Here is a 95,887-nt window from a genome sequence, read left to right as displayed (position 1 = left end):
ATAAAAAAGTGCGTTTCTGACGCTTTATTGTGAGGAGGCGGTGTTCCGGATTCATCCACAAAGAGAATATGCATTATCGCTTTTTTGCTCTGATTTATTACACTGAAAATCCTATTAAATTATAAATTTAATAATTGACCGACTCAAACGGCTTTTTCTGAAGGATGACCTGTTAATAACATTTTTCCTTCACACCGCAATCTTCCCCTGCTCCGCGAGCATCACCCACGTCTTCGCCATCCATTCGTATTGCGCCGCGCGCCGCTCTTCCTTCGTCATCGTCTGGCCTTGATCTAACTCCGCATGGCAGCGCACACACAGGGCCATCAGCGCCGCATCGCTGGCTTTGATGCCCATGCCGCAGCACATGCAGGACAAGCTGGCGACTAAGCGGCGCAGTTTCCCACTGTGCATCATTCAAATCTTGGATGGTGTGCCCTGCCTGAATCTGAACGGCATCAAAACGCCGGTACTTTTTGCAGCTACTTGTGTATTTGAAGCACCCCGTGCAGACCGTAAGCGCGCGAGTGACACCACTTCAGGCGCACCCTGGAAATACCCTTCCGGCAGTCCGGCTAGCATTTCAATGTCGCGCACAGACAATCCGATCTGACGCGGAATTGAATTGAGCGGCAGGATGTTCTCTTCGACCAGCAGATCAAGAGTACGGCGTAACAGACGTGGCTGTTCCGGTAACCGATCGCCATCGCCTGGTTCGGACTTGGCACCCCATCGCACGGAGCGCCGCTTAAAGAGCGTCTGCTCAGCCGCTTCATCCAGTATCTCCAGCGCACGCAAACGCTTGATAAGGGCACCAACAGGGACACCCCATCGTCGCTTCAACAGCAGTAAATCATCCAGTGTGACGGGAATCCGAACTTCGTTGGCCAATGTCTGTGCAGGCAATAAAAATGCGCCCGCAAAATAATGCGCCTGTTTTTCCAGTTGCTTGTGGCGGTCACGCTCTGCCGACCGAGTCATTGATCGATGCAGAATCAAATGGCCCAGTTCATGTGCGAGATCGAACCGGCTTCGATATCCATTGTCTTTGTCAGCGGACAAGAAAATGAACGGTTGGCCAAGCGCCTCGCTCCAGGCAGATAAACCTTCAATTTGCGCAACGCCAGTGATTTCACGAATCAGGATGACGCCCGCCCCTTCAATGGCGAGTGCGAGATCGGGGATGGCCGCCTGTCCAATACGCCAAAGATCGCGGCACTCACAAGCCGCCGACTCGATCTCATCGGGCGCAATCTCTTCCGGTTCTGTGTATGACCTCACCGGCAAATGCAGAGCCGGATAGTCCACAAACTCCGAAAACATCAGAGCGATCTCTTGGGCCCACTCCAGCCGGGCGTTCAGCATCGCGCGCGCAGCCGCATGAGCCGAGAGGTTGCTGCGGAACAGGGGAGTAGAGAGCTTTGCGGAAGGCGCTCTCGTGAACCACTCCGGCGCAACGTTGACAACATGGGCCAGGCGTTCCAAAGCGTTCCCTTCTGGCGCTTGACGGCCTGAACGCCATTTGCTCACTGTGGACGGCGATACCCCAACCATCGACGCGAGCTGCATTTGACTCAGCCGCCGAACCGCCAGAACCTGACTCAGACGTTCACGCTCGAAACATTGGACGCTGCTGCGACTCATGACCTTATACGCTCTCGTTACTCTGCTTGAGTATATTCTTTGGCAGCCATACTCACAGCCTTATGCCCTCGCGACGGATATTTTCAATTAAATCTGGATGACTAAAATATTCTGGATGAATCAATTCTTCTTCCCATAGCGGAAGTGCTTCAACCAATACATCCGTTTCAAGGAGAACATCAAAAGCAACGCCCGCCATATCAATGGCTGCCGCTGAACGCTTGCCATGCGGTTCTCGGATAATCACAGCGATATCCGCATCGCTATCCAAGCGGTGCGTGCGGCGCGCACGGCTTCCGAACAGAATCGCGCCCGCCACATTGAACCGGCTTTTGATCCGTTCCAGGAAGACGCGCGCTGCGCGTTCGGTCTCCGGGTCAAGCTGAGCAGTACTCATGGCATACTTCATGCAGAACACGCTTAAAATATCATGACTGGTAGATGCATCTGTATAATCAACGGGTCATCTGACTTGCTTTATCTCAATTGAGCACTCTGAAGTAAAAAAACGATGAGGCCCTCTGAAGCCTTAAATATGCACCGGGCAGCTATCCGACGCATTGTCGAATCACATTGCGCCCGCAATGCGCGCGTATTTGGATCCGTCTTGCACGGTCAGGATACCCACAAGAGTGATTTGGATATTCTGGTTGATCGGCAGCCAGGCATGACGTTATTTGACCTCGGCGCCATTTACTACGAACTGAAACAGTTGCTCAATGTCCCGGTGGACGTATTGACGCCTATGGCATTACCCGAAAAGTTTCGCGCGACTGTACTGACAGAAGCGATACCGATATGAGCAAAGAAACGCAACGTCTACCTGACTACTTGAGACATATCCTTCAAGCAATCCATCGCATTCAAAAGTACACGGAGAACATAACCGAATCTGTGTTTCTAGAAAGTGAAATGGTGCAGGATGCCGTGATACGCAACTTTGAAATCATTGGTGAGGCAAGCCGGAACATTCAACAAACCTATCCCGAATTTGTCGCTGCACACCCGGACTTGCCGATCATTTTTGCTTATGGTATGCGTAATGCCTTAATGCACGGCTATTTTGAGGTGGACTTACAGACGGTCTGGGATACTGTTCACAATGATTTGCCGAAGCTACAGCAGCAAGTACAAGAAATCGCACAAGCTTTGACTTTAGAACATCAAGAACGCAGCGTACCAAAGCCGACGTTTTAATCCATTCAATAGCAGAAGCCGAGCAACTGCTCACGCGCGCTCCGCTTTACGCAAATAGCGATCTGGCATCATGGTCGCACTTATAAGCGCGCCCCTTCAAGACGAATGTTTTCGATCAAGCAGGGATTGCTGAATAGCTCAGGACGCTTTAGCTCTTCTTCCCATAGCGGGAGCGCTTGAACGAGAACGCCAGTATCCAATAGGACATCGAACGCAATGCCTGCCATATCGATCGCCGCATCTACCCGTTCTCCGCGCGGTTCAGAGAGCAGCACAGCGAGATCCGCATCGCTACCTCTTCCGTTAAATTGCATTCTTTTGTTTCCATGCGGCGACTTTGCTTTTCTGCTCTAACGTCAGGTGCGGCATGGCGATCTCGAGCAGATCAAAAACGGCCTGCTTATCCTCACTCATGGGCATCCAATCGTCTAGTTCAACGTGATCGGGCTCACTCCCATCTAATACGCAGACGAGCACCATGTCAGCAATTGCACGCGCATGATCGGCTGCATAGACTGCACCCGGCGGGTGAGGAATCTGCCATTCACTCAAGCGCGCAGAACATTCAAATATCCCTCTATTGGAAAGCAGAGGGGTTGTATCGGTTTCACACCCTATCCCAGACACGAACAATCGTGAGTGTTGCTGGCGAGGCCGGAAAAATGTCTCAATCAAATGCCAATCGCCCGTTCCCCTGGTGGATGGAATATTGAGCGCAGCGATTCCACTGAGGTAGCGGGACGGAGAAGTCTCTGGAATCATCAATGACGCCTTTCTCATTCATATGGATTTTGCGGCCAATACCACTCGTTCACGAAACCTCGGCGGCAAATCCCCCGGTGTTAACACATCGACGGGTACACCTAACATTTCTTCCAATTCAGCGTGCAGTCCTCCTAGGTCAAACAGCGTTACACCCGGCAAGGGATCCACCAGCACATCCAGATCACTCCCATCGCGGTCTTCACCATATAAGACGGAACCGAACACACGCGGGTTCGCGGTATTAAATCGCTGCACCGCCTGGCGGATGGCGTTCCGGTTTGCGTTCAGCGCCACAGAGGGTTTCATGATCCTGACCTCATAACATTCAGCGGCATTCAGTTTATATGCTTTACACCGCAATGCGATAGCCCATCAGTGGACACGCTTTTGAATTTCGATATCCGGTCATTGCGCGTTTTCGGCGCCCTATCGTTGGCCTGCCTGACTCAGCCAGGCGGATCGGCGGGGCGCTTAGTGACGGCGCGCGGTGCAGATCGAATGATGTCCGAGTCATCGGGCGGCTTCCTGCTGCGTATCCGCTGCTTTCGTATCGGCCAACCAGTGGCGTGCCGAATACAACGTATGGCGCTTCATTTGGAATGTGGTATTGCGAAAGACGGTGGACTGGATAAGCCGTGAAATACTTTACTTATGATGCCTGATCCCTTTTCGTCACTTGATCTGAACAGAAGGGCGGTCTCACGCTCCATTGTAAAAAAAGAAATAATAGTTGCTTTTTTGTTAGGAAAAGCACAGTATTATTTTTATGCCTAGAAGATCCAATGCCGCTGATATGCTGCCTCCCCCGGTGGAACGCGCGCTCATTACACTGGGAGAACACCTCTACATTGCCCGCAAGCGCCGCAAACAAACCCTGTCATCCTTTGCCGATCGCATGCAAGTCTCCGTTCCTACCTTACGTAAAATGGAACGAGGTGATCCAACTGTCTCCATTTCGGTCTATGCGATGGCCTTGTGGCTGATTGGGCGAGTACAGTTTCTCGCTGAAATCGCCAATCCGGTCAGTGATGAAATGGCCTTACTGCTTGAACTGCGCAATCTTTCCACCCAACAAAAAGGAACTTCACGGTGAACAATGCGCTGTACGTCTGGATTTATCCACAAAGTGCGCTCAAGCCTGTGCTATGCGGCACACTCGATTTGATCGGTGGTCGGCGGTGCTTGTTTTCCTACGCGGGCAAATGGCGAGCGAGCAAAAACGCATTTGCTCTGTCGCCGGATCTGCCGCTTAAAGCGGGACAATTCGAGCCGCCCGCCGGGCTTGATTTGCACCCGGTCTTTGAAGATGCGGGACCTGATCGGTGGGGCCGCCAGATCATTGATAAAGTTTTCCAATTGCCACGCCGGTCGCCGATCGATTACTTGGCAACAGCCGGCGAAGACCGGATTGGAGCGCTGGGTTTTTCTTCATCGCCCGATGACTACGTGGTGGCAAAAGAACAGGCTTTTCAGGCGGCAGATCTTGCAGACTTGTTGCGCGCGGCACAGGCGCTTGAACATCATATGCCGATCAATGACGAGATGCGACGGCTTTTACGGCCGGGCGCTTCCGCTGGCGGCGCACGACTGAAAGCCATCATTCAAGATCGGCAGCGGCACTGGATAGCCAAGTTTCCCGCAGAAGGCGATATCGCGGATATGTGCGCCATCGAGCATGCTTCGCTTCGATTAGCGCAGGCCTGCGGCATCTCGGTTCCCGAATCGCGCTTAGTGCCGGTACGAGGAAAAAACGTTCTTCTTGTCGAACGCTTCGATCGCACTCCAAATGGCGCGCGCCATCACTTTGCAAGCGCCCGCACGCTTTTGATCGCGCAAGGCGTTGATATGAACGACATGGCTTACTCAGACCTTGCAGATACGGCTCGAAAGTTTTCGGGCACGCCAAAAGACGATTGCCGCCAGATCTTCTGGCGCATGACATTCAATGTACTGATGGAAAATACCGACGATCACGAGAAAAACCATGCGTTCCTTCTTGATGGGAAGGGCTGGAAGCTGACGCCTGCTTACGATTTACAGCCGCAGCTGCAAGGGATCGATTACCAGCAGCTGCGTGTCGGCAAATGGGCACACGAACCCTCGATTAAAAATATTCTTTCAGATTGCGGACGTTTCATGTTGACGAAAAATGAGGCATGCATCGAGATAAACCGGGTGATGGCAGTGCTTGCACGTTGGCCGGAGTGCTTTACAGCGGCGGGCGTATCAGAGGCCGATATCGCGCTGTGCCGCCAATACGTTCGCGCCGATGCGCAAGCCATACACTTACTGACCGCCGAACCGGCAGAACACCCAATGAGCAATCAGCGAAAATCGCTCTGCGCCCGCATGTGAATTGAATCGCTGACAGATGGAATATGAAGGGCTATTCCACTGAGGTAGCGGGACGGAGAAGTCTCTGGAATCATCAATGACGCCTTTCTCATTCATATGAATTGTGCGGCCAATACCACTCGTTCACGAAACCTCAGCGGCAAATCCCCGGGCGTTCACAAATCAACGGGTACGCCCAGCATGTCTTCTCATTCAACATGCATTCCTCCCAGGCCGAATAGCGTTACGCCTGGCAAGGGATCCACCAGCACATCCAGATCACTCCCGTCGCGGTCTTCCCCCTATAAGACGGAACCGAAAACACGTGGGTTTGCGGTATTGAATCGCTGCACCGCTTGACGGATAGCATGCCGGTTTGCTTCAAGCGCCAGAGAAGGTTTCATGATCGTCCTCTCGCAACAAAATGGGTCTGCATCATAGGTTGATACGTTTCACGCCACAATCCAGCAGCGGATCAGTGTACCGGCTTTTGAATTTCGACGGCCAGTTTATCGCTCATGCTTCGGTGCCATATCATCGGCCTGCCTGAATTTCAGCCAGGCGGATCGGCGTGGCGCGTAGTGACGGCGCGCGGTGCGGATCGAATGGTGACCGAGCAATCGGGCGACTTCCTGCTGTGAAGTCGTCGCTTTTGCGTTCGCCGCAAACTGATGGCGCGCTGAATAGAGGGCATAGCGTTTGGCCGGATCCGTTCCCCAGAGCGCCTTGCAGGCGCGGTTGAGCGCAATGCTGCAACACTGGTGAATGTGCGCGAACGGATATCCTCTGGCCAGCAGTTCATGAATCGATGCCAGATGCGCCTGTATGCTCGCAGCATCCTCCGGTCGTATCGCAATCGTGCGACTGGCGCCATTGGCACGCCCGTTTGTGGCTTTGGCATTTTGAACGATCAGTTGCGTTGCGTCTTCATTGAGTTGTGCTGTGCGCCATTCGCACGGACGTAAGCCTGTCACCGCCGCTGCTGCCAGCCAGAGCGCGGTGCGCTTTGCATAGTCACTGTTCTGTTTGGGATTCGACAAGCGCGCAACCAGCGCCTCGAAATCGCGTTGCGGGATGCCCTTACGCTTGCGTGAAGACGTATGTCCGATGACATGTGCGGGCTGGCATGTTTTATGAGACAGCACGCGAAGCGCTTGAGCGGTTTTCGCGAACAGCGGATCACCGTTTTTTTCGTATTCGCGCGCATACCGATAGACCAGACTTGCTTGGTACTGACGAAACGTCGCCCACTTCCATTGATGTGCGCGCTGTTCCATATAGCGCACCACCTCATCGGGCGGCGGATACGCATCTTCAGGCAACTGCATTTCATCGGCAATTCGCGCGAGCAATTGGTGCGCCCGCTTTAAATAGTGTTCGACGGTGCTTTGTGTTCGGGTTTGAACACCGGCGCGATTCAAATTCATCGTCATTGTTTTTCTGATCAGTGGATTCGGTTTTGATGTATCCCCATCCGTTTGTTTTCTCCCAGTGGTTTCTTATTTCGGGTTTGAAGACCAGAACGATTTAAATTCGTGTCGCTTGTTTTCCCAAACATTGGATTCGGTTTTTTAGATGCCTGATAGGTTTGTTTTCTCCCAATGTTCTGCTTCTCTGATCGATTGCAATCTCCCAACGTGGTAGACATGGATTGGATTGCGCGCCCGTTTGGGTTCAGGCAGGAGGCCATTTTGCCGGATTTCGTCTAAAGCGTGTTCGCGTTACAGGGTGGATGCAACAACATTGTTTTCGGCACACATCGGTGACTGTTACTTTTTAGGTATCGGCGCGCGGCTATATGCCATATAGCCGCGTTACATGATCATGTTCCATGATCAGTAACGGCCATAGGGTGGCGGAAAATAAACACGATACCAGTTGTTAAGTAACCGGCACCTTGTGGCGGAAAACATACATATGACTGGGCTGCATTAAAGAAAAGGGGGCCTTATGTTTTATTATGCATATTATTTGAATACTATAATAAGAACTCATAAAGAAAGGGCAGCGCTTCTGTCACACGCTTTTTGAAAAGCGGATGAGCGTATGAAATACATATCCGAACTTGAACATCCGCATTTGGAAACGATCTCGAAGAAGCTCAAAAAGATGCCGAAGACGGAATACAATAAAAAAGTGTCGATCAGGGTATTGAGCAAAGAAATCCATTTCTTGAAAAAGCGCGGCTATACATTCGATCAGATTTCAGAAATACTTTGCAGGGAAGGATTAAATATCTCGACTTCAACACTAAAGAGCTATTTATATAAGAAAAGTTATAGAATGCATCAAGCGCATAAAAAATCGACGTCTGCCGATTCACGGTATTCGTCCAACGAGAGTGCAATCGCAGCACCGCCTCCAAAGGAGCATTGCGCCTCCTGGAGCAGTTCGCTATTGAACGCATGCGTGACGAAATGTGCTCGGTTGATTGCCTTCCTCATTAGACCGTTCAAATGTCCCTTAGATTGAGTAAATATTGGTCTGCAGGCAGGCGTGGAGACCTTTTATCTTGTGACATTAACCGCATTGATCGGTCTGATTAGCCAGGAAGACTTGTCAGCCAGCGCGCCAACTTGGCATGTCGCCATATCATTGAACCCGTTATCTTCTGTCTTGCGCATGTGGCAGGCATGCTGACGCGGCACGCGGTCGGAGAAAAGCGGTTTCAGGACGCCAAACGCTACGGCTATGCGGGTTTAATGGTGGGCGGCATGATTCCAAGCGCCGTGTTGCTGCTGTTTGCCGCTGCACCCGAGCAGTTCATCTCACTCTTCATTAATCCAGATACGGTCGGCGATGACAGAATTATTGAGCGGGCCAAACTTTTCTTGTTTATCTCAACCTTGGGCCTGATTCCAGATGCCATCCGGAATATCTTTTCAGGCACATTGCGCGGCTATAACGACACCGCCTTTGCGAGTCTATCCGCACTGTTCAGTGTCATTGGGGAGGGCATGCTGACTTCTGTCTCGCTGGGATTTGGCTCTTCTCTGGATGCGTTAGGCGTGTTGCTGGGCAGGACTGTTGCATTTACGGTGGGTCCTGTATGATGACAAGCTACTGGTATCGCAAAAGTCATGTCATTACCAATGAAGCGAAATTGGAGGCGGAGCAGAATAAATCCTTGGGGGATAGTCTCTACACGTGGGCAAAGAGCCAGTTTTTCTGTGGCCGCCATTATCCTGTTTCTGAAGATGCTTGGCCTGAAGCGCAGCCTGAAGAAGAAAGGTCGCTTATCAGGGGAGGGTTGAGAACTTCATATGGTAGCTTCTTTAGCAGTCGCCTCTTTAGAAGAAACAGGGAAGAGAATCAAAACTTGTTGGCCAACCCTTCTCCTTCTATCAACACGCCGTCTAATTCAGGCTCCCGTTAAACACATTTTCCGATAGCTGTTTAGACGAGAAGGCTTAAGCTATGGCATCTAGAAATTTACAGGAGAAACCTGCTGCTATGGAAGCAATTCCCATAGACAGGCAGCTTGGCAATGCCTATCAGGAAAAGTGGGAATCTCGGAGTTCTGTGCGTACACGTCCCCGAAAATGGATTGATTTTAGCCAAGAGGGCTATTTCTTTCCGGAAGAAAAGCAGCCCTTGCTCCTTCGGCAGGAGATAATGGGTTTGGGTCAACGGGCTAAAGAAAAGATTTTATTGCAGTCATTTTTGAAATATCTGAACGATATTGTGAGCCTGGAAACCCGGCTGATCAATTCAGCCTGTTATAAGCTGATTGATGGACATTCCGGCCTTCACTATAACGATGATATCAAATTGGGCGCTTATACGGTTCTTATCGATGAGCATTATCATGTTTATGTAGCACAAGATATGAGCTTGCAACTCTTAAGTCAGTTTCCAGAGCTCGGAAGGTTCGACTATCCCGTTTCAGATGCCCACTATGCGGTTGCTCTCATCAGGCAACGTATGGAGGCAAAGTACCACGATGCGTTTGAGGTTTTGGCGGTCTGTATCTTTGAAACTACGCTGGTTCGGGAACTGATCGAGTTTTTCAACAGCGCAAACGTACATCCCTCCATCAAGTACTATGTCAATGATCATATGAACGATGAAGCCAGACACTACGGCTTTTTCTACGAGATATTAACAGATACCTGGAAAAGGTTACCGGACGATTATCAGGAAGCCATCGGCAGCCATCTGGCCGATTTTATAAAGCAGTACCTGAATGTTCAATCCGACAAACGCTTTTATGCAGATCTCCTAAACCGCCTGTTGCAGGATGCTAAGCAATCCTCAGCCATCGTTGAAGACTTGTACAAAGGATTTGAGATTAGCCCGGACATACCCATGGTCAAGAATGTCTTGAGTGTACTGAAAAAAGCTGGTGTTTTGGACAATCGCCACGTAAAAGCAGGCTTCCAGGCAATGGGCTGGACATTGTGAAGTAGATACCCCATGACGTCTTCCTCCTCTCTCACACATCATACCCCCAGTAAAATCCCCTATACGGAAGCCACAAGACAGCGGGTTTCAGAGATAAAGGCCCGTTTGGAAAAGTGCGAACATCTGTGGTTGCCTTTGCAGGAGACTTTGGACTTGCTGGAGGCGCTTACTCAATTCGAGCTGGGCCGTTTTCTGCTTCATAACCAAGGACTCAATGGCTATTGGACTTCCGTCATTATCCGGCATATAACGCAAAAGACGCTCACGCACTCCCTGGAAGCCTGGTTGCTCAACCGATCTCTGTTCGTGCTGATCCGGGAACGATTTTCGAAACTTCAAAAGCAGCTTTGTAGCTTTATAAAGCCCCATGCGTGTCTGGCCTCCATCCCCTGCGGGCTGATGGATGATTTGCTGCTTCTGGATTATTCAGATCTGAAGGATATTCAACTGACTGGGATTGACATCGACGCAGAATCCCTCAATTTGGCAAGGGAAAACGCCCATCGGATGGGTGTGCAGGCGGATGTGCAGTTTCTAAAGCAGGATGCCTGGCAGCTGGACGCGGATGAAGCCTACGATCTGATTGCCAGCAACGGCCTTAACATGTATGAATCCAAGGAGGAAAGGCTATTGCAGCTGTATCACAACTTTTATAAAGCCTTGGCTCCAGGAGGCGTATTAATGATCAGTTTTGTGCCTCCGCCGCCAAAAGATTTGGACCCTGTTGCCACTTTTAACATGCCCTTGGAGGATTGGCGAAAAGAGCGCGCTATTTTCAGCGACATCATACAGGTGAAGTATCTTAATTTTTGCACAGAAGAGACGATGCGACAGCATCTGAAAGGCGCGGGATTTGAGGTGCGGGACATCCTCTACCTGCGTCATGGCTTGGCGCCACTCGTTATTGCAGTTAAGTCATGGCGACATCCTTATCTTTACTTTAAAAACCGGAGGTTATGATGAAGAAACTTGTCAAACAGTTAGTCAATGAAAATGTTGGCAATACGCCTCTACCCCCTTCCTAACAAATAGATAGCAGACTTATAACTGACGTTACGCACTTTCTGGGGGGCGAATTTCACAGAAAACGCTGTTTTTTTAGGGCAGAAAACCTCTGTTGGCACCCGATGAGCGATAAATCACAAATGCCCTGTTTTTAAGCACTTTTATGAAAAAGGTGCGTAACATCAGTTATAAGATGGAACCTGTATAGTAGCCGTGAAAATCCTGAACTTCCTTATCTTCAGTGACTTTCATGCGCTTGCCCGCGACGTAGTAGATTATTTGATTGACGCGGGCCACTTTGTGGCTGTCCATAGCACCCGTGTGGAAGACCTGGAGCTGTGGCGAAAAAGATATACCCATAATTTCAACTTGGCAGACTCATGCCATCTGGATTGGAAGGCCTTTGATTACCTCATTGACTTTCATCAATCCATAGTGCGGCTGGATATTGACAGCATTCAATTTTATATTGAATGCGCCGCAACTGAATACCAAATTGTTATTCTACTCCTGAAAAATGGCAACACAGCCGTTCTCCGGAAATGTACAGGACAATGGGTGCATTCACTCGATATCCAATCTTCCCGGCTAGAAAGGCTGCTCAAGGAAGTCTCAGAAGCCGTAATTGATGCGGTTATCCAGTTATCGAGATTTGGATCGGAAGAGCTATTATTTGACAACCGGATTCAAAATAACCCTGTCATTTATGAACTGATTCAGGACGCAAACCGTCTTGCTCGCTTAGAGCATTACTACCGTTCCCTGGAAAAGGAATCCCAAGTTTTTGCAAACCCTACACTGGGTTTCACCAATCAGAACTCTCAGGCGGTCTCCCACACCTATCAAGTTCATCTGCTTGAGCGAAATCTGGATCAAACAGCGCTGGAAATCTTTGGGCTCTATTGCCTCACTCTGTTAAACGGAAGGCAGGAAGCACTCTATGGGTACGATTGCTATAGCGCTGGTAAACAGATCAGCAAGTTTGTCCGAATTCACTTATCCGATACCTACAGGGCCTTACAGGCCAAGTGCCAGGACAGCCTTTATGCCGTTATCAGCAGCCCTTTCTATGATCCCTTGCCCTTACCCGCTGGGGCATCCAAGCCCGAGGTCGCCGTTTTCTATAACGAACCTATCCCGGATGGTGGGCAGCATGCGGTATCCATCGCCTATAGGGCGCAAAATCAGGCATTACAGATTCGATACCGGAAAGATTTGTACCTCTTCGGATATTTTTCGGAGCATCTTCAGCATTTTCTGAATCACTTTCCAAGCTTTCTCTCAGAAAGCATCCCCTTCAGGGCTATGCTGGATATCCCGCCCGCGCAACGCCAGCAGTGCCTTTTTGACTGGAACCGGACGGAGCGGGGCTTTCAGGAAGATAAAAGCCTCCACGAGTTGATTGAATTACAGGCCGCCCGCACGCCAGACAGTCCGGCAGTGATCTATAACAGCGCAATACTGAGCTATCAGCAGCTCAACGCCCGTGCGAATCAACTGGCCAGATACCTAATACAAAACCACCCGATTCAGCCAGAAACCCCGATTGGCTTATACCTGGACAGAAACGAGCGGATGCTGATTGCCCTGTTGGGCATCCTCAAGGCAGGTGCGGCTTACCTGCCACTGGATATCCGGCATCCTGCCTACAAGATTGCAGGCATTCTGAAAGACAGCGGCGCGAGTCTGGTATTGAGCACCAGACAATGTAGGGTGCTGTGGGAAGCGCATCTGCAGTCTTTGTCGAAAGACTCAGTTTGCCACGCATTTGGTGCGAAGACCGCATGGATCCTTCTAGATGAAGAAGGGATACAGCAGTCATTAAACCAAGCATCAGACCTCAACCTGAATCTTCCTGTCACGAGCAGGCATTGGGTCTACGTCCTCTATACCTCTGGCACCACCGGAGACCCCAAAGGCGTGGTTGTTGAACATCAAGCGCTTATCAATATCCTTGAGTCCATTAGGGAAAAGATAGACTTTAGCGAAAAGGACTGTCTGCTTTCGGTGACGACGCTGGCATTTGATATCGCAGCCCTAGAGCTCTGGATGCCGCTCATGCAAGGCGGCAGGGTGGTGATCGCCACACAGCAGGAGGTACTCAAACCCGCAAGACTGCTCGCTCTGATCGAGCAGTGGAGGGTAACGGTTATGCAAGCAACGCCTTCTTTGTGGTCTCTTGTTATGCAAGAAGGCGTTGAAAACTTATCTATCAATGCACTCTGCGGTGGGGAACCGCTATCCTTAGCGTTGGCCCGAACCCTCTTCAAGACGGTTGATCACTGCTGGAATGTGTATGGGCCTACGGAAACAACCGTTTGGTCAAGCTGCCAGGAAATCAAGAAAGACTATTGGGCAGGCGCCATCGGTACCCCCATCGCCAACACCACCGCCTACATCCTAGACTCCCATCTCAACCCCCTCCCCATCGGGGCCCCGGGTGAAATCCATATCGGAGGTATAGGGCTCGCCCGAGGCTATCTGAACCAGCCCGAACTGACGAAAGCGCGCTTCATCCCCAACCCTTTCCAGACAGAAAAAGAGAAGCAGCAAGGCCAGAATGCTCGGCTCTACAAAACTGGCGATCTGGGACGGTGGCTGCCGGAGGGCAATATTGAGTTCCTGGGACGTAATGATTTTCAGGTGAAACTCCGAGGCCACCGGATTGAACTCGGTGAGATTGAACACACGCTGTCCACCTATGAAGGCGTACAGAACAGTGTGGTGCTGCTGAAAACTCCCCAGGCAGAAAATAGGATGGCCCCGCCTTATTTGATCGGCTATTACGTCTCGCCTGAGCCGTTGGATGAGACACGTCTCTTCGCGCATCTCAAAGCCAGACTCCCTGAAACCATGATCCCCAGTCGGCTGGTGCAGCTTGCCCGGCTACCACTGACCCCCAACGGGAAGTTGGATAGGCAGGCGTTACCGGATCCGGGCTTTGTAGGGGATCGCACGCGTCAGGTGGCACCTCGGACAGAGCTGGAGAAACAGCTGTGTGCGTTATGGGGAGAGGTGTTGAACACGCCTGCGGCCAGAGAAGATATTCGCGCTGATTTCTTCCATCTGGGGGGTAACAGTATTCTGGCGATACAGTTGCTCAACAAGATCAACAGTGCGCTTCAGGTGGATATCAAAATCAGTGATATCTTTGAGCAGAGAACAGTCGAGCATCTAGCGCCTCTGGCAGCCGCGAGTCTCGGGTCTTTTCGATACCAGAGTTATCTGATCCAGCAGCCAGATCAATCCAGGCTATTTAAACCCTTCCCCTTAAACAATGTACAGCAAAGCTATTATCTGGGTAGGCTCAATCATTTTGAATTGAGTCATGTATCCACCCATGTCTATGCAGAGTATCAATATGCTGCGCTCGACATAGGTCGCCTGGAACAGGCGTTCAATTGCTTGATTGAAAGACACATGGCGCTCCGTACCGTGTTTGTCAACGGAAGACAACAACATATCAAGTCAGTCCCACACTATACTATTAAAGTCCATGAGCTCTCATGCGAGCAAGAGCTGCTCGCTATTCGCGATCAGTTGTCCCACAAGATCTATACTCCGGACCAGTATCCCTTGTTTGACGTGGTGGTGAGCAAGTGGAATGGACAGATCCTGATACATCTTAGCTTCGACGCCTTGATTGTGGATCTCGGCAGCTTTCAGATTCTATTTGATGAGTGGGCAAAACTTTACAAGAACCCAGAGGCCCTGCTGCCTGTCCTTGAGATCAGCTACCGAGATTATGTGCTGCACTACGAAAAAATAAGGGTCAGTGCCTTATTCCAGGAAGCCGAACGATATTGGCGTGGTCGGCTCAGGGATTACCACTTTGAAATGAATCTGCCCCTGAAAATCCAGCCCTTTGCCGTTCGATATCCTCGGTTTGCACGCGTGAGCCGCGTGCTGTCCAAACCCATCTGGGAGGCTTTATTAAGTAAAGCCCAACAGGCCCACATCAGCCCCACTGCCTTGGTTCTAGCAGCCTATGGTAGCGTGCTTAGCCGCTGGAGTGGACAAGATAAGCTGTGTGTCAACCTAACCCTGTTTAACCGCCTACCGCTGCATCCTCAAATTGAGAATTTGATTGGGGATTTTACGGTGCTGGAGTTGTTTAGCTATCAAGATAGAGAGGGGGATGCGGTTCATCAAAAGCTGAGAACCATTCATGACGTTCTAATGAAGGACATAGAACACAATCTGTTTGACGGTGTGGATGTGCAACGGCTGGTTAAAAAGGAACAGTCTATGCCGGATAAACAAATACTGGCACCTGTGGTGTTGACCAGTGTGCTGGGCAACATCCAGAGCCACTGGTTTGATTGGCCTTTGGACGATTCCTATCAAGGTGTGCGATATGCCATTTCCCAAACCTCCCAAGTCTGGCTGGATAACAAGGCCTATGAAACCGATAAGGGTTTTATAGCAGAGTGGGATTATGTAGAACAGTTATTCGACAGATCGCTGATCGAAGCTATGCATTATGCCTATTGCGAGCTCCTTGAACGCTTGGCCCAGTTAGACTGGGAAACATCAGCATTCCCCAAAATACCACTCCCCCTCCCCGAGCAGGCTTTAATAGCGGCCGCTAATTGTCACACGCAGCCCTTAAGCTCGGACACCCTCCACAGTCGTTATGAAAAAGTATTGACAGACGAAGCCTTGCAGCGGCACATCGCCATCATAGACGCCGCCACCGAACAGACCTACACCCATGGCACCCTGCAACAAGACAGTACCCAACTCGCCCAGACCCTTTCTGATCAGAACTCACCTAGCACGTCTCAAGCTCTCCTGGTCGGCGTCTTAAGCGAGAAAGGCTACAACCAGGTACTGGCTGCTCTCGCCATTCTTAAATCCGGTCACGCCTATCTGCCGCTGTCTATCGATTGGCCTGTGGGACGACTCGATGAAGTCCTCGCTCAAGGTTACGTGCAAGTGGTATTGATTTCTCAAGCGCAGTATGACCGGGAAGCGATACGAAATGCTTTATCTCAGAAGTACACTCTGAAAATCATAGAAGCCCTACGCACAACATCCGATCCCTCCGCCTCCGCACTTCCCAAGGTAGAGGCCGACGATATTGCCTATGTGATCTTCACCTCCGGCTCTACGGGCAAGCCCAAGGGCGTAACGATCAGCCATCGCAGTGCCTTGAACACGATAGACGCAGTGAATCGGCGGTTCGAGATTGCAAAACAGGACAAGATACTGGCTTTATCGGAACTTAGCTTTGATCTCTCTGTCTATGATCTCTTTGGCCTTTTGACCGCAGGGGGGACAATCGTCTTTCCTGAACAGAGCAGAAGTAAAGATCCTGTCCATTGGGTCTCCCTGATTCAGCAGCATCAGATCACTCTTTGGAACAGCGTGCCTCAATTGGCCGCTCTTCTACTCGATGCTGTTACCCAAAGCCCTGTTACAAAGCAGGCAGCAATACCTCTAGCGTCTTTGCGCCTCTTCCTCTTAAGCGGCGACTGGATTCCTTCTAATCTTCCTATCCGTTTGAAAGTCCAGTGTCCTAGAGCTGTCTTGATGAGTCTAGGGGGTGCTACGGAGGGAAGCATCTGGTCAGTTTGGTACGAGATAGATCCTGAAAAGAGTGAAGACCGCATTCCCTATGGGGTATCAATGCCCAATCAAAAGCTGTTTGTCCTGAACCCAAGTGGTGAGCATTGTCCAGTGGGAGTTCAGGGAGAGATTCATATTGGGGGTTTGGGGTTGGCACGGGATTACTGGGACGCGCCGGACTTAACAGAAGCACGATTCATCTCACACCCCCAATTGGGTCGGCTCTACAAGACTGGGGATCTAGGCCGCTGGCTGCCAGAAGGCAAGATTGAGTTTTTGGGGCGTAATGACTTCCAGGTCAAGCTAAACGGTTATCGAGTTGAGCTGGAAGAAATAGCTGCCAGGTTATCGCAACTGGAAGGTGTCAAGGAGGCTGTTGTCAGAATTCAAAAGGAAGACGAACGGGACTATGTAGTCGCTTATCTCCTGCCAGAAGATACAAAAACACAATTGGAGGCCTCCTTCGACAAAGAATCCTTTGTGCTGGACGAACGGGGGCTTATCCAGGGTCTAAAGGCACAGCACGTATTCGAACCCAATCTAGAACCCTCAGCCTTCAAACGCCGCAAAAGCTACCGCAACTTCACCGAGTCCGAAGTGGGAATCGGCAGAGTGGCCGAGTTAAGCCGTTTGTTTATGGCCCAATGGCCGCCCCGGTTCGATGCGCCTTATGAACCCAAAACGCTCAGTACAGAGACCTTGGGCGCTGTACTGGCCGGTGTATCTGGCCTTCGATTCAAGGGAAGGGCCTTGCCTAAGTATCTATACCCTTCTGGGGGGAGTACGTATTCAGTACGCTGCTTCCTGGATCTGGCCACACCTGTTGATACCCTGGAAGCTGACTATTACTACTACCATCCCACGGACTATAGCCTGTGCAGATTTCATGCCCCCTGGTGCATAGGCCAAGCTGAAAAGCAGCGTGACCACGCATTGCATTTGATTGCGCATTGGCCCGCCATCACCCCTTTATATGGAAAAGTGGCCAGACGGCTGGTCTATCTGGAAGCAGGACATATGCTGAGTGCGCTGTCAGAAGTTTTGACCCAACATGGCCTAGCACACGAGTGGCAAGTCACAGAAGAGCCACTGGATGCCGACAATACCTTGCTGGCTATCTTAAGTATCGGATCAGATTCCATATGCTGGCCTGAATGTCGTCTAAAACCCGGCTTTCTAATGAAACAGGGTTCGGGAAGAGTCTATGTAGACTTGGAAGATCACGCAATATTAGATCTGGACAAGCAAAGTGTGCTGTTGCAGGCCAGCGAGGTAGGAGAGTTGTTGGCGCGCGGACAATTACTTATCACCCTCAATGGGGAGGCGTCTCTTCCCAACCTTGTGCTGGCAGGGTTTATGGCCCAAAGGATCAGCACAGCCTTATATCCCTATAGTATAGGCAGTTGCACGATCGGCTGGGTGCCTTATCCGGCAGCTGTCTACACACTGGTATTGGGCCACATTACGGAAGATGAAAAGCGTAAGGTGGGCAGTTGCATGCAAGCCCCTTCCTTGCAGGAAGTAGCCAACCTATGCTTATCCAAACACTTGCCAGAGTACATGCTGCCGCATGCGTATAGGCAGGTAGACCTGTGGCCTGTCAGTGCCAACGGAAAACTGGATGCTGGGCGCTTGCCCAAACTTCAGCTTCAGAAACCTTATGTAGCCCCTGCAAACCCAGTGGAAAGGCAGCTCTCCCAAATCTGGTCAGAGGTTCTGGGTATACCGGAGAGCCAGATCAGCATGCAGGACAACTTCTTTGTCCTAGGGGGTAATTCCTTGCTAGCCATGCAAGCTGTCAGACGATTGAGCCATGATTTAGGTCTCGATCTGGCATTACAGGACTTTTATCAAACCCCAAGCATTCGGAGTATTGCACATCGCTTCAGGTCGAAAGCAGCGCCTATGGTCATGCGGGAGGAGGGTGTACTCTGATAATCGCCTCCCAATTACTCTATCGCTTGAAAGCCAATGGCATCCATATTTGGAAAAACGATCAAGGCCGTTTGGCATTCAGTTTCAATCAAGCGCAGGGATTCCCTGAACCGCTGAAGGCCGCTCTGAAACAGCAGAAAGCGGCTTTGCTGGAGATTCTGTCCTGCAATCGGGTGCATTCAGAAGAAAAATTTCGGGCGCTTGCATTTTATAAACTGCCCGCCCCTTACAGGGATACGGCACTGTCTCCCATTCAGAAGGGCATCTATCTGCAGAGCAAGCTGGATGCGGAAGGGTACACGTATACGATTCCCTTACTGTTCCGTTTGAAACAGGGAAATGCTGAGCTTTTAAAAAAAGCACTGAGGCATGTGCTGATGGAACACCCCATACTCAGAATACGTGTGGATGAGCACTTCCGCTACAGGCTATTGGATAGCTCAAGCATTCCAATCAGAGAATGCGAAATATCCATTGACGACGTTAAGGCAATCTGCGAGCAAAGCGCCAGAACCCTATTTAATTTAGATGGTGGGGCGCTCATTGCGCCAGAAGTACTCCGTTTGAAGGGTCAGGATGAGTTGCTGCTCAATCTGAGCCATCACCATGTATTGACAGATGCCTATTCTGCTGGGCTGCTGCAGTCTGAAATCCTTTCAGCCTACACAGAACTGTGCCAACACAAAAAATCTGAGCATCCAATAGACCTGGCGAGAGCCGTTGATTATCTGGACTATATTGCTTACCAATACTATGAGCTTCAGACGGAGCGTTACCAACAGGCCATCGCCCATCTCTCTCAGCAACTCGATTGCGCCGAAAAACTGCAGTTAAGGCACGTGTCCGCACACACGCACAAGCAAGGATGTGGGCGCTTCGAATTTAACTTGGATACAGACATCCACAAAACGCTCAAGCAACTCGCTCTGGTGCATCAAACAAGCGTTTACGCAATATTACTCGGCGGCCTGTACCAAGTACTCAGCCTGTATGCAGGTGGTCAACGCGATTTCCCCATTGGCCTTACCGTATCCAATCGGCCTTCTGAACTGAATCGGGCAATAGGGCCTTTTATCAACACCTTGCCCCTGATACCCGATTGGCGGCCGACTGACAGATTTATCAGGAACATCCAGCGGATACATCAGGACGTGATGTACCTGAATGAACACCACCAGATCAATCTGAATCTATTGACAGAGCGCCTGAAACGCAGTCATGCCGATATTGTCGATCTGATGCAGGTCGTATTGACGCTGCACAATTTCAAAGCGGAAAACAAGCATTCTACTCTGATGTTAGAGCCGATACCCGTTTCGGAAGCTGCAGAAAAATTTGGGATCAGCCTGATTGCTCAAGAAACACCCGACACCTTGCGCTTTACGGTCAGCCATTCAAATGCGCGCTATCCGGAATGGTATGTCAAGGCGTTAATGGACACTTTCACAGCTCTGCTGGCTACACTGGATTCCCATACGCTGGACCAGCCCACTTTCCAGCTTAAGGTGTTAAATCAGAAAAGTTATCAGAAAACGGTTCAGGAATGGAATCGAACTGAACGAGATTTTTGGAAAAACAGTACCTTACACAGCCTATTTGAGGCGCAAGCTGAAAAAACGCCGGATCGTATCGCCGTCATCTATGACGATCGCAGGCTGAGTTACAGAGCGCTGAACGAAAGCGCAAATCGCTTGGCGCATTATCTGAGATGTGTACACAAGTTCGGAGCAGATAACTTGGTTGGCCTCTGCCTGGATCGCAGCGAGCAGGTGCTGATCGCCATTCTGGGCGTGCTCAAGGCGGGCGCTGCCTACGTCCCGATAGAGCCCAGCTATCCGGCAGCACGCATCCGGTACATCGTAGAAGATGCAAACCTCTCTTTGCTTCTGGTCAACGAAGCTCCTCTGGAAAAACTGGCGGATTATCTATCTATCAAGCAGGTGTTTGTCGATAGCAAAGCCTTTCAGGAAACCTTGTCCTTGTACCCTTCATCCAATCCAGAGCAGATTACAAGCCCTACTCATCTCGCTTATGTGATCTATACCTCCGGAACAACAGGCCATCCTAAAGGGGTTCTGATAGAGCATCGGAGCGCTGCTGCCAGAATTCAGTGGATAAATGAACTGTGCCCTCTGCAGGCAGAAGACAGGATTCTTCAAAAAACATCTTATGCATTTGACGTTTCAGTATGGGAACTGCTGTGGCCCATTCAACATGGTGGGTGTCTGGTATTTGCCAAACCCAACGGACACAAGGACGCGCATTACCTGATCGATTTAATCCGGAGGGAGTCCATCACGATCCTCAGCTTTGTACCCTCCATGCTGAGCGCCTTTACAGAGGCGCTGCAAGCTCAAGTTTTGACCCACGATCGTCCCTTGCCTAGTTTGAAACATCTATTTTGTGGAGGAGAAGCCCTTAAATGGGGTCAAGCCAAGAAATGGCATGATTTATTGCCTCATACAAAGCTGCATAATCTATACGGCCCTACAGAAGTGACCATGCACGCTCTGTATTATGCGGTCAGCAATATCAATGACGAAACCATCTGTATAGGCACCCCCATCGCCAACACCACCGCCTACATCCTAGACCCCCATCTCAACCCCCTCCCCATTGGGGCCCCCGGCGAAATCCATATCGGTGGTATTGGGTTGGCCCGAGGCTATCTGAACCAACCCGAGCTCACAAAGGAACGCTTCATTCCCAATCCCTTCCAGACAGCAGAGGAAAAAGCGCAGGGCCAAAATGCTCGCCTCTACAAAACCGGTGATCTGGGGCGGTGGCTGCCGGAGGGCAATATTGAGTTCCTGGGACGTAACGATTTTCAGGTGAAACTCCGAGGCTACCGGATTGAACTCGGTGAGATTGAACAGGCGCTGTCCACCTGTGAAGGGATACAAAATAGTGTGGTGTTGCTGAAAACTCCCAAGGAAGAAAATGGTACAGCCCAGCCCTATTTAATCGGCTACTACGTCTCGCCCGAGCCATTGAATGAAACATGGCTCTTTGAGCATCTGCAGGCCCGACTGCCCGAAACCATGATCCCCAGTCGCCTGGTGCACCTTGCCCAGCTGCCGCTCACCCCCAATGGGAAGCTGGACAGGCAGGCGTTGCCGGATCCGGGCTTTGTGAGGGATCACACGCGGCGGGTGGCACCGCGGACAGCGCTGGAAAGCCAATTGTGTGCGTTGTGGGGGGAGGTGTTGGGTATTTCTCACGCCCAGATTGGGATTCAGGATGATTTTTTCAGGCTGGGTGGGGATAGCATCCTCAGCATTCAATTAGTGAGTCGGATGCGGCGGCAACTGAATCTTGAGCTCAGCGTGCAGGATGTTTTCAGACACAAAACAATTGAAAGGCTGCACGAGCAAGTTTTAAAGCCATTATTGCACCACAAGACCCAGTCTCTCGGATTGCAAAGAAAACAGGGGAAGTTGGACGACGAAATGTCCTTGACGAAGGTCCAGCAAAAAGCGGGTGAGTATACAAAAGAAGATTTTGCTGAGGTCGCGCATGAAGGGGGCCTGTCTGGACTGCCGCTGGTAGCAGGCAAGCAGCAGCTGTATGACTGGTTTGAGATGACGGAAATCCAGAAGGCTTACCTGATCGGCCGTTTAGGTAGTTATGAAATCGGCAACATCTCCAACCACGTATACTGTGAGTACTACTACAAAACACCTCTCAACGTAGAAAAACTGGAAGACACCCTCAACACGCTCATCTCGAAATTTGAGGTGTTGAGAACCGTCTACTCCCTCGAAAAACTTAAGCAACGATTTTTAAAATCCGAAGAAGTGTCCGCCTATCGGGTACGTGTGAACGATTATTCCCAATGGATGCTAAGCGATTCGCGTCTGCAATCTGTTCGGGAACGCTTATCCCACAAAGTGTACGACCCTCAGCGGTTTCCGCTGTTTACGTTTGAAGTTAGCCATTTCAAGGATATCTGTGTTCTTCATGTCGGCGTCGATCTGATCTTGCTGGACGTGCAAAGCCGCCTATCCTTCTTGAGTTTGATCGACAGACTGTATCGGCAGCCGAGAGATACAATTCCAATACCCTCCATCACCTTCAAGGATTACCAGGATTATTGCCAGCACTTAAAGCATTCGACGTGGTATGCCAAAAATAGGACCTATTGGCAAGAAAGAATACCGCAGCTACCGCTACGGCCTCGTCTGACTTCCAAAACAGAACCGGAAACTATTGAACATCCCACGTTTGCAGAGCATACCTTATACATCGGAAAAACCACTTGGGCGCAATTCAAGGCGCAAGCCAGACGCTACGGCAGCTCGTATTCATCCGTACTGCTGGGCTTATACGGCCATGTGCTGTCCTATTTTTCAGGACATTCAGAATTCCTCATCACACTTACCTTGTTTAACCGCTACGCCATCCATCCTGAAGTGAACACCCTTTGGGGTGATTTTACATCGACTACGCTCTTTCACTACATGGATTTTGGGAAGGATCTGTTAAAGACACTGAAAAGAACTCACCAAGTGATGTGGGAGGATATCCATCATGCCCTGTATCCAGGGATGCGAGTACAAAGAGAACTGGGCAAACGGCATAAATTGGATGTCCAGCAGGCCGTTTCACCCATTGTCTTTACGGGCCTTGTAGGCGGCAGGCTGGACGGCAAACGGGATGAAACCCCCTATCTAGAGGACACTGAAATCCTAAAGAAGCGCTACTGGTGTGGGCAGACTTCTCAAGCTTGGATAGATCTGCAGGCCGTTGAGGTAGGCAGCCGGTTCATGAGCAAATGGCTCTATGTCGAGCAACTTTTCGACAGCGCCTATATCGAAACGCTCAATACACTTTATTGCCGCTTCATCACCACTCTGGCAGAGCAGGACTGGGAAACCGCTGCACTTTCTATTCCGTACCTCCCTCCTCTCGACCAAGCCCTTATAGAAGCTGCTAACGCTCACACACAACCCTTAAGCAGCGATACCCTGCACAGTCGTTATCAAAAAGTATTGGCAGACAAAACCTTGCAGCAGCACATCGCCGTTATAGACGCCGCCACCGGAAAAGCCTACACCCACGGCACCTTGCAGCAAGACAGCACCCAACTTGCCCAGATCCTTTTGGACCAGAACCCCCCTGCTGCCTCTCCACCCCTGATCGGCATCTTGAGCGAGAAAGGCTATAACCAAGTCCTAGCCGTCCTTGCCATCCTGAAATCCGGTCACGCCTATCTGCCGCTGTCTATCGACTGGCCTTTGGGACGACTCGACGAAGTTCTCACACAAGGTCAAGTGAAACTCGTTTTGATCTCCCAGGCCCAATACGGCCGGGAAGCGATACGAAACGCTTTATCTCAAAAGTATACCTTACGGGTCATTGAAACCTCGCAGGCAGATCCCGTCCCAAGGGCTGCCACGCTTCCAGAAGTCAAGGCCGACGACATCGCCTACGTGATCTTTACCTCCGGCTCTACAGGCAAGCCCAAGGGCGTAACGATCAGCCACCGCAGTGCTTTGAACACGATAGACGCAGTGAATCGCAGGTTTCAGATCACAAAAGCAGACAAGATACTGGCTGTATCGGACTTAAGCTTTGATCTGTCCGTCTATGATCTCTTGGGTCTTTTGGTCGCCGGGGGAACGATTGTCTTTCCTGAACCAAGCCGCAGTAAAGACCCTGCCTCTTGGGTCTCCCTGATTCAGCAACACCAGATCACGCTTTGGAACAGTGTGCCCCAATTGGCCGCTCTTTTAATCGATGCCGTGACCCAAAGCCCTCTTAGCCAGAAGGAAGCCATAGCTTTAGCGTCTTTGCGCCTCTTTCTTTTAAGCGGCGACTGGATTCCTTCTGGCCTGCCTGCCCGTTTGAAAGCGCAGTGTCCTGAAGCCGTCCTGATGAGCCTGGGGGGAGCGACAGAGGGAAGCATCTGGTCGGTCTGGTATGAGATGGATCCTGCAAAAGTAGAGGGTCGCATCCCCTATGGGGTGGCGATGCCCAATCAGCAGCTGTTTGTCCTGAACCCTGCCGGTGAACATTGTCCAGTGGGAGTTCAGGGAGAGATTCATATTGGGGGCTTGGGGCCGGCACGGGACTACTGGGGCGCGCCGGATTTGACAGAAGCACGGTTCATCTTCTATCCCCAATTGGGTCGACTCTATAAAACCGGCGATCTGGGGCGCTTCTTGCCAGATGGGAATATCGAGTTCCTGGGACGGAATGATTTTCAGGTCAAACTCCGAGGCCACCGGATTGAACTCGGTGAGATTGAACACACGCTATCCACCTATGAAGGCGTACAAAACAGTGTGGTGCTGCTGAAAAACTCCAAGGCAGAAAGTGGAACGACCCAGCCCTATCTCGTCGGCTACTACGTCTCGCCCGAGCCGCTGGAGGAAACGTGTCTCTTTGCGCACCTGCAAGCCAAACTCCCTGAATACATGGTTCCAAGCCGGTTGGTGCATCTTACTGAACTGCCGCTGACCCCCAATGGGAAGCTGGACAGGCAGGCGTTACCGGATCCGGGCTTTGTAGGGGATCGCACGCGTCAGGTGGCACCTCGGACAGAGCTGGAGAAACAGCTGTGTGCGTTATGGGGGGAGGTGTTGGATATTTCTCACGCCCAGATTGGGATTCAGGATGATTTTTTCAGATTGGGTGGGGAGAGCATTCTGGCGATTCAGTTGCTCAGCCGGGTTAGGCAAAGTCTGGGTATCACACTCAGCGTGCAGGACATCTTTACCCATAGAACGCTTGAAAGCCTGCACGCTCAGGTGTTATCGCAAATTCGGCAAAGATCGGATCAACCTGCATTGCAAACTGAACAGGGCATATTGGAAGGCGAAGCCCCCTTGTTGCCGATCCAGCAGTGGTTTTTCCATCATGCCTTCCCCAAGGCTCATCATTGGAATCAATCCTTTCTGATTCGAACCCCCCCTCTGGATCTACCCAAGCTGCGTACAGCTCTCGAACAACTGATCCTGCATCATGACGGTTTTCGCTTGCGTTATCGGCAAGATGCTGCAGGCTGCGTCAAACAACACTACGAGCCTCGGGCACTGCCTGAAACCCTGAAAGTACTGGATGTTACAAGCTTAGGCGCCCCTGAAGGCAGTCCTGTATTTACATCCAAACTGCACGGCATACTGACCCAATGGCAGAGCCATTTTAATCTAAGCCAGGGCCCCCTGTATGAGGTTACGTATCTGCATGGCTTCTCGGATGGCAGCAGTCGCATCTGGTTTGCCTTGCATCATCTGATAGTGGATGCTGTAAGCTGGCGCTTGATCACGGAGGATTTAAGAACGCTTTATGCGCAAAAGCCGCTGAATCCTAAAGGGAGCAGTTACCGGCAATGGGGACAGGCGCTTTTACATTATGCCGATACTCATGCAGAGGAAAGCGCCTATTGGAAAGCACAACTGGCCGATTACGACGCGCAGCAGAACCCTCTACAGCAGTGGATCATCCAGCAGAGCACACCCTTTGAGGCGTCCTTTCAACTAGATCGTGCACGGACCCGGCAACTCTTGAAAGAGGCGCATCGCGCCTACTACACCCAGATCAATGATCTGTTACTGGCCGCCTTGAGCCAAGCCTTGACCGCCCTTACAGGCCACAAGGTGCATCACATCGTTCTCGAAGGCCATGGGCGGGACATGCTGGATTCAACCTTGGATGTTACTCATACCCTAGGCTGGTTTACGACACTCTATCCTGTCCGCTTAGAAGCCCAGAACACCTTGAATGACAGCATCAAAACGATTAAGGAGCATCTGCGCAAAATCCCTAATAAAGGGGTGGGGTATGGGGCTGTGATGGGGTGTGAACCGAGCGTGCTGCCCAACATCAGTTTCAACTATCTGGGTCAATTGGGGCTCGAGTCGCAGGGCCCGGACGCTTGGACAATCAGCTTCGAGGCCAGTGGCACCGCCATGCCGCCTGAAAATGCGCTCTGGTATGACCTCAATCTCTTCGGGAGTGTGCGGGCAGGCCAGCTGGAATTTACCGTATCAGGCAGGCTGAAGCGTGATGCGATCCAGACACTAGCCAAGCTGTTTAAGCAACAGCTGGAAACCCTCATTCAGGAAACTGTTCACGCCCCCAGAAGCTATTTAACACCCAGTGACATTGAGGACCTTCTCAGCGTGCGCGAGTTGGACAGGCTACAGGAAAACAGTGAAATAGAAGGCGTTTATCTAGCCAACAGCCTGCAACAAGGCTTTATCTATCACGCCCTCCGTCAGGGCGAAGCCGATGAAACCTACCGGGTACAGTCCGTCTGGCACTATCACGTACCCATTGACGCGCATGGGCTTAAAGAGGCCTGGCGTCTTGCTCAGGAAAAATTCAGCAGCTTAAGGCTGCGCTTCGCCTGGACCGAGGCCCTGGTCCAGATTGTTGAAAAAACAGCTCACCTTAACTGGCAGATGGTCGATTTAAGTCAGTCAAGCGATGCTGCACGCAGACAAGCCATCGAGCAGTTAAAGCGGCAAGACAGGAAAAAGCCCTATCAACTGGATCAAGGCAATCTGTTTAGAATCACGTTGGTTAAACAAAGAGACGATTTATACACCTGTATTTTCAATGCACACCATGCCTTATCCGATGGCTGGAGCGCGCCTATCCTGCTTGGGTTTGTGCACGAGACCTATTTGGAGCTGATCAATGGGGAGACTATTGATCTGAAGCCGGACACGGCCTTTGAAGCCGCGCAAATCTACCTGCAGGCGCATGCGCAGGACACCCAAGCCTACTGGACAAAGGCTCTTTCTCAACTGGAAAACCACACAGATCTCAGCGGCTTGCTGCGACTTGAGGCAAGAGGCGTCAAGACCACCCGTTATACCCAAGTGCAGCAACAAGCCGAGCAGAGATTTAGCGTTCAGGGGGATATGTTTCGCCGCTTAAAGGGGCTTGGGCAAAATGCAGGTCTCACATTGAACGCCATCGTGCAGTATGCTTGGCACAAGACCTTAAGCGTGTATGGTGGCAGTCCGCAGACCGTGGTAGGTACAGTGATTTCGGGGCGGACACTTCCGATAGCTGGCATTGAAACCTCGGTCGGACTCTATATCAACACCCTCCCTTTGGTTGTTCATCATGGTGCAACACAAAGCCTGCGGGAAGCGATTTTGAGTGTCCAACATACTCTGCAGGAGATGCAGGCGCGAAGCGGCACCCCTCTTGCCAGTCTGCATCAAGGTAGCGAGCGGCTGTTTGACAATCTCCTGATCTATGAAAACATGCCTCGCCGCTGCCAGGAAGACTGGCAAACACAACTGAAGCTGCACTTTGAAGCATCTTGGGAGAAACGGGACTATCCGCTGGCCCTTGGAGTGACAGAATACCCTGATCGGCTGGATTTTAAACTAGATTACGCCTCTGAACTGTTTGAGTCATCCTCCATCAAAGCGCTACTGTCAACCGTGCACGCGCTGCTGGCGCAGATCGTGGAAGCACCGGAGCAACGCCTAAGCCAGCTTTGTTATCTCGACAAGAAGCAGTATCAACGTATGGTTTATGACTGGAATCTTTGCAAAGCCGCGTGTCCGGGCGCAAAGACATTCCATCAGGTCTTTGAAACTCAAGCCGCGCGTTACCCAGGCAAGCCAGCCCTGATCGTAGGGGACAGGCGCTTAAGTTATCAGCAGCTGAATGCGCGCGCCAATCAACTGGCCCACTACCTGCTGAAAACGGGTTCAGTCAGCCCGGAAACTCGGATTGCACTTTGTCTGGAACGCAACGCGCACCTCCTGATCGGTCTTTTGGCCATACTTAAAGCTGGCTGTGCCTATGTGCCTCTGGATCCCGCCTATCCAGAAGCGCGAATAGCACACATCCTGAAAGACAGTGGCGCGCAGCTAGTTTTAACCCAAAGCGCCTGTCAGGCGGCCCTAAGGGTCGCCGCGCCCACCCTGAACTTGACTGTACTGGACAGCCTTGCACTACAGGCGTCATTGTCCCGGCACTCCCACCATAATCCGGATGTGAGCACCTGTACCACACATCTAGCCTATGTAATCTATACCTCAGGCACCACCGGTCTCCCGAAGGGAGTCATGGTTGAGCATGCCGCCTTCCTCGAAACCTTGGAAGCCCTCCGGCAACAGTATTTTCCTGGTAGAAAGGGCCTTGGCACATGCAGCCTGACCCACGTCGTATTCGATATCTTTGCCTTGGAATACAGTTTGCCTTGGCTTACGGGCGGTACGCTGACACTGGGTGATCCCTTGTTCGATAGGCTGGACTGTTCAAGCTACGACTTCATGCAGATAACGCCCAGCTTGTGTGAGGTCAAACTGGAACAGCTGACTCATACGGAGCATACCATGCTCCTGATAGGCGGAGAACCTCTAGGCAGTGCCTTGCTAGGACAGGCTGTCTGCCGGTTCAACCGAGTTATCAACCTCTACGGCCCCACCGAAACGACGGTTTGGTCAACGTCCAAATCTTATAACAGCACGACAGGGGCATCCTCTTTGCTTGTCAGCATAGGTAAGCCTTTGCTCAATGAGACCGTCTACATCCTAGACCCCTATCTAAACCCCCTCCCTATTGGCGCACCCGGTGAAATTCACATCGGGGGTATTGGGTTGGCCAGAGGCTATCTGAACCAACCTGAGCTTACCCAAGAACGCTTCATTCCCAACCCCTTCCAGACAGAAGAAGAAAAACAGCGAGATCAAAATGCCCGCCTCTACAAAACCGGTGATCTCGGCCGCTTCTTGCCAGATGGGAATATCGAGTTTCTGGGACGGAATGATTTTCAGGTCAAGCTCCGGGGTCACCGCATTGAACTCGGTGAGATTGAACACGCGCTGTCCACCTGTGAAGGGGTCCAAAATAGTGTGGTGCTGCTGAAAACCCCAAAGGCAGAAAATGGCCCAGACCAACCCTATCTCGTCGGCTACTACGTCTCGCCCGAGCCGTTGGACGAAACACAGCTCCTGCAGCACCTACAGGCCCAACTCCCTGAAAACATGATTCCCAGTCGGTTGATGCATCTTACTGAGCTGCCGCTGACTCTCAATGGAAAGCTGGATCGAGGGGCTCTGCCAGATCCAGGTTTTAGCAGTGCGGCACACTACAAAGCCCCTCAAACCGCCTATGAAAAGACCCTGGCGGCTATCTGGAAGCAGGTGCTTAAACAGGAGCAAGTAGGTATTCACGATAATTTCTTCGATCTGGGCGGCAATTCCCTGCTGCTGATTCAAATGCACAGCCAATTGTTAAAGGCGCTGCACATCAAACTAAATATAATGGAGGTGTTCAAGCACCCAACCATTGCCCGGTTAGCCCAGTTTCTGGCCAGCCACGATAGCACCCAGGTGCAGGAGAAGGCATCCGAAGGCAAGGATAAGAATTTAGGAGAAAAGCCAGCCCCCATACAGGGGGCGGGAAGGCCGTCCAGCGCGATTGCCATCATCGGCATGGCGGGCCGTTTTCCAGGCGCAGAGAATCTGGATGAATTTTGGACCAATCTTAAGGCAGGCAAAGCGGCTATCCAGTTCTACACAAAAGAGGAACTGCAAGCCGCCGGTATCAGCCCAACGCTGTTGGAGGATCCCCACTATGTAAGGGCACAGAGTGCTTTATCAGACATACAAAGCTTTGATGCAGCATTTTTTGGGTACTCGCCGCGGGAAGCCGAAATAATGGACCCCCAGCATCGATTGTTGATGGAATGCGCCTGGCACGCGCTGGAAGACGCAGGCTGCGATCCGGAAAATGGTGCTGAGGCCATCGGTCTGTATGCGGGCACCGGCAGAAACCGATATCTGGCAGAGCATGTGACGCCGCACCAGCCAGCGGCCGATCTTGCCAGTCAATATCAGGCCATGATCCACAATCAGGCAGATTATCTGTGCACCAAAATTGCCTACAAGCTGAACCTAAAGGGCCCCGCGATCACTGTGCAAACGGCCTGTTCCACTTCACTGGTTGCGGTGCATCAGGCGTGTTTGGCCTTGACGGCCGGCGATTGCGACATGGCACTGGCCGGCGGCGTCTCCCTAGGACAATTAGAGAAGCAAGGCTATCTGTATCAACCCGGTATGGTGTTTTCGCCAGATGGCACCTGCCGCGCCTTTGATGCAAGCGCGCAGGGTACCATTGAGGGGCAGGGCGCGGGCTTGGTGCTGCTGAAACCCTTGGAACAAGCTCTTGCCGCAGGAGATCCTATCCATGCTGTCATCTGCGCATCCGCGATCAACAATGATGGCACACGTAAAATCGGCTTTACAGCGCCCAGCGCTGAAAAACAGGCAGCAGTGATTCGCCAGACCCAGAAAAAGGCCGGTATCCAGGCCGATACGATTGGCTATATCGAAGCGCACGGCACGGGTACGCCCCTAGGGGACCCTATTGAAATAGAAGGTTTGACGCAGGCTTTTTCTCAGACCACCCATCGATCGCAGTTCTGCGCAATAGGTTCAGTGAAAACCAATATCGGGCATCTAGACGCTGCCGCAGGGATTGCAGGGCTGATCAAGGCAATTTTGTGCCTGAAGCACAAGACTTTGGTGCCCTCCTTGCATTACCAAAGCCCGAATCCGAAAATCAACTTTAAGAGCAGTCCCTTTTACGTCAATACGCATTTGAAACCTTGGGCGAGCGAGCAAACGCCCAGAAGGGCTGGCGTCAGCGCCTTTGGCATTGGTGGCACGAATGCCCATATCCTGCTGGAGGAAGCGCTACCTGTAACGGAAGCCCCCAATACAGTCTGCAGCCGACCTGGGCAATTGGTTAATTTGTCCGCAAACAGCTTGCCCGCGCTGTCTTCCCAAGCTAGGCAGCTCAGACAGCATCTAGAGCAGCACCCGGCTATCCCGCTGGAGCACCTGGCCTATACCTTGCATACAGGCCGCCGTAGGTTCCGGTATGGCCGGTCGTGGGTGGTTCCAACGGTTCAGGCACTACACGCAGCGCTGGATCAAGCGGATTCTGCGCCGTCCATGGAATGCCTACAGCCTCGGCCCGTGGTGTTCCTGTTCCCCGGTCAAGGCGCGCAATATCCCGGGATGGGGGCCGCGCTCTACGCCTCTGAACCGCGCTTTAAGGCCCACCTGGATCGGTGTCTATCGCAGCTTAAACCGCATCTGCCTGCTACTTTAAGCGAGGACGATATCCTGAGCAGAACTGAGGCGGTGCATCAAACGCAGCTGACGCAACCTGCGCTGTTTATTCTGGAATATGCACTGGCTCGCACCTTGATGGATTGGGATATTCAACCTGCGGCCATGCTGGGCCACAGCTTGGGCGAATATGTAGCTGCCTGTCTTTCGGGCGTGTTTACGTTGGAAGAAGGGCTCGCCCTGATCGCTGAAAGAGGCCGCCTGCTGCAGCGGACGCAAAAGGCTCAAATGCTGGCTGTGCCTTTGTCCCAACAAGAAACCGCCCGTTATCTGGAAGGCAGCGCGCTGGATTTGGCGGTGGTGAATCATGAAACCAGCTGTGTGGTATCCGGGCCCGTTTCCCAAATAGAGCCATTTGCAAGAAAACTCGCACAAATCGGTATTCCCAGCACAACCCTCAAGGTATCACGGGCCTTTCATTCCCGCAGTATAGACTGTGTACTGCCTGAGTTCCGCCAAGCGCTGCAAAGCGTTAAATTGAGTCACCCGCAGCGCCCTTTCATTTCAAACGTATCAGGCCATTGGGTAGACGCAGCAGAAGTTGCAAACACTGACTATTGGCTCAAACACACCCGCAACCCTGTTTTGTTTGCCCAGGGGCTTGACTGTTTATTGACTGCAGAAGGACTCGAAAACAGTTTGCTTGTGGAGCTAGGGCCCAGCCAGGTGCTCACGGGTCTTGTCAGACGGCATCCCAGATGCAAGGCAGAGCGCGTACTGCCGCTGATGCGTCGGGAAAGGGACCAGGAATCCGACAGCCTTTTTTTGCTGAAAGTCTTAGGAAGGCTGTGGGCGGCCGGAGTCGACATCGATTGGTCCAGCTTCTATCAGTACATGCCCAAACGCCGAATTCCCTTGCCTGTATATCCTTTTGAAAAAACAGCCTATTGGTTACCTAGCGCCCGCGCTACAGCTCAGAGCAGAATAGGGGATAGGCCTGTGCAGGCAGAAACTGTTCATACGTACGTTGTGCCTGAACCTGAACCCCTGAAGGAAACTCCATCGCCTGCCACGGACGATATCAGCCAGACGGTCAAAATGGCCTGGCAAAGGGTGCTTGGTGTACCAGCTCACAGCCCGGATGAAGACTTTTTCGAATCCGGAGGGGATTCACTGGCCGCGGTACAACTTGCCAGCCAAATACAAAAACAGCTGGGTTTTTCTGTGTCGTTGATGCGTCTTAAAAAGCCGACGGTCCATGAAATGATCAACGCCTTATGGAAGCGGCGCATGCAAGACAAGCCTGCCGGTATTCCGAATCACCGGAGAGTTATCATCCTGCAGCAAGGCCTGGCCTTGCGCCAAACCCCCTTGGTGTTGATTCATCCGATCGGTGGGGACATCTATTTTTATCGCTATCTCGTCAACGATTTGCCCGAAAGTCTACCCGTGTACGCCGTGCGTTCTCCGATGCTAGACGGCGGCAAACCCTTTAAATCCATCGAGGCGATGGCCGAAGCCTATCTGCAAGCTTTGGAGGCCGCACAGCTTGCTCCCCCTTATGCGCTAGGCGGCGCCTCGTTTGGGGGCATTGTCGCTTGGCAAATGGCCCAAGTACTCGCCAGCAAAGGCCACACACCCCCTTTGCTGGTTTTGATCGACAGCCCGGCCTATGGCCATCTGCCACCCCCTATGAGCGATGAAGCCATCTTGGCCTATCTTGTCAAATACAATCTGGAAAGACTTCAGATTTCACCGGAAACCCTGCAGGCTCAAGGCAGCTTACAAGCACAGCTTCATTATCTAGCCGATCAAGCGAAAGATCCGGAATGGACAGAACTACTGTCTCCTGATTTTCTATCTGTTTTCATCCGCACCTGGCAGGCCCACGGTGTGCTCATGCATCAGTACAAACCGCTTCCTTATGCAGGTCCTGTCGTGTTCTTTTCCCATACTGAGCGCATTGCAGAATTTCCAACGGAGCAGCACCGGCACTGGCGCGTCTTGACCAAAGGAGATTTTAGACACTTTCAAATACCTGGCAATCATATCTCCATGAACGCAAAACCCAATGCAGGCGTCATCGCCCAACACTTGAAGACTATAATGTCCTGTCTGGAAATCCTTTCACATGAATACAAGCATTAAGCATTACATAGTATCACTCATGGATAAGCCTAAGTATCTGCCTTGGGTCTTTGTGTTGGCCTTGATGAGCGCCTGCATGGAAGTCGATGTGTCAGTTCCCAGTTTTCCAGATATCGCGCGCTACTTTAGTGCCTCTGAAGGCCGTGTGCAGCTGAGCATCGCCTACAATTTTCTGGGTTTTTGTCTCGGCGCTTGTGTTTGGGGCCCCTTGTCTGAAGCTTATGGCAGAAGAAAAATGATGCTGCTGGGAAACGCGATCCTGCTATTGGGCGCATGGGCCTGCTTTTTTGCGCCTTCGCTGGATTTTCTTTTGGCCGCTCGATTCATTCAGGGTATCGGGGCCAGCACCTCGGCAGTCTTGGTGTTTGCGATGATCGCAGACCGATATCAAGGCGCAGAAAACATTCGACTGGTCGGATTCATGAATGCCTGCCTATCCCTCCTGATGGCAATCGCGCCTATCCTGGGCGGTTTCATGAATGCCTGGGTAGGTTGGCGGGGCAATTATGGCAGTGTTGCCTTATTAAGTTTGATAGCTTGGATAGGTCTCTTTACGCTGTTGCCAGAAACCAAGCGCCAACGGGTACCGGTCAGTATTCGTAAAATTTCGCGGGATTACCGTGCTTTGCTACAAGCCCCCGTCTTTATCAACACAGGCTTGGCACCCAGTCTGCTGTTTTCAGCCTATATGGCGTTTATCGCCACGAGCAGTTTCCTGTATCAAGAAACTTGGAATCTAAGCATCATGGATTTTGTGAGGCATCAGACAGTCATTGTCGGGTCTTTTGCTTGCGTCAGTCTGTTTTCCGTAAAACTGATGCAGTGGATAGGTAACAAGCAAAGAGCGCTCAAGTTCAGCATCGCTTTGTGTGTCTTAAGCACTCTGTCTCTGATGCTATTCGCCTTGAAACAAGTAGAGACGCCCATTTTGACCACGAGTTTGATGAGCCTGTTTTGCATGGGTTTCGCGTTGTGTTATCCAATCCTCTTCTCGGCTTCCCTGGATATATTCCCTGAGCTTAGAGGAACTGCCTCCTCTCTGATCATGAGTACCCGAGCCCTGCTGATGGCCACTTTTACGGGCCTGACAGGCCATTTTTACAACGGCACATTATTGACAGTCACCTTCAGTCTGGCTCTAGGCACCTTCTTGGCTTTAGCTTGCGTCGCTTGCTACTTACGGCTAGACAGCAGGCTCCCATTGTCTGCACCTGCACAATGATCAGTTTGAAAAACTGCTCCAAGGTCTTCGCAGAGAAATGGATTTTAAGGCCTACGAGCTATTATTTCCCTGAAAGGGAACGTATTGCCCTCGTAGGCACCAATGGACAGGGCAAAACCACCTTACTGAACTGCATCACAGGCACAGAAGCTTTGGATAGCGGCGAGATCATCAAACCCAAATCCTTTCGTCTTGGCATTCTGCCCCAATCCCCGAACCCAGATCCCCAGTCCACGCTGCTGGAAGAGTGTATGACCGGCCATACCCAATTGTTTGAAGGACAGGTTCAATTGGAAACGCTAAAAGCAAAGATGGCCAGCCGGTATTGCCAAGCCGATTTTGATGAGTATGAATGCCTGCTGCAAAACTTTGAGCACTACGGCGGCTATTGCTGGGAAGGCCAGGCGGAAAAGATTTTGCTGGGACTGGGATTTAAGGAAAACCAACTATTGGATCATCCCCGCACTTTATCCGGCGGTTGGCGCATGCGACTGGAGTTGGCCAAGGTGTTGATTGCAAAACCGGATTTCATGATCCTGGACGAACCCACCAACCATCTGGACTTACCCAGCATCGAGTGGCTCGAATCCTGGCTGCTCGGTTTTTCAGGTACGCTGCTCTTCGTCTCTCACGACCGGATGTTTCTGAACCGGCTGGCCACCTGTATTGTGTATCTGAACCAGGGCCAATTGCATGCCTATACAGGCAACTTTGACGATTTTCTCCAGCAAAAAGATCAAGCTGAACAAACGGCTGAGGCCACCCGAAAAAATCTCAAAGCGCAACAGGCGCACATGCAGCGCTTTGTCGAGCGATTCCGGGGCAAGGCCTCCAAATCCGGACAGGTCAGCGCCCGCGTCAAAAAGATGGCGCGCCTGTCTGCTCTAATGGAAGCGGTTCCAGAGGCAGAGCACCCGGCCTCCCTGCATTTTCCGAGGCTGCCTTTTCTCTCCAGCGGCAAGGACGTGCTCAAGATAGACCGTTTGGCGGTGGGCTATGAATTCCCCCTGATGCAGCCCTTGAATCTGTTTTTGAAACGCGGCCAAAGGCTGGCCATTGTCGGAGCCAACGGCCTTGGCAAAAGCACTTTACTGAAAACCTTGGCCGGTAAGCAATCGGCTTTGGAGGGCTGTATCACGTACGGATATCAAGTCAAACTGGGGTGGTATCCCCAGGATGCCGCTGAACAGTTGAACCCTGAACATTCTGTATTCGACACAGTGACGGCCGTTGACACCCAGATGGATGACCGCAACAAACTAGCCTTACTCGCTGCCTTTTTGTTCAGAAATCAGGCGCTGCGAAAACCGGTTGCTGTGCTGTCAGGGGGTGAGCGATCCCGGCTCGCCTTGTGCCGGCTGCTTGCTCAGTTGCCCAACTGCCTGATACTCGATGAGCCGACCAACCATCTGGACATGGCCAGCACCCAGATACTGGCTGAAGGGTTGCAACAGTTTCCTGGCACTATTGTGTTCGTTTCCCACGACCGGGATTTTCTGGATCAAGTGGCAACGCAGATACTGGAGATAGACGCTCAAGGTGTAACTCACCTACCGGGTCGCCAGAGGCAGTCACCCGCCTCCAGCTCCCACAGAACGTAGCGTGCGGTTTTCCCGCACTACGCTCTTCAGAAAGTGATTCACAGCACGGCGATTGCCCGTACTGCCCCATAGGGCAATACCGAGCTTTGCTGCTATTCGTTCGAATCCTGTTGCCTAGTCGGTGTTTCTTCTCTTTGTATAGAAGACCTTTTCTCGTAAGCGCTCAATTTTCTGCACCTGGCGCATTGCAGGGTAGAAGCGGAGTATGGGTGTCCACCCAATTGACAGTGGACACCCTAAGACATGGATGAATCGGTATGTGATGGACTGCCAATAATCAGAGTGAAGCGAGATGGCAGTCGGATATTTGATCCGCAAGCGAAGAGCCGGCTGGTTGAAGCGTGCTTGCAGCCGGGCGTGTCGATAGCTAGCCTAGCGCTTTCGCATGGAGTGAACGCAAACCTGTTGCATAAATGGATTAGGCGAGACCGGCGAGCGAGAGAGAAGGGCGTCATGAAGGACGGGGCAGAGAAACTCTCGGCGTTTGTACCGGTCATTCAGAACAAAAGCGCTCCCGCAATAAGAGAGCGGCCTGCTTGTATGCCTGCCCTGAGCCAGTCCACTCGCAAATGGCCTGATCCTGCGAAGCCCTCCCGGCTCAATGCCTATCTGCCCAATGGCGTGAGACTGACCCTTGAGTGCCTGGGTCAGGACGCGGAGTTGGTCTGTGCGATGATTGAAACGTTGGGGCGCGGCGATGTTTCATCTGGCCGTTGATCTGCAAGTGTATTTGCACCGTGAGGCTGTGGATTTTCGCAAAGGCATTAATGGGCTCGCTGCGCTGGTTGAGCAAAGTTTGCAACGGGATCCATTTGCGCGCGCGGTTTACGCATTCAGCAATCGCCGGCGGGATCGCGTGAAGTTATTGCTTTGGGATCGCAATGGTTTTTGGTTGCTGACGAAACGGCTCGAAGCAGATCGCTTCATGTGGCCGCGCCAGCAAGCTGTCCTGGTGCTGACGATTGAGCAACTGCACTGGCTGCTGGAGGGAATCGACATTGAAGCGATGCGACGACATCCCTGGCGCGCCTATCGGCGTGTGAGCTAAACAGGTCAAGCGGTTCGCGGTGCGACCTGTCTCCTCTGCTGGATAAGCGGCGCAGATGAGTTATCGTAAGCGGTATGAATGCTTACGCTTGTTTTCCTGATTTACCGTCACCGGTTCAGCGTTATATCCGCACACTTGAAGCGGACAAAGAAGCGCTCGAAGCGGACAGGGCAGCGCTCGAAGCGCGCGCGGCGGTGGCGGCGCGGCGCATTGCCGAGTTAAGCGAGCGGGTGCGTTATCTCGAAGAGCAATTCCGGCTTGCGCAACTGAAGCGCTATGCGCCGCGGAGCGAGAAGTCCCGCGAGCGCGTGTTCAACGAAGCCGAGCACGAAGCCAAAGCGGATCCGGGCACAGACGAGAGGACGGTTCCCCTGCTGGACACGGGTCTGCCGCAAGAGGCGCCGCGCTCACCCGAACCCCCGCGGGGCCGGCGCGCGCTGCCCGCAGAACTGCCGCGCCAGCGGATTGAATACGATCTTCCCGACGCACAGAAATGCTGCCCGCACTGTCAGCGCATGATGCACCGCATCGGCGAAGACATCAGCGAGCAGTTGCATATACCGCCCCGCCAGGTGTGGGTATGGCAACACGTGCGCTTCAAATACGGCTGCCGACACTGCGAACGTCATGAGATCCGCGCACCCGTGGTGCGTGCCGAGATGCCTGCGCAGCCGCTGCCTGGCAGCGTGGCCAGTGCGGCGACGATTGCCACGGTGATGACGAGTAAATATGCCGATGGCTTGCCATTATATCGAATGGAACAGGTATTCCATCGCGCAGGCATTCAGATCGGGCGCGGCACGATGGGACACTGGCTCATTGGCGCGAGTCAACGCCATCTGCAGCGTTTGTATGACGCGATGCATCACGTGCTCCTCACACAGCCTCTAATCCACGGCGACGAAACCACCCTGCAGGTCTTGCACGAAGCCGGTCGGCACGCCCAGAGCAAAAGCTACATGTGGGCTTATCGGAGCGCCGAACCCAGCGCTGAACCGGTTGTCCTGTTTGACTATCAACTCTCACGCGCACAACATCATCCGCAGGCGTTTCTGAACGGGTATACGGGCAAACTGATCAGTGACGGCTACCTCGCGTGGCGATCTCTTCAAGGCGTGACCCACTTCGGTTGCTGGGCCCATGCCAGACGCCGCTTTGACGAAGCGCTCAAGGCTTCTCCCCAAAAAGACGGGCGCGCCGAGCAAGCGCTCACGTTCATTCGCCGGCTATACAAAGTCGAAGCCCTGGCGCGGGATAGGCAGGGTCACCCTGAGCTCTTGTACCGGTGGCGACAGCAGCACAGTGCGCCGGTGCTCACCGCTTTCAAGGCTTGGCTCGACGAACAGGCCCAGCACGTCTTACCCAAAAGCTTGCTTGGCAAAGCCATTGGCTACACCCGCGAGCAGTGGATTTACCTGAGCCGCTATGCGGAAGATGGCCATGCCCCCATCGATAATAACCTCATTGAGCGGGATATTCGTCCTTTTTGCACCGGCCGGAAAAACTGGCTGTTTAGCGATACGGCCGCGGGCGCGCGCGCCAGCGCGGTGATCTATAGCCTCATGCTCACCTGCCGTGCTTGTCAGGTCAAACCTTGGGACTACCTCAACGAAGTGCTCACCGAGCTCCCCAAACGCCCGGACGACGCTGAGGTGAATGACCTGCTCCCCTGGCATTTCGCCCAACGGCAGCCCGTTACAAAAAAGCCCCCTTCCGGATAGTTCGACACCTCAACCAGCGTTGGGTTTCCTTACGATCTCTCTCCACACCATCGATCATCAGCCTCGCGGGGCGATCACTTTCGCCCACAACGGGTGCAGAAAATTGAGGGCTTACGCTTACGATTCTTCCTGTCTCACGGTGTCCACCTTCAATTTGGGTGGACACCCATACTCCGCCTCCAACCTGCAATAAGCGAGGTGCAGAAAATTGAGCGCTTACAATGCACCAATGAATTATTTATTTGGATATAGCGCTCAAACAGAGACGCGAAATGAAAGTATAAAAGGGAATGCCACGATTGAGGACGATTTTGTTCATGTAGAAGATTTGTCTGCCAGAGCTCAACTGAAAGATAAACTGATGGACTTCAGGAAAGAAGTGAACCAGCTACATTCTTTTCTATCACAAGGGAACCCTTGTTCAGTTCTAACGAACGAATCCAAAGAACTGAATAAACTATTCTCTGAAATAGATCGACTTCTTTTAAAATTTGAATCAGCCTATTCAGACAACGCAATGTATATTCGTGATTTTGAAATATTTCCTAATTTCAATTGTGAAGATGTAGCAATGGAAGCGCTGGATACAACGCTTGAAAAAATCCAACGTGATTTTAAAACATTAAGGAGCGATTGGTCAGAAAAGAAATCCGGAATCTTGAGGGAAATATATGAAAAAATGCAACAAAAAGAATTAAAAGATTTCGAGCATGATCTGAAAAAAATGCAACCCAAGTTCTGCGATGAAAACCATATGCAAGCGCGCAAGGCGGCGCGCAGCGGCATGCCTTCTCCAGTTTCGGAAAATCCGGAAGAGTGGGTCATGGTTGAGGATCAGGACTGCATGGAGAAAGCTGAAATTGTGACACATCAGGATGCGATTGAACGCTTTCATAAAATTAATCATGGCTATGGCATTGGTATTGAAAGAGAGGAGTCCCGTAGATCAAAACTGGATCATTTAAAGCTGGCGCTCAATCACTACACACCACTCCTTCAGCTCATTTAGAGCATTTTTGAGTGAAATTGCACAAAGCGCATCACTTACCTTAAAGGACAGAAAAATGTTTTCCGTAATCAACTATTTCTATTCTCCGAATCCGCCGGCCACAACCGAATATCCTGAAATCAGCACACAGGATATCGTAGAAGACGATTATGTGCTGGTGAATGAAGAAGGCCCCATATTCGTAGATCAATGGGATGCTTTAATTGCAAATATAGACACCTATCTCGACACGCACTATGCACAGAAGCAGCTCAGCTCTGAGCTAAGAAACATTAAACCGGCGGAACTTCTTGAAAGATTTAAAGAAGCGATTGAAACCTGGGGAAAAAAATGCGATCCATCGAACTATGCCTCAAAATCGGATAGGCCAGGGAGGTGGGAACTATTGAGTGAATTAAAGGATATTGTGAGCTCTTTTTACCATGAATATGCTGAGAAATGGCAAACGCTAAGCTCCGCCCCAGAGCGGCTCAAGAATATAAACGCGCTTGAAAAGCAGTCTCTGGAGGACATGGAGAAGTCGCAGAAAATGCAGGCGCTGATGAGCGCGCTCGATTCCAGCGGCAGTGATTCCTATCTGGCCAGTGAACAGGTCAGTTTGCACACGGTCAAAGACGCAATAAAGCTTATACAGGCGGCGGAAAACAGGCTCAATGAGTGGAAATTAATCGAAAATGCAAATCCCAGTGTTCGCAATCCGTCTTTTACGGCTCAGTTCGCTTGATTCCCATGAGTTAGAGCAATCATCAATACCTGTTGCAAAAGGAAAGGCTATGTTCCCCAATTCATCGATCATCGACACGCTTGAACAAATGACTGAATCCGAGGAGCAGTTTCTGGACCCATCCGAGATTGGTGTTGCGCTTGAGGCGTTCAGAGAATTCTGCGATCCGGAAGATCTGGAATAAAGGCCAACGGACTCAATCCGCCCCATCCGCGCAGCGCGGAAGCAAAGACAATATTCCAGCGCCTATCCATGATGGCGCGCCTGCGCAAATCAGCGCCCACGAAGAAGCGTATATTGATTGTCAACTATGAAAATAGGGGTGGGAAAATTAAAGAAATTCTCCCACCCTGATCAAGAGGCATCAGATGCGCAGGCATCGAATCAAACAGATCGCGCTTTAGACTGCGCACGGAAGATTTCGCAGAACTCGCGCCATTGGACTGATCGAGATTGCGGAAGCTGAACAAAGATTCGACGCCCGGAATCCCGACTTCTCCAGGCCGCGGGATTCCAACGCTCCGGCGGAGGATGAGGACAGTTTTGTCATCAAGTTCAGTGGTGATGACCTCGCGTAACTCAAATCCAGAGGATACATTTAGGACGGTGCGCCCAACGCCCGCAGCGCTGTTTTCAGCGCGGCGATGCGTGCCGGCAAATCAGCGGTCTGCAGTTCCATGCTTAATTTATCCTGTCCGGCCAGCTTGAATTGCGGCTGGCGCTGCACCAAGTCAATGATGCGCGCGGCATCGACCTTTGGATTCGGCGCGAATTGCAGCGTGATGCGTTCTTCGCTGGCATCCATCTTGCCCACGCCAAGCGATTGCGCCCTCCAGCGCAGCCGGTGCGTTTCTATCAGCGCCTGCGCGGGCGGCGGCAGCGGGCCAAAGCGGTCGATCAGTGCTTCCTGAACCGTATCGATTTGCGCATCGCGGCGGCAGTTCGCCAGCCGTTTATACAGCGTTAAGCGTTGCTGCACATCGCCGCAATAATCCGCCGGCAACAGCGCGGGCGCGTGCAGATTAATCTCGGCGGACGCTGCCAAAGGCATCGCGAGATCGGGCTCCCGCCCGTCTTTGAGCGCTTCCACTGCGTCTTTCAGCATCTCGCTATAGAGCTGAAAACCAATCTCGTGCATTTCTCCCGACTGTTTATCGCCGAGCACTTCGCCCGCGCCGCGGATTTCGAGATCGTGCATCGCCAGATAAAAGCCGGCGCCGAGTTCTTCCATTTTCTGAATCGCGTCCAGCCGCAGCGTGGCTTGCTTGGTTAATTGCTGTGGATCGTGCACCAATAGATAGGCGTAAGCCTGGTGATGCGAGCGACCGACGCGGCCGCGCAATTGGTGCAATTGCGCGAGGCCGAATTTGTCGGCGCGGTGAATCAGAATCGTATTCGCGCTTGGCACGTCAATACCGGTTTCGATAATCGTCGTGCATAACAGCATATTCGCGCGCTGCGCCACAAAATCGCGCATCACCCGTTCGAGCGCGCGCTCGTGCATCTGGCCGTGCGCCACCAGAATACGCGCCTCTGGCAGCAGCGCTTCAAGCGCTTTGCTGCGCGCATCGATGGTTTCTACTTCATTGTGCAGAAAGTAGACTTGCCCGCCGCGCTTGAGTTCGCGCAGCGCCGCCTCGCGAATCACGCCGTCTTCCTCGCGCCGGACAAAGGTTTTAATCGCCAGCCGTTTTTGCGGTGCGGTCGCAATCACCGAAAAATCGCGCAATCCTTCAAGCGCTAGCCCCAGCGTGCGCGGAATCGGCGTGGCGGTGAGCGTCAGCACATCGACCTGCGCGCGCAGCGCCTTCAGTTGTTCTTTCTGGCGCACGCCGAAGCGGTGCTCCTCGTCGATGATCACCAGCCCCAGCCGTTTAAAGCGCAATTGTTTGGACAAGAGTTGATGTGTGCCAATCGCAATATCGATACTGCCCTCTGCGAGCGCGCGGCTCGCGGCGGCGATTTCCCTGGCGGTTTTAAAGCGCGAAAATTCAGCGATGCGCACCGGCCAGTCGGCAAAACGGTCGCTAAAGGTCTGAAAATGCTGCTCGGCGAGCAAGGTCGTCGGAACCAGCACCGCCACTTGCCGGCCATCCATCGCCGCGATGAAGGCGGCGCGCAACGCGACTTCGGTTTTGCCAAAACCCACGTCGCCGCAAACGAGCCGGTCCATTGGCTTGCCGCGCTTCATATCGTTGATCACGGCCTCAATCGCGGCGCTTTGGTCGGGCGTTTCTTCAAAACTAAAGCCCGCGGCGAATTGCGCGTAATCGCGCGCGGTCAGCGCGAACGCATGCCCCTGGCGCGCCGCGCGCCGCGCGTACAGGTTCAGCAGTTCCGCCGCGGTATCGCGAATTTGCTGCGCCGCGCGGCGCTTGGCTTTTTCCCACTGGCCGGAGCCCAGCGCGTGCAAAGGCGCATGTTCCGGGGCCTGGCCGCTATAACGGGTAATCCAATGTAATTGCGCAACGGGCACGTACAGCGTGCCGCCCTGCGCGTAGTCGAGATGCAGAAATTCCGCCTCGTCTTCGCCGAGATTCATCGTCGCCAGGCCGCGGTAGCGTCCGACGCCGTGTTGCGCGTGGACCACCGGCGCGCCGATGCTCAGTTCGGACAGATCGCGCACCATCGTGTCGATATCGCTTGCCGCGCCCGCTTTGCGCCGGTGCGCGCGCTGCAAGGGTGCGCCGTACAACTCGTGTTCAGTGATCAGCGCAAAAGCTTCCGACGGACATGCAAAACCGGCGGAGAGCGGCGCGTGGGTCAGCGCAAAGCGCTGTTCGCTCTTCAGAAATTGTAGAAATGCGGCAAAGGAATCCAGTGGCGCAGGTTTTAAGCCATGCGCTGCGAACAATTGCAGCATCGTTTCGCGCCGTCCGGCGGAGTCGCATACCACAAGCGTTCGATGCCCGGATTCAGAGAGATAGGCGCGCAGCGCGGCAACCGGGTCGGCTGCATGACGGTTGATGGCAAGCGGCGGCAACGGCGCTGTCCAGCGCGAACCTGCGCTCCGTCCTCCTCCGCCTGACGCCCGCTCGTTACAGTTTTTGAACAGGTTCCGGGACTCGCTTCGTACAGCGGAAGCGGAAGGCGGAAACACAAGCCGCGCGAACGCTTTGGCCTGCGTAAAAAACCCTTCTTCCGATAAAAATAGGCGCCCAGGTTCGAGCAGCGGGCGTTCGGGCGGATACGCCAGAAAGGCATAGCGTTTGCGCGCCTCGGCGTTAAAATGCTGAATCGACGCCGCCAGATCGCCGACCAAGACCAGCTGCGCGCCCGCGGGCAGATAGTCAAACAGCGTGGCGGTTTCGTCAAAAAACAACGGCAAATAGTACTCAATCCCCGCGGACAGAATGCCGGCGCTCACGTCTTTATAAATCGTCGAACGGCTTGGATCGCCTTCAAAAGTCTCGCGCCAGCGGCTGCGGAATGCGGCGCGCGCCTTGTCATCGAAAGGAAACTCGCGGCCCGGCAGCAAACGCACTTCGCGCACCGGCTGCAGGCTGCGTTGCGTGTCGGGGTCGAACACACGAATGGAATCAATGCGCTCATCGAACAAATCAATCCGGTAGGGCAGCGCTGCGCCCATTGGAAATAGATCGATCAACGAACCTCGGATTGCATATTCACCGGGCCGCGCCACTTGACTGACTGGCTCATACGCGGCAAGCCTGAGTTGTGTTTTTAAGCGTTCGGCGTCGAGCGCTTCGCCCTGCGTCCATGCAAAGGTGTACGCGGCCATAAACGACGGCGGCGCCATCCGTACAAGCGCGGTCGCGGCGGAAAGCAGCACAAGATCGCATTGACCGCCGCCGAGCGCGTGAATCGTGGCCAGTCGTTCAGAAATTAAATCTTGATGCGGCGAAAAGGTGTCATACGGCAGCGTCTCCCAGTCCGGCAGCACACGCACGCGCGCATCCGGCGCAAACCAGGCGATTTCATCGCGCAAACGCTGCACGTCCGCGGCGTTCGCACAAATCACTGCCAGCAATGGACACGCGCCGGTTTTCAGTTGCGCGGTGAAATGACGCGCCAATGCGAGCGCATCCGCAGCGCCGCGCGCGCCATCGAACACAAAGCGCGCTCCGGGTTTAATCGGGGGAATCATAAAAGAAGGGTTGATTTTTGTTCTGCGCGCGCGTGAAGCGCTTGAATGTGAATGTTATAGAAGACGTGCGGATTGATTCTGCGCCGCGAGCAGCGAAACCGCTTTTTTGTCAAAGGACACGAACATTTCTCCGCCAAGCCAACCGCCCTCGTAAGCAATCACACCGTCGGCGAAATCTCCGCCTGATTCGAGCATTGTTAAGCCAGCCTCAGCGGCTGGCCTGTTCAGCGCCACATTTTTCGTGTTGAGCAGCTGGCAAATAGTCGCCGCAATGTCGGGTCGCGATACTTCATATTGACGATTCAGCACCCAAGCCAGTTCACATAACACATGCACACTGATGGCAACAAGCTCGGCACGTTCCATTGCTTGAATCGCTAGACGGCTTTGGCGAGCGTCATCCCCGACCACCGCGCGCAGTAATACGTTTGTATCAATGGTCATTTTCATTTTTCGCCTGCGCCTGCCGCCGCGCCTGCTTCGGATATTGCGGTGTTGATTTCGTCAATGGTCAGCCTTTTTCCGCTGGTTTTTCCTTTCAGAAATCCGTGCAGTGCGCGGAACGTGCCTTTCTGCTGCACAGATTTCAACTCGGCTCGACCATACGGAAGCAAATCCAACTCGATCTTTTCTCCCGGTTTGACCCCAAGATGTTTTAATACCTCTTGCCGGAAAGTCACTTGCCCGCGTGAGGTCACCGTTAATAAAGTCATAGTGTGTCCTATCGTTTCTTAGAAGATAAGAGAATAATGTAATTCTGCATTGTCTTCAATACATTATCCAGTCCAACTTCAATGACGAATGCCCGCCTTTTTTCTCTCAAACTCGACGCGCCGCGCGCGCAGGCATTGGACCGGATTTTCTCGGCCAATGGCGTGCTCGCTCAGAACATGCAAGGCTATCGCGTGCGCGCGGCGCAGCGGGAGATGGCAGGCGCCATTGCGGCAGCGATGCACGCGCATCCTGAACAGGCCGCCTCCGAGGAACCCACAGATCAAAGCGGCAACGGAACCGCCCTGCTGGTTGAGGCGGGCACCGGTACCGGCAAAACCTTTGCCTATCTCGTTCCGGCGATGCTATGGGGCGGCAAGGTCATCCTGTCAACCGGCACGAAACATCTGCAGGATCAACTCTTTGCGCGCGATATTCCGGCGCTGCGCCGCGCGCTTGCAATGCCCCTCTCCGTTGCAATGCTCAAAGGCCGCGCCAATTATGTGTGTCATTATTATTTGCAGCGCACGCTTCAGGATGCGGGCGCGCTTTCGCATCGGGACGCGGCGCATGTGCGCGCGATTATCCGCTTTTCAAAAACGAGTCAAAGCGGCGACAAGTCAGAATTGGCGCAAGTGCCAGAATCCGCGCCGATTTGGGGGCGCGTGACTTCAACGCGCGAAAACTGTCTGAATCAGGAATGCCCGCATCTCAAAGACTGTTTTGTGATGCACGCGCGCCGCAAAGCGCAGCAGGCTGATCTGGTCGTGGTGAATCACGCGCTTTTTTTCGCCGATATGATGCTGCGAGAGAGCGGCGTCCAGGAACTGTTGCCGAGCGCAAACACGGTGATTTTTGACGAAGCGCATCAATTGCCGGATACGGCCACGCTCTTTTTCGGCGAGACGGTCAGGAGCTATCAGTGGGTCGAACTGGCGCGCGATGTCCGTATCGAAGGATTGACGCACGCGCGCGACGGGGCTGATTGGACAGCGCTCTGCGCAGCGCTGGAAACTGCGGCGCGCGATCTGCGCCTGGCTTTTGATGAGCGCGCCGCCAAATATGCGTTTGCGCAGCTCGACGCCGATCATCCGCTCCATGCCGCGCTCGCTGCGCTGGATGCGCCGCTGGATGCGCTCACCGCCGCGTTGGAGGCGCACGCGCCGCGCGCCGAAACGCTGGGGCAGTGCCTGCGCCGGACGCATGAGTTGCGCGCCGCGCTCGCGCGTTTCCGCGCGCCTTATCCTGTGCTGTCCACTGCGCCGTCCGCCGCGCCTGACCGGGTGCGCTGGGTCGAAGTATTCGCGCAATCCGTGCATTTGCATACCACGCCGCTGTCCATCACCGCGTTTTTTGAAAAGCAGCGCGCGACTGCGCCGCGCGCGTGGATTTTTACGTCGGCAACGCTTTCAGTCAAAGGCGATTTCACGCATTACGCAACGCAGATGGGCTTGCCTGCGTATCTACCGCTCAGCGTTCAAAGTCCCTTCGACTATACGCAGCAGGCGTTGTTATATGTGCCGCGCGGCCTGCCGGCGCCCGCATCGCCCGCTTTTAGCGAGGCGATGCTCAACGCGGTGTTGCCGGTGATTAAAGCTTCCGGCGGCCGCGCCTTTGTGCTGTGCACTACACTACGCGCGGTTGAACGGCTTTCGGCCCAATTGCGCGAGGCTTTGCATGCGCGCGACTGGGATTTTCCGCTGTTGATACAGGGCGACGCCAGCCGTACTGAACTGCTGAAACGCTTCCAGCAGGCGGGCAACGCCATTCTGGTCGGCAGTCAAAGTTTTTGGGAAGGGGTGGATGTGCGCGGCAAAGCGCTTTCCTTGGTCATCATCGATAAACTGCCTTTCGCGCCGCCGGACGACCCGGTGCTTGCCGCCCGTCTGGACGCGCTCGCGCAACAGGGACAAGACCCCTTTATGGCCTATCAACTGCCGCAGGCAGTGATTGCGCTCAAGCAAGGCGCGGGCCGCCTGATTCGCACCGAAACCGATAGCGGCGTATTGATGGTGTGCGATTCGCGCCTGGTGGAAAAACCCTACGGACGGCGCTTTTGGCAAAGCTTGCCGCCTTTTGCGCGCACCCGAGATTTGGAGGCGTGTCAGCGCTTTTTGAACAAGGCTCTAAACATCCATGATGCACCTCTTTAATACGCTTCCGGACTGGCTCGCGCATCTTGAAAAAGCGCATCCCATTCCTGTCGATCTGGGCCGCGAGCGTTGCAGGGCCGTAAAAAATGCGCTTCAGCTGGCGTTTAAATGTCCGATCATCACCGTTGGCGGCACCAATGGCAAAGGCTCAATCTGCGCCTTACTGGAATCCATTTTGCTGCACGCCGGTTATCGCGTCGGCTGCCATACTTCGCCGCATCTGCTGTCGTTGAACGAACGCGCGCGCGTGGACGGCGAGATGCTCAGCGATGAAGCTTTGCTGCCCCATTTTGAAGCGGTTGAGCGTGCGCGTCATGCCTTCGCCGAACCGGTATCGCTGACGTATTTCGAGTTTACGGTGCTGGCGATTCTGCACAGTTTCGCGGCGCGCGCGCTGGATGCGGTGATCCTGGAAGTGGGCCTCGGCGGACGGCTCGATGCGGTCAATATCATGGATACGGATTGCGCTATTATCAGCAGTATTGACCTGGATCACATCGAATTTCTGGGCGACACGCGCGAGAAGATCGGCTTTGAAAAAGCGGGCATTTTCCGGCCCGGAAAACCGGCCATTTGCGCAGACCCCTTGCCTCCGCGCAGCCTGGTGGAGTATGCGCAGCGCATCGGGGCAGATTTATGGCTGGCGGGCCATGATTTTCACTGCGCCGCGCAACCGGGCTGTGAACGCCAGCAATGGCGCTATCAGGGCCGCGCCCAGGCGCGCGCGGCGCTGGCATATCCGGCGCTGCGCGGCGCGAACCAGCTTCTGAACGCCTCGGCAGCGCTCGCGGCGCTTGAAGCATTGCGCGCGCGCCTGCCGGTATCCGCGCGCGACATCCGTCTGGGACTTGCGAATATCCATTTGCCGGGACGGTTTCAGGTATTGCCTGGCAGGCCAACAGTCGTGCTGGATGTGGCCCATAATCCGCATGCCGTCGCGGCGCTGACGCATAATCTGGATCAGATGGGATTTTTCCCAGAGACTTACGCAGTGTTTGGCGCGATGCGGGATAAAGATATTGCCGGGATGCTGCGCTGCATGAAGGGCGCCGTTCAACACTGGCATTTGACCGATTTACCGGCACCGCGGGCAGCGCCAGCCGTGCAGATCAAGGCTCTGTTGCACGAAATGCTTCCTGTCACTCAAACATCCCCTGTATCCAAACGGGCGCGTATGGATATCCGCTGTTTTACGAACGCTGTAGATGCCTATTCAGAGGCGCGCGCGCGCGCAAAGGAGAATGATAGGATTGTGGCGTTTGGCTCTTTTTATACGGTTGCTGCAGTCATGATGGGTCTAGGGCCTGTTCTCAATTAAAACATGCGCGCGAACAGGTGAATCCGGTTGCAGGGCAAGGCGGGTGGCGCGCCGTTTGGTCAACCCAAACAAGCGCCGCCTAACACCGCCCTGTGACCGGATTCACCTGTTCCCGTAAAATCAGGTTCAAATTTGGGGTTGCTGCCGATATGCGAGGCTCGCGGCGTCATGCGCCTTGCGAATATGTTGAATATTCGCTTCGTTACATTCCTTGCGAGCCTCGCATATCGGCGCAACGCGCGCATGTTTTAATTGAGAACAGGCCCTAGGTCAAAAGTATGCGTATTAATCCGCTGCTGCCAGAAAAACAACGGGCGCGTTACCGGCTGGCAGGCGCGCTTATTCTGGTTCTGGCGGCTGTGATTGCACTGCCTAAATTACTGCATTCGCCTTCCCGGCCAGATCAAGGAGGCGAGATGGAAATCTGGGTCGCTGCGCCGCCGGCGGCCTCCGGCGCTTCTTCCAGCGCAGCGTCGGCGGCTCCGTCGTCTGCATCGTTTGCGAAACATGCGCCCAGCGCGGAGATGAGCGCGCAACCCAAACCTGCGCCCCAAAGCCATTTTGCAGTTCAGGCAGGGATATTTACCCGCGAGCAGGACGCGCGCGCCCAGTTGGCGCGTCTTCAGAAAGCCAGACTTCCGGCGTATCTGGAGCGGGAAAAACTAGATCATGGCCATTCGCGGTTTTTGGTGCGGGCAGGGCCTTTCAGCGACCGTAAACAGGCCGAGGCAGCGCTTAAACAATTGCGCGCGGCTGGCCTTGCGACCACCCGCAGTAAACACTAGGGCCTGTTCTCATATCAAACGGGCTTGCGTTGCCGGTGATTGGGCGTGCGCGCAAGGCATGCAACGCAGCGAATATTGGACATATTCGCAAGGAACATGACGCCGCACGCGCGCCCAATCACCGGTAACCTCATACAATATTCCTTTTAGAGGAACGCCCCTCACCGTCTGCACAGCAAGAAGCGCGGCGCGCCGTTTGGCCGATCCAAACAAGCGGCGCGCGACACCGCTGTGCGGGCGGTGAGGGGGCGTTCGCAAGCCCGTTTGATATGAGAATAGGCCCTATAGTATGACCGGTTTCGACTACGCCGTCCTTCTGATCATTGGCCTGTCCGCATTGCGCGGACTGTGGCGCGGTTTACTGGCTGAGCTATTTGCACTGATCGGCTGGATTGCGGCATTGATTATTGCGGGTTATACAGCGGACCTGCTTGCGCCGTATTTGCCTGCGCATTGGCCGGGCGGCGCATTCACTCAATTCTTGCTGGCATTCATCCTCATTATGATTGCCGTCATGTTGATTACGGGCGTGCTCGGCACGCTTTTCGAGCGATTGATCGGCGCGCTCGGTATGCGCACGCTGGACAGTTCATTGGGTTTAGCGTTCGGTATTGTGCGCGGCATATTGCTTGTGGTTGCAGGCGCTGCGCTGGCGGGGCTGACCGATTTACCGCGCCAAGACTTTTGGCGCAATGCATTATTTCAACCCTATGTTGCGCAGGGCGTCCAAATACTCAAAGCGCATTTCCTGCCGGCGATATTGGCCCCTGGCGATCAGTGAATCTGCTGTTTTAAAGCATTCATCATGTGCGGCATTGTCGGCGCGGTCTCAACATTTCCAGTCAATCAGCTGCTCTACGACAGCCTTTTGCTATTGCAGCACCGCGGTCAGGATGCAGCGGGCATTGCGACCGCGAAGGGCCGCGCCTTTTATATGCATAAAGCCAGCGGCATGGTGCGCGATGTCTTCCACACGCGCAATATGCGCGATTTGCCAGGTACATGCGGCATTGGACAAGTCCGTTATCCGACGACAGGCACGGCGGACTGCAATCAAGAAGCGCAGCCTTTTTATATCAATGCGCCATACGGCATTGTTCTGGCGCACAATGGCAATCTGACGAATTCGGCACAGTTAAAGGAAGCGCTATTCCGGATTGACCGGCGCCGCTTGAATACGCAATCCGATAGCGAAGTCTTGCTGAATGTGCTCGCGCACGAATTACAGCAAAGCAGCGCGGGCTATGCTCTGGAGCCTGATGCATTATTCGCCGCGGTGAGCGGTCTGCACGCGCGGGTGCGCGGTTCCTACGCGATGGTCGCGCTCATTTCCGGGCATGGACTGTTATGCGTGCGCGATCCGTATGGCATCCGTCCTCTTTGTATGGGTCTGCTTGAAACCCCGCAGGGAACCGCATGGATGGCGGCCTCCGAATCGGTTGCGCTTGAGAGCGCCGGTTTTAAATTCATGCGCGACGTTGCGCCAGGCGAAGCGGTTTTTATTGACGTGGACGGCCATATGCAGCGCCGCCAGTGCGCCGCCGCGCCGGCGTTGAATCCCTGCCTGTTTGAATACGTCTATCTGGCGCGGCCGGATTCCTGTCTGGATGGCGTTCCTGTCTATGAGGCCCGGTTGCGGATGGGGGATTATCTTGCGCAGAAAATCAGCCGCGTTCTGTCTTCCGGCGAGATTGACGCCGTCATGCCGATCCCTGAATCCAGCCGCCCGGCTGCGATGCAGGTGGCAAACCGGCTTGGCCTTGCATACAGGGAAGGGTTTATCAAGAACCGTTATGTAGGCCGCACGTTCATTATGCCCGGTCAGGCCATACGGACAAAATCGGTCCGTCAAAAACTCAATGCAATGCGGGTTGAATTCAAAGGGCGTAATGTACTGATTGTGGATGATTCCATTGTGCGCGGCACCACCAGCCAGCAAATTGTACAGATGGCGCGCGATGCGGGCGCAAACAAAGTGTTCTTCGCAAGCGCCGCGCCGCCCGTTCAGTTTCCGAATGTATATGGCATCGATATGCCAACGCGCAACGAACTGGTGGCCTATGGACGGAGCGCTGAAGAGGTGGCAAGGTTCATCGGCGCGGATCGGCTGGTTTATCAGGACCTGGACGCCATGCAGCAAGCCGTGCGTGATCTGAACCCACTGCTCGCGCGCTTTGAAGCCTCCTGTTTTGATGGTCAGTACGTAACGGGCGATATTACGAACGAATATCTGGAATCCCTTGAACGTATGCGCTCAAGTCCGCCGGATGCGTTGCAGGATTGGGGCCTCTGATGCCCGGCTCCACTCTTAGACTCATCATCGGCAACTGGAAAATGCACGGCAGTCTCGCCCGCAATGCAGCGTTGCTCAATGCGTTGACCCAAGGGGCCGAACAACTGAGCGGAACGCTAGAGCATTTTTCAGTGAGATTGCCCAAGGAGCGAGCGCGAAGACAGTATGGAGATCGATGCGGGCGGAGCAGGTCTCCATCGCGCAGCGATGGAGGCGACCCCGCAGCGAGCTCATACGGCGAGCGTGAAGCAACACCGGGCAAGCCGCTGAAAAAGGCGCTACAGATTGCAGTATGCGTGCCCTTTCCCTATCTCGCCCAAACTCAAACGCTGCTGAACAGCAGCTGCATTGCGTGGGGGGTACAGGATGTCTCCGCGCATGCGCAAGGCGCGTATACCGGCGAAGTGTCTGCGGCAATGGCCGCTGAATTCGGCGCAACATTCGCATTGATCGGCCATTCCGAACGGCGCGCCCATCATCAGGAAAGCGATCAGGTCGTTGCAGAGAAGGCGCTGCGCGCGCTGGACGCGGGATTAACGCCCGTGGTCTGTGTCGGAGAAACGCGCGCCGAGCGCGACGCCGGGCGCGCCGAACGGACGGTCAAAAGACAACTCCAGAGGGTGCTGGATGTCCTGACGGCTAAACAGGCCGCGCAACTTGTGATTGCCTACGAACCGGTCTGGGCGATTGGCGCGGGCAAAAGCGCGCAAGCAGATGAAGTGCGCGCGATCCATTCCGTATTGCATCGCACGCTCGCCGCATTGGATACACAACTTGCACATGTGCCCGTGCTCTATGGCGGCAGCGTGAAACCCGACAATGCGCGCGCCCTGTTCCGCGAACCGGGCATCGACGGGGGGTTGATTGGCGGCGCTTCGTTGAAAGCGGATGATTTTTTGCAGATTTGCGCTGCCGCAGCGACCCCTTAGCGCATTTTTTCAGGCGCTAGAGCAGTTTTTCCAATGAGATGCAACAAGGAGTTGCCGCGAAGACAGTATGAGCAATACGGCGAGCGGCGAACGACGCCGTTGCAGCCATTGGAAAACTGCTCTAAAGCGCTGATAAATCCCAACGCGGCCGCACTGTAAAAGCATACGTCCGGCTTGCCTGCTCAGGCCAGCGTTGCAACCGGAGCGCGCCGGCGAGCGCAATCATCGCGCCATTATCCGTACAAAATTCAACATCAGGATAAAAAACCTCAAAAGCATGCGTTTGCGCCGCTTGCGCAAGCTGAGCGCGCAATTGCCGGTTTGCGCCCACGCCGCCCGCGACCACTAAACGCTTCAAACCCGTCTGCGCCAGCGCCTGCACCGATTTAGAAACGAGTACCTCAACCACCGCTTCAACAAAACCGCGGGCAAGATCGGCTTTTTCCCGCGCGGACAACAGACGGCCTGCGCGGCGAATATGGGTGGATACAGCCGTCTTCAATCCGCTAAAACTGAAATTCAAATCCTTGGAATGCAACATTGGACGCGGCAGTGCGACGACCCCGCTCGCGCCCGATTCAGCGAGCTTTGAGACAGCCGGCCCGCCTGGGTAATCTAGGCCAAGCAATTTCGCCGTTTTATCAAACGCTTCGCCGGCAGCGTCATCCAGTGTTTCGCCCAGCGTTCGATAGACGCCCACCTCGCTCACCTCCATCAATTGGGTATGACCGCCCGATACGAGCAATGCCACAAAGGGGAAAGACGGCGGCGCGGACGCCAGCAATGGCGAGAGCAGATGGCCTTCCAGATGGTGGATGCCAATCACTGGCCGCTCCCAGGCAAAGCCCAAGCCATTGGCAATGCTCGCGCCGACCAGCAGCGCGCCGGCCAGCCCAGGGCCTTGCGTGAACGCCACCGCATCTATCGCGGCAGGGGAAACGTCCGCCTGCCTCAGAATGCGTTCCAGCAGCGGCAAAACGCGCCGGATATGGTCGCGCGATGCCAGTTCAGGCACGACGCCGCCGTATTCCCGATGCATTTCGACCTGCGAATGCAGCGCATGCGCAAGCAAGCCATGCCGGCCTGAATAAAGCGCAAGCCCGGTTTCATCGCAGGATGTTTCAATGCCAAGCACGAGCATACATATAGCTAAGCGCATTTAATTTGAAATAAGGAAGCAGCCGCGAAGACAGTATACAAATACGACGAGCTTTGAAGCCGCCGTATCAGATTAAATGCGCTTGGCTATAGCTGTGCCTACTAATATGCTAGGATTCTCGGCTATTAGAATATCTCCATTTTTTCTTGCTCATGACCACCATTCGCGTTAAAGAAAACGAACCCTTTGAAGTTGCGCTGCGCCGCTTTAAACGAACGATTGAAAAGATCGCGCTCTTGCCTGAACTGCGCGCGCGGGAATTCCGTGAAAAGCCCACCGCGATGCGCAAACGCAAAAAAGCAGCGGCGATCAAGCGCCATTTCAAGCGGCTGCGCAGTCAGATGTTGCCGAAAAAACTGTATTGACGCGCGATCTAGCCGCTATCCGTTGACAGAGGAGGTTATCCATGATCCGCACCGAATACCAGCAGGATATCATTCAATGGGCGTATGAACAGGCGCATTTTATTCGTTCCGGTCAGTTCGACCTGCTCGACCGCGAACACCTTGCCGATGAGATTGAAGACGTGGCAAAAAGCGAACAGCGGGAACTGGCGAGCCGGATGGCCGTTTTACTGGCGCATCTGCTGAAATGGAAATATCAGCCTGAACGTAGAGGCAATAGCCGGCGGTTAACAATCAAGTTGCAGCGCAAAGCGCTTGCGAAGCGCTTAAAAAATACGCCTAGCTTAAAACCCATACTGGCTGGCTCGGAATGGCAGGAAGGGATGTGGAACGACGGGGTTGTTTGCGCGATGAAAGAAACGGGGCGGGAAGACTTTCCGGAAACCTGTCCGTGGACTTTTGAGCAGGCGCTCAACCAAGACTGGCTGCCTGACTAAAACGTCTGAAATCACTGCGCAATATACCCGCTTGAAGCATCTCAAGCGGGTTATCGCTTTAAAATAGCACAGTGTGCGGATAATTTCTAAACCATGACACGCTGATTACCAAGCAGCGGCTCCCTTTCTGGAGCTTCTCGATACGGAGCAGTGACGCTGCGATAAAGCGAACTGACTGCCGCATACACAGCCGGGCCAATTCCGCGTCTTACAAGGTTATAAGCGATCATTCCAGCCGACTCACCCACTGACATTGCCGCTGCGCTTTTTACGGTATCCATCCATCCACCGTGATGCGACATATGGTCTGATGGCATGCCCAACTTCATTCCGTCCCACATACCCACATACCCACATACCCACATACCCACTAACATTACCGTATATCCTGCGGCAGAATCCAAGGCTTCTAACCAACTGGGCTGTGTGACCGCATGGCCATAAGGAAGGGCCAACAGAATATTTTGTTTAAACCAGTCTATGGTGTCATGGTGATTCGTTGAGCCTATCTGGATGGAAGAATTTGCTGCAGGTATCATGAGTATTTCCGAGTTGAAAGTGGATATTGATATCCTTCCGCCATTGGCGCGCCTTGGAAGGAAAACAATATTAACTTTAACCTTAATATTAAGTCAACTCAGGCAAAATATAACGGCGATGCAACTTCTGACAATCGGCGAGCTTTCCAAAAAAACCGGGACCACAAGCGTTGCAATACGACACTACGAGCGGTTCGGATTGATTTGCAATGTCATACGCAAATCCTCCGGCTACCGTTTATATCCTGAAGAGACGATTAGCCACATCCGTTTCATTAAAAATTCCCAATCCGTGGGCCTGAGCCTTGAGGAAATCAGAGAACTCATCCATTTGCAGGCACAATCTGGAACGACCAGCCAGCAGGTCAAAACATTGATTCAACACAAACTAAAGATTCTTCAGGCAAAAGAAGAAACGATCAAAGCAATGATCAAAACGCTTCAACAGCTTGAAGCGTCCTGTGATGGCAAGCGTCCTCTATCCCAGTGTCCGATTTTGGAGTCGCTGTATGCCTCCAACAAGGATTAGGCCCTAAGCCCCGCCGCCGTGATTCCGCACGCTTTTTTGCAGGATTTGCTCGCCTGCGTCGATGTGGTCGATGTGGTCGGCCGTTTTGTGCAACTGAAAAAAAGCGGCGCGAACTTTATCGGCCTGTGTCCGTTTCATCACGAAAAAACGCCATCGTTCACGGTCAGCCCCAGTAAGCAGTTTTACCACTGCTTCGGTTGCAGCGCGCACGGCAGCGCGATTGGCTTTTTGATGGAGCATAGCGGACTGGGCTTTGTCGAAGCGGTGAACGAGCTGGCGCAATCCGTCGGGCTTACGGTACCGCGCGAGCCATCCGGGCGGAAGGCTGCCGCGCCGGCGGCGCTGGCGCAGCAAGCAGCGCCCGGTCTGGTCGAGATCATGCAGCGCGCATCCGATTACTATCGCGAACAGTTGCGCGCCGCGCCAGCGGCGATTGCCTATTTAAAGCACCGCGGCCTGAGCGGCGAAATCGCCAAGCGTTTCGGACTGGGCTACGCGCCGCATGGCTGGCAACACCTTGCGCAGATATTTCCAGACCAGCCGTACGATGCGCTGGTTGAAGCGGGGTTAATGATCGAGCGCGAACCGAATGAGGCAAATGGCCCGCCGCGTCGCTATGACCGTTTTCGTGACCGGATTATGTTTCCGATCCGCAATCTGCGCGCTCAAGTGATGGGTTTTGGCGCGCGCGTGATTGAGCGCGGCGAGCCCAAATATCTCAACTCTCCCGAAACGCCGCTGTTTAACAAAAGCCGGGAACTCTACGGTTTATTTGAAGCGCGCGCGGCCATTCGCGAGCATGGTTACGCGCTTGTCGTCGAAGGCTATCTCGATGCGCTTGCGCTTGCGCAAATGGGGTTTCCAAACACAGTGGCCACGCTCGGCACGGCATGCACCTCCCTCCATGTGCAAAAACTGCTCAGACACACTGATCACATCGTCTTTGGCTTCGACGGCGATGAAGCCGGACGGCGCGCCGCGCGGCGCGCGCTCGAAGCGTGTTTGCCGCACGCCGGCGATCACCGGACGGTGCGCTTTTTATTTCTGCCGTCCGAACATGATCCGGATAGCTATATCCGCGCGCGCGGCGCGGCGGCGTTTGCGCAGGCGGTCAAAGCCGCCCTCCCCTTGTCCCAGTTTTTATTGAACGAAATACTGGACAGCCAGACGCCTGACCATCCCGAAGGACGCGCAAAAGCGCTCTTTCATGCAAAACCCTTATTGCAGGTGCTACCCGCCAATGTGCTGCGCGCTCAGATTGTGCGGCAACTTGCGCAACGGCTTGAATTGCCGGTCGCTGAAATCACTGCCCTATTAGACGATACGCGCTTATCCGCGCGACGCGCGACGCATATTCCAGTGTCTGGCGCGCGGCGGCGCGTCACCGCGAATGAACAGCGCGCGCTGCGCACCCTGATTGCCTGGCCGCGCATTGCCGCCCGCTTAAACGCAGATGAAATTCAGATACTGACCCGCGCCACGCGCAACGGAGCAGTGTTTGAAGAAGTGTTGACGCACGCTCGCGCGCTCGGCAACACTGCCCATTTCAGCCTGATGTCTGACGTACTTAAACACTCTCCAAATGCCCATATTTACGAAGAAGCGCTCAAGGAACTGCTGGCGCTTGATGAAATGGTGCGCGATTTGCAACGCAACGACGCAGTACATCCGGACGCTGCGGAACACTCCCTGGCGCAGGAAAATCTTGCGCTCGAAGAAGTGCGCGCTGCAATTACACAACTCCATTACAACGCGCTGCGCGCGCGCTGCGATGCCCTGACGCGCCAGCCAACGCGCACGCCCGAAGAAAACGCAGAACTCGCGCAACTCCTACGCCAAACGACAGAGTTTAAAAAACGCCCAGGGACCGGGCAATATACATAGAAGTCATTTTCGGCAATCACGGCCTCGCAGCCATTGATGAAATAACTTCTGGTGCATCTCTGCCTAGATGGATAAAATATGCTTTTCAGTAAAGAACACCCTCTCATGTCATTTGCAGCCACGTTCGATACGCACAAATTCGTCCGCCGGCTCAAAGGGGCTGGCTTCAATGACGAACAGGCAAAGGTGCTCACAGAGGCAGTGTTTGAATCACAAGCGTCCGCGGATGTCGCCACTAAAGGCGATCTGCGCGAACTCGAATTGCGTATCAACGCCAGACTTGAAAAAGTTGAAGGGGGGATAAATGCAAAATTTGAAAAAGTGGACGGAGAAATCAAACTTCTAAAATGGATGCTCGCGTTCCTGATTGCAGGCCTTGCCTCATTAGTCCTGAAAGCATTTTTCTGACCGCCATACGCGATCACTAGAATCAGCGCGCCAAAGCCGATCCGGTACCATGCAAAAATGCGGAAATCGTGCGTTGCAATAAAGCGCAACAACCCGTTCACACAGAGCAGCGCGCTGACAAAGGCGGCCAACAAACCAATGGCGAAGACTCCGAGATTGGCGGCATTCATCAGACCCGGCATTTTGAATAATTCATAAGCCGTTGCGCCAAGCAGCAAAGGAATGGCCATCAGGAAAGAAAATTCGGTTGCGACGCGCCGATCAAAGCCAAAAAGCAGCGCGCCAATAATGGTCGAGCCTGAGCGCGAAACGCCTGGAATCAACGCAAAACATTGTGCAAAGCCGACTTTAAGCGCATCGCGGACGGTGATTTCACCCAGCGCGCCAATCCGCGGCGCGCGGCGCGCATTGCAGCCCCGGCGCTCTACCCACAGAATCACGATGCCTCCCGCAATCAGCGCCAGTGCAACAGGCGCCGGCGCAAACAGCGCGGCCTTGATTGGCCTGGCAAAAAGTAAGCCCAGCGCCGCCGCCGGCGCGCACGCGAGCGCGATATTGAACGCGCAGCGATATGCCTCTGGCCGGCGCGCGAGCGCTCCGCAGACAATCGCGCTGATTCGGGCGCGCAGCGCCCAGCACAATGCGGCAATCGCGCCGATCTGAACCACGACATCAAAGGCTTTGGCCTGCTCACCGGTAAAATTCAGCGCGCTGCCCAAAATAATCAAATGCCCGCTGCTGGATACCGGGATAAATTCTGTAAGGCCCTCGGCAACGCCGAGCAATAATGCTTTGCATGCAATCATCCAGTCCATTCTGATGATTCTCCACAACCGATGTCTATAAACACATGATTCCGCATGAATGCCGAACTCGCCCGCCGCAATATGATCCAAAACCAAATCCGCCCCTGGGAGGCGCTGGATCCAGAAGTGCTGGGTTCCTTGTCCATTGTCAAACGCGAGCATGTTGTGCCGGCGGCCTACCGGAATCTCGCCTTTGCGGATTTTGAGATACCGCTGCCGTGCGGCCAGCATACGCTGGCGCCCAAAATTGAAGCGTGCATTCTACAGGCGGCGGCGCCTCCTCTTTCACGCGCTTATACGCTGGAAATCGGCGCCGGCAGCGGTTATATGGCGGCTTTACTCGCGCAGCGCCCCTTGCCGCGCTCGCTGTACTCGCAGCAAAGGCGCGCCTTGCCAGCGTGGCTGTGAGAAACTCCTGAAGCAATCAAGAACCCAGGCGCATCAACCAAACCTGCTCAGCGCCGACCAATTCCCACTCTTCGCCGCGCGCAACCGGCATCGTGCCGGAGACTCTACCCTGGCCGTACTTATCCCGCTCGGAAATCATAAAACGCTGCACGCCATCCGTATAACCGGCAAGTGCGCAGTTAAAACATGAAGTGGCGACCAGAAATCCATCCTGCTGTGCGCGCCCTTTCGGCCCCACCTGCTGCCAGCCGCTCAGGCCGTCCGCGGGCCGCTGCCGCTGCATACGCCACCGGCCAACCTGACATGCCAGAAGCGCGCCATCGTCGTCCCGTCCAAGCAAGCCGTTCGGCGCGCACCATTCCCCCGCACGCGCGATGCCGTCAATCTGCACATATTCGCCGGTCGACAAGCGGCCATTCGTATGCACCGCGCCGCCCTGCACCATACCGCCGGTATATATGTTTTTGTCCGCAATGCTGCGCAGCCATATGGGATCATTCATCATCCAGCCGCCCTGCCATTTCTGGTTATACCAGCCGCCATCGCCCAAGGTTTTAAACCAGCCGCCGGTTGCCGTGTCGCCGCGGATGCCGGCGTTTTCGGCTTGCACATTGCCTTGCGCACGCATGCTGCCGTTTGTCTGAATATTGCCAACCGCGTTCACGTTGCCGCTGGCGTGGATATTGCCGACCGCCGCCAGATCAGCGGGCGACGCCGTATTCCACGCATGCTGGAAGTACACGCTGCCGTTCGGGCGCAGCGCGATATTCGCGCTATCGCCGTAATACTGCGCGCCGCCGACGGTGATGGTGGAATGCGCAAATTCCGCCGTCTGCGCGCGGATTGTGCCGCCATTGCGCAGATCGTGTCCGCCCATATCAATCGCTGTCTCCATCCGGTTGGCTTCCGGATGCCCCGGCACCCTGCTTCGATAGAGAAAGTTGTGAATCGCGCGCGCCTGGTTGAAGAACGCCGCCGCCGCGAGATGACCACTGCCAGGTGTGCCGCCCAGTTTGACCATTTCCATCCGCCAGCCACCGAACGCGCCCTGCGCATCGGCAGGCGCAGCGCCAGAGATATATCCGCCCGCGCCGCCGATCCATTTGGCAATCCGCATCAGACTTCGTTGCGGAATCGCTGCGCCGCCTTCAGTGACCACCGCCATATCGAGCGCGCCGGACGGCTCTTTGTAAACGCGCATTGAATACGTTTGACCATAAATATTGGTTGCGCTCAGCGCCGCCGGCACCGCGCTTTTCCACACAGAATACGGATAACGCACGTTCGGATTCGCCGCCGCCTCGATGGCGGCGTAGTGTTGCGCAAACCAATGCTGCGCGCCGCGAAAGACCGCATTCAGATGGTCTGCGGCGTTTTGATCGGTCTTTCGTTCGGCATCGATTTTCAGCCAGCCGCCGACCGACACAAGCGCCAGCACTAGCAGACTGGCGACCATCGCCGCTTCGAGCGAAAGCACGCCGGCATTGCGCTTGCGGACGCGCCTCAGTTGGAACTTGTCCATGCAATCGTATTGCGCTTTTCTGCACATGCCGAAACCGTATCCGCCGCGCTGAGCGCCCCGCTCATTTCAGCGCCGCCGTTGATCGCTGTGGATGAGAACTGACCCGCCTGCGACTGCGCAAGCGCAATCTTGATGCAGTTTTTATCGGGAATATCGGGATCGCGAATGGTAAATCCCTGCCCTGTGCTCGTTAACGCATACACCCCGCCCCACTGGTTCTGAATCGCATTGTCATGCACCGTCATATTGCCCGGCACGCTGCCCGCCGCAATCACCGCCTCAGATAATTCAGTGCCCGGCGCGCCGTATCCCGCCGTCGTTTTAATATCCTTCAGCGCCGAATACAGCGCCTGCACATTACTCATTTCAGCTGCGTTGTCGTTGGCCAGCAATGCAATGACAATCCGCGCGCCCGCGCCAAGCAGCAGGACAATCAGAATCCCGACCACGATCATCATTTCCAGCGAAATGATGCCGGCGCTCGCGGCAACCGGCGTCGCACTTTGAAAAACGGCGCTATTTTTGCTCTGCATGATTTTTCCTAGCTGTTAACAAGAAGATCGTGAATGGGCTTTAGAGCATTTTCCAGTCGCGTTGCAACAAGGAGCAACCCTGCAGCGGTCCCGAATACCGAAAGCGGAGAAGCGGCACAGGGCAAGCCGCTGAAAGATGCCTAACAGGGGTTTCGCACAGCCACGCTGGCAAGGCGCGCCGACGCAGACAGTACAAGTAGTACGGCAAGGAGGCGCAACACCGCCAGCGCGGCTGTGCGAAACCCCTGTCTAAAAGCGCATCATCATGCCGCTGCCTATACCATTCACCCCTGCAACGATCATCATGATCATCAGCCCGCCTAATGCAATGGCGCTCTGTTTAAAGATTGCCGCGGCAACGTTCAGTTTGGCAATACTCTCTTCTAGCCATTCTTCGCTGAATTGCTTGAGCTGCGCATCGCCGCCTTTCAGACTGCCGATAACGCGGATATACGCAATCGCATCCGCGCTTGGGAAACGATGGCCGCTCGCCGCCAGCGCGCGCCCTAAATCCAGCCCGTCTTTGATGCCGCGCAGCGCGCCGTCGATCCGCTCGCGCAGATACGGCGTGGCATGCGCGCGCATCATGCCAAGCAATTCGACTTTTGGCACATCCGCGCTGAGCAGCACCCCGATGTTGTAAAGAAAGCTTGCGCCGTGCACGATTCGGTACATATTCCACGGCGGCAGCGCGTCCAGCATGACGCGGATGCGGCCGGTCAGACGCGGCAGACTGATCCAGATAACGCAGACCAGCGCGCCCATTCCCATCAGCAACAGTGCGCCGTGTCGCGCTACCCACTGCGCAATCCAGTCGAGCGCGCGCACGCTGGCGCTCCACTGTTGAGATGGCATCATCCGCAGCAGTTTCGGCATCATATGCGCGGCAATCAGATAGAAGGATGCGCCGAGCGCGAGCAGCAGCATGGCCGGATAAGCGGTTGCATGAATCACGGCCTTGTGCATCCTACCTTTGCGCCGAATCATCTCGGCGGCGCGCAACAGCGCTTCCGCCAGGCGCGCGCTGCGCTGCCCCGCGGCAATCGCCGAATATTCGTCGAATGGCAGCCAGCGGCGCAGCGCCTCCGCAAGCGCGCGGCCTTGATCGATAGCGCTCAGGCAGTCCTGAAGCACGATGGCCTCGATGCGGTTCGGCTTTTTGCCGTGCGCGCCGTACACATCAGCGCAGGCGAGCAAGGCGGGCTTGAGCGGCACATGATTCTGCAGCAACGTCGCCAGACTCCGGTACACCTTGAGCCGCTGACGGGCGCCAAAAAACAGCCGGTACCAAAGCGCGTTGAGTGAATGAAAAAACATGCTCACTGCAACGTGAACGTATCCTCAGCCAGACTGCACACCGCTTCCTCGCCCATCTTTGGGTCAATCCAGCCTTGGTTGATTTTTTCGATCAGGTGCCGGCATTTGGTGATGCCCTTCATCTGTTTGACCCAATAGCTTTTAGCCGCCGCCGAGCCGCCCGCCTCAGCGCGGTAAATATCCATCAGCGGCTGCGCGGTCAGCACAATTTCTGCAACCACGGTGCGCCCGGTCACGCCCATGCCGCCGCAGGCTGGACAGTCTGGCCGGGTTCCGCGCAGATACACCTTCTTGACGTTGGTAAACGCTTCAATCCGCGCGCGCAGATCGTCTTCGATTTCATGGATGTGTTCCGCGCAGGGCCGCTTGCATGCCGAGCACAGCGTAGGCGCAAGGGCTTGGTTGATCAGTCCGGTAAACAGCGAGGCATCGCCCAACCGGCGCGGCGCAACGCCCAGGTCAGCGAGCCGGTCAAGCGAGGCAAATGCGCCCTTCGCGTGCGTGGTTGTCCATAGCCCGTGTCCGGTCAGCGCCGCCTGAATGGCTGCGACCGCGGACGGCAAATCGCGCAGTTCGCCGACCATCATCACGTCCGGGTCCAGCCGCATCAGATTGCTGATTGCGCGCGACCACGCCTCGGAAACGGCGCGCGGATCGTCCAGATCGCATAACAGCGGCGTCTGCACCGCGCCTGGAATCACATATTCCAGCGGTTGCTCGATGGTCATCAGATTGATTCGCCCTTCATGCCGTTGCAAAAGCAAGCTCAGCGCCACCTGCAACGAGGTGGATTTGCCCGAACCGGTGACGCCCGAAAAAAGATGAACGCCGCGGCATTGCAGCATGCGCTGGATCAGCGCCGCTTGCGCCGCGTTGTACCCCAAACTTGCGAGCGTTTGCTGCGTCTTAAGCGCACCGTACAACAGGCGCAGCGCGACGAAATTGCCGTATTCGAGCGGACGGGTCGAGATGCGCGCGCCGGTCAGTCCGGCGGCGCTCAGGAAACGGCGCGCCAGCCGCGCGTCCTGCATCAGCCGGTCGTTGTAATTGCCATCGCCAATATCGGTCATCGATTCGTACATACAGCGGCATAAGGCCTGTCCCTCTTCTGGATCGAGTTCTTTTTTATCGCGCAGGATGCCGTGCACGCGCATCTTGATCCACGTACTGTGTTCTTCGTTCAGAAAATGAAGATCGCTCGCACCCTCTTTGACCGCCTCCTTGATCAAATCGATGATTTGCAGTTGACGGCTGCTCACGTCCGCGCGCGGCGCGTGACTCGGTACGCCTGCATCCGCATGGGTTTGTTTGAGCTGCTCAATGCTCGCCAGCCGCGGCGTAAACGTCACGCGATGACGGCGCAGCAACTGTTGATAAGCGCGTACCGCATGGTCGTGCTGATACGAGGCGCCAATCAGTAATGTGCCATCCGCGCGCAACGCGGCTTTCCCGCGCACCGCCTCCGGCACCGTATGTTTGTAGGGCTGGGGCGGCGCGGTTGTTGCATCGATGCGCTTCATGGCCGGGGCGGGGAAGAGGGCGCGAATGCGCCGGCAGGCGGCGGCAGCATTGCAGAGGGCGGATTTGCCGGCGGACGGTCAAACCGGGCGATAGGCTCTGGCAGCGGCGCAGCCGCCGCCTCAACCGGCATGTGCGCTGCGCCTGAGAGCGGAATCCGCACGATTCGGCCCGCCCTGTTTTTAAGTTCGACGCGCCGCGCCTGCGGCGAGATGCGCTGGACAATATAGCCTCCGTCCAGTGCATCGCCTTCGCGCACTTCCACCTGATGATCCAGATACACGAGCGTTGCTTCGCGCGCGCCATTGACAGAGGTAATGCGACGCGCCTGCGGCAACGCATCCGGAAGCCTTACATGCGCGCAGGCGGGCGCACGCGCATCGCGTTGCGCCTTGATCAGCGCGAGGCGCGCGTTCTCGCGTTCCGCCTGCGCGCGCAGCAGCACCGTCTCGGCATTCACCGCGCCCAGTTCATCAACCGTTGCGGCAGACGCCCCGGCAAAGGCGCAGACGCCAAAGAGGCATGCGCTCAATACGATGCGCGCGGGATGAGAGCCTTTTTCAGCGGCTTGCACTGTGCCGCTTCTGCGTGTTCGGTATTCGGGATCGCTGCGGGGTCGCCTCCATCGCTTCGCGACGGAGACCTGCTCCGCCCGCATCGAGCTCCATACTGTCTTCGCGCTTGCGCCAGTGGCAATCTCGCTGAACAAGGCTCTAAGATTCTTTTTGTACATACAGCATCCCCTCCACCTGCCATCCCAGCCTTGCCTGTTGAAGCGTTGCGGTGATCGCGCGAATCCGCACGCCGGCGCTGAGCCCGCGTCGCGCCAGACGCCCGAAATGGAAAACAGGCGACTGCGCGCTCTGTATATCGAAACGGAGCGGCTGCCAATCCTGTGCTTGCCTGGAACCCTGGGCGCTTGCCTGCAACGGCGATGGACGCGCGACGGGCTTTAATTCCGGCTGGATGCCATAACGTTGAAAATGCGATACGAATCCGGAAATGAGACGCGCCGCAGGCGGCGCCGCATTGTCCGCAGGTTCGGGCTCTGGCTTGATCGGAATGTGCAGCAGCGCTTGATCATGTCCGTCGAACAAGGGGCGGAGGCTATTTAAGCGCGCCAGAGCGTTGATCAACCCTTCCACCGTCGCGCCCGTTTCACGGTTCAGTTGCACGGTGACGATGCTTTCTTTGCAGCGCGCATGGTCGAAACGCCAGCCGGCCAGATTGAGCGGCAGCGCGCCAATCGCCGTTGTACAGGCGCGTGCAAACGCCTGCGCGCTGGCCTGCCGCATCCACGGATAAGCGCGGTCGGGCAGCCTTTGCGCTGAAGGCGCTCCGTTGAGCGTGTTCTGCGGTGCGCGGAGCGCACGTTGAGCGCGCACCCCTGGCTGCGACGCTGGCCTGGAGCGCATCGATGCGAGCCAGTAACCCACCAGCGCGAATCCGGCCAGCGCTAAAACAGCGCCGGCGATCATCCGCCTGGGATACGCATCGCGCCACCTCAGCCGTTTGATCTGGGATTCGGAGTGCCACTGCCGCATCGCCAGCAAAGGCGCGATATCACGCGCGTTTGCCGACAGGCCAAGTTCCGGCGACGCAAAGCATGCGCTGGCGTCGAATGTATAGAGGCGCATCGCCTCAAGCCATAACTGCGCCGCCTGCCCGGCATCGCAAACCACATCGAAACCGGGAATAATCCATCGTTCATGAACCGCAATGACCGCATAACGGCCTTCAGCCACTTTGAACGCGCCGAGCCAGGCATCGCCCAACTGCGCCGCGAGCTGCGCCGCCAGACTGAGCGTTCCCTTTAAGGTCCGTACCTCATGGCCGCACTCGGCAAAGCCCGCCTGCGCCCGCGCGCCGGAGCGAATCACGCCCCATGTCCAGCCGTTCTGAATGCCGAAGGCGCGCGCATCCTGGATAGCCGTGCGCGGATTGGGCAACGGCTGCCAAAACAGGTTGGATACAAAAATCCGGCCATGCATGTCAACATGCTGCGCCGGCTGCGCAACGGGCGCGTTCAGCGGCTGTGGACGCGCCGCCGCGCCGCGCCAGCGGCAGAAAAAGGCGCTAAGCGCGGCCATGACTAGAGTCCTGCATTAACACTGGCGTAATCAACACCACCAGCAAGGTGCGCGACTGCGCCGCCTGTACGCCGCCGCCGAGCGCAAAAAAAGCGCTTGAACCCACGCCGCTGCGCTGCGCGCGGTCGTCGATATCTTCCTGGGCCGCCAGCATCACGGTGTCTCCGGCGCGCACCTTGATGGTATTTGAAGTGTTCAGCGGCAATGCGATACTGGGTAATTCGATGCGCGCGCCGCCGCTTTCAATCACGCGCGGCGGGCCTTTCTGGCTCGACAGATTGATGTTCATCCGCAGCAGAATCTGGTTGTCCTCAAGCACATAGGGCAACATCGAAATATTGAAGCCGGTGTTGATCGTGCCTGGCGAGAGGGTAGTGGTTGATCCAACCTGCGCTGTCTGGGTGGTATTTGAACTGGCGAGATAACCTTCCTGCGCGCCGGTTTGCGTCGCCACCGGGTTGAGGTTCATCGTCGCCAGCTGGGTACTGCGCACCAGACGCGCATGGCCCTGTTCGTTCAGCGCGTGCAGAATCGCCTGCGTGCCCGCCCACGGCGAAACCGAAGTTTTGAGGATGGAGAAGGTCGCGGCGGAGGCGGAGGCGGGCGCAGCGAAGGGTTGGGCGAGCTCAATCCCGTATTTGCCGGCCAGCGTTTGATAAAGCGCTGACCAGCGCAGACCGATGGCGTCGGTATTGGAGATTGTGACCGAAACGACGTGCACCTGGAAAGTGACAAATTTGTCGAACTGTTTGTTGCGCGCATCGACATAACGCTGCACGCGGTCGAGCACATCGGGCGCGCCCGCGACCGTCAGGCTGCCGGTCGCAGGCGAGACGCTGATATGGTTATCCGGCGGCGGCGCAATCGTTTCAATATCATGCTGGATATCTTTCCAGAGCGAAGTCTTGAGCTGGACAGTGGTACTCTGCAGCGTATGCGCCGCGCCTTGCCCGCCCTGTCCGCTGTCCGAGCCAGCGCTTAGGACGCCGTTGACTTGCGTCGTGCCGCTATGAAACTCGGATTTCATATCCGTATCGGTCGCAATCAGATGGACCGGAAAGGTGCGCGACGAGAGGGCGGCGATCGTCACGCGCCGGCGGTCTGGATCAAACTGCCACGCCAGGCCCGCGCGCGCGGTCACCGCGTCCAGCAATGCCTCAAGCCGGCCATGATGGTTGATATCAAAGGCGCGCGGCGCGGGCGTTTGCATTTCCACCGCGCCCGGCAGCGGCGGTCTGTTCATATTTATAGATGCGCGCGGGCGGCTCACGGCGGTCAGGGCATCACGCGTGAGGCGCACGCTCATCCCGCATTTACGGGTGATGAGTTGACTGAATTCGGACAAAGAAACGGGTTCTGCACTGACAATATCGAGTTCACAGCCGAGCGGAGGCGCTTTCGCCTCCGTAAAAGGCGTTGGAAAAATCCATTGCTGCGCGGCGTATTGCACGGTCTGCGCCGCGCGGCGCGGCGCGCTGTGCTTGTGCCACTGTTGGCGCGCCGCATCCATCTCTACAAGCGCGCTTTGTTCAATATCGCGCGCGTGCTGAAAGCTTTGGCATCCAGCGGATAACGCAGCCGCCGCAACGATGAACGGACCGTTGACTTTGCGCATCGCTTAGCTCGCTTTCAGATGGACGTAGAACAGTTTTTGCGCGCGCTGAATCTGTACCGCGAGCGGTTTTTCCGCCTGTTCGTACAGAGAAATGCACGCGGCGACCGCTTGATCCACCGAGCCTGTAAAGGTCAGCGGCGCGAGTATGGGATAGTTCAATTGCTGGTTTGGGCCCTCCGGCACATCCCAGACCAGCGTCCAGCGGGCCTGATCGGCCCACTTCTGCAGTGAAGCGCGCAGCGTCGAGCCTTTGTCTGCGGCCCAAAGGGGCTTTTCAGGCAAGGCTGGCGCAGCCTGAGGCGCGGCGGATGCGATATTCTGCATCTTGCGCGCGCTGTCAACCACGATCAACCTTGCCTGCGCAACGGAAGAAACCGCCAGCGCCAGTGCAATGCTAAACCGGAGGGCAAGATTTTGAATCACTTTGAACACACTTCAGAACTGAACGGCGAGCGCATTTTTCGGTGAGATTGCCACTGGCGCGAGCGCGAAGCGACACACAGGGCAAGCCGCTGAAAAATGCTTGAGTGCTATTTTGATGAGCGCTGTTGGCAGGGTCAAACCATTTCGCGCAACATTCGCCATCCGGCCTAAGAACCTGTTTACGATCTGTCACGAGCGCCCGTCAGACAGGGAAGGACGGAGCGCAGGAAGCGGAGCATATATGAAATATGTGAGCATTCCGAGCACCGCCCGACCCTGTATCACGGGTGCGCAGTAAGATCGTGAACAGGTTCTAACCCAGAGCATTTTTCAGCGGACAGCGCGCCGCGTCCAAATGTATTCAATGTCATTTGGCTTAACATTTTTGCGGTATTGCACCGCCGCCGTTCACGTTAGGCTGAAGCTGGATGAATTTATTGGGTGAGTGAATATTTCACGCAGATATGCCAAATCTTTTCAGTCTTGATCGCCGGAGAGTGATTGCCACGCTGAATATCAGCAAAAATATCACGTTCCAGCGCAGTTTTTTTGGATTGCTGAGCCTGTACCAGGAGTACTATCCAGAAAAACAGGCGATTCAGCAATTGCTGCGTTATTGCGCCTTGCCAGCGCGGCTGTGCGAAACGCCTGCATAAGCGCCTCCATTTACGATCTCACTCCCAGAGATCCAGCGCTGGCCGGTTCTGCGGCGCAGTCAAGCCGAAATGGCGATAGGTTGAAAGCGTTGCAATCCGACCGCGCGAGGTGCGCTGCAAAAAGCCTTGCTGGATTAAATACGGCTCGATGACATCTTCGATTGTGTCGCGCTCTTCGCCAATGGCGGCGGCGAGATTGTCGATGCCAACCGGGCCGCCATCGAATTTATGCAAAATGGCTTCGAGCAGCGTGCGATCCATCAGATCAAAGCCGGCTGGATCAACGTCGAGCATCATGAGCGCGCGGTCTGCAACGTCCGCGCGAATCGCGCCCGTGTCTTTGACCTGCGCATAATCACGCACGCGCCGCAGCAGCCGGTTGGCAATGCGCGGCGTGCCGCGCGCGCGCCGCGCAATTTCAAGCGCGCCAGCTTCATCGATGGGCGCATCGAGCAGGTGCGCCGAACGCTGTACAATGCTCGCCAGCTCCTGCGCGCTATAAAATTCCAGCCGCGCCACAATGCCGAAGCGGTCGCGCAATGGATTGGTCAGCATGCCCGCGCGCGTGGTCGCGCCAATCAGCGTAAAGGGCTTTAAGTCCAGCTTGACGCTGCGCGCGGCGGGGCCTTCGCCGATCATGATGTCGATCTGATAATCCTCCAGCGCCGGATACAGAATTTCTTCGACCGCGGGCGAGAGACGGTGGATTTCGTCAATGAAGAGCACATCGCCCGCCTCAAGATTCGTGAGCAGCGCCGCCAGATCGCCCGCGCGTTCCAGCACGGGCCCGGCGCTCTGACGCAGGTTCACCTCCATTTCGTGCGCGACGATATGCGCGAGCGTGGTTTTGCCCAGACCCGGCGGGCCAAACAATAAGACGTGATCAAGCGCTTCGCGGCGCAGACGGGCAGCCTGGATAAAGATTTCCATCTGTTCGCACACTTTCGTCTGGCCGATATATTCGGATAACCGGCGCGGACGCAATGCGCGCTCAAAGACCTCTTCATTTGGAGAAGCGGGGGCTGGCGCCATCAAGCGCCCGGCGTCGAGCGCATCCTGTTCAATCATGCTTTGGATAAGTGTTTAAGCGCCAGACGAATACCGTCCGATACATCCGAATCGGCGGGAATGGCCTGAATTGCAGCAAGCGCTTCTTTTTCCGAATAACCGAGCGCAAGCAGCGCATTCAGGATATCGGCGCCGTGCGCGCTGGTCAGCGCGCCGCCTGCAATGCCCGCGGGCGCGTCGCCAAATTTTCCTTTCAGTTCAAGCAGCAGGCGCGCGGCGGTTTTTTTGCCGATGCCGGGAATGCCCGCCAGCATCGCGGCATTTTGCGCATTCACCGCGCGCCTCAGATCGGCAATGCTCAATCCGGATAAAACCGCGAGCGCCATCCGCGCGCCGACGCCGCTGATTTTCAGCAATTCCCGGAATACCGTGCGTTCCGGCGCGCTGGCAAAGCCATACAGTGCATGCGCATCCGCGCGCACGATCAGATGCGTGAGCAGCACGAGCGGCTCGCCAATCGCGGGCATCTGGTAGAAGGTGCTCATCGGGGCGTCGATTTCATAGCCCACGCCATGACAATCGAGCAGTAAATGAGGCGGATTTTTTTCCAGCAAAATGCCGGACAAACGGCCAATCATGGGAGCTGCGAAGAAAAAACAAAAATATTCTTGTAGTGTACCGCGCGGATAAATTTAATAAATCGGGCTGGACATTGGGCCGACTAATCGCCCGCGCCGCGTCCTGAATCCTTTTTTTGCAACCGCGGGCGCTAAATTGCCGAGGGTAGCGAGTGCATCGCCGCTATGCGCATGACAGATTGCAACGCCGAGCGCATCCGCGGCGTCGGGGCCAGGCAGGCCGTCTAATTGCAAAAGCCGCGCCGCCATATGCTGGATTTGTTCTTTGCGGGCGCGCCCATAGCCTGCAACCGCCTGTTTAAGTTGCAAGGCGGTGTATTCATACACCTGCGCGCCGCCCGCGACCAGCGCGCAAATGGCCGCGCCGCGCGCTTGGCCCAGCAGCAATGTTGCGCTTGGATTCACATTGACGAATACCTGTTCGACAGCAGCGTGCGCGGGTCTGTGTTCGGCCAGCAGCGTTTGAATGCTTTCAAAATGACGCCGAGTCGTTGGGGCAGACCGGCATCAGGCGTTTTGATGACGCCGCTGGCGATGTGGCGCAGCGGCCCGCCGCTGCGCTCGATAATGCCAAAGCCGGTGCGCCTCAGGCCGGGGTCGATGCCGATGATTTTCAACGCCGCGGCCTGTAGAAGCGTTTGGCTTTAAACGACTAAATGGACTGGGTCTTTTTCCGTGGACCGGGACATATTTCTTTGCAGTTCGATCTTCTCGATCAATTCTGCCCGTAACGCTTGCAGACGTTCGAGCGATGAGAGCAACGCTTCCTTGTGCACTGCTATTTTTTGCGACTCATTTTCTACGGCTGCTTTATATTGCTGGAAAGAGGATTTTAATTTCCCGAGTTCTACAATAATTTTTATTTCAAGATTGGAGGTCGGTGCTGTTCCTTCTTCGATAATTGAAAAGAGGGAACGACGAGATTCAACAGATGCGCTGCGCACCTGGGAAGTTGAGGCAAATTTAGATGCGCGCTTGTCCGGAGAGGACAAGCGTAATCCTTCAGGCGCAGATGATCGACGCGGGCTCTGTGGTCCTTTTGAAGACGAATCGCGTATGGAAACCGCACTTCTTCCTCTAATGGAAGAGTTAAAAAATTTGGATTTTGTTTAAATTGACTGAGAAGACACTCAAAATCACGTTCGATATTTTCAATGCAGAACGCTAATTCCTCTAAGTCGATCTCTGCATCCTTAAGTAACTGAATGCATATATCAACAGAGGAAGTGGCAGCGGACGATCCGCGCGATGCAGCAAGGGTGCTCGACTCAGCTATGGAAACCCGGGGGCTGTTTACCTGTTGTTGAGCTATATCGGTTAAGGATTGCATGTTCTCCACAAAATTTTTAAAAGCGCGGTCCTCTTCCATAAGAGCTTTTAAGTCGGACGAAGAGGGGGAAGAAGCGACAGAAACTGGCTGTGTAGGTGACATGGCACTACTCCAGGTTAAAAAGATGAATGATGCCTTAACCATTCATGTCTATTCATTAAAATTTCTCTCATATATATTTAACCATTTAGTTTTTATTATCCCATATCGGCTCAATATCAAAAAGCAGTTCAAGCAGACTGCGGAGGGCCTGTAGCGGAATCCATCCCTTCTTATATCCTCTTATAATAATCCGCATTTCTCCTCCAGGAAGGCGCCATGCGTCTGATGCAGAAAGCCCTTACTTTTGACGACGTACTTCTCGTTCCCGCCTTCTCCGCCATTCTGCCGCATCAAGTTTGCCTCAAAACCCGGCTCACGCGCCGGATTTCGCTCAATATGCCGTTGATTTCCGCGCCGATGGATACGGTGACGGAAAGCCGGCTGGCGATTGCGATGGCGCAGCAGGGCGGGATTGGCATTATCCACAAGAATGTATCCGCCGAGCAGCAGGCGAAGGAAGTGGTCAAGGTCAAACGCTTTGAATCCGGCATCGTGCGCGATCCGATTACCGTACCGCCGGATTTAAAAGTGCTTGACGTGATGGCGCTCTCACGCAAACACGGCATTTCCGGTTTCCCGGTGGTGGAAGGGGAACAATTGGTTGGCATCGCCACCAACCGTGACCTGCGCTTTGAGACGCGCTTAAATGAACCGGTGCGCGCGATCATGACTCCGCGCGAGCGGTTGATTACCGTACCAGAGGGCGCGCCGCTCGCACAGGCCAAAGCATTGATGCACCGGCACCGGCTGGAGCGCGTTCTGGTGGTGAATGATGCGTTTGAATTGCGCGGTTTAATCACCGTCAAGGACATCCTGAAGGCCACCGAGCATCCGGATGCGTGCAAGGACGAACACGGCAAATTGCGCGTCGGCGCGGCGGTCGGCACCGGGCCGGACAACGACGCGCGCATCGAACTGCTGGCGCAGGCGGGCGTCGATGCGCTGGTGGTCGATACCGCGCACGGCCATAGCCAGGGCGTGCTGGAGCGGGTGCGCTGGATCAAGGAACGCTTTGCGCACATTGATGTGATTGGCGGCAATATCGCCACGGCAGAGGCGGCGCGTGCGCTGGTCGAGCAGGGCGCGGACGGCGTCAAGGTCGGCATCGGTCCAGGCTCGATCTGTACCACGCGCGTGGTGACCGGCGTCGGGATGCCGCAGATTTCAGCGATCTCGAATGTCGCCGCCGCGCTGGCGGATACGGATGTGCCGCTGATTGCCGACGGCGGCGTGCGCTATTCGGGCGATGCCGCAAAGGCGCTCGCGGCCGGCGCGCATAGCGTAATGATGGGCAGTCTGCTCGCCGGTACGGAAGAAGCGCCCGGCGAAGTCTTTCTATATCAAGGCCGCTCTTATAAATCGTATCGCGGCATGGGTTCGGTCGGCGCGATGCAAAAAGGTTCCGCGGAACGCTATTTTCAGGACGATGATGCGCATATCGATAAACTGGTGCCGGAAGGCATTGAAGGCCGCGTGCCGTACAAAGGCGGCGTCGCGGCGATTCTGTTCCAGCTCGCCGGCGGCGTGCGCGCCAGCATGGGGTATTGCGGATGCCGCACGATTTCAGAACTGCACGCGAATGCGCGCTTTGTCGAAATCACCGCAGCGGGCATGCGCGAATCGCATGTGCACGATGTGCAGATTATGAGAGAGGCGCCGAATTACCATATCGAATAAGTTGAACCGCTGGTTTTGCAAAGGGGAATACAGCAATGGCCGCCGCAATCTTCGATACACATCAATTTGTCCGTAAGCTGAAAGCGTCTGGTTTTGATGAACGGCAGGCAGAGGCGTTAACGGAAGCGATTCGAGCGTCACATGAATCGTCAGAGGTTGCAACTAAACATGATCTTGCTGAGATGAAATTCGAGCTTTTGAAATGGGTCGTTGGCCTATCATTCGCACAGATCGGCTTATTGATCGGTATTTTGATGAAATTTATGTAAGTGCTTATTCCCCTGTATATCTATTCCACGTGCACGACAAAATCCTCATCCTTGATTTCGGTTCTCAATATACGCAACTGATTGCGCGCCGCGTGCGCGCGCTGCATATCTACGCTGAGATTCACCGCTACGACCTCAGCGATGCGTTTATCCGCAACTTCGCGCCGCGCGGCATTATTTTGTCGGGCGGGCCGGCATCGGTCGCCGGCGCGAATCCGCCGCGCGCGCCGCAGGCGGTGTTTGAGCTTGGCGTGCCGGTGCTCGGCATTTGCTACGGTATGCAAACGATGGCCGCGCAACTCGGCGGTAAAGTCAAGTATGGCCAGAGCGGCGAGTTCGGCCATACGCATGTACATATACACGAGGGCGCGCATTGGCTCGGCGGGCTCGCGGAAAAACAGAGCGATGCAGATCGTCAAACGCTTGCCGTATGGATGAGTCATGGCGATCTTGTGACCGGGCTGCCGCCCGGTTTTGAGTGCATTGCATCGACTGAAAACTGCCCGATTACAGCGATGGCGCATCACGCACGGCGCTTTTACGGCGTGCAATTTCATCCTGAAGTCACGCACACCGCGCAGGGCAACACATTGCTCGCGCGCTTCGCGCTGGACATCTGCGGCGCGCGCGCGGATTGGGTGATGGATGATTATCTGAACCAAGCCATCGAGCGCATCCGTCAGCAAGTGGGGGACGAACGGGTGATTCTGGGGCTTTCCGGCGGCGTCGATTCATCGGTGGCGGCGGCGCTTTTGCAGCGCGCGATTGGCGAACAGCTCACGTGCGTATTTGTCGATCATGGCTTATTGCGCTTAAACGAAGCGGCGCACGTCAGACACGCGATGGCGGCGCTCGGCGTAAAGATCGAATATGTCGACGCGAGCGCCGAGTTCATCGCGCGGCTGGCGGGCGTGACCGATCCTGAACAGAAACGTCAAATCATTGGCGCGCAGTTTATCGAAGTGTTTCAGCGCGAAGCGCGCGCGTGCGGCGAGGCGCAATGGCTCGCGCAGGGCACAATTTATTCGGATGTGATTGAATCCGCCGGTTCAGGCGGATGCGGTACCGCAAAGATTAAAAGCCATCACAACGTCGGCGGATTGCCGCAAACGCTGCGGTTAAAACTGCTTGAGCCGCTGCGCGAACTGTTCAAGGACGAAGTGCGCGAACTGGGCATTGCGCTGGGTCTGCCGCCTGAAATGGTTTTTCGTCATCCCTTCCCAGGGCCGGGGCTGGCGGTACGCATTCCTGGCGAAGTCAAGCCGGAATATATTGATCGGCTGCAACGCGCCGATGCAATTTTTATCGATTGCCTGCGTAACGCGGTCGATCCAGCGACCGGAAGGCCCTGGTATGCGCAAATGAGCCAGGCATTTGCGGTTTTTCTGCCGGTGAAAAGCGTGGGCGTGATGGGCGACGCGCGCACTTACGAATATGTGATTGCATTGCGCGCGGTTCAGACGCAAGACTTTATGACCGCGCACTGGGCGCATTTGCCACATGAACTGCTCGGCCAGGTTTCCAGCCGGATCATCAACGAAGTGCGCGGCATTAACCGCGTCGTCTACGATATTTCAGGCAAACCGCCCGCGACGATTGAATGGGAGTGAATTTATTGTTGAGCATCATCACCTCTCAATCTTGAATGAAGGACAAAAAACCATTCAGCATTTTTAATGCATCTCTGAACGACAGTTATTGTATCGCTGATTTAAAATATCGGCAGAGCGTCTGCGAAAGAGCGCAAGATCAACTTAAGCATGCTTAAGCAAGCTGTCTCACAGATTGACGGGCTTTTGTGCCCTCAACCTTCAGCTTTGCTTCTTTTTGAATAAAGTCGTCTAGAGAGAAGGAATGACGATGATTGCCAATATCAATAGGCTTCTCCAATAAGTCGAGTGTGCGAAGATGAGTATTGATGTGGATAGATTCCGACAATCGCTCTCTCCCGGGCATATTGTTAATCCTACAGTTTTTAATATTCAGCCGTTTGATGTCGGCATTACTGCCGATTAAAGCGCATAATCCAGTGAATGCGTCGTCGCTCAGGACGCTTCCTGAGATATCCAGAAGCCCGAGGTTGATGTTTCTGGAAGCCTGTATCAAAGAATCGAATAATGTTCCGATATTTGAAGAACGGAAATTCCTGAAATATAAGGATTGAACAGGCTTGTCTTTAAAAAGATCAACTAATTCAGTGATGCCTTGAAGACTGAAACTATTCTCTGACAGATCCAGTTTTTCAATGATGATAGTATTCAGGCCCAGCATTTCGGTCAAATCATGTATATCATCGTCTTTGATACCGCTGCCGCCCAGATCCAGCAAAAATCGGATCTTTTGATCTCTGGCGTTTTCGGCAATATCGCCCAGTTCCAAAAACAGCCGCATAAAACCTGTTTCAAAATGCCCTGAAGCCCGGAAAAAACCCGGACTGGAAAAGTTGACTGCCGCCGGGGCTTTGAATTCAAAAGATTGGATAGGAAAATCCTTTTGATATTGGTTTCTAATCACCTCAAGAATGGTCGTGATGGAATGATGGATGTCTGTTGCAGATAATCCGTATCCCGCTCCACATGCAAGAATATCATCCAGGTCCAGCGCAAGGTGAGAACATCTTTCAGTGACTGATTTCACATTCTTTACAAATAAATCCCTTTGGGGGCCGACCTTTTCCATATCACCCGTCCAGTGGAGCGCGATACGCGACAATGCCCCTGCCGCTATCGCCCGCATAATCTCTGGGCGCTCTTCTCTTAAAATTCTTTTAACATCACGTTCAAACCATCTGCTGATCAACTCAAGATTACGAGGTTCGCTCTTATCATTTAGACAGAAAGAGTATTCATTGAGCGGCCTGGCGTCCAGCGTATATTTAAATATTTCCGAGATGATTTCATATGGTAAATACATTCCAGATGAGAGAGAGGTTCCTGTAAGCATAGCGTCACCTCATGTATGAAATTGAAAGGCTGCGTGCTGGATTCTGGAATATTGCGGATATATTCCTCCGGGCTTGAATAAGAGATAAGAATCATTTTAGGGATCGATCCGGCTTTTGCTATCGGGCTTAAGCCTGAACTGTGTGAGGGGTATACTGTGTTTTTCTGGACCCGCCCCTGCCTGTTTTCCGCGTACTGCTTTGAAATTACAGCCAGACAATTCAGGCGCGCATCAAGGCATTACGGCCTATGGCAGCGCTTTTGTTGAAGTCAACGGCATACGGTATACACATAGCATTATTGTGATGCCCGAAGGCCCTGTGCGCGCCTGGCCGGCGCCTTCATTCGCTGCGCTGACCCACGCCTGCTTCCAGGATTTGATTCAGACCCTTTCCGGGTCAGCAATGATCGAACTGCTGCTATTCGGCAGCGGCGCGCGCTTGCGTTTTCCTTCCCCCCAGCTGATGACGCCCTTTGTGGAGCGCAATATTGCGCTCGAAACGATGGACAGTCATGCCGCCTGCCGCACCTACAATATTCTGGCGGCTGAAGGGCGCAGAGTTGCCGCGGCGTTATTAGTCGGCCCTGATGCCTGATTCCGTGTTAGGGCATTTTTCAACGGCTTGCACTGTGCCGCTGCACCGTTCCGTATGAAAAATGCCCTAGAGAAGCGTTTCGCGTCGCCGCGCGCGCAATGGACTGCGCTTGTTGCTGTTTTTGCAATCCTTTGGTTTGCGCAGCTCAATATCCGCCATTTGATTCCGAGCGATGAAGGCCGCTACGCTGAAATGGCGCGTGAAATGCTGGCAAGCGGTGATTGGCTCGCGCCGCGCTATAACGGCTATCTGTACTTTGAGAAGCCGCCGCTGCAGACCTGGATCAATGCCGCGAGCTTTGCCTGGCTGGGCATTGGCGACTGGCAGGCGCGTCTTTATACCGCGTTGTGCAGTTTTTCTGGCGTATTGTTGATCGGATTGACTGGGGCGCGCCTTTTTAACCCGCAGGCGGGTCTGCATGCCGCGCTCGCGCTCGGTTCATCTCCCTACTGGAATCTGCTTGGGCATTTTAATGTGCTCGATATGGGCCTTGCATTCTGGATGCAGATGTGCTTATGCACCTTCCTGCTCGCGCAGCGCCCGGATGCAAGGCCTGCCGCGCGGCGCGGCTGGATGTGGCTATGCTGGGCTTCCATGGCGCTGGCTGTGCTCACCAAGGGGCTGGTTGGCGTGCTGTTGCCAGGTGCAGCGCTCGCGCTCTATACGCTGATCGCGCGCGACTGGGCGCTCTGGAGGCGGCTTTATCTTGTGAGCGGCGTGTTGATCTTTAGCGCCATTGCAGCGCCGTGGTTTGTGCTGATTCAGTCCCGCTATCCCGCTTTCTTCGAGTTTTTCTTTATCGTCCAGCATTTCCGACGTTATCTGACGCCTGAGCAGAACCGTCCAGGCGCCTTTTATTATTTCGTTCCGGTCATCATCGCCGGTTTTCTGCCGTGGGTTTCAATCTTGTGGCGGAGCATCCGGCGCGCGCTCGAAATGCCGCGCCAGCCCAACGGCTTCAAGCCGGCTTTGCTGCTGGTCATCTGGATTGCGTTTATTTTTATTTTCTTCAGCCTTTCGTATTCAAAGCTCATCTCATATATATTGCCCGTAGCGCCTGCGCTTGCGCTTCTGTTGGGCTTCAATCTGCCATGCATCACAAGCGTGCAGTGGCGCCGTCATTTGATTGGACAGGCAGCGCTGATTGCGCTTGGCTGCATTGGCGCGCTCTACCTGATCCGGTTCGGTAACCATACGCGCACGCCAAATACGCTATACCGCGCGTATCAAGTCTGGGCCTATATTTCGCTCGCTGTTGCAGCGTTCAATGTTGCGCTATCCGCCTGGATAAGCCGGAGCGGCGAGCCGCGCGCCATGAAGCGCAGCCTTGTTCTCTATGCGTTTGGATGGCTGCTCGCAACGATGATTGCGGGTAATGCGCACGAGATATTTGGCCGCGCCAGCGCGGGCATCGCCCTAATCCAGCCGGTGCGCGCGGAACTCGCGCAATTGCCGCCCAATGCGCCTTTCTATTCGGTCAATATGCTCGACCATACGATGCCGTTTTATCTGCGGCGCATGATGATCATGGTTCAACATCCGGATGAATTACGCTTCGGCATCGAGCAGGAACCGCATCAATGGATTCCAACGATTGAGGCGTGGATTGAACGCTGGAAAAACGGTCGCGATGCGCTCGCCCTGATGTCTCCTGCGCTTTATCTCGAACTGGTCGCGCGCAGCGTGCCGATGCGCGTTGTTGCGCGCGATATGCGTCGCGTTGTAGTGACCAAACCTCAGTCTGGCCCCGATTGATACGTGTCCCGCGCTCTTATCCGTTCCTCCTCTTTCCTCGTTGCTTCCATCGTGGCATGCGCGCTCTTGTGCTTCATTCCAATGTCCGGCTGGATGGCGGACAAATTTGGCGCACGCAACATCTTCCGCGCGGCAATCGGCGTTTTTATGGGCGGCTCGATACTGTGCGTGCAGACCTTTCGCACGAGCGTGCTGGGCGGTTTCCTATTTCGCGCGATATTAACGGCAAACGCGGCGCTCGTTTCACTTTCAATCGCTGCTATCGCTGGCTTCACGGCGTACACATCCTATGCGGCCATGTTCGCGGTTCTGCTCGCCGGCGGCTGTTTCCGCTCTTTGCAGTTTACCAGCCTGAATGCGCTTGCCTATGCAGACGTCCGTTCTGGCCAGATTGCCGCTGCAACGAGTCTTGAAAGCGTCGCGCGCGAACTGGCTGCTGGAACAGGCGTAACCATTGGGGCATTTATTCTGCAAATATCGAGTTTCGTCCAGGCACATCAAATGCTGGTCGTACAGGATTTCCGGCCCGCCTTTATTGCCGTGGGTCTAATGACGCTTGCATCTATCAGATATTCGCTTCGATTGCCAAAGGATGCGGGCAATGAAATTGTTGGCCGATAGAACATTCTTACAATGAACTTCGCTTAAGGAAGGTCTGCAGAAAGGGATGAAGGGCATTTTACACGTAGCGGAAGTGTTGCGTTTTGATGCACTTTGATGCAGTCAGCGATCTTTATCACTCAACCCTGTTTTTGGTAAGCCCTCCGGAAAAAGCAATTCTGAGTATGCCTGATGGGATAAACGTTTCCGTCGATTCCTGCAAGAAAATTACCCGATTACCTTTGTCCGGCGCCCCACCCAAATCAGCCGATCCCGCACTCCTATCCTGGTGATCACCAGACAGTTCACAAGGGTTGAATGGAAGATAGTTTTTATCAGTTACGCCAAACTGCGAGAATTTTCTTTATAAAACAAATAGTGAGCCGATACCAATGGTGCCGGCTGCAGGACTTGAACCCGCCACCTGATGATTACAAATCATCCGCTCTACCTGATGAGCTAAGCCGGCAAGCTTTGAATTATAAGGGATTGAAAGCAATCGGGCGATTTTATTTGTTCCGCAATTCTGCCTATTTAGAGCATTCTTCATTATTTTTTGAAAACGGAGCAGATTATTCCAAGAACCTATTCAGTTGATCTACGGGAATGCTCAGTACAAATGGTTGGAGCATCTTTAATTGAAGGTCAAGCCGTTTTCCCTAACTGTTCCTGCCGAGGAGATTGACGCCGAACAACGCTATTGAGGACAGAAAACAATGTACGAAGGACAGAGATGAACGCGACTTTTGCGGATTTTCCAAGGGCTCTTAAGCGCTCGTAAAAGGTTTTTAAATCCTGATTCCATCGAGTACAGGCAAAAGCTGCCATATAAAGCGTCTTACGCACGAGTGCCCGCCCGCCTTCAATGAAGCGTTTACCTCTGTATTTTCCGCTGTCTGATGGAAGGGCGCGAGGCCTACCCAAGCGGCCAACGACGGATGAGCGCACCGACCTGGTTCTGGTAAAAAAGCGATAGATGCCAGGCGGTTCAATCTCCAACGCCCGGAACGGAGGTCAGCAAGGCGTGCGTCGATTGCATTTCTGTTGTGCTTTTTTGCTGTTGGATGGCTGCCTTAATCCTGGCAATCTCCTTGTCCAGCCATCGGATATGCGCCTCCAAAGAGCGCTTGATAGGCTCGTCTTGACAGTGTTCCAGGGGATTTCTTTCCCGCTGCCTGTCCTGGCCTCATGGCTCACGGCGCTTGAGCCAATGGCCTAATGGCTCTTGTTCGGGTGATCAAAGGGGCTCATCCGCCTGCATCTGCATCGCAGTGGCCTATTCTTGGATAAGCTTGGCATCCATCTTGTCCGTTTTTGCTCAATCCCCTTTGCATTGAGCGAAGCGCTCACTTTATTCGCATGGGCGAGGTGTACAGGGTCGCCTGCTTTTTGTAAAGTGGAGGCCAAAGCTGTTTCATAGCCCCCACTGGCTTCGCATACAACCGCACCCCACTCATTTCCTTCACGGATCAACTTTTTCAGTGCCTGGATCAGCGCTCGCAGCCCGGATGCTTGATGGGCGACTTGAAAAGCAACGGGGCCCATCTGGACATCCAAGGTATGTTTACTGACCTCAACCCCCCCATAAGCTTTCATCCGATTGAACGCCCCATTGATATTTGGAATCCTTAGCTTTTCTCCTGACTTGCGGATCGGATTCGAGGCTTGCCCTCTCCCATCTGTCCGGCGCAGCTCACTCAATCGCAGGGAGACTCCTGTCTCCAGAGGACGACTAACGTCAGGAAAAATAGATCGAATTTTGCTCCGCAAATTGGAATTCCATATAGCAAATATGCGTACTTAGGGGCATGCCTTTTTAAGCAATTGCGGAGCAAAATAGCTTATAAACTCATAATTTTATTGATTTATTCGGCAGATTCGAAATCCGGTGTACGGTAACCCCGTACCGTGGGTTCAAATCCCACCCTTTCCGCCACTGGCTTGGGTGTTGTGTTGATATACATCGAAAAGTGATCCACGTGTATACACCGTCTGCTCAAGAATTAAGCGGGGTTCTTCCTCACTTGGCGTGAAGCGCCTGGTATGCACAGACGCCCTGAATGGTTCTACCAGGTTTTGTCTGGGAGTTCAATTCATGTGTTCATCCTTGCCTGGCAGTGACTGGAATTGCCTGGGAGGTTCATCAAAGGTTGGCAGCGGACTGGCAGCCGGCGGATTGCGACCCTGCAGGGCAAGAAGGCAGCGCCCGTTGTACTGCTTGCCATGCGGTCAGCGGTCAAGTTCATGGTCATGACTGGCGGCAGGCAGAAGATGTGCCCTGCATCGGTGGGCGCGTGACGCTGGAAATGGAAGTTCGACGTTTTCGTTGTCACCCTGCATATCGTGGCGCGTGATCGTGCGGGTATCTATTCGGAAGGCATCCAGCAAGGCGCGCCGCAGGCCATCCGCGCTGCACAGACGGCTGCCGCGCCAGCGGCCAGTCCGGCTCCATACAGCCAGCGGCAATCCACAATCAGGCGGCTGAGAGGTCAGAGATCCCCCCGCCGCTCGCGCGGGTGAGAGCGCAGAGATCGCGCCAGCCACTTATGCACTATTCCGGCAGCCGCTCGATGCGCTTGGCCGTCAATGCGGCATTGCCGAACGCAGCGGCAGCGCGCGCTGCGCTTGAGCAGGCGCTGGCCGCTTATCGCACAACGCATGCCGGAATCCCGCAGCACGCACAAATCGCCGCGCTGATGCAACGCTGCGCCGACTCTCTTCCGGCGGTGCTGCGCGCTGATTGTGCTGTATCCAGTACATACCCGTGTGTTGCGGAGCCGCTGCTGGCGTATCCAATTACGGCGTTTTATGGAACCGAGGATACGATGGTCTCGCGCGGGCATATGCTGAACTGGCGTGATCAGACTTCAGCCCCTTTTTATTGCATGAATTGCCGGACGATCATTTTTTTTATCCATTCCGCCCGGACTCAACGACTTGATTTAATCTCAGCGGTTTTGAATGCAGATTCTGCGTCAGACTGATCGTTGAGTTGCGCGCTCTCCAATGACGCCGGATCATGGATGGCCGCATGACCCAGCGAACGGTCAATGCGTTTGGTCAGTCCCGTCAATACTTTGCCGGGGCCGCACTCAATAATCTGCGTTGCGCCTTCCAGAACCAGCCTGCGCACGCATTCGACCCAGCGCACCGGGCCGGCCACCTGCCGCGCAAGCGCGTCGCGGATTTCCTGAGGCGTGGATGCGATAGCAACATCAATATTATTGACGACTGGAATCCGCGGCGCGCGGATTTCAACATGGGATAGATAAGCGCTTAACCGGTCCGCCGCAGGTTTGAGCAATGAAGAATGAAAGGGCGCCGATACGGGCAATGGCACTGCACGCTGCGCGCCGGCGCTCAACGCCAGTTTGCATACGGTCTCGACCGGATTGCGCTGGCCGGCGATGACGGTTTGCGTCGGTGCGTTGAAATTCACGGCCTCGACGGTGCCCAGCGCACTGACTGCAGTACATAGCGCGCGAACGCTCTGAGCGTCCAGTCCAAGAATCGCGGCCATACTGCCTGCGCCTTCCGGCACCGCTTCCTGCATGATCTGCGCGCGGAAACGCACGAGCTTGAGCGCATCGTCAAAAGCGAGCGCGCCGGCGGCGACCAGCGCCGTATATTCACCTAGGCTATGTCCTGCAACCATCGCCGGCTCTGGCCCGCCCGCAGCGCGCCACGCGCGGTAGACCGCATAGGCTGCGGTCAACATTGCGGGTTGCGTATTGAAGGTCAGATTCAGCGCATCGGCTGGGCCATTGGCAATCAGCGCGCCGATATCCTGTTCCAGAATATCTGAAGCCTGCGCCAGCGTTTCCTGAACGACTGGCCACCCGGAAAATACATTCAGCATTCCGACGGACTGCGATCCTTGGCCGGGAAAAACAAAGGCAAATTTCATCAGTCAGAGGATTTTTCAGCGGCTTGCACTGCGTCACTTTAGAAACGAATGACGGCGGCGCCCCAGGTCAGCCCGCCGCCAACGCCTTCAATCATGATCGTGTGCCCGCGCGCAATACGGCCATCGCGCACCGCCTCATCGAGTGCGAGCGGAATCGATGCCGATGAGGTATTGCCGTGCTGGTCTACGGTTACGAGCATACGCTCCAGAGGCAGTCCCAGTTTGCGGCAGGTGCCTTGCATAATGCGGATATTCGCCTGGTGGGGAATCAGCCAATCGATCTGCGCCGCGCTCATGCGCGCTTTATCCAGTGCTTCAAGCGCGACTTTCTCAAGGAGATGGACCGCGAGCTTAAAAACCGCCTGGCCGTCCATTGTCACAAACGCCTGACCGCATATCGCGCCGCCGCTGACGCGGCCGGGCGCGCACAGAATATCCGTATGGCGGCCATCCGCATGCAGAGCGCTGGATATTACGCCCGCCTGTTCAGAAGCCTGCAGTACGACCGCGCCCGCGCCGTCGCCGAATAATACGCAGGTGGAGCGGTCATTAAAGTCCAGTAAACGGGAAAAGATTTCAGCGCCGACGACCAGCGCAGTCTGGCATGCGCGAGCGCGAATGAATTGATCGGCAATCGTGAGTGCATACACAAAACCGGTACACGCGGCTTGCAGATCGAATGCGATGCAATGGTTGCGTAATCCCAGTTTGCGTTGGAGCGCACAGGCCGTGCTGGGCAAGACAAAATCGGGCGTGGAGGTGGCGATGATGATCAGGTCGATAGACTGCAGGTCAATATCCGCCGCGCGGAGTGCGTTTTTCGATGCGGTCAGCGCCAGATCGCTCGTCATCGCTTCTGGAGCAGCGAAATACCGTTGGCGGATGCCGGTGCGCGTTGCAATCCATTCATCGCTCGTTTCAATGCCGCGCGCCGCGAGCCGGCCCGCCAGTTCCTGATTCGTTACGCAATCCGGCGGCACAGCGCTGCCCGTGCCGATGATGCGTGAATATAGAGGGGATTGCGTCATGATATAGGCAATACGCGTGCGGCGCTGTTCCCGTTATTTTCTTCAACGGCGCGGGCAAGGCGTTCCTGGATGCCGTTTTTGATCGCATCATAGCCCCGTTTAATCGCCCATTCAAAGGCGCAAGCGTCGGCTGAGCCGTGGCTTTTAATCACGAGTCCGCGTAAACCGAGCAATGCCGCGCCATTATAACGGCGATGGTCAACGCGATGCTTGAGGCGCCTGAGCACCGGCCAGGCGAGCGCCGCCATCACTTTGCTCGGCAGCGTGCGGGAGAATTCTTGCCAGATCATATCGCCGAGCATTTTGGCCAGTCCTTCAGAGGTCTTCAGCGCCACATTGCCGGCAAAGCCGTCGCAGACGATAATATCTGTGACTCCCTTGTAAATATCGTTTCCTTCCACATTTCCGTAAAAATTCAGCGTGCTCGCGCGCAAGAGTTCGCCTGCCTGTTTGACAGTTTCATTGCCTTTGGTCATCTCTTCGCCGATGTTTAACAGGCCGATGGCCGGTTTTTCCTTGCCTTCGATGGCGGATACCAGTGCGTGCCCCATTTCGGCGAAGCGCAGCAGCTCCCGCGGGCTGCAATCGATGTTCGCGCCCAGATCAAGCATGGTGGTGCCGCCCGAAAGATGCGGCATCACGGCGGCGAACGCCGGCCGCTCAATGCCGGCCAGTGTTTTCAGCATATAGCGGGAGATGGCCATCAATGCGCCGGTATTGCCCGCCGATACACACGCATGCGCCTGGCCTGCTTTCACCAAGCTCAGCGCAATCCGCATTGACGAATCCTTTTTCTTGCGCAGCGCAATTTCAATCGGATCATCCATTGCCACAACTTCGCTGGCGGCATGCACGGAGAATGATTTAGAGCGAAGCGTTTTATGTTTTTCAAGCTGATATTGAATCAGCCCGGTTTGCCCGACAAGAATCAGTTCGGCATCCAGATGGGCGTGCAGGAAATGAAGCGCGGCGGGAACAGTCACGGACGGGCCGTAATCGCCGCCCATACAGTCAATGGCGATGTGGATAGTCATGCCAAGGGGGCTATCCTTCCAAGGTGAGCCCGGCTAGACTTTTTGAATCACTTGCTTGCCGCGATAATAGCCATTCGGGCTGATATGATGCCGCAAGTGAACTTCTCCTGAAGACGGCTCAATACTGAGCGTTGGATTGCGCAGTGCATCGTGTGAGCGGCGCATATTGCGTTTTGACGGCGATTTCTTATTTTGCTGAACAGCCATGATATGCTCCGGAAAAGCGCAGATTCTAGCATGGCAAGAGACTGCGCAGAGACGCGATGCGCTCAACTGCTCACGCCCATGAATTCATATTTCCCTGATGTAAATGCGATGAAGGCTGCTTCTTTGCTTGCTCCTGATACGCGCTCAGTGAAAAATGCTTTAACTAGAGCATTTTTCACTGATTTTCCCTATGTCGCTTCCGCGTTTTCGGTATTCGGGATCGCTGCAGGGTCGCCTCCATCGCTGCGCGATGGAGACCTGCTCCGCCTGCATCGATCCCCATACTGTCTTCGCGCTCGCTCCTCGGGCAAATCGACTGAAAAATGCTCTAGCAGCAGACGCTTTCTGCTGCTCATCGGCGCGTGGTTGCTGGCGAGTACAGCCAACGCTCAGGGCGCCCTTTCCCCTGAACAGAAGATTCTTCCGGTCGTTCATTTGAGCGTGGGCGCGTATTCCGTGAAGGCGGAAATCGCTGAGAATGATGCTGACCGCGCCAGGGGGTTAATGTTTAGAACTTTTCTTAAACCGGATAATGGCATGCTATTTGTGTTCGATCGAACAGATCAGTATTGTTTCTGGATGCGTAATACCAAGATTCCGCTTTCTATCGCTTTTATCGATGAAGCGGGCATCATTGCCAACATGGATGAGATGCAGCCTGGAACATTAAACTCGCATTGTCCTGTGCGGCCTGTGCGCTATGCACTCGAAATGAACTCAGGATGGTATGCGTCTAAAGACGTAAAACCCGGCACGAAAATTGATGGATTACCAAGACGCTGAATTTTGTTGTTATAATTTGGACGCTAGAGCATTTTTCAGCGAATTTTCCAAAGAGCGAGCGCGAAGACGGGACCGATGCGGGTGGAGCAGGTCTGCCTCGCTGCGCGATGGAGGCGACCCCGCAGCGGGACCATACGGCGAGCGCAAAGCGACTCCAGGCAAGCCGCTGAAAAATGCTCTTAGGCGGCTGTAGCTCAGTTGGACAGAGTACTTGGCTACGAACCAAGGGGTCGTGGGTTCGAATCCTGCCAGCCGCGCCATTAAAATGCCTTTAAAATCAGCCCCTTAAGCGTTGCGGCGCTAAAGGGGCTTTTTCTTTGCAGGGTGCCATTGCAGCTATTTACATTGGAATCACAGCGCCAAATGGCTTGCTTAATTGAGAACGCGACCTAGGATTTCTAGAATCAATCTGTGCCAGCGCTCTATGGGGCTCAGTATCTCATCATGAGAGTGCTTGATTCATAAAGCATAAGAAAAATGCCGTTTAAAATAAGATTGATCTGCCGCCTGAAAAAGAGCAGGCTTATTTATACGGGCTTCCAGTTAAATTAGCATTCGGTCTATCAATAACACCTTCAATCATGTTGTTGACAAATCTTCTAATTCTGACTTAATGAGGAGAAATGATGAAACGCTTCATTTTGATGGGGATGACCGCGGCAGCGATGGGCAGTATTTCTTCAGGTGCGGGAGCGCAGACTACAGTAAGGGCGGGGAGAATCGATTTTAACGGCGTGATTACTGCAACAGCCTGCCAGATACAGGGCAATAATCAGCAAATGACAGTGCCATTGGGTACGCACTTTAGCCAGCAGTTCGGGAACGCTGGAGCGAGATCCCGTATCGTACCATTTGATATCCAATTGGTGAACTGTCCAACGTTCAGGGGTGTTACGGTAACCTACAACGGAACAGGGGCGACAGCTAACACCGACTTATTAGTTGTGACTGATACTACTAACAACACCCAGAGACAGGACGTCGGGATCAGGCTGTATGATACAGACCAAACGGCCCTTTTGAATCTGAACGCGAATTCAACTGCGTTTAATATCACTGGTGCGAACCATACAGTACGTTCTGCAGCCACATTTGAACAGATCGGAAATAATGCCCCGGCGGCGGGGAACTTTCAGGGGAATGTAAATCTCGATATTAATTATCCTTAACCCATACATATCCATGCGCTTTCCTCTGTCAAGCCCGGCTGATGCGTATCCTCAGCCGGGCTTGAGTGATGATATAGGGTAGAGCAAATTTCAGGATCACTCATGCTCCAATTTATTTCAGCCTTGAAAAAGGTGCGGCTCGCCCTCTGGGCGGGCGCTTTGTGCGCGGCGGCGCTGCCGGCGCAGGCGGGCATTCTGGTCGGCGGAACGCGGGTTGTGTATGACGGCGCCAAGCGCAAGGCGTCGATCCCGGTCAAGAACACCAGCCAGACGCCCTATGTCGTCCAGGTCTGGCTGGATGACGGCAGCGAGAACGCGCGCGCCAAAACGCCGTTCGCGCTGACGCCGCCGATTTTCCGTCTTGATCCGGACAAGGAAAACAATGTCCGCATCATGTATTCCGGGCACGGTTTGCCGGAAGACCGGGAGTCGGTGTACTGGCTGAATGTGCAGGAAATTCCGCCGAAGTCCGATAAGGAAAATGTATTGCAGATTGCGGTGCGCACCCGGATCAAACTGTTTTACCGGCCGCCTGCGCTTGCCAAGGAAAGCGCGCTCAAGGCGGGGCGCGAATTGCAGTGGCAGATCGTCCGTGAAGGCGAGCAGGGACGGCCAGCATTGATCGCCGAGAATCCGACGCCGTTTTCGGTCAACTTATCCGAGGTAAAGCTCGAAGGCGCGGGCAAACAGACTCAAATCAAAGCCGAGATGGTGCCCGCGAAAAGCAGCCAGCGTCTGGAGATTCAAGCGCCGCCGCCGTATAACGCCGGCCAGCGTTATACGCTGAGCTATCGTTATATCAATGATTACGGCGGCGTTTCAGATCCGGTGCAAGCGGAGATCGAGGCTCCGGCGCGTGGTCAGGCAAGCAATCAGCCCAGCATATAGAGCCTGTTCCTTCATCTTGTTTTCATGAAGTCCCCATTCTCTGCGCTGGCGCGTCGCCTTGCTCCGGCAGGTCTTTTCATGTGCGCGCTGCTGTTCAGCGACCGGGCCGCGCAGGCCGCCGAGATCGCTCAGGTTGAGTTTAATCCAGGCTTTCTGCATCAGTCGGATCCACAGCAAGCAGTCGATTTATCCCTTTTTTCAAAAGGTGAATATGTGCTGCCCGGAACCTACCGGGTGGATGTGTATGTCAACCAGAATTTCGTCGAGCAGCGTGAGGTGCAGTTCATCGCGCCCGCGCCGGATGCAAGCGCAAAACCCTGTATCCGGCGGGCACTGCTTGAGGCGGCGGGCGTATTGCTCAATGTATTTCCGGCGCTGAACGCAGCGGAGGAAACGCAGTGTCTGGATGTAGAATCGGCGGTTGAAAACGCACAAGTCGCATTTGATCTTGGCCAGCAGAGACTGAACCTAAGCATTCCGCAGATTGCGCTGCGCCAAGTCGCGCGCGGCGGCGTGGATCCGAAAGAATGGGACACCGGCGCGGCGGCGGCGCTGTTGGACTATCGTCTAAGCGCATCGAATACGCATCGCAAGGAAAGCGGCCATCATCAGGACCTGTTTTTGGGCCTCAGAAGCGGGATCAATATGGGCGCGTGGCGGCTTCGGCACAATTCCAGCCTGAGCAAATCGTCTCTGGAAGGCCGGCCGAAATGGCGCTCTATCTCCGCATACGCCGAACGCGATATCACTTCCTGGCGCAGCCATCTCACGCTGGGGGACAGCTTCGCAAGCGATGGCGTCTGGAGGGATGGCATTGGATTGCGCGGCCTCAAGCTTGCGTCTGACGACCAGATGCTGCCGGACAGTTTGCAAGGCTACGCGCCAGTGCTGCGCGGTTTTGCGCAGACCAATGCCAAGGTCGAAATCCGGCAAAATGGTTATGTGATTGATACAAGGTACGTTGCGCCGGGCGCGTTTGAAATCCGCGATCTATATCCGGCTTCAACGGGCGATCTCGAAGTGGTGGTGATCGAAGCGGACGGACGCGAGACGCACTATACCCAGGCGCTTTCTGCCGTGCCGGAGATCATGCTGCGCGAAGGCGCCTTCCGCTATCAGATCGCCGCAGGCCAATATCGCCACGGCGACGAAGGCGCGCAACCCAATTTTGTACGCGGTTCATTGACCTACGGCCTGCCGCACGATCTGACCGCGTATACGGGGTTGGCCGCATCCAGGCAATATGTCGCCGGCCTGTTCGGCGCGGGTATGAATCTGGGCGCGTGGGGCGCTGTTTCGGTGGATCTGACGCATGCCCGCACGGCGCTCCCGGATGGCCGCCACGCGCAGGGCCAAAGCTGGCGCGCGTTATATGCCAAATCGCTGTTGCCTTATGGCACCACCTTCCGTTTGCTCGGCCAGCGCTATTCCACTTCAGGCTATTTCGATTTCAGCGAAGCGGTGCAGGCGCAATCGGGCGCATCCTCTTCCCGTCCCCACCGGCGCGCCCGCGTTGAAGCTCAACTTTGGCAAAGCCTGGGCCGTTATGGCGCGTTCAATTTGACGGCCAACCAGCAAACGTATTGGGATCATGGCGGTCGCGACCAGTGGTTGCAGCTCGGTTACAACGCCAGTCTCTGGCGTTTAAATTATGGTGTGTACGCCGCGCGTACGCGCCATTACAACGGCGGATATTCAAACAGCCTCTCGCTGAGTGCCTCGATGCCGCTCGATCTGTTCGGCACGCGCGCACACAGCGTGCACACAGGCTATACCGTCAGCCATATCACCGGTCAAGGCGTTGCGCATCGCGCAAGCGCCTCTGGAACGCTGCTGGAGCAGCACAATCTGAATTATGGCGTGAATATCGGCGCCGCGCGCGGCGGCGCAAACGGCGCGTTCAACCTGGGCTACGCGGGCGGCGTTGGCCGCGTCGATGCCGGGTATAGCGTGGGCGCGGGCTATCAGCGCGCCTCGGTCAATCTGGGCGGCGGTATGGTATTGCATCGCGGCGGTTTGACCTTGAGCCAGCCGTTGCAGGACACGATTGCGCTGGTGGTGGCGCCTGGCGCGGCGCATGTCAGACTGGAGAATCAGCAAGGGGTGCGCACCGACCGGCGCGGCTATGCGGTAGTGCCATCCCTGAATCCGTACCGCCGCAACCGCATTGCGCTGTTGACCGAAGATTTGGGCGAACAGGTAGAAATCGAGCATACCGCGGCCGAGGTCGTACCGACCCGAGGCGCGATGGTGCGGGCGGTGTTTGAAACGCGGCTGGGCCGGCGTATGCTGATTACTGCGCAGCGCGGCAACGGCGAGGCAGTCCCATTGGGCGCGCAGATTCTTGATGCGCAGGGCAAGGACATCGGCATTGCGGGCGCGGACGGACAAGTCTTTGTCTCCGGGGTTCAGAAAGGAGACCGTCTGACGGTCCAATGGGGCAAAGATGCGCAGCAGAGCTGCCAGATTGCGTTGGATACTCTACCCGAAAAAGCGCCGGCCAGCCGCTTTTATGAACAGTATGAAATCCCCTGTCTAGGCGCACCTGAACCTATAGAGAATCCAACGCCATGAAAATATATCTCAAAACCGTAACCGTCTGCGCTATCCTGATGGGCAGCGTCTTGAGCAGCGCAGCTTATGCGCAGTGTGCATTGAAGCCGGAATGGATAGAGGCTGCCACTCGCTTGCCCAGCATTCAAATCCCAGCCGCGATTCCTGTGGATTCAAACACGCCGGTCGGGAGGGTGATCTGGCGTACGCCTGTTCCAGCGCCAAACCCGCAATTTATTACAAATATTAATATAGGCTGTAATGGAACAATGAGTGCGACTGGGCTCAACAACGGCGTCCCAGGCGAGCCTCTTGAGCCAAATCAGGTTTACCGTACCAATGTGGATGGAGTTGGATACCGGATTCTCAATTCAAGACATCGATTTCCTTTCCAAATTACACGCAATTTGGGTAGTTGGAGATGGCCCAATACAGTCGAAATGGAAGACTTGGCGTTCGAGCTGGTGAAGACCGGGCCAATCACATTTGGAGCGCAGATCAACGGCGGAGTTTACGGGTCCGCTGCAATTCTCACTGCGGACAGCCAAACGCTACCCGTCTTGGCAATTTCTGTTGCAGCAGGCGGCGCGGTCAAAGTATTGCCCTGTACGCCCGATAATAGAAATCCGACGATTCCGTTGGGCAGGGTTTCCACAACTGTGCTGGAGTCAGCGACAGGAATGTCCTTTAGAAATTTTTCAGTCAGTCTGAAATGCGACCAAGCAGTCGACATTACAGTCAATGTGAATGCAGACTCAGATGCACCTGCACAGGGGTTGATTAATGCAAACCAAGGCAGTCAGGCGAAAGGATTCGTGGTAGAGCTACGGGAGCATCGGGCAGATGGAAGCAGTACGCCTTTCGTGCTTAATACAGATCACCAATATAGCAACAACGGTAGGGACGACACGGTTTTGAGTTTTCGCGCGCGCCTGAAGAAGAAAAGCGCAACCGGCGCCATTGCGCTGGGCGATTTCTCCGCATTGGCCACCATTCAGCTTTCCTATGAGTAAATATGATGAGTGTTCGAGCAATGAGGTTGAGTCTCATATTAGCGCTGGCTTTCGCAGCGGCATTCCCGGCAAGTGTATCTAGAGCTAGAGCGCTCCCGCCTGAATTTGCAACAAATGACCAGGTGAGGCTTACTTTTACCGCAACGGTTTTTGCAGAGCCATGCACAGTCGATAACGGCACGGCAGTCAAGCTCACTCTGCCGTTGGCGCGTCACAGTCAGATGCAAGCGGCGAACAGCCATAGCCCTGCAGGGGCGTTTACGCTGAATTTGTCCAAATGCCCGCCCGGAATGAGCAAAGTTAAGATGGCGATTCAGGGAAGTCCGCATGCGGATGACGCAAAGGTATTCGCCAATACGTTGAGCGGCGGGAAGGCTGCCCAAAATGTCGGGATACGGATTTGGAGCGGGGCCGATCCTTCCAATGAAGCGGTGCGCTGGTTTGACGGCGCGGTCCGGACCTTTGAGATCGATAAACAGCGGAACGTAAAAGTCGATTTGAATGCAGACATGTTTACGCCCAAAGGCAAAGCCAGCAACGGCGATGTACAGTCAGTGGTCAGAGTGACGATGTCTTACGAATGAAAGCGCAAAAAATCATGGAGTCGCTATCCGCGAAGGTATTGAAATGGCTTCTTGTAAGCAGTTCTGTCATCCTGTGCCTGCCGGTTGGCGCGGCTGATTTTGAGCTGGAACTGAACGGAAAAGTGATTGCGGATACCTGCGAAGTCGAAGATGTTCAGGTGGATCTTGGCACGCATCTGGCCAGCACACTCAATGATGAATTAAATACGCCTGAGCGAAGTTTTGAAGTGAAAATTAGCAAGTGTCCTCCGGAAAATTTGAATCGGCGCGCAATCCAGGTCCGGTTCGATGGCACCGCCGACACGCAAAATCCCACGAGATTTATGAATCAAGGCGACGCAGACAACGTATCGATCCGAATGTTCGAGAAAAGACTCGATGGAACAAGCGAAACGATCGCGCCGGGCGATGTCAAACTCATTTTCTTAAAAAATGATGGCACCGGAAGCAAACCACTGCATGCACAGATAGAAAAAACAGGCCAGGCAACAGTGGGGCCTGGCACGGTCAAGGCAACGGTTCAAATGGTGCTGATTTACCAATAACCTGTACGCTCTATTTAGGCGTGCGCAATACCACCCAATTCGTCACGCGCGCAGCGCCGGCGCGCTTCAGAACGCGCGCAACAGATTCCAGCGTTGCGCCGGATGTCATCACATCATCGACCACCGCAATATGACGGCCGCGCACAAAGGCTGGATGCGCGTGCGCTAAGGCGAAAGCGCGGCGCATATTGCGGCGGCGCGCTTTCGCGGGAAGCGAGGTTTGCGGCGGCGTATCGATGATGCGTTCAAGAAGCGCTGGATGCGCGCGCAGGCCAAGCATGCGCGCCAAAGGACGCGCAATTTCCCACGCCTGGTTATAGCCGCGCGCGATCAACCGGCGGCTGGAGAGCGGCACGGGCAGGGTGAGATCGGGGCAAGACCTCCTGGAGTCTAAAAAGGCGGGGTGGATTCGCGTGGCGAGCTGCTGCGCGAATAGAGGCGCAAGCGCGAGTTTAGACCTGAATTTCAACGCGGCGACGAGTGTATCAAGCGGCGCGGCGTAGTCGGCCAGCGCAAGGGTCGCGTCGAATGCCGGCGGCGCTGCGATACATTGACCGCAGAGCGGCGCGCTTCCGCTTTCCAAACGCGTATGGATATTCAGCGGATACGCGCACTGGACGCAACGCGCGCAGACAGCGGAAGGCGCAGGCCAATGCGCGCGCATACACGCACTGCATACAGGCTCGGGCGAGAGCGCGTCGCATAATGCGCAGCGGCAGGGCAGACCCATCCGTATGCATGTGGAGAAGAGGCGGCGCGCGCGGCCGGCCGCCGCGCTGAGAGTAGAGCGCATCACACCCTATCCAGTCGCTTAAGAGAAAGGCATCCAGCAATATAGGCTATTTTCTCTGAAAACAGACTCAATATTGGCCATATGCCAGAGCCGTATGCCAGACGTTTTGACACCGCATGCGCGTGACGATGCACGCGCTGCGCGCGCACGGATACGCCGGATTTTTGACCGCCGCGCGGCGCGCTTTGGCGAAGTCGCTTTTCTGCCGCGCGAAATCGCCCGCCGGATGCATGAACGTCTGGACTATATCAAGCTCGCGCCCGCGCGCGCGCTCGATGCGGGTTGCGGCCCCGGCGCGGACTTGCCGCTTCTGGCGGCGCGTTTTGCACAGGCCGCTGTCACCGGAGTTGATCTTTCATACTGTATGGGCGCGCGGGCGCACTGCGGAGCCTCGGATGCGCCGCCTGCGCGGCGCCACTGGTTCAGTCTGTTTGCCAGAAGCGTGCGCGCGCGCCGTTGGCCGGTCGTGCAGGCGGACTTTGCAATGCTGCCGTTCGCGGCGGATACATTCGATCTTCTATGGTCCAATCTTGCGCTG

77 protein-coding genes, 2 tRNA genes and 6 pseudogenes (1 of these 85 running past the window's edge) are annotated in these 95,887 nt (G+C 54.7%); 47 read left to right on the top strand and 38 right to left on the bottom strand.

Annotation, left to right across the window (positions count from 1 at the left end; translation table 11 throughout):
- Positions 1-189: 189 nt before the first annotated feature.
- The 3 genes from CAGGBEG34_RS01325 to CAGGBEG34_RS01315 are packed head-to-tail and all read right to left on the bottom strand — an operon-like array spanning position 190 to position 2,041.
- The gene (locus tag CAGGBEG34_RS01325) at positions 190-417 is read right to left on the bottom strand and encodes a hypothetical protein (RefSeq protein WP_006682107.1); all 228 of its coding nucleotides are present in this window, start codon (positions 415-417) and stop codon (positions 190-192) included.
- The gene (locus CAGGBEG34_RS01320) at positions 418-1,644 is read right to left on the bottom strand and encodes an XRE family transcriptional regulator (RefSeq protein WP_006682106.1); all 1,227 of its coding nucleotides are present in this window, start codon (positions 1,642-1,644) and stop codon (positions 418-420) included.
- 52 nt (positions 1,645-1,696) lie between these two features.
- Complete coding sequence (locus CAGGBEG34_RS01315) at positions 1,697-2,041, bottom strand: nucleotidyltransferase domain-containing protein (protein WP_006682105.1); 345 nt, start codon at positions 2,039-2,041, stop codon at positions 1,697-1,699.
- Between the two features lie 114 nt (positions 2,042-2,155).
- Between CAGGBEG34_RS01315 and CAGGBEG34_RS01310 the strand changes: the two genes are divergently transcribed.
- Entirely contained in the window at positions 2,156-2,446 is a 291-nt protein-coding gene (locus CAGGBEG34_RS01310; RefSeq protein WP_042687399.1) for a nucleotidyltransferase family protein, read from the top strand.
- Positions 2,443-2,841, top strand: coding sequence for a HepT-like ribonuclease domain-containing protein (locus CAGGBEG34_RS01305; protein WP_006682103.1), 399 nt, complete (start codon positions 2,443-2,445; stop codon positions 2,839-2,841). The genes CAGGBEG34_RS01310 and CAGGBEG34_RS01305 overlap by 4 nt, the downstream gene beginning before the upstream one ends.
- 80 nt (positions 2,842-2,921) lie before the next feature.
- Here the strand turns inward: CAGGBEG34_RS01305 and CAGGBEG34_RS11535 are convergent, their stop codons facing one another.
- Genes CAGGBEG34_RS11535 through CAGGBEG34_RS10925 form a run of 4 tightly spaced genes read right to left on the bottom strand, consistent with a single transcriptional unit; the run spans position 2,922 to position 4,120 of the window.
- Positions 2,922-3,155, bottom strand: coding sequence for a hypothetical protein (locus CAGGBEG34_RS11535; RefSeq protein WP_006682102.1), 234 nt, complete (start codon positions 3,153-3,155; stop codon positions 2,922-2,924).
- Entirely contained in the window at positions 3,145-3,603 is a 459-nt protein-coding gene (locus tag CAGGBEG34_RS01295; RefSeq protein ID WP_006682101.1) for a hypothetical protein, read from the bottom strand. The genes CAGGBEG34_RS11535 and CAGGBEG34_RS01295 overlap by 11 nt, the downstream gene beginning before the upstream one ends.
- Positions 3,604-3,621: 18 nt before the next feature.
- Positions 3,622-3,912 (bottom strand): nucleotidyltransferase family protein, encoded by a 291-nt coding sequence (locus CAGGBEG34_RS01290; RefSeq protein WP_006682100.1) that lies wholly within the window; start codon positions 3,910-3,912, stop codon positions 3,622-3,624.
- 43 nt (positions 3,913-3,955) lie between these two features.
- Positions 3,956-4,120 carry a hypothetical protein gene (locus tag CAGGBEG34_RS10925; protein WP_158641763.1) on the bottom strand — a complete coding sequence of 55 codons (165 nt, stop codon included), beginning with the start codon at positions 4,118-4,120 and terminating at the stop codon, positions 3,956-3,958.
- Between the two features lie 294 nt (positions 4,121-4,414).
- Between CAGGBEG34_RS10925 and CAGGBEG34_RS01285 the strand changes: the two genes are divergently transcribed.
- Both CAGGBEG34_RS01285 and CAGGBEG34_RS01280 read left to right on the top strand, forming a co-directional pair.
- The gene (locus CAGGBEG34_RS01285; protein ID WP_238984924.1) at positions 4,415-4,699 is read left to right on the top strand and encodes a helix-turn-helix domain-containing protein; all 285 of its coding nucleotides are present in this window, start codon (positions 4,415-4,417) and stop codon (positions 4,697-4,699) included.
- Complete coding sequence (locus CAGGBEG34_RS01280) at positions 4,696-5,961, top strand: type II toxin-antitoxin system HipA family toxin (protein ID WP_006682098.1); 1,266 nt, start codon at positions 4,696-4,698, stop codon at positions 5,959-5,961. Before CAGGBEG34_RS01285 ends, CAGGBEG34_RS01280 begins: the two co-directional genes overlap by 4 nt.
- A 158-nt stretch (positions 5,962-6,119) precedes the next feature.
- On the opposite strand, the pseudogene CAGGBEG34_RS11530 reads toward CAGGBEG34_RS01280, so the two are convergent.
- From CAGGBEG34_RS11530 to CAGGBEG34_RS10920, 3 genes and pseudogenes are all read right to left on the bottom strand, one after another.
- Positions 6,120-6,344, bottom strand: a pseudogene (locus tag CAGGBEG34_RS11530) (nucleotidyltransferase family protein); the annotation flags it as partial.
- Positions 6,345-6,449: 105 nt separating this feature from the next.
- Positions 6,450-7,367, bottom strand: coding sequence for a site-specific integrase (locus tag CAGGBEG34_RS01275; RefSeq protein ID WP_203224815.1), 918 nt, complete (start codon positions 7,365-7,367; stop codon positions 6,450-6,452).
- An 861-nt stretch (positions 7,368-8,228) separates the two neighbouring features.
- Positions 8,229-8,384: a hypothetical protein gene (locus tag CAGGBEG34_RS10920; RefSeq protein ID WP_158641762.1), complete on the bottom strand. Its 156-nt coding sequence runs from the start codon at positions 8,382-8,384 to the stop codon at positions 8,229-8,231.
- A 132-nt stretch (positions 8,385-8,516) separates the two neighbouring features.
- Between CAGGBEG34_RS10920 and CAGGBEG34_RS01265 the strand changes: the two genes are divergently transcribed.
- The 14 genes from CAGGBEG34_RS01265 (at position 8,517) to CAGGBEG34_RS11915 (ending at position 41,567) form a co-directional block, all read left to right on the top strand.
- Complete coding sequence (locus CAGGBEG34_RS01265; RefSeq protein WP_158641761.1) at positions 8,517-8,993, top strand: MATE family efflux transporter; 477 nt, start codon at positions 8,517-8,519, stop codon at positions 8,991-8,993.
- On the top strand, positions 8,990-9,316 hold the full coding sequence (locus CAGGBEG34_RS10915) for a hypothetical protein (protein ID WP_158641760.1): 327 nt from the start codon (positions 8,990-8,992) through the stop codon (positions 9,314-9,316). The genes CAGGBEG34_RS01265 and CAGGBEG34_RS10915 overlap by 4 nt, the downstream gene beginning before the upstream one ends.
- Before the next feature lie 41 nt (positions 9,317-9,357).
- A complete protein-coding gene (locus CAGGBEG34_RS01260; protein WP_102033241.1) occupies positions 9,358-10,344 on the top strand; it encodes a diiron oxygenase in 987 nt (328 codons plus the stop codon).
- A 12-nt stretch (positions 10,345-10,356) separates the two neighbouring features.
- Positions 10,357-11,304, top strand: coding sequence for an SAM-dependent methyltransferase (locus CAGGBEG34_RS01255; protein ID WP_006682092.1), 948 nt, complete (start codon positions 10,357-10,359; stop codon positions 11,302-11,304).
- 258 nt (positions 11,305-11,562) lie between these two features.
- A complete protein-coding gene (locus CAGGBEG34_RS01250; protein ID WP_006682091.1) occupies positions 11,563-18,855 on the top strand; it encodes a non-ribosomal peptide synthetase in 7,293 nt (2,430 codons plus the stop codon).
- Positions 18,856-18,881: 26 nt separating this feature from the next.
- A complete protein-coding gene (locus CAGGBEG34_RS01245) occupies positions 18,882-34,058 on the top strand; it encodes a hybrid non-ribosomal peptide synthetase/type I polyketide synthase (RefSeq protein ID WP_006682090.1) in 15,177 nt (5,058 codons plus the stop codon).
- Between the two features lie 19 nt (positions 34,059-34,077).
- The gene (locus CAGGBEG34_RS01240) at positions 34,078-35,280 is read left to right on the top strand and encodes a multidrug effflux MFS transporter (RefSeq protein WP_006682089.1); all 1,203 of its coding nucleotides are present in this window, start codon (positions 34,078-34,080) and stop codon (positions 35,278-35,280) included.
- Entirely contained in the window at positions 35,277-36,881 is a 1,605-nt protein-coding gene (gene abc-f, locus CAGGBEG34_RS01235) for a ribosomal protection-like ABC-F family protein (RefSeq protein ID WP_006682088.1), read from the top strand. The genes CAGGBEG34_RS01240 and abc-f overlap by 4 nt, the downstream gene beginning before the upstream one ends.
- A 243-nt stretch (positions 36,882-37,124) precedes the next feature.
- Entirely contained in the window at positions 37,125-37,598 is a 474-nt protein-coding gene (gene tnpA / locus CAGGBEG34_RS01230; RefSeq protein WP_042687387.1) for an IS66-like element accessory protein TnpA, read from the top strand.
- Positions 37,558-37,929, top strand: a complete 372-nt coding sequence (tnpB, locus tag CAGGBEG34_RS01225) for an IS66 family insertion sequence element accessory protein TnpB (RefSeq protein WP_238984923.1) — start codon at positions 37,558-37,560, stop codon at positions 37,927-37,929. The genes tnpA and tnpB overlap by 41 nt, the downstream gene beginning before the upstream one ends.
- A 74-nt stretch (positions 37,930-38,003) precedes the next feature.
- Entirely contained in the window at positions 38,004-39,650 is a 1,647-nt protein-coding gene (gene tnpC, locus CAGGBEG34_RS01220) for an IS66 family transposase (protein ID WP_238984922.1), read from the top strand.
- Between the two features lie 208 nt (positions 39,651-39,858).
- Positions 39,859-40,659 carry a hypothetical protein gene (locus CAGGBEG34_RS01215; protein ID WP_158641758.1) on the top strand — a complete coding sequence of 267 codons (801 nt, stop codon included), beginning with the start codon at positions 39,859-39,861 and terminating at the stop codon, positions 40,657-40,659.
- Between the two features lie 55 nt (positions 40,660-40,714).
- The gene (locus CAGGBEG34_RS01210) at positions 40,715-41,383 is read left to right on the top strand and encodes a hypothetical protein (protein WP_006682086.1); all 669 of its coding nucleotides are present in this window, start codon (positions 40,715-40,717) and stop codon (positions 41,381-41,383) included.
- A gap of 49 nt (positions 41,384-41,432) precedes the next feature.
- Entirely contained in the window at positions 41,433-41,567 is a 135-nt protein-coding gene (locus tag CAGGBEG34_RS11915) for a hypothetical protein (RefSeq protein WP_275226109.1), read from the top strand.
- Positions 41,568-41,981: 414 nt separating this feature from the next.
- Here the strand turns inward: CAGGBEG34_RS11915 and mfd are convergent, their stop codons facing one another.
- From mfd to CAGGBEG34_RS01195, 3 genes are read right to left on the bottom strand one after another with little or no spacing between them, the layout of a single operon-like run.
- On the bottom strand, positions 41,982-45,491 hold the full coding sequence (gene mfd, locus CAGGBEG34_RS01205; RefSeq protein WP_006682085.1) for a transcription-repair coupling factor: 3,510 nt from the start codon (positions 45,489-45,491) through the stop codon (positions 41,982-41,984).
- Positions 45,492-45,545: 54 nt separating this feature from the next.
- On the bottom strand, positions 45,546-45,941 hold the full coding sequence (locus tag CAGGBEG34_RS01200) for a type II toxin-antitoxin system VapC family toxin (RefSeq protein WP_006682084.1): 396 nt from the start codon (positions 45,939-45,941) through the stop codon (positions 45,546-45,548).
- Positions 45,938-46,204, bottom strand: a complete 267-nt coding sequence (locus tag CAGGBEG34_RS01195) for an AbrB/MazE/SpoVT family DNA-binding domain-containing protein (protein ID WP_006682083.1) — start codon at positions 46,202-46,204, stop codon at positions 45,938-45,940. Before CAGGBEG34_RS01195 ends, CAGGBEG34_RS01200 begins: the two co-directional genes overlap by 4 nt.
- Before the next feature lie 81 nt (positions 46,205-46,285).
- Here CAGGBEG34_RS01195 and CAGGBEG34_RS01190 point away from each other — a divergent pair, with 81 nt between their 5' ends.
- The 6 genes and pseudogenes from CAGGBEG34_RS01190 (at position 46,286) to tpiA (ending at position 53,680) form a co-directional block, all read left to right on the top strand.
- Positions 46,286-48,355 (top strand): DNA repair helicase YoaA, encoded by a 2,070-nt coding sequence (locus CAGGBEG34_RS01190; RefSeq protein WP_006682082.1) that lies wholly within the window; start codon positions 46,286-46,288, stop codon positions 48,353-48,355.
- A complete protein-coding gene (gene folC / locus CAGGBEG34_RS01185; protein ID WP_006682081.1) occupies positions 48,342-49,673 on the top strand; it encodes a bifunctional tetrahydrofolate synthase/dihydrofolate synthase in 1,332 nt (443 codons plus the stop codon). Before CAGGBEG34_RS01190 ends, folC begins: the two co-directional genes overlap by 14 nt.
- 278 nt (positions 49,674-49,951) lie before the next feature.
- On the top strand, positions 49,952-50,458 hold the full coding sequence (locus CAGGBEG34_RS09495) for an SPOR domain-containing protein (protein WP_006682080.1): 507 nt from the start codon (positions 49,952-49,954) through the stop codon (positions 50,456-50,458).
- 289 nt (positions 50,459-50,747) lie between these two features.
- Positions 50,748-51,239: a CvpA family protein gene (locus CAGGBEG34_RS01175; RefSeq protein ID WP_006682079.1), complete on the top strand. Its 492-nt coding sequence runs from the start codon at positions 50,748-50,750 to the stop codon at positions 51,237-51,239.
- A gap of 24 nt (positions 51,240-51,263) precedes the next feature.
- Positions 51,264-52,721, top strand: a pseudogene (purF, locus tag CAGGBEG34_RS01170) (amidophosphoribosyltransferase); the annotation flags it as partial.
- A 29-nt stretch (positions 52,722-52,750) separates the two neighbouring features.
- Positions 52,751-53,680: a triose-phosphate isomerase gene (tpiA, locus tag CAGGBEG34_RS01165; protein WP_042687374.1), complete on the top strand. Its 930-nt coding sequence runs from the start codon at positions 52,751-52,753 to the stop codon at positions 53,678-53,680.
- Between the two features lie 121 nt (positions 53,681-53,801).
- Here tpiA and tsaD read toward each other — a convergent pair whose 3' ends face one another.
- Positions 53,802-54,821, bottom strand: a complete 1,020-nt coding sequence (tsaD, locus tag CAGGBEG34_RS01160; RefSeq protein ID WP_006682076.1) for a tRNA (adenosine(37)-N6)-threonylcarbamoyltransferase complex transferase subunit TsaD — start codon at positions 54,819-54,821, stop codon at positions 53,802-53,804.
- A gap of 170 nt (positions 54,822-54,991) precedes the next feature.
- Here tsaD and rpsU point away from each other — a divergent pair, with 170 nt between their 5' ends.
- On the top strand, positions 54,992-55,204 hold the full coding sequence (gene rpsU / locus CAGGBEG34_RS01155) for a 30S ribosomal protein S21 (RefSeq protein WP_006682075.1): 213 nt from the start codon (positions 54,992-54,994) through the stop codon (positions 55,202-55,204).
- A gap of 41 nt (positions 55,205-55,245) precedes the next feature.
- Positions 55,246-55,680, top strand: a complete 435-nt coding sequence (locus CAGGBEG34_RS01150) for a DUF29 domain-containing protein (protein WP_006682074.1) — start codon at positions 55,246-55,248, stop codon at positions 55,678-55,680.
- An 86-nt stretch (positions 55,681-55,766) separates the two neighbouring features.
- Here CAGGBEG34_RS01150 and CAGGBEG34_RS01145 read toward each other — a convergent pair whose 3' ends face one another.
- Positions 55,767-56,219, bottom strand: a complete 453-nt coding sequence (locus CAGGBEG34_RS01145; RefSeq protein ID WP_006682073.1) for a hypothetical protein — start codon at positions 56,217-56,219, stop codon at positions 55,767-55,769.
- Here CAGGBEG34_RS01145 and CAGGBEG34_RS01140 point away from each other — a divergent pair.
- Complete coding sequence (locus CAGGBEG34_RS01140; RefSeq protein ID WP_081463699.1) at positions 56,194-56,748, top strand: MerR family transcriptional regulator; 555 nt, start codon at positions 56,194-56,196, stop codon at positions 56,746-56,748. The two genes, CAGGBEG34_RS01145 and CAGGBEG34_RS01140, sit on opposite strands and share 26 nt — an antisense overlap.
- Positions 56,749-56,766: 18 nt before the next feature.
- Positions 56,767-58,632, top strand: a complete 1,866-nt coding sequence (dnaG, locus tag CAGGBEG34_RS01135; RefSeq protein ID WP_006682071.1) for a DNA primase — start codon at positions 56,767-56,769, stop codon at positions 58,630-58,632.
- Between the two features lie 398 nt (positions 58,633-59,030).
- Here the strand turns inward: dnaG and CAGGBEG34_RS09970 are convergent.
- A pseudogene (locus tag CAGGBEG34_RS09970) lies at positions 59,031-59,855 on the bottom strand (undecaprenyl-diphosphate phosphatase); the annotation flags it as partial.
- A gap of 45 nt (positions 59,856-59,900) precedes the next feature.
- Between CAGGBEG34_RS09970 and CAGGBEG34_RS01120 the strand changes: the two are divergent.
- A pseudogene (locus tag CAGGBEG34_RS01120) lies at positions 59,901-60,197 on the top strand (protein-L-isoaspartate O-methyltransferase family protein); the annotation flags it as partial.
- Between the two features lie 73 nt (positions 60,198-60,270).
- Here CAGGBEG34_RS01120 and pilV read toward each other — a convergent pair.
- From pilV to CAGGBEG34_RS01080, 8 genes are all read right to left on the bottom strand, one after another.
- Complete coding sequence (gene pilV, locus CAGGBEG34_RS01115) at positions 60,271-61,776, bottom strand: shufflon system plasmid conjugative transfer pilus tip adhesin PilV (protein WP_042687363.1); 1,506 nt, start codon at positions 61,774-61,776, stop codon at positions 60,271-60,273.
- Positions 61,758-62,309, bottom strand: a complete 552-nt coding sequence (locus CAGGBEG34_RS01110; RefSeq protein ID WP_006682068.1) for a type 4 pilus major pilin — start codon at positions 62,307-62,309, stop codon at positions 61,758-61,760. Before CAGGBEG34_RS01110 ends, pilV begins: the two co-directional genes overlap by 19 nt.
- Before the next feature lie 249 nt (positions 62,310-62,558).
- Positions 62,559-63,626, bottom strand: coding sequence for a type II secretion system F family protein (locus CAGGBEG34_RS01105; RefSeq protein ID WP_006682067.1), 1,068 nt, complete (start codon positions 63,624-63,626; stop codon positions 62,559-62,561).
- A gap of 2 nt (positions 63,627-63,628) precedes the next feature.
- Complete coding sequence (locus CAGGBEG34_RS01100; RefSeq protein WP_006682066.1) at positions 63,629-65,146, bottom strand: GspE/PulE family protein; 1,518 nt, start codon at positions 65,144-65,146, stop codon at positions 63,629-63,631.
- A complete protein-coding gene (gene pilP / locus CAGGBEG34_RS01095) occupies positions 65,143-65,877 on the bottom strand; it encodes a type IV pilus biogenesis protein PilP (RefSeq protein ID WP_158641757.1) in 735 nt (244 codons plus the stop codon). The genes CAGGBEG34_RS01100 and pilP overlap by 4 nt, the downstream gene beginning before the upstream one ends.
- The gene (gene pilO2, locus CAGGBEG34_RS01090; protein ID WP_006682064.1) at positions 65,858-67,234 is read right to left on the bottom strand and encodes a type 4b pilus protein PilO2; all 1,377 of its coding nucleotides are present in this window, start codon (positions 67,232-67,234) and stop codon (positions 65,858-65,860) included. Before pilO2 ends, pilP begins: the two co-directional genes overlap by 20 nt.
- On the bottom strand, positions 67,221-68,849 hold the full coding sequence (pilN, locus tag CAGGBEG34_RS01085; protein ID WP_006682063.1) for a PilN family type IVB pilus formation outer membrane protein: 1,629 nt from the start codon (positions 68,847-68,849) through the stop codon (positions 67,221-67,223). The genes pilO2 and pilN overlap by 14 nt, the downstream gene beginning before the upstream one ends.
- A 3-nt stretch (positions 68,850-68,852) precedes the next feature.
- Complete coding sequence (locus CAGGBEG34_RS01080) at positions 68,853-69,281, bottom strand: TcpQ domain-containing protein (protein ID WP_042687357.1); 429 nt, start codon at positions 69,279-69,281, stop codon at positions 68,853-68,855.
- Positions 69,282-69,736: 455 nt separating this feature from the next.
- Here CAGGBEG34_RS01080 and CAGGBEG34_RS01075 point away from each other — a divergent pair, with 455 nt between their 5' ends.
- Positions 69,737-69,928 (top strand): hypothetical protein, encoded by a 192-nt coding sequence (locus tag CAGGBEG34_RS01075; RefSeq protein ID WP_042687356.1) that lies wholly within the window; start codon positions 69,737-69,739, stop codon positions 69,926-69,928.
- Between the two features lie 18 nt (positions 69,929-69,946).
- On the opposite strand, the gene ruvB is transcribed toward CAGGBEG34_RS01075, so the two are convergent.
- The 4 genes and pseudogenes from ruvB to CAGGBEG34_RS01055 all read right to left on the bottom strand — a co-directional run bounded on the left by ruvB (position 69,947) and on the right by CAGGBEG34_RS01055 (position 72,566).
- Positions 69,947-70,996 carry a Holliday junction branch migration DNA helicase RuvB gene (gene ruvB / locus CAGGBEG34_RS01070; protein ID WP_006682061.1) on the bottom strand — a complete coding sequence of 350 codons (1,050 nt, stop codon included), beginning with the start codon at positions 70,994-70,996 and terminating at the stop codon, positions 69,947-69,949.
- Positions 70,993-71,574, bottom strand: coding sequence for a Holliday junction branch migration protein RuvA (gene ruvA, locus CAGGBEG34_RS01065; protein ID WP_006682060.1), 582 nt, complete (start codon positions 71,572-71,574; stop codon positions 70,993-70,995). The genes ruvB and ruvA overlap by 4 nt, the downstream gene beginning before the upstream one ends.
- A gap of 54 nt (positions 71,575-71,628) precedes the next feature.
- Positions 71,629-72,191: pseudogene (gene ruvC, locus CAGGBEG34_RS01060) on the bottom strand (crossover junction endodeoxyribonuclease RuvC).
- A 27-nt stretch (positions 72,192-72,218) separates the two neighbouring features.
- Positions 72,219-72,566 (bottom strand): hypothetical protein, encoded by a 348-nt coding sequence (locus CAGGBEG34_RS01055; protein ID WP_006682059.1) that lies wholly within the window; start codon positions 72,564-72,566, stop codon positions 72,219-72,221.
- A 656-nt stretch (positions 72,567-73,222) separates the two neighbouring features.
- Between CAGGBEG34_RS01055 and guaB the strand changes: the two genes are divergently transcribed.
- Genes guaB through guaA form a run of 3 tightly spaced genes read left to right on the top strand, consistent with a single transcriptional unit; the run spans position 73,223 to position 76,562 of the window.
- A complete protein-coding gene (gene guaB / locus CAGGBEG34_RS01045) occupies positions 73,223-74,683 on the top strand; it encodes an IMP dehydrogenase (RefSeq protein ID WP_006682058.1) in 1,461 nt (486 codons plus the stop codon).
- Between the two features lie 35 nt (positions 74,684-74,718).
- Positions 74,719-74,952 (top strand): coiled-coil domain-containing protein, encoded by a 234-nt coding sequence (locus CAGGBEG34_RS01040; protein WP_006682057.1) that lies wholly within the window; start codon positions 74,719-74,721, stop codon positions 74,950-74,952.
- A gap of 29 nt (positions 74,953-74,981) precedes the next feature.
- Positions 74,982-76,562: a glutamine-hydrolyzing GMP synthase gene (gene guaA / locus CAGGBEG34_RS01035; RefSeq protein ID WP_006682056.1), complete on the top strand. Its 1,581-nt coding sequence runs from the start codon at positions 74,982-74,984 to the stop codon at positions 76,560-76,562.
- 154 nt (positions 76,563-76,716) lie between these two features.
- Here the strand turns inward: guaA and CAGGBEG34_RS01030 are convergent, their stop codons facing one another.
- Complete coding sequence (locus tag CAGGBEG34_RS01030; protein WP_006682055.1) at positions 76,717-77,895, bottom strand: leucine-rich repeat domain-containing protein; 1,179 nt, start codon at positions 77,893-77,895, stop codon at positions 76,717-76,719.
- A 199-nt stretch (positions 77,896-78,094) separates the two neighbouring features.
- Here CAGGBEG34_RS01030 and CAGGBEG34_RS01025 point away from each other — a divergent pair, with 199 nt between their 5' ends.
- The 3 genes from CAGGBEG34_RS01025 to CAGGBEG34_RS01015 are packed head-to-tail and all read left to right on the top strand — an operon-like array spanning position 78,095 to position 80,866.
- Complete coding sequence (locus CAGGBEG34_RS01025; RefSeq protein ID WP_006682054.1) at positions 78,095-78,490, top strand: Mth938-like domain-containing protein; 396 nt, start codon at positions 78,095-78,097, stop codon at positions 78,488-78,490.
- Positions 78,491-78,544: 54 nt separating this feature from the next.
- Positions 78,545-80,245: a glycosyltransferase family 39 protein gene (locus CAGGBEG34_RS01020; RefSeq protein WP_006682053.1), complete on the top strand. Its 1,701-nt coding sequence runs from the start codon at positions 78,545-78,547 to the stop codon at positions 80,243-80,245.
- A gap of 51 nt (positions 80,246-80,296) precedes the next feature.
- The gene (locus CAGGBEG34_RS01015) at positions 80,297-80,866 is read left to right on the top strand and encodes an MFS transporter (RefSeq protein WP_158641756.1); all 570 of its coding nucleotides are present in this window, start codon (positions 80,297-80,299) and stop codon (positions 80,864-80,866) included.
- Positions 80,867-81,238: 372 nt separating this feature from the next.
- Here the strand turns inward: CAGGBEG34_RS01015 and CAGGBEG34_RS01010 are convergent.
- The 3 genes from CAGGBEG34_RS01010 to CAGGBEG34_RS01005 all read right to left on the bottom strand — a co-directional run bounded on the left by CAGGBEG34_RS01010 (position 81,239) and on the right by CAGGBEG34_RS01005 (position 82,546).
- Positions 81,239-81,314: transfer RNA gene (locus CAGGBEG34_RS01010), tRNA-Thr, on the bottom strand.
- 176 nt (positions 81,315-81,490) lie between these two features.
- Positions 81,491-81,793 carry a transposase gene (locus tag CAGGBEG34_RS12075; RefSeq protein WP_420885871.1) on the bottom strand — a complete coding sequence of 101 codons (303 nt, stop codon included), beginning with the start codon at positions 81,791-81,793 and terminating at the stop codon, positions 81,491-81,493.
- Positions 81,794-82,060: 267 nt separating this feature from the next.
- Complete coding sequence (locus CAGGBEG34_RS01005; RefSeq protein ID WP_158641755.1) at positions 82,061-82,546, bottom strand: hypothetical protein; 486 nt, start codon at positions 82,544-82,546, stop codon at positions 82,061-82,063.
- Positions 82,547-82,905: 359 nt separating this feature from the next.
- Between CAGGBEG34_RS01005 and CAGGBEG34_RS12070 the strand changes: the two genes are divergently transcribed.
- Together CAGGBEG34_RS12070 and CAGGBEG34_RS09490 are read left to right on the top strand one after the other, a co-directional pair.
- Entirely contained in the window at positions 82,906-83,199 is a 294-nt protein-coding gene (locus CAGGBEG34_RS12070; RefSeq protein ID WP_081463694.1) for a transposase family protein, read from the top strand.
- A 192-nt stretch (positions 83,200-83,391) separates the two neighbouring features.
- On the top strand, positions 83,392-83,829 hold the full coding sequence (locus CAGGBEG34_RS09490) for a hypothetical protein (protein ID WP_158641753.1): 438 nt from the start codon (positions 83,392-83,394) through the stop codon (positions 83,827-83,829).
- Here CAGGBEG34_RS09490 and fabD read toward each other — a convergent pair.
- From fabD to CAGGBEG34_RS11520, 5 genes and pseudogenes are all read right to left on the bottom strand, one after another.
- Positions 83,775-84,752 carry an ACP S-malonyltransferase gene (fabD, locus tag CAGGBEG34_RS00990; RefSeq protein ID WP_006682052.1) on the bottom strand — a complete coding sequence of 326 codons (978 nt, stop codon included), beginning with the start codon at positions 84,750-84,752 and terminating at the stop codon, positions 83,775-83,777. The genes CAGGBEG34_RS09490 and fabD overlap by 55 nt on opposite strands.
- Positions 84,753-84,790: 38 nt before the next feature.
- On the bottom strand, positions 84,791-85,780 hold the full coding sequence (locus CAGGBEG34_RS00985; RefSeq protein ID WP_006682051.1) for a beta-ketoacyl-ACP synthase III: 990 nt from the start codon (positions 85,778-85,780) through the stop codon (positions 84,791-84,793).
- 32 nt (positions 85,781-85,812) lie between these two features.
- A pseudogene (gene plsX / locus CAGGBEG34_RS00980) lies at positions 85,813-86,814 on the bottom strand (phosphate acyltransferase PlsX); the annotation flags it as partial.
- A gap of 33 nt (positions 86,815-86,847) precedes the next feature.
- The gene (gene rpmF, locus CAGGBEG34_RS00975; RefSeq protein WP_006682049.1) at positions 86,848-87,021 is read right to left on the bottom strand and encodes a 50S ribosomal protein L32; all 174 of its coding nucleotides are present in this window, start codon (positions 87,019-87,021) and stop codon (positions 86,848-86,850) included.
- 188 nt (positions 87,022-87,209) lie between these two features.
- Positions 87,210-87,377 (bottom strand): hypothetical protein, encoded by a 168-nt coding sequence (locus tag CAGGBEG34_RS11520; RefSeq protein ID WP_238984920.1) that lies wholly within the window; start codon positions 87,375-87,377, stop codon positions 87,210-87,212.
- An 85-nt stretch (positions 87,378-87,462) separates the two neighbouring features.
- Between CAGGBEG34_RS11520 and CAGGBEG34_RS11515 the strand changes: the two genes are divergently transcribed.
- From CAGGBEG34_RS11515 to CAGGBEG34_RS00935, 8 genes are all read left to right on the top strand, one after another.
- On the top strand, positions 87,463-87,804 hold the full coding sequence (locus CAGGBEG34_RS11515; RefSeq protein WP_238984927.1) for a DUF192 domain-containing protein: 342 nt from the start codon (positions 87,463-87,465) through the stop codon (positions 87,802-87,804).
- 183 nt (positions 87,805-87,987) lie between these two features.
- Positions 87,988-88,064, top strand: a tRNA-Arg gene (locus tag CAGGBEG34_RS00965).
- A 363-nt stretch (positions 88,065-88,427) separates the two neighbouring features.
- Positions 88,428-88,973 carry a fimbrial protein gene (locus CAGGBEG34_RS00960; protein ID WP_042687340.1) on the top strand — a complete coding sequence of 182 codons (546 nt, stop codon included), beginning with the start codon at positions 88,428-88,430 and terminating at the stop codon, positions 88,971-88,973.
- Between the two features lie 102 nt (positions 88,974-89,075).
- Positions 89,076-89,861: a fimbrial biogenesis chaperone gene (locus tag CAGGBEG34_RS00955; protein WP_042687338.1), complete on the top strand. Its 786-nt coding sequence runs from the start codon at positions 89,076-89,078 to the stop codon at positions 89,859-89,861.
- 78 nt (positions 89,862-89,939) lie between these two features.
- A complete protein-coding gene (locus CAGGBEG34_RS00950; protein WP_006682046.1) occupies positions 89,940-92,435 on the top strand; it encodes a fimbria/pilus outer membrane usher protein in 2,496 nt (831 codons plus the stop codon).
- An 80-nt stretch (positions 92,436-92,515) separates the two neighbouring features.
- Positions 92,516-93,427, top strand: coding sequence for a fimbrial protein (locus CAGGBEG34_RS00945; RefSeq protein WP_203224813.1), 912 nt, complete (start codon positions 92,516-92,518; stop codon positions 93,425-93,427).
- A 26-nt stretch (positions 93,428-93,453) separates the two neighbouring features.
- Complete coding sequence (locus CAGGBEG34_RS00940) at positions 93,454-94,011, top strand: fimbrial protein (protein WP_158641751.1); 558 nt, start codon at positions 93,454-93,456, stop codon at positions 94,009-94,011.
- A 14-nt stretch (positions 94,012-94,025) separates the two neighbouring features.
- Positions 94,026-94,556: a fimbrial protein gene (locus tag CAGGBEG34_RS00935; protein ID WP_158641750.1), complete on the top strand. Its 531-nt coding sequence runs from the start codon at positions 94,026-94,028 to the stop codon at positions 94,554-94,556.
- Positions 94,557-94,566: 10 nt separating this feature from the next.
- Here CAGGBEG34_RS00935 and CAGGBEG34_RS00930 read toward each other — a convergent pair whose 3' ends face one another.
- A complete protein-coding gene (locus CAGGBEG34_RS00930) occupies positions 94,567-95,349 on the bottom strand; it encodes a ComF family protein (protein ID WP_006682042.1) in 783 nt (260 codons plus the stop codon).
- A 94-nt stretch (positions 95,350-95,443) separates the two neighbouring features.
- Here CAGGBEG34_RS00930 and CAGGBEG34_RS00925 point away from each other — a divergent pair, with 94 nt between their 5' ends.
- Positions 95,444-95,887 carry the beginning of a methyltransferase domain-containing protein gene (locus CAGGBEG34_RS00925; RefSeq protein ID WP_006682041.1) on the top strand. It continues 540 nt past the right edge of the window, so 444 of the gene's 984 nt are visible here — the first part of the coding sequence; it begins with the start codon at positions 95,444-95,446; its stop codon lies beyond the right edge, outside the window.

The sequence above is a fragment of the Candidatus Glomeribacter gigasporarum BEG34 genome (assembly GCF_000227585.1).
In the GTDB taxonomy this organism is placed as follows: domain Bacteria; phylum Pseudomonadota; class Gammaproteobacteria; order Burkholderiales; family Burkholderiaceae; genus Glomeribacter; species Glomeribacter gigasporarum_B.
Note: the sequence above shows the minus strand (reverse complement) of the source record. Positions and strands in the feature narration are given on the sequence as shown.

Coding starts and splice junctions, on each gene's coding strand:
- CAGGBEG34_RS10925 (WP_158641763.1), bottom strand. CDS start 4,120: ATGACTCGGACATCATTCGATCTGCACCGCGCGCCGTCACTAAGCGCC.
- CAGGBEG34_RS01030 (WP_006682055.1), bottom strand. CDS start 77,895: ATGCTTACAGGAACCTCTCTCTCATCTGGAATGTATTTACCATATGAA.
- CAGGBEG34_RS00930 (WP_006682042.1), bottom strand. CDS start 95,349: ATGCGCTCTACTCTCAGCGCGGCGGCCGGCCGCGCGCGCCGCCTCTTC.
- CAGGBEG34_RS00935 (WP_158641750.1), top strand. CDS start 94,026: ATGGAGTCGCTATCCGCGAAGGTATTGAAATGGCTTCTTGTAAGCAGT.
- CAGGBEG34_RS01310 (WP_042687399.1), top strand. CDS start 2,156: ATGAGGCCCTCTGAAGCCTTAAATATGCACCGGGCAGCTATCCGACGC.
- CAGGBEG34_RS01105 (WP_006682067.1), bottom strand. CDS start 63,626: ATGTTTTTTCATTCACTCAACGCGCTTTGGTACCGGCTGTTTTTTGGC.
- CAGGBEG34_RS00960 (WP_042687340.1), top strand. CDS start 88,428: ATGATGAAACGCTTCATTTTGATGGGGATGACCGCGGCAGCGATGGGC.
- CAGGBEG34_RS10920 (WP_158641762.1), bottom strand. CDS start 8,384: ATGAGGAAGGCAATCAACCGAGCACATTTCGTCACGCATGCGTTCAAT.
- pilO2 (WP_006682064.1), bottom strand. CDS start 67,234: ATGGCCGCGCTTAGCGCCTTTTTCTGCCGCTGGCGCGGCGCGGCGGCG.
- guaB (WP_006682058.1), top strand. CDS start 73,223: ATGCGTCTGATGCAGAAAGCCCTTACTTTTGACGACGTACTTCTCGTT.
- abc-f (WP_006682088.1), top strand. CDS start 35,277: ATGATCAGTTTGAAAAACTGCTCCAAGGTCTTCGCAGAGAAATGGATT.
- CAGGBEG34_RS00950 (WP_006682046.1), top strand. CDS start 89,940: ATGTGCGCGCTGCTGTTCAGCGACCGGGCCGCGCAGGCCGCCGAGATC.
- tpiA (WP_042687374.1), top strand. CDS start 52,751: ATGCCCGGCTCCACTCTTAGACTCATCATCGGCAACTGGAAAATGCAC.
- CAGGBEG34_RS01040 (WP_006682057.1), top strand. CDS start 74,719: ATGGCCGCCGCAATCTTCGATACACATCAATTTGTCCGTAAGCTGAAA.
- CAGGBEG34_RS01275 (WP_203224815.1), bottom strand. CDS start 7,367: ATGAATTTGAATCGCGCCGGTGTTCAAACCCGAACACAAAGCACCGTC.
- tnpC (WP_238984922.1), top strand. CDS start 38,004: ATGAATGCTTACGCTTGTTTTCCTGATTTACCGTCACCGGTTCAGCGT.
- CAGGBEG34_RS01020 (WP_006682053.1), top strand. CDS start 78,545: ATGAAAAATGCCCTAGAGAAGCGTTTCGCGTCGCCGCGCGCGCAATGG.
- CAGGBEG34_RS01290 (WP_006682100.1), bottom strand. CDS start 3,912: ATGAAACCCTCTGTGGCGCTGAACGCAAACCGGAACGCCATCCGCCAG.
- CAGGBEG34_RS01320 (WP_006682106.1), bottom strand. CDS start 1,644: ATGAGTCGCAGCAGCGTCCAATGTTTCGAGCGTGAACGTCTGAGTCAG.
- CAGGBEG34_RS11535 (WP_006682102.1), bottom strand. CDS start 3,155: ATGCAATTTAACGGAAGAGGTAGCGATGCGGATCTCGCTGTGCTGCTC.
- CAGGBEG34_RS01210 (WP_006682086.1), top strand. CDS start 40,715: ATGTTTTCCGTAATCAACTATTTCTATTCTCCGAATCCGCCGGCCACA.
- ruvA (WP_006682060.1), bottom strand. CDS start 71,574: ATGATTGGCCGTTTGTCCGGCATTTTGCTGGAAAAAAATCCGCCTCAT.
- pilV (WP_042687363.1), bottom strand. CDS start 61,776: ATGGACAAGTTCCAACTGAGGCGCGTCCGCAAGCGCAATGCCGGCGTG.
- fabD (WP_006682052.1), bottom strand. CDS start 84,752: ATGAAATTTGCCTTTGTTTTTCCCGGCCAAGGATCGCAGTCCGTCGGA.
- ruvB (WP_006682061.1), bottom strand. CDS start 70,996: ATGATTGAACAGGATGCGCTCGACGCCGGGCGCTTGATGGCGCCAGCC.
- CAGGBEG34_RS00985 (WP_006682051.1), bottom strand. CDS start 85,780: ATGACGCAATCCCCTCTATATTCACGCATCATCGGCACGGGCAGCGCT.
- CAGGBEG34_RS01175 (WP_006682079.1), top strand. CDS start 50,748: ATGACCGGTTTCGACTACGCCGTCCTTCTGATCATTGGCCTGTCCGCA.
- CAGGBEG34_RS01325 (WP_006682107.1), bottom strand. CDS start 417: ATGATGCACAGTGGGAAACTGCGCCGCTTAGTCGCCAGCTTGTCCTGC.
- CAGGBEG34_RS01260 (WP_102033241.1), top strand. CDS start 9,358: ATGGCATCTAGAAATTTACAGGAGAAACCTGCTGCTATGGAAGCAATT.
- CAGGBEG34_RS01200 (WP_006682084.1), bottom strand. CDS start 45,941: ATGAAAATGACCATTGATACAAACGTATTACTGCGCGCGGTGGTCGGG.
- CAGGBEG34_RS01190 (WP_006682082.1), top strand. CDS start 46,286: ATGACGAATGCCCGCCTTTTTTCTCTCAAACTCGACGCGCCGCGCGCG.
- tnpA (WP_042687387.1), top strand. CDS start 37,125: ATGGATGAATCGGTATGTGATGGACTGCCAATAATCAGAGTGAAGCGA.
- CAGGBEG34_RS01110 (WP_006682068.1), bottom strand. CDS start 62,309: ATGCAGAGCAAAAATAGCGCCGTTTTTCAAAGTGCGACGCCGGTTGCC.
- CAGGBEG34_RS10915 (WP_158641760.1), top strand. CDS start 8,990: ATGATGACAAGCTACTGGTATCGCAAAAGTCATGTCATTACCAATGAA.
- CAGGBEG34_RS01075 (WP_042687356.1), top strand. CDS start 69,737: ATGCCAAATCTTTTCAGTCTTGATCGCCGGAGAGTGATTGCCACGCTG.
- CAGGBEG34_RS01150 (WP_006682074.1), top strand. CDS start 55,246: ATGATCCGCACCGAATACCAGCAGGATATCATTCAATGGGCGTATGAA.
- pilP (WP_158641757.1), bottom strand. CDS start 65,877: ATGTACAAAAAGAATCTTAGAGCCTTGTTCAGCGAGATTGCCACTGGC.
- mfd (WP_006682085.1), bottom strand. CDS start 45,491: ATGATTCCCCCGATTAAACCCGGAGCGCGCTTTGTGTTCGATGGCGCG.
- CAGGBEG34_RS01140 (WP_081463699.1), top strand. CDS start 56,194: ATGGAAGAATTTGCTGCAGGTATCATGAGTATTTCCGAGTTGAAAGTG.
- CAGGBEG34_RS11520 (WP_238984920.1), bottom strand. CDS start 87,377: ATGAGCAGCAGAAAGCGTCTGCTGCTAGAGCATTTTTCAGTCGATTTG.
- CAGGBEG34_RS01305 (WP_006682103.1), top strand. CDS start 2,443: ATGAGCAAAGAAACGCAACGTCTACCTGACTACTTGAGACATATCCTT.
- CAGGBEG34_RS01295 (WP_006682101.1), bottom strand. CDS start 3,603: ATGATTCCAGAGACTTCTCCGTCCCGCTACCTCAGTGGAATCGCTGCG.
- CAGGBEG34_RS01240 (WP_006682089.1), top strand. CDS start 34,078: ATGGATAAGCCTAAGTATCTGCCTTGGGTCTTTGTGTTGGCCTTGATG.
- CAGGBEG34_RS09490 (WP_158641753.1), top strand. CDS start 83,392: ATGCACTATTCCGGCAGCCGCTCGATGCGCTTGGCCGTCAATGCGGCA.
- CAGGBEG34_RS01315 (WP_006682105.1), bottom strand. CDS start 2,041: ATGAGTACTGCTCAGCTTGACCCGGAGACCGAACGCGCAGCGCGCGTC.
- rpmF (WP_006682049.1), bottom strand. CDS start 87,021: ATGGCTGTTCAGCAAAATAAGAAATCGCCGTCAAAACGCAATATGCGC.
- CAGGBEG34_RS12070 (WP_081463694.1), top strand. CDS start 82,906: ATGGTTCTACCAGGTTTTGTCTGGGAGTTCAATTCATGTGTTCATCCT.
- CAGGBEG34_RS00955 (WP_042687338.1), top strand. CDS start 89,076: ATGCTCCAATTTATTTCAGCCTTGAAAAAGGTGCGGCTCGCCCTCTGG.
- pilN (WP_006682063.1), bottom strand. CDS start 68,849: ATGCGCAAAGTCAACGGTCCGTTCATCGTTGCGGCGGCTGCGTTATCC.
- CAGGBEG34_RS11915 (WP_275226109.1), top strand. CDS start 41,433: ATGTTCCCCAATTCATCGATCATCGACACGCTTGAACAAATGACTGAA.
- CAGGBEG34_RS09495 (WP_006682080.1), top strand. CDS start 49,952: ATGCGTATTAATCCGCTGCTGCCAGAAAAACAACGGGCGCGTTACCGG.
- folC (WP_006682081.1), top strand. CDS start 48,342: ATGCACCTCTTTAATACGCTTCCGGACTGGCTCGCGCATCTTGAAAAA.
- CAGGBEG34_RS01100 (WP_006682066.1), bottom strand. CDS start 65,146: ATGAAGCGCATCGATGCAACAACCGCGCCGCCCCAGCCCTACAAACAT.
- CAGGBEG34_RS01255 (WP_006682092.1), top strand. CDS start 10,357: ATGACGTCTTCCTCCTCTCTCACACATCATACCCCCAGTAAAATCCCC.
- rpsU (WP_006682075.1), top strand. CDS start 54,992: ATGACCACCATTCGCGTTAAAGAAAACGAACCCTTTGAAGTTGCGCTG.
- CAGGBEG34_RS01145 (WP_006682073.1), bottom strand. CDS start 56,219: ATGATACCTGCAGCAAATTCTTCCATCCAGATAGGCTCAACGAATCAC.
- tsaD (WP_006682076.1), bottom strand. CDS start 54,821: ATGCTCGTGCTTGGCATTGAAACATCCTGCGATGAAACCGGGCTTGCG.
- CAGGBEG34_RS01195 (WP_006682083.1), bottom strand. CDS start 46,204: ATGACTTTATTAACGGTGACCTCACGCGGGCAAGTGACTTTCCGGCAA.